Annotated in this window: 92 protein-coding genes, 1 pseudogene and 1 riboswitch; of the genes and pseudogenes, 58 read left to right on the top strand and 35 right to left on the bottom strand. The window is 72.4% G+C overall.

What is annotated here, in order from left to right; genetic code table 11:
- Positions 1-111: 111 nt before the first annotated feature.
- A complete protein-coding gene (locus ACZ6C1_RS26325) occupies positions 112-1,323 on the bottom strand; it encodes a helix-turn-helix domain-containing protein (RefSeq protein ID WP_469243829.1) in 1,212 nt (403 codons plus the stop codon).
- A gap of 116 nt (positions 1,324-1,439) precedes the next feature.
- On the opposite strand from ACZ6C1_RS26325, the gene ACZ6C1_RS26320 reads away from it, so the two are divergent.
- On the top strand, positions 1,440-3,167 hold the full coding sequence (locus tag ACZ6C1_RS26320; RefSeq protein ID WP_469243828.1) for a cell division protein PerM: 1,728 nt from the start codon (positions 1,440-1,442) through the stop codon (positions 3,165-3,167).
- Between the two features lie 7 nt (positions 3,168-3,174).
- Here the strand turns inward: ACZ6C1_RS26320 and ACZ6C1_RS26315 are convergent, their stop codons facing one another.
- Positions 3,175-3,975, bottom strand: a complete 801-nt coding sequence (locus ACZ6C1_RS26315) for a hypothetical protein (RefSeq protein WP_469243826.1) — start codon at positions 3,973-3,975, stop codon at positions 3,175-3,177.
- A 249-nt stretch (positions 3,976-4,224) separates the two neighbouring features.
- Between ACZ6C1_RS26315 and purN the strand changes: the two genes are divergently transcribed.
- Both purN and purH read left to right on the top strand, forming a co-directional pair.
- Positions 4,225-4,842, top strand: coding sequence for a phosphoribosylglycinamide formyltransferase (gene purN / locus ACZ6C1_RS26310; protein WP_469243824.1), 618 nt, complete (start codon positions 4,225-4,227; stop codon positions 4,840-4,842).
- A complete protein-coding gene (gene purH, locus ACZ6C1_RS26305; RefSeq protein ID WP_469243822.1) occupies positions 4,829-6,382 on the top strand; it encodes a bifunctional phosphoribosylaminoimidazolecarboxamide formyltransferase/IMP cyclohydrolase in 1,554 nt (517 codons plus the stop codon). Before purN ends, purH begins: the two co-directional genes overlap by 14 nt.
- A gap of 110 nt (positions 6,383-6,492) precedes the next feature.
- On the opposite strand, the gene ACZ6C1_RS26300 is transcribed toward purH, so the two are convergent.
- The gene (locus ACZ6C1_RS26300) at positions 6,493-7,083 is read right to left on the bottom strand and encodes a hypothetical protein (RefSeq protein ID WP_469243821.1); all 591 of its coding nucleotides are present in this window, start codon (positions 7,081-7,083) and stop codon (positions 6,493-6,495) included.
- A gap of 235 nt (positions 7,084-7,318) precedes the next feature.
- Between ACZ6C1_RS26300 and ACZ6C1_RS26295 the strand changes: the two genes are divergently transcribed.
- The 5 genes from ACZ6C1_RS26295 to ACZ6C1_RS26275 all read left to right on the top strand — a co-directional run bounded on the left by ACZ6C1_RS26295 (position 7,319) and on the right by ACZ6C1_RS26275 (position 13,080).
- Complete coding sequence (locus tag ACZ6C1_RS26295; protein WP_469243819.1) at positions 7,319-8,182, top strand: bifunctional methylenetetrahydrofolate dehydrogenase/methenyltetrahydrofolate cyclohydrolase; 864 nt, start codon at positions 7,319-7,321, stop codon at positions 8,180-8,182.
- Between the two features lie 23 nt (positions 8,183-8,205).
- Positions 8,206-9,156: a DUF3017 domain-containing protein gene (locus ACZ6C1_RS26290; RefSeq protein WP_469243817.1), complete on the top strand. Its 951-nt coding sequence runs from the start codon at positions 8,206-8,208 to the stop codon at positions 9,154-9,156.
- Between the two features lie 122 nt (positions 9,157-9,278).
- The gene (locus ACZ6C1_RS26285) at positions 9,279-10,499 is read left to right on the top strand and encodes an NADP-dependent isocitrate dehydrogenase (RefSeq protein WP_469243815.1); all 1,221 of its coding nucleotides are present in this window, start codon (positions 9,279-9,281) and stop codon (positions 10,497-10,499) included.
- A gap of 379 nt (positions 10,500-10,878) precedes the next feature.
- Positions 10,879-11,937: an XRE family transcriptional regulator gene (locus ACZ6C1_RS26280; RefSeq protein ID WP_469243813.1), complete on the top strand. Its 1,059-nt coding sequence runs from the start codon at positions 10,879-10,881 to the stop codon at positions 11,935-11,937.
- A 153-nt stretch (positions 11,938-12,090) separates the two neighbouring features.
- Positions 12,091-13,080: a malate dehydrogenase gene (locus tag ACZ6C1_RS26275; RefSeq protein ID WP_469243811.1), complete on the top strand. Its 990-nt coding sequence runs from the start codon at positions 12,091-12,093 to the stop codon at positions 13,078-13,080.
- A 51-nt stretch (positions 13,081-13,131) separates the two neighbouring features.
- Here ACZ6C1_RS26275 and ACZ6C1_RS26270 read toward each other — a convergent pair whose 3' ends face one another.
- Positions 13,132-14,277, bottom strand: coding sequence for an acyltransferase family protein (locus ACZ6C1_RS26270; protein ID WP_469243809.1), 1,146 nt, complete (start codon positions 14,275-14,277; stop codon positions 13,132-13,134).
- 106 nt (positions 14,278-14,383) lie between these two features.
- Between ACZ6C1_RS26270 and ACZ6C1_RS26265 the strand changes: the two genes are divergently transcribed.
- From ACZ6C1_RS26265 to ACZ6C1_RS26235, 7 genes are all read left to right on the top strand, one after another.
- Positions 14,384-14,638, top strand: coding sequence for a helix-turn-helix transcriptional regulator (locus ACZ6C1_RS26265; protein WP_469243807.1), 255 nt, complete (start codon positions 14,384-14,386; stop codon positions 14,636-14,638).
- Positions 14,635-15,180 carry a hypothetical protein gene (locus ACZ6C1_RS26260; RefSeq protein WP_469243805.1) on the top strand — a complete coding sequence of 182 codons (546 nt, stop codon included), beginning with the start codon at positions 14,635-14,637 and terminating at the stop codon, positions 15,178-15,180. The genes ACZ6C1_RS26265 and ACZ6C1_RS26260 overlap by 4 nt, the downstream gene beginning before the upstream one ends.
- A 133-nt stretch (positions 15,181-15,313) precedes the next feature.
- Positions 15,314-16,810, top strand: a complete 1,497-nt coding sequence (locus ACZ6C1_RS26255; protein WP_469243803.1) for an aldehyde dehydrogenase family protein — start codon at positions 15,314-15,316, stop codon at positions 16,808-16,810.
- Positions 16,811-16,835: 25 nt separating this feature from the next.
- Positions 16,836-18,362 carry a GMC family oxidoreductase gene (locus tag ACZ6C1_RS26250; RefSeq protein ID WP_469243802.1) on the top strand — a complete coding sequence of 509 codons (1,527 nt, stop codon included), beginning with the start codon at positions 16,836-16,838 and terminating at the stop codon, positions 18,360-18,362.
- Positions 18,362-19,480 carry a quaternary amine ABC transporter ATP-binding protein gene (locus ACZ6C1_RS26245; protein ID WP_469243800.1) on the top strand — a complete coding sequence of 373 codons (1,119 nt, stop codon included), beginning with the start codon at positions 18,362-18,364 and terminating at the stop codon, positions 19,478-19,480. Before ACZ6C1_RS26250 ends, ACZ6C1_RS26245 begins: the two co-directional genes overlap by 1 nt.
- On the top strand, positions 19,477-21,387 hold the full coding sequence (locus ACZ6C1_RS26240) for an ABC transporter permease subunit (RefSeq protein WP_469243799.1): 1,911 nt from the start codon (positions 19,477-19,479) through the stop codon (positions 21,385-21,387). Before ACZ6C1_RS26245 ends, ACZ6C1_RS26240 begins: the two co-directional genes overlap by 4 nt.
- Complete coding sequence (locus tag ACZ6C1_RS26235) at positions 21,380-22,336, top strand: ABC transporter substrate-binding protein (RefSeq protein ID WP_469243798.1); 957 nt, start codon at positions 21,380-21,382, stop codon at positions 22,334-22,336. The genes ACZ6C1_RS26240 and ACZ6C1_RS26235 overlap by 8 nt, the downstream gene beginning before the upstream one ends.
- A 245-nt stretch (positions 22,337-22,581) precedes the next feature.
- Here the strand turns inward: ACZ6C1_RS26235 and ACZ6C1_RS26230 are convergent, their stop codons facing one another.
- Positions 22,582-23,139 (bottom strand): TetR/AcrR family transcriptional regulator, encoded by a 558-nt coding sequence (locus ACZ6C1_RS26230; RefSeq protein WP_469243797.1) that lies wholly within the window; start codon positions 23,137-23,139, stop codon positions 22,582-22,584.
- Positions 23,140-23,236: 97 nt separating this feature from the next.
- Here ACZ6C1_RS26230 and ACZ6C1_RS26225 point away from each other — a divergent pair, with 97 nt between their 5' ends.
- Positions 23,237-23,839, top strand: coding sequence for a DUF2867 domain-containing protein (locus tag ACZ6C1_RS26225; RefSeq protein ID WP_469243796.1), 603 nt, complete (start codon positions 23,237-23,239; stop codon positions 23,837-23,839).
- Positions 23,840-23,860: 21 nt separating this feature from the next.
- Here ACZ6C1_RS26225 and ACZ6C1_RS26220 read toward each other — a convergent pair whose 3' ends face one another.
- The 3 genes from ACZ6C1_RS26220 to ACZ6C1_RS26210 all read right to left on the bottom strand — a co-directional run bounded on the left by ACZ6C1_RS26220 (position 23,861) and on the right by ACZ6C1_RS26210 (position 27,833).
- Entirely contained in the window at positions 23,861-26,662 is a 2,802-nt protein-coding gene (locus tag ACZ6C1_RS26220) for a SpoIIE family protein phosphatase (RefSeq protein ID WP_469243795.1), read from the bottom strand.
- 29 nt (positions 26,663-26,691) lie between these two features.
- The gene (locus tag ACZ6C1_RS26215; RefSeq protein ID WP_469243794.1) at positions 26,692-27,189 is read right to left on the bottom strand and encodes an SgcJ/EcaC family oxidoreductase; all 498 of its coding nucleotides are present in this window, start codon (positions 27,187-27,189) and stop codon (positions 26,692-26,694) included.
- Positions 27,190-27,326: 137 nt separating this feature from the next.
- Positions 27,327-27,833, bottom strand: coding sequence for a DinB family protein (locus ACZ6C1_RS26210; RefSeq protein ID WP_469243793.1), 507 nt, complete (start codon positions 27,831-27,833; stop codon positions 27,327-27,329).
- Between the two features lie 155 nt (positions 27,834-27,988).
- On the opposite strand from ACZ6C1_RS26210, the gene ACZ6C1_RS26205 reads away from it, so the two are divergent.
- Positions 27,989-29,050 carry a GNAT family N-acetyltransferase gene (locus ACZ6C1_RS26205; RefSeq protein ID WP_469243792.1) on the top strand — a complete coding sequence of 354 codons (1,062 nt, stop codon included), beginning with the start codon at positions 27,989-27,991 and terminating at the stop codon, positions 29,048-29,050.
- Here ACZ6C1_RS26205 and ACZ6C1_RS26200 read toward each other — a convergent pair.
- Both ACZ6C1_RS26200 and ACZ6C1_RS26195 read right to left on the bottom strand, forming a co-directional pair.
- On the bottom strand, positions 29,029-29,757 hold the full coding sequence (locus ACZ6C1_RS26200) for an isocitrate lyase/PEP mutase family protein (protein WP_469243791.1): 729 nt from the start codon (positions 29,755-29,757) through the stop codon (positions 29,029-29,031). The genes ACZ6C1_RS26205 and ACZ6C1_RS26200 overlap by 22 nt on opposite strands.
- Complete coding sequence (locus ACZ6C1_RS26195; protein WP_469243789.1) at positions 29,754-30,254, bottom strand: carboxymuconolactone decarboxylase family protein; 501 nt, start codon at positions 30,252-30,254, stop codon at positions 29,754-29,756. The genes ACZ6C1_RS26200 and ACZ6C1_RS26195 overlap by 4 nt, the downstream gene beginning before the upstream one ends.
- A gap of 47 nt (positions 30,255-30,301) precedes the next feature.
- Here ACZ6C1_RS26195 and pdxR point away from each other — a divergent pair, with 47 nt between their 5' ends.
- On the top strand, positions 30,302-31,738 hold the full coding sequence (pdxR, locus tag ACZ6C1_RS26190; RefSeq protein ID WP_469243787.1) for a MocR-like pyridoxine biosynthesis transcription factor PdxR: 1,437 nt from the start codon (positions 30,302-30,304) through the stop codon (positions 31,736-31,738).
- A 206-nt stretch (positions 31,739-31,944) separates the two neighbouring features.
- Here the strand turns inward: pdxR and rocD are convergent, their stop codons facing one another.
- Positions 31,945-33,147: an ornithine--oxo-acid transaminase gene (gene rocD, locus ACZ6C1_RS26185; protein WP_469243786.1), complete on the bottom strand. Its 1,203-nt coding sequence runs from the start codon at positions 33,145-33,147 to the stop codon at positions 31,945-31,947.
- Between the two features lie 108 nt (positions 33,148-33,255).
- A riboswitch (ZMP/ZTP riboswitch) is annotated at positions 33,256-33,347 on the top strand.
- 37 nt (positions 33,348-33,384) lie between these two features.
- On the opposite strand from rocD, the gene ACZ6C1_RS26180 reads away from it, so the two are divergent.
- From ACZ6C1_RS26180 to ACZ6C1_RS26170, 3 genes are all read left to right on the top strand, one after another.
- Entirely contained in the window at positions 33,385-34,662 is a 1,278-nt protein-coding gene (locus ACZ6C1_RS26180) for a serine hydroxymethyltransferase (RefSeq protein WP_469243784.1), read from the top strand.
- 469 nt (positions 34,663-35,131) lie between these two features.
- A complete protein-coding gene (gene trpS / locus ACZ6C1_RS26175; protein ID WP_469243782.1) occupies positions 35,132-36,145 on the top strand; it encodes a tryptophan--tRNA ligase in 1,014 nt (337 codons plus the stop codon).
- 182 nt (positions 36,146-36,327) lie between these two features.
- The gene (locus tag ACZ6C1_RS26170; protein ID WP_469243780.1) at positions 36,328-36,918 is read left to right on the top strand and encodes a 2'-5' RNA ligase family protein; all 591 of its coding nucleotides are present in this window, start codon (positions 36,328-36,330) and stop codon (positions 36,916-36,918) included.
- Positions 36,919-36,928: 10 nt separating this feature from the next.
- On the opposite strand, the gene ACZ6C1_RS26165 is transcribed toward ACZ6C1_RS26170, so the two are convergent.
- Both ACZ6C1_RS26165 and ACZ6C1_RS26160 read right to left on the bottom strand, forming a co-directional pair.
- Positions 36,929-37,699, bottom strand: coding sequence for a decaprenylphospho-beta-D-erythro-pentofuranosid-2-ulose 2-reductase (locus ACZ6C1_RS26165; RefSeq protein WP_469243779.1), 771 nt, complete (start codon positions 37,697-37,699; stop codon positions 36,929-36,931).
- 13 nt (positions 37,700-37,712) lie between these two features.
- The gene (locus ACZ6C1_RS26160) at positions 37,713-39,080 is read right to left on the bottom strand and encodes an FAD-binding protein (protein WP_469243777.1); all 1,368 of its coding nucleotides are present in this window, start codon (positions 39,078-39,080) and stop codon (positions 37,713-37,715) included.
- Between the two features lie 176 nt (positions 39,081-39,256).
- On the opposite strand from ACZ6C1_RS26160, the gene ACZ6C1_RS26155 reads away from it, so the two are divergent.
- The 4 genes and pseudogenes from ACZ6C1_RS26155 (at position 39,257) to ACZ6C1_RS26140 (ending at position 42,577) form a co-directional block, all read left to right on the top strand.
- Positions 39,257-40,369, top strand: a complete 1,113-nt coding sequence (locus ACZ6C1_RS26155; protein ID WP_469243775.1) for a phosphatase PAP2 family protein — start codon at positions 39,257-39,259, stop codon at positions 40,367-40,369.
- A 37-nt stretch (positions 40,370-40,406) separates the two neighbouring features.
- Positions 40,407-41,279, top strand: a complete 873-nt coding sequence (locus tag ACZ6C1_RS26150; RefSeq protein WP_469243847.1) for a decaprenyl-phosphate phosphoribosyltransferase — start codon at positions 40,407-40,409, stop codon at positions 41,277-41,279.
- Positions 41,240-41,684, top strand: a pseudogene (locus tag ACZ6C1_RS26145) (GtrA family protein). The gene ACZ6C1_RS26150 and the pseudogene ACZ6C1_RS26145 overlap by 40 nt, the downstream one beginning before the upstream one ends.
- Positions 41,672-42,577, top strand: coding sequence for a YihY/virulence factor BrkB family protein (locus ACZ6C1_RS26140; protein WP_469243773.1), 906 nt, complete (start codon positions 41,672-41,674; stop codon positions 42,575-42,577). The pseudogene ACZ6C1_RS26145 and the gene ACZ6C1_RS26140 overlap by 13 nt, the downstream one beginning before the upstream one ends.
- Here ACZ6C1_RS26140 and ACZ6C1_RS26135 read toward each other — a convergent pair.
- Positions 42,516-43,793: a D-alanyl-D-alanine carboxypeptidase family protein gene (locus ACZ6C1_RS26135; protein WP_469243772.1), complete on the bottom strand. Its 1,278-nt coding sequence runs from the start codon at positions 43,791-43,793 to the stop codon at positions 42,516-42,518. The two genes, ACZ6C1_RS26140 and ACZ6C1_RS26135, sit on opposite strands and share 62 nt — an antisense overlap.
- A gap of 85 nt (positions 43,794-43,878) precedes the next feature.
- Between ACZ6C1_RS26135 and ACZ6C1_RS26130 the strand changes: the two genes are divergently transcribed.
- A complete protein-coding gene (locus ACZ6C1_RS26130) occupies positions 43,879-44,130 on the top strand; it encodes an SCO4848 family membrane protein (protein WP_469243770.1) in 252 nt (83 codons plus the stop codon).
- A gap of 13 nt (positions 44,131-44,143) precedes the next feature.
- A complete protein-coding gene (locus tag ACZ6C1_RS26125; RefSeq protein ID WP_469243769.1) occupies positions 44,144-45,568 on the top strand; it encodes a metallophosphoesterase in 1,425 nt (474 codons plus the stop codon).
- Here ACZ6C1_RS26125 and ACZ6C1_RS26120 read toward each other — a convergent pair.
- From ACZ6C1_RS26120 to ACZ6C1_RS26085, 8 genes are all read right to left on the bottom strand, one after another.
- On the bottom strand, positions 45,534-46,280 hold the full coding sequence (locus ACZ6C1_RS26120; RefSeq protein WP_469243845.1) for a TetR/AcrR family transcriptional regulator: 747 nt from the start codon (positions 46,278-46,280) through the stop codon (positions 45,534-45,536). The two genes, ACZ6C1_RS26125 and ACZ6C1_RS26120, sit on opposite strands and share 35 nt — an antisense overlap.
- A 90-nt stretch (positions 46,281-46,370) precedes the next feature.
- Positions 46,371-46,562, bottom strand: a complete 192-nt coding sequence (locus ACZ6C1_RS26115; protein WP_469243767.1) for a ferredoxin — start codon at positions 46,560-46,562, stop codon at positions 46,371-46,373.
- Between the two features lie 11 nt (positions 46,563-46,573).
- Positions 46,574-47,764: a cytochrome P450 gene (locus ACZ6C1_RS26110; protein ID WP_469243765.1), complete on the bottom strand. Its 1,191-nt coding sequence runs from the start codon at positions 47,762-47,764 to the stop codon at positions 46,574-46,576.
- A 179-nt stretch (positions 47,765-47,943) separates the two neighbouring features.
- Positions 47,944-48,702: a succinate dehydrogenase iron-sulfur subunit gene (locus ACZ6C1_RS26105; RefSeq protein WP_469243763.1), complete on the bottom strand. Its 759-nt coding sequence runs from the start codon at positions 48,700-48,702 to the stop codon at positions 47,944-47,946.
- The gene (gene sdhA / locus ACZ6C1_RS26100; RefSeq protein ID WP_469243761.1) at positions 48,702-50,456 is read right to left on the bottom strand and encodes a succinate dehydrogenase flavoprotein subunit; all 1,755 of its coding nucleotides are present in this window, start codon (positions 50,454-50,456) and stop codon (positions 48,702-48,704) included. The genes ACZ6C1_RS26105 and sdhA overlap by 1 nt, the downstream gene beginning before the upstream one ends.
- Before the next feature lie 22 nt (positions 50,457-50,478).
- Positions 50,479-50,958, bottom strand: coding sequence for a succinate dehydrogenase hydrophobic membrane anchor subunit (locus ACZ6C1_RS26095; protein WP_469243759.1), 480 nt, complete (start codon positions 50,956-50,958; stop codon positions 50,479-50,481).
- A gap of 8 nt (positions 50,959-50,966) precedes the next feature.
- A complete protein-coding gene (gene sdhC / locus ACZ6C1_RS26090) occupies positions 50,967-51,347 on the bottom strand; it encodes a succinate dehydrogenase, cytochrome b556 subunit (RefSeq protein ID WP_156692719.1) in 381 nt (126 codons plus the stop codon).
- 135 nt (positions 51,348-51,482) lie between these two features.
- Positions 51,483-52,238, bottom strand: coding sequence for a 2-oxo-4-hydroxy-4-carboxy-5-ureidoimidazoline decarboxylase (locus ACZ6C1_RS26085; RefSeq protein WP_469243757.1), 756 nt, complete (start codon positions 52,236-52,238; stop codon positions 51,483-51,485).
- A gap of 178 nt (positions 52,239-52,416) precedes the next feature.
- Between ACZ6C1_RS26085 and ACZ6C1_RS26080 the strand changes: the two genes are divergently transcribed.
- Both ACZ6C1_RS26080 and ACZ6C1_RS26075 read left to right on the top strand, forming a co-directional pair.
- Entirely contained in the window at positions 52,417-54,048 is a 1,632-nt protein-coding gene (locus ACZ6C1_RS26080) for a beta-N-acetylhexosaminidase (RefSeq protein ID WP_469243755.1), read from the top strand.
- A 117-nt stretch (positions 54,049-54,165) separates the two neighbouring features.
- Positions 54,166-54,672 carry a hypothetical protein gene (locus tag ACZ6C1_RS26075; protein ID WP_469243754.1) on the top strand — a complete coding sequence of 169 codons (507 nt, stop codon included), beginning with the start codon at positions 54,166-54,168 and terminating at the stop codon, positions 54,670-54,672.
- A gap of 15 nt (positions 54,673-54,687) precedes the next feature.
- On the opposite strand, the gene ACZ6C1_RS26070 is transcribed toward ACZ6C1_RS26075, so the two are convergent.
- Positions 54,688-57,444, bottom strand: coding sequence for an N-acetylmuramoyl-L-alanine amidase (locus ACZ6C1_RS26070; RefSeq protein WP_469243752.1), 2,757 nt, complete (start codon positions 57,442-57,444; stop codon positions 54,688-54,690).
- 510 nt (positions 57,445-57,954) lie between these two features.
- Between ACZ6C1_RS26070 and ACZ6C1_RS26065 the strand changes: the two genes are divergently transcribed.
- The 9 genes from ACZ6C1_RS26065 (at position 57,955) to ACZ6C1_RS26025 (ending at position 64,960) form a co-directional block, all read left to right on the top strand.
- Positions 57,955-58,773 carry a TolB family protein gene (locus ACZ6C1_RS26065; protein WP_469243751.1) on the top strand — a complete coding sequence of 273 codons (819 nt, stop codon included), beginning with the start codon at positions 57,955-57,957 and terminating at the stop codon, positions 58,771-58,773.
- Between the two features lie 201 nt (positions 58,774-58,974).
- Positions 58,975-60,000, top strand: a complete 1,026-nt coding sequence (locus ACZ6C1_RS26060) for a hypothetical protein (RefSeq protein WP_469243749.1) — start codon at positions 58,975-58,977, stop codon at positions 59,998-60,000.
- A gap of 77 nt (positions 60,001-60,077) precedes the next feature.
- Entirely contained in the window at positions 60,078-60,311 is a 234-nt protein-coding gene (locus ACZ6C1_RS26055; protein WP_469243747.1) for a hypothetical protein, read from the top strand.
- 96 nt (positions 60,312-60,407) lie between these two features.
- Positions 60,408-60,689 carry a hypothetical protein gene (locus ACZ6C1_RS26050; protein WP_469243745.1) on the top strand — a complete coding sequence of 94 codons (282 nt, stop codon included), beginning with the start codon at positions 60,408-60,410 and terminating at the stop codon, positions 60,687-60,689.
- Positions 60,690-60,817: 128 nt separating this feature from the next.
- Positions 60,818-61,252 carry a hypothetical protein gene (locus tag ACZ6C1_RS26045; protein WP_469243743.1) on the top strand — a complete coding sequence of 145 codons (435 nt, stop codon included), beginning with the start codon at positions 60,818-60,820 and terminating at the stop codon, positions 61,250-61,252.
- Between the two features lie 66 nt (positions 61,253-61,318).
- The gene (locus tag ACZ6C1_RS26040; RefSeq protein WP_469243741.1) at positions 61,319-61,879 is read left to right on the top strand and encodes an RNA polymerase sigma factor; all 561 of its coding nucleotides are present in this window, start codon (positions 61,319-61,321) and stop codon (positions 61,877-61,879) included.
- Positions 61,876-62,877 (top strand): hypothetical protein, encoded by a 1,002-nt coding sequence (locus ACZ6C1_RS26035; RefSeq protein WP_469243739.1) that lies wholly within the window; start codon positions 61,876-61,878, stop codon positions 62,875-62,877. Before ACZ6C1_RS26040 ends, ACZ6C1_RS26035 begins: the two co-directional genes overlap by 4 nt.
- A 263-nt stretch (positions 62,878-63,140) precedes the next feature.
- The gene (locus ACZ6C1_RS26030; RefSeq protein ID WP_469243843.1) at positions 63,141-63,836 is read left to right on the top strand and encodes an RNA polymerase sigma factor; all 696 of its coding nucleotides are present in this window, start codon (positions 63,141-63,143) and stop codon (positions 63,834-63,836) included.
- Entirely contained in the window at positions 63,836-64,960 is a 1,125-nt protein-coding gene (locus tag ACZ6C1_RS26025) for a hypothetical protein (RefSeq protein WP_469243737.1), read from the top strand. Before ACZ6C1_RS26030 ends, ACZ6C1_RS26025 begins: the two co-directional genes overlap by 1 nt.
- Before the next feature lie 218 nt (positions 64,961-65,178).
- On the opposite strand, the gene ACZ6C1_RS26020 is transcribed toward ACZ6C1_RS26025, so the two are convergent.
- A complete protein-coding gene (locus tag ACZ6C1_RS26020) occupies positions 65,179-66,024 on the bottom strand; it encodes a L,D-transpeptidase family protein (RefSeq protein ID WP_469243723.1) in 846 nt (281 codons plus the stop codon).
- Positions 66,025-66,207: 183 nt separating this feature from the next.
- Here ACZ6C1_RS26020 and ACZ6C1_RS26015 point away from each other — a divergent pair, with 183 nt between their 5' ends.
- The 3 genes from ACZ6C1_RS26015 (at position 66,208) to ACZ6C1_RS26005 (ending at position 69,400) form a co-directional block, all read left to right on the top strand.
- Positions 66,208-67,788 (top strand): acyl-CoA mutase large subunit family protein, encoded by a 1,581-nt coding sequence (locus tag ACZ6C1_RS26015; protein WP_469243707.1) that lies wholly within the window; start codon positions 66,208-66,210, stop codon positions 67,786-67,788.
- A 61-nt stretch (positions 67,789-67,849) separates the two neighbouring features.
- Positions 67,850-68,509, top strand: a complete 660-nt coding sequence (leuE, locus tag ACZ6C1_RS26010) for a leucine efflux protein LeuE (protein WP_469243706.1) — start codon at positions 67,850-67,852, stop codon at positions 68,507-68,509.
- 54 nt (positions 68,510-68,563) lie between these two features.
- On the top strand, positions 68,564-69,400 hold the full coding sequence (locus ACZ6C1_RS26005) for a MerR family transcriptional regulator (protein ID WP_469243704.1): 837 nt from the start codon (positions 68,564-68,566) through the stop codon (positions 69,398-69,400).
- On the opposite strand, the gene ACZ6C1_RS26000 is transcribed toward ACZ6C1_RS26005, so the two are convergent.
- Together ACZ6C1_RS26000 and ACZ6C1_RS25995 are read right to left on the bottom strand one after the other, a co-directional pair.
- Positions 69,375-70,676, bottom strand: coding sequence for a polysialyltransferase family glycosyltransferase (locus ACZ6C1_RS26000; RefSeq protein ID WP_469243703.1), 1,302 nt, complete (start codon positions 70,674-70,676; stop codon positions 69,375-69,377). The genes ACZ6C1_RS26005 and ACZ6C1_RS26000 overlap by 26 nt on opposite strands.
- A complete protein-coding gene (locus ACZ6C1_RS25995) occupies positions 70,673-71,662 on the bottom strand; it encodes a glycosyltransferase family 2 protein (RefSeq protein ID WP_469243701.1) in 990 nt (329 codons plus the stop codon). Before ACZ6C1_RS25995 ends, ACZ6C1_RS26000 begins: the two co-directional genes overlap by 4 nt.
- A 177-nt stretch (positions 71,663-71,839) precedes the next feature.
- Between ACZ6C1_RS25995 and ACZ6C1_RS25990 the strand changes: the two genes are divergently transcribed.
- The 13 genes from ACZ6C1_RS25990 (at position 71,840) to ACZ6C1_RS25930 (ending at position 85,662) form a co-directional block, all read left to right on the top strand.
- Positions 71,840-73,108, top strand: a complete 1,269-nt coding sequence (locus tag ACZ6C1_RS25990) for a DUF6716 putative glycosyltransferase (protein WP_469243699.1) — start codon at positions 71,840-71,842, stop codon at positions 73,106-73,108.
- A 161-nt stretch (positions 73,109-73,269) separates the two neighbouring features.
- Complete coding sequence (locus ACZ6C1_RS25985; protein ID WP_469243696.1) at positions 73,270-74,472, top strand: cytidylyltransferase domain-containing protein; 1,203 nt, start codon at positions 73,270-73,272, stop codon at positions 74,470-74,472.
- A 9-nt stretch (positions 74,473-74,481) separates the two neighbouring features.
- Positions 74,482-75,369 carry an N-acetylneuraminate synthase family protein gene (locus tag ACZ6C1_RS25980; RefSeq protein ID WP_469243695.1) on the top strand — a complete coding sequence of 296 codons (888 nt, stop codon included), beginning with the start codon at positions 74,482-74,484 and terminating at the stop codon, positions 75,367-75,369.
- The gene (locus ACZ6C1_RS25975) at positions 75,366-76,415 is read left to right on the top strand and encodes a hypothetical protein (protein WP_469243693.1); all 1,050 of its coding nucleotides are present in this window, start codon (positions 75,366-75,368) and stop codon (positions 76,413-76,415) included. The genes ACZ6C1_RS25980 and ACZ6C1_RS25975 overlap by 4 nt, the downstream gene beginning before the upstream one ends.
- Positions 76,416-76,631: 216 nt before the next feature.
- Positions 76,632-77,852, top strand: a complete 1,221-nt coding sequence (locus ACZ6C1_RS25970; protein WP_469243842.1) for an amidohydrolase — start codon at positions 76,632-76,634, stop codon at positions 77,850-77,852.
- A gap of 233 nt (positions 77,853-78,085) precedes the next feature.
- Positions 78,086-79,129 carry a BMP family lipoprotein gene (locus tag ACZ6C1_RS25965; protein WP_469243691.1) on the top strand — a complete coding sequence of 348 codons (1,044 nt, stop codon included), beginning with the start codon at positions 78,086-78,088 and terminating at the stop codon, positions 79,127-79,129.
- Between the two features lie 222 nt (positions 79,130-79,351).
- Positions 79,352-80,929 carry an ABC transporter ATP-binding protein gene (locus ACZ6C1_RS25960; RefSeq protein WP_469243840.1) on the top strand — a complete coding sequence of 526 codons (1,578 nt, stop codon included), beginning with the start codon at positions 79,352-79,354 and terminating at the stop codon, positions 80,927-80,929.
- A complete protein-coding gene (locus ACZ6C1_RS25955) occupies positions 80,926-82,032 on the top strand; it encodes an ABC transporter permease (RefSeq protein ID WP_469243689.1) in 1,107 nt (368 codons plus the stop codon). The genes ACZ6C1_RS25960 and ACZ6C1_RS25955 overlap by 4 nt, the downstream gene beginning before the upstream one ends.
- A complete protein-coding gene (locus ACZ6C1_RS25950) occupies positions 82,029-83,300 on the top strand; it encodes an ABC transporter permease (protein ID WP_469243687.1) in 1,272 nt (423 codons plus the stop codon). Before ACZ6C1_RS25955 ends, ACZ6C1_RS25950 begins: the two co-directional genes overlap by 4 nt.
- Positions 83,297-83,686, top strand: a complete 390-nt coding sequence (locus ACZ6C1_RS25945) for a cytidine deaminase (protein ID WP_469243686.1) — start codon at positions 83,297-83,299, stop codon at positions 83,684-83,686. Before ACZ6C1_RS25950 ends, ACZ6C1_RS25945 begins: the two co-directional genes overlap by 4 nt.
- A 121-nt stretch (positions 83,687-83,807) precedes the next feature.
- Positions 83,808-85,085, top strand: coding sequence for a thymidine phosphorylase (locus tag ACZ6C1_RS25940; protein WP_469243684.1), 1,278 nt, complete (start codon positions 83,808-83,810; stop codon positions 85,083-85,085).
- Between the two features lie 50 nt (positions 85,086-85,135).
- Positions 85,136-85,258, top strand: a complete 123-nt coding sequence (locus ACZ6C1_RS25935; protein WP_469243681.1) for a hypothetical protein — start codon at positions 85,136-85,138, stop codon at positions 85,256-85,258.
- Between the two features lie 26 nt (positions 85,259-85,284).
- Positions 85,285-85,662: an STAS domain-containing protein gene (locus tag ACZ6C1_RS25930; RefSeq protein ID WP_469243680.1), complete on the top strand. Its 378-nt coding sequence runs from the start codon at positions 85,285-85,287 to the stop codon at positions 85,660-85,662.
- Here ACZ6C1_RS25930 and ACZ6C1_RS25925 read toward each other — a convergent pair.
- The 3 genes from ACZ6C1_RS25925 to ACZ6C1_RS25915 all read right to left on the bottom strand — a co-directional run bounded on the left by ACZ6C1_RS25925 (position 85,595) and on the right by ACZ6C1_RS25915 (position 88,651).
- Positions 85,595-86,563, bottom strand: a complete 969-nt coding sequence (locus ACZ6C1_RS25925) for a sigma-70 family RNA polymerase sigma factor (protein ID WP_469243678.1) — start codon at positions 86,561-86,563, stop codon at positions 85,595-85,597. The two genes, ACZ6C1_RS25930 and ACZ6C1_RS25925, sit on opposite strands and share 68 nt — an antisense overlap.
- 69 nt (positions 86,564-86,632) lie before the next feature.
- Positions 86,633-87,328: a L,D-transpeptidase family protein gene (locus ACZ6C1_RS25920; RefSeq protein ID WP_469243676.1), complete on the bottom strand. Its 696-nt coding sequence runs from the start codon at positions 87,326-87,328 to the stop codon at positions 86,633-86,635.
- A 33-nt stretch (positions 87,329-87,361) separates the two neighbouring features.
- Positions 87,362-88,651 (bottom strand): MFS transporter, encoded by a 1,290-nt coding sequence (locus tag ACZ6C1_RS25915; RefSeq protein ID WP_469243674.1) that lies wholly within the window; start codon positions 88,649-88,651, stop codon positions 87,362-87,364.
- Between the two features lie 62 nt (positions 88,652-88,713).
- Here ACZ6C1_RS25915 and ACZ6C1_RS25910 point away from each other — a divergent pair, with 62 nt between their 5' ends.
- Positions 88,714-89,673 carry a LysR family transcriptional regulator gene (locus tag ACZ6C1_RS25910; protein WP_469243672.1) on the top strand — a complete coding sequence of 320 codons (960 nt, stop codon included), beginning with the start codon at positions 88,714-88,716 and terminating at the stop codon, positions 89,671-89,673.
- Positions 89,674-89,681: 8 nt separating this feature from the next.
- On the opposite strand, the gene ACZ6C1_RS25905 is transcribed toward ACZ6C1_RS25910, so the two are convergent.
- Positions 89,682-90,452 carry an alpha/beta fold hydrolase gene (locus ACZ6C1_RS25905; protein WP_469243671.1) on the bottom strand — a complete coding sequence of 257 codons (771 nt, stop codon included), beginning with the start codon at positions 90,450-90,452 and terminating at the stop codon, positions 89,682-89,684.
- A gap of 100 nt (positions 90,453-90,552) precedes the next feature.
- Between ACZ6C1_RS25905 and ACZ6C1_RS25900 the strand changes: the two genes are divergently transcribed.
- Positions 90,553-91,707: an adenosine deaminase gene (locus ACZ6C1_RS25900; RefSeq protein WP_469243669.1), complete on the top strand. Its 1,155-nt coding sequence runs from the start codon at positions 90,553-90,555 to the stop codon at positions 91,705-91,707.
- Between the two features lie 130 nt (positions 91,708-91,837).
- Complete coding sequence (locus ACZ6C1_RS25895; protein ID WP_469243667.1) at positions 91,838-92,170, top strand: hypothetical protein; 333 nt, start codon at positions 91,838-91,840, stop codon at positions 92,168-92,170.
- Between the two features lie 71 nt (positions 92,171-92,241).
- Here ACZ6C1_RS25895 and ACZ6C1_RS25890 read toward each other — a convergent pair whose 3' ends face one another.
- From ACZ6C1_RS25890 to afsQ1, 5 genes are all read right to left on the bottom strand, one after another.
- Complete coding sequence (locus ACZ6C1_RS25890; protein WP_469243665.1) at positions 92,242-92,442, bottom strand: PspC domain-containing protein; 201 nt, start codon at positions 92,440-92,442, stop codon at positions 92,242-92,244.
- A gap of 78 nt (positions 92,443-92,520) precedes the next feature.
- Positions 92,521-93,102: a VanZ family protein gene (locus ACZ6C1_RS25885; RefSeq protein ID WP_469243663.1), complete on the bottom strand. Its 582-nt coding sequence runs from the start codon at positions 93,100-93,102 to the stop codon at positions 92,521-92,523.
- A 64-nt stretch (positions 93,103-93,166) separates the two neighbouring features.
- Positions 93,167-93,781 (bottom strand): hypothetical protein, encoded by a 615-nt coding sequence (locus ACZ6C1_RS25880; RefSeq protein ID WP_469243661.1) that lies wholly within the window; start codon positions 93,779-93,781, stop codon positions 93,167-93,169.
- Complete coding sequence (locus ACZ6C1_RS25875; RefSeq protein WP_469243660.1) at positions 93,768-95,267, bottom strand: ATP-binding protein; 1,500 nt, start codon at positions 95,265-95,267, stop codon at positions 93,768-93,770. Before ACZ6C1_RS25875 ends, ACZ6C1_RS25880 begins: the two co-directional genes overlap by 14 nt.
- Positions 95,264-95,941, bottom strand: a complete 678-nt coding sequence (afsQ1, locus tag ACZ6C1_RS25870; RefSeq protein WP_179166385.1) for a two-component system response regulator AfsQ1 — start codon at positions 95,939-95,941, stop codon at positions 95,264-95,266. The genes ACZ6C1_RS25875 and afsQ1 overlap by 4 nt, the downstream gene beginning before the upstream one ends.
- 149 nt (positions 95,942-96,090) lie before the next feature.
- Here afsQ1 and ACZ6C1_RS25865 point away from each other — a divergent pair, with 149 nt between their 5' ends.
- Positions 96,091-96,813 (top strand): SigE family RNA polymerase sigma factor, encoded by a 723-nt coding sequence (locus ACZ6C1_RS25865; protein ID WP_469243659.1) that lies wholly within the window; start codon positions 96,091-96,093, stop codon positions 96,811-96,813.
- Positions 96,814-96,845: the final 32 nt, after the last annotated feature.

Here is a 96,845-nt window from a genome sequence, read left to right as displayed (position 1 = left end):
CCCCCCCCCCCCCCCCCCCCCCCCCCCCCCCCCCCCCCCCCCCCCCCCCCCCCCCCCCCCCCCCCCCCCCCCCCCCCCCCCCCCCCCCCCGCCGCCGTTTCCGGCGGGGGATCAGTGCGGGTCCGGCACAAGGCGGGCGGGACCGGCGACCGGTACGGAGCGGAGCTTGTCGCGCAGCGCCGCTTCCTGGGGGGTGAGTCGCTGGGGGCCGCTGAGGACCGGCACCCCGTCGACCGCCTCGCCCGGCGCCAGCGGCGGCCGGTACGCGGTCGGCGCGGTGGCCAGCGTGAACGCGGTCGCACCGATGATGAGCGCGGTCAGCCCTACGGCCGCCCGGGTCCAGAATCTCGCCCGGCGCTCGCTGCCGGTGCGTACGGTCCGGGGCGCGGCCAGCACCATGGCGGGGCCCTTGGCGAGCAGGGACGCCAGCCGCTGGTGCAGGACCTCCGGGTCGGCGAGTTCCGGGATCCGCTGGGCGAGCAGCTCCCGGGCGTGCAGGACGCGGTTGCCGGCGGCGGGGGTGCTCGCCTCGGTCTCGGCGGCCGTCTCCGGCAGGTCCAGGCCCAGGCCGTCGTAGAGCAGCAGCGTGCGGCGGTACGCGGGCGGCAGGTCCAGCAGCGCGCCGCGCAGCGCCTGTGCGGCGTGCTCGGTGGCCGGGGCGTCGGGGAACCGGTGCGAGCGGCGCAGCCGGTGCCAGGGCGACAGGGCGTACTCGTGCATCGCCGATCTCACCCATCCCACCGGGTCACGGTCGACCGCGACCTCGGGCCAGCGTTCCCAGGCCAGGTGGAAGGCGTACTCCACGGCCTCGCGGGACAGCCGCCGCCGGCCGGTGAGCAGGTAGGCCTGCTGTACGAGGGCGGGGGCGGCGTACGCGTACAGCGCGTCGAACGCGTCGGCGGGCGCGGCGGGCGTGGCGGGCGTGGCGGGCGTGGCCTTGGGCCCCGTCCCGGGGACGACCCCGACCGGGGAGCCGGACTCCGCTCCGGACCGTGAGGCTGCCGCTTGTGACGCTGTCGGTTCCTGCGACGGTGGTTCCTGCGACGGTGACTGCGGCTGCTCGGGCTCGGGCGTGTGCCGCGTGCGCCCCGGTTCGTCCCGCCGATCGGCGCTCAGGAGCCTCGCGTACACCTCCCGCTTGCGCCCGCGCGGGCTTGTGCGTCCCGTCTCCCAGGAACGCACGGTCGCCCGGGTCACCCCGATGAGCTGGGCGAGTTGTTCCTCCGTCATGGACATCGCCTCGCGCAGCCGGCGCCGTTCCTTGGGGGACGGCAGCGGGGGCGCGGAAGGGGTGGCGGTGCTTGTGGTCGTGGTCTGGGTCATGGCCGGCCCCCGGCAGGGCTGCACTCGACGAAAAAGTACATAAACGTATATTGCGCGCCACACCGGCCATTCTCCCGTTACATGGATCAAGCGCGTGTCGTTGGCAGCATGGCGCCGTGACCGAAGCGACCGACCATCCGCCGGCCCTCGTGCACGGCGGCCGGACCGCCGCGCTCGCCGGTGCCTGTGTGCGTGGCGCGCTCGCCGCCGGGCTCGGGCTCGGCTCCGTCACCGTCCTGGTGATGGTGATGTGGATCATTTCCCCGTATCCCGACAGCGGCCCCGGCGGCGCCCTGCACGTCGCCGCGGGCGTCTGGCTGCTCGCCCACGGCGCCGAACTGGTCCGCCCCACCACTCTCTCCGGCGGGCCCGCACCCGTCGGCGTCGTCCCGCTGCTGCTCGTGGGGTTGCCGGTCTGGCTGGTGTACCGGACCGCGCGGGACGCCGCCGAGCCCGGTGCCGCCACGCCCGGCGGGGCCGCGTCCGGTGGCGCGCTGCCGAGGCCGTCGCCGGGCTGCGCGGTGGCCGGGGTGACCGGTGGCTACCTGCTGGTCGCGGCCGGCGCCTTCGGGTACGCGGCGGGCGGGCCGCTGCCCGCCGACCCCCTCGGCGCGGCCCTCCACCTGCCGCCACTCGTCGTGCTCGCCGCGGCGGCCGGGGTGTGGACGGCGTACGGGCGGCCCACGGGGCCGCTGCCGGCCCGGGTGCCGGAGCGGATCCGGATCGGGCTGGCCCGTTCCCGGACGGCCGTCGCCGTCCGCGCCGCGGGCGTGGGGCTGGGCGTGCTGGTCGGTGGGGGAGCGGTGCTCGTCGCCGTGTCGCTGCTGTGGCACGCGGGCGCGGCGCGCGAGTCGCTGCTGGGCGTGTCCGGTGTGTGGTCGGGTCGGCTGGCGCTTGTGCTGCTGACCGTCGCACTCCTTCCGAACGCGGCGGTGTGGGGCGCGGCGTACGGCCTCGGGCCGGGTTTCCTGCTCGGTACGGGGACGACGGTGACCCCGCTGGGGGCGACCGGGGCCGTCGCGATGCCGCCCTTTCCGCTGCTGGCCGCGGTACCGGCGGACGGCCGGGGGAGCTGGCTGAACTGGACCGCCGCGGTGGTGCCCGTGGCGGCGGGCGCGGCGGTCGGGTGGTACTGCGGCTGGCGGACGCGGGACGCGGGCGCACGGGGCGAGGGTGAGGGGTGCGGGGGCTCCGGTGACGCGGGCGCACGCGGCGAGGACGCGGGGCGCGGGGGTATGCGGGACACGGCCTGGGCCGCTCTGCTGGCGGCCGTTCTCGTCGGGGCGGCGGTGGCGGTGCTGGCGGCGGTGGCGGGCGGGCCGCTGGGGACGGGGCGCCTGGCGGCGTTCGGCCCGGTGTGGTGGCACGTGGGCGGGGCGGCGGTGGCGTGGACGGCGGGTCTCGGCGTTCCCGCGGCGCTGGCCCTGCGGGCGTGGCGGCGCTGGGGCGTGGCCGGGCCGGCGGCGGTGCCGCCGTGCGTGGCCGAACCGTCGCCGGACGCGGCCGTTCGTGCCCCGGTGCCTACGCCGGAGCGGCCGGCCCCTGAGGACGACCCGGGCGATCCGGCCTTCGAGCCGTACGACTGCCTCCCCGCGGCGTGGGAGGACCCGGCGGCGCGCGAAGCCCGCTGGACGGCTCTGAAGGAGGCCTCGGGCGGCCTCATGGCCACCTTCCCCGCGACCTCCGCGACCTCCGCGACCCCCGCGACCCCCGCGACGCCCCCTTCGTGCCAGGAGCCCCTGCCGGGCGCGAAGCATCCGCCGGGCCCGAAGCCTCCGCCGGATCTGAAGCCTCCGGCGGAAGGCCCCCATGTTCCGGAGCCCGTAGCCGATCCGGAGCCCTGACCGCCCGTTACTCCTGGACGCCGAAGACGTCGCGCAGGGGCTCCGGGAGCATCTCGTTGCAGGAAAGCTGACCCGTCTTCGTCAGGGCGTCGTCCACGCACGCGTAGTAGTCGCGGTAGACGAGCTGAACCGTGAACGTCGCCGCCACGATCATCAGCGCCAGCCCCGCCGTGACCAGGCCGCTCACCGCGGCGGTGGTCTGCGGACGGCCCGAACCGGGCGCCGGGGCGGCCGGGGACGGGGCGCCGCCCGGGCCGCCGGGACCGCCGCCCGGGGCGCCGGTCATCGCCGCCCGCGCCGCGGCGGCCCGGTCGGCGCCGGCGCGGGGCTTGGCGCGCAGGGAGCTGATGCCCCAGTACAGCGCGAGGGCGCCCAGCAGCAGACCGATCTCCGGGAAGTCGAAGATCGCGAAGAAGAACGCCCACATGCCCGACAGCAGCGCGTAGCGCGCGCGGCGCTGCGCCGGGTCCGTCGGGTCCCAGCGGGGAGTGGGCGTCTCCGGCCCGCCCCGGCCCTGGCCGCCGCCCTGCTGGTCACCGCTCGGGCGGTTGCCGAATCCGCCCGAGGAGCGCCCCGGCTGCCGGGGGCTCCACTGGCTGCCCCAGACCGGGCGGTCCCGCTCCGGTTCCTCGGGCGAGCCCTCCGGGGTGTCCCGGCCGTCGCCACTCTCCGGTCGGCGCGGTTGCCAGGGCTGGTCCGGCCTGCCCTCAGGCGGCGGGGCGAACGGATTGTTCTCGTCCCTGGGCTCCGTGGACTGGCGTTCCCGCGGCAGGAGGTGGATGGCCGTGCGGCGGCGTCGGTCCGGCATGTGGTGAACGTCTTCCCCTCAGACCCCGGGCCGGCGCGACAGCGCGGGCGGGGGTCTCGTGTCGTCGTGTCCGTCCGTTCGGGGACGGCCCTGCGTCAGACGCTACCCCCCGGCCCCGCCCCCGTCCCGTGGGGGCGGCTCGGTGTGCCGGTATCGTTGCTGACGGTCGGCTCTCTCGTAGAGTTCCCCGTATCGAGGGGCCCGATTCATTCGTACGACCATACAAAGCAACGCGAAAAGGGTTTCCCCGTGGCCGCCGCCCGCCTCGTCGTCCTGGTCTCCGGATCGGGGACGAATCTGCAAGCTCTGCTCGACGCCATCGCCGACGACCCGGAAGGCTTCGGGGCCGGGATCGTCGCGGTCGGCGCAGACCGCGACGGCATCGCAGGCCTGGAGCGGGCCGAGCGGGCCGGGCTGCCCACCTTCGTGTGCAAGGTCAAGGACCACGCCACGCGGGACGAGTGGGACCACGCGCTGACCGAGGCGACCGCCGCGTACGAGCCCGATCTCGTCGTCTCGGCCGGGTTCATGAAGATCCTCGGCAAGGAGTTCCTGGCCCGCTTCGGCGGCCGGATCGTCAATACGCACCCGGCCCTGCTGCCCAGTTTTCCCGGTGCCCACGGAGTGCGGGACGCGCTCGCGCACGGCGTGAAGGTCACCGGATGCACCGTCCACTTCGTCGACGACGGCGTCGACACCGGCCCGATCATCGCCCAGGGCGTGGTCGAGGTCCGGGACGAGGACGACGAAGCCGCTCTCCATGAGCGCATCAAGGAAGTCGAGCGCTCGCTGCTCGTCGAGGTCGTGGGGCGTCTGGCCCGGCACGGCTACCGCATTGAGGGACGAAAGGTTCATGTCGGTGAATAAGCCCATCCGTCGCGCGTTGATCAGTGTCTACGACAAGACGGGGCTGGAGGAGCTCGCCCGCGGGCTGCACGAGAACGGCGTCGAGCTGGTCTCCACCGGTTCCACGGCCGCCAAGATCGCCGCCGCCGGTGTCCCGGTCACCAAGGTCGAGGAGCTCACCGGCTTCCCCGAGTGCCTGGACGGCCGCGTCAAGACCCTGCACCCGCGCGTGCACGCCGGAATCCTCGCCGACCTGCGCCTGGACGCGCACCGTGAGCAGCTCGCGGAGCTGGGCGTGGAGCCGTTCGAGCTGGTCGTCGTGAACCTGTACCCGTTCCGCGAGACGGTCGCCTCGGGCGCCACGGCCGACGAGTGCGTCGAGCAGATCGACATCGGCGGCCCCTCCATGGTCCGCGCCGCCGCCAAGAACCACCCCTCCGTCGCGGTCGTCACCTCCCCGGCGCGGTACGCCGACGTCCTCGACGCCGTCAAGGCGGGCGGCTTCGATCTGACCGCGCGCAAGCGTCTGGCCGCCGAGGCGTTCCAGCACACCGCCGCGTACGACGTCGCCGTCGCCTCCTGGTTCGCCGACGACTACGCCGCGGCCGACGACAGCGGCTTCCCCGACTTCCTCGGCGCCACCTACGAGCGCCAGAACGTGCTGCGCTACGGCGAGAACCCGCACCAGGGGGCCGCGCTCTACGTCGACGGCACGGGCGGGCTCGCCCAGGCCGAGCAGCTGCACGGCAAGGAGATGTCGTACAACAACTACACGGACACCGACGCCGCGCGCCGGGCCGCGTACGACCACTCCGACCCGTGTGTCGCGATCATCAAGCACGCCAACCCGTGCGGCATCGCGACCGGCGGCGACGTCGCCGAGGCGCACCGCAAGGCGCACGCCTGCGACCCGCTGTCTGCCTTCGGCGGTGTGATCGCCGTCAACCGCCCGGTGTCGGTGGCGATGGCCGAGCAGGTCGCGGAGATCTTCACCGAGGTCATCGTCGCGCCCGGCTACGAGGACGGCGCGGTCGAGGTCCTGGCCCGCAAGAAGAACATCCGTGTGCTGCGCGCCCCCGGCGCCCCGGCCGGCCGCGTCGAGGTCAAGCCCATCGACGGCGGTGCGCTGCTCCAGGTCACCGACCGCCTCCAGGCGGACGGCGACGACCCGGCCAACTGGACCCTCGCCACCGGCGAGGCCCTCTCCGCGGCCGAACTGGCCGAGCTGGCCTTCGCCTGGAAGGCCTGCCGCGCCGTCAAGTCCAACGCCATCCTGCTCGCCAAGGACGGCGCGAGCGTCGGCGTCGGCATGGGCCAGGTCAACCGCGTCGACTCCGCCAAGCTCGCCGTCGAGCGCGCCGGCGAGGAGCGGGCCCGTGGCTCGTACGCCGCGTCCGACGCCTTCTTCCCGTTCCCCGACGGTCTGGAGATCCTCACCGCGGCGGGCGTCAAGGCCGTGGTGCAGCCGGGTGGTTCGGTGCGGGACGAACTGGTCGTCGAAGCGGCGAAGAAGGCGGGCGTGACGATGTACTTCACCGGCACGCGCCACTTCTTCCACTGACACGGCTTCCCCTGACCCGGTGTGAACCGGGCCGTACGAACAGCAAAAGGCCGCGGCCCACCGCTCAACAGCGGTGGGCCGCGGCCTTTTTCGTGCGAGACGCGCGCGTATCAGTAACGCGGGCGGTTGAACCACGCGGTGGCGGCGCTGTTGACCATGGAGGCCAGGATGATGCCACCGATGGCGAGACCGATGATGCCGCCCACGGCCGCGCTGGTGGTGCCCTGGGTGAAGTTGCTCAGGCTCATCAGGATGAACAGCGCGGAGTAGACGATCGTCGTGATGCGAACGCCGTTGCCGCCCTTGGAGAACTTGACGCCGAGGACGATGGCCCAGACGGCGAAGGCGAGCAGGATCAGCACGACGATGAAGCCGAGCCCGGCGAGGCCGTCCGTCGCGTCACCCGCGCCCACCGAGTCCGACACGTCCTGCGCCGCGGCGATGACGAAGGCGAAGATGATGCCGAAGATGATCTGCAGACCCGCGACGATGAACAGCAGGACGCGGGCGGTCTGCATCAGGCCCGGCATCGACATCGGCGCGCCGCCCGGGTAGCCGGCGCCGTACGCCGGCGGGGGCGGGGCGGCCGGGTAGCCGTAACCCGGCTGCTGCGGCTGGCCCTGCTGGGGGTAGCCGTAGCCGGGCTGCTGGGGCTGGCCCTGGGGCTGGCCGTAAGGATTGTTCGGGTCGCCGAAGCTCATGGCGGGTTTCCTCCGTTGATGTGCGGGGACGGCGCGGCCCGCGCGGAGGAACTTCACATACATTTGAGCGGTTTTGCCCCCCGGCACTGCCCGCGGCACTGCGCGGATCATCGTCGTCGTATCGTCGACTTTTTGTCCAGTCGGAATAACGAGGTGTTGTGCAAGTGCAACCTCGAGTGGGCGCGAACGGCACGCGAATTGGAACCGGGGCGGGGTCATCCGCGAGGATGGGGGCATGACCGCCCAGATTCTCGATGGCAAGGCCACCGCCGCCGCGATCAAGTCCGACCTGACCGCCCGCGTGGCGGCCCTCAAGGCCAAGGGCATCACCCCAGGCCTCGGCACCATCCTGGTCGGCGACGACCCCGGCAGCCAGAAGTACGTCGCGGGCAAGCACCGCGACTGCGCGGAGGTCGGTATCGCCTCCATCCAGCGGGAGCTGCCCGCCACCGCCACGCAGGAGGAGATCGAGGCGGTCGTACGGGAGCTGAACGAGGACCCGTCCTGCACCGGCTACATCGTGCAGCTGCCGCTCCCCAAGGGCATCGACGAGAACCGCATCCTGGAGCTGATGGACCCGTCCAAGGACGCGGACGGGCTGCACCCGACGAACCTCGGCCGCCTCGTGCTCAACGAGCCCGCCCCGCTGCCCTGCACCCCGAACGGCATCATCACGCTGCTGCGCGCGCACGGCGTGGAGATCAACGGCGCGGAGGTCGTGGTCGTCGGCCGTGGCACCACGATCGGCCGCCCGATGCCGCTGCTGCTCACCCGCAAGTCGGAGAACGCCACGGTCACGCAGTGCCACACCGGTACCCGGGACCTCGCCGCCCACCTGCGGCGGGCCGACATCATCGTGGCCGCGGCGGGCGTACCGCACCTCATCAAGCCCGAGGACGTCAAGCCGGGCGCGGCCGTCCTCGACGTGGGCGTCAGCCGTGACGAGAGCGGCAAGATCGTGGGCGACGTGCACCCGGGGGTCAACGAGGTCGCCGGGTGGCGCGCCCCGAACCCGGGCGGTGTCGGCCCGATGACACGGGCGCAGCTGCTGGTCAACGTCGTCGAGGCGGCCGAGCGCGCCGCCGCCGCGGCGAGCTGAGCCGGACCGGAGAGGGCGACCCCATGGGCGTACGGGCGAACGACGACTCCGCCACCCCGACCCGGCCCGGCGCGGCCGGGTCCGGCGAGGGCGGCCGTCCCACGACGGCCGCTGCCGCGGCGGGCGCTGCCGCGGCGGGCGACTGCCCGGCCACCGCCCGGCCCGGTCGCCCCTCCGAGGACCCGCCCCGCGCCACGGCGCCCGAGGCCGCCGCCGACACCGCCCCCGCCGCGCGCGGCACCGGCACCCCCGAGGCCGCCGCCGACCCCGCCCGCGCCGATGCCCAGCCGTCGGGGAGCCCCGCCGACGCCCGGACCGCCCGCGCCGCTGCCCCGCCGTCCGAGAGCCCCGCCGCCGACGCCGACGCCGACCCCGCGCGCGCCGATGCCCGGGCCGCCGACGCCCAGCCGCCCAAGGGTCCCGACACCGACCCCGCCGACACTGCCCCCGCCGCCCCCGCCGCCCCCGCCGCGCGCCGGACCGGCGCACCCGGCGCCGGCCCCGCCGACGCGCCCGGTGCCCGGTCGGCCGAGGGCCTCGCCGACGCCCAGCCCGCCGGGGCACCACGGCCGGTGCGGGCGTCACGGAGGCCGCCGACCGTTACGCGGGACACCGCGCGGCCGGAGGGCGGCGGGCGGGCCGCGCCGGGGGACGCGCCGGCGCCCGCGCGGCAGTGGCCGCTGCTGACCGTGCTCGGGCTGACCGCGCTCGGTCTGCTGGTCGTCGGGTTCGACCCGTTCCCGCAGGCGCCCCGGATCGGGGCGATCCTCATCGGCCTCGCCCTGCTCACCGGTGCCGCCATGCGGCGCACCCTGCCCTCCGTGGGGATGCTCGCGGTCCGGTCGCGGTTCACCGACATGGCCGCGTACGGCGTGCTGGGCGCCAGCATCGTGCTGCTGTCGATGATGACCCAGCCGAATCCCTGGCTGGAGATCCCGTTCCTGGAGGACGCCGTCCGGTTCGCGGTCCGCTAGAACGGGCAGGCCCGTGGGCCCCGGGCGGCGGCCGCACCGCGCGTCGGGCGGCCGCGTACGTCCTCGCGCTCTACCTTGACGACGAGACATGTCGTCGCCGCGCGAGAGGGACGTACCGCCTCATGTCCAAGATCAAGGTTGCCCACCCCGTCGTCGAGCTCGACGGCGACGAGATGACCCGCATCATCTGGCGGTTCATCAAGGACCGGCTGATCCTGCCGTACCTCGACGTCGACCTGAAGTACTTCGACCTGGGCATTCAGAACCGCGACGCCACCCGCGACCGGGTGACGGTCGACGCCGCCGAGGCCATCAGGGAGTACGGCGTCGGCGTCAAGTGCGCCACGATCACGCCGGACGAGGCGCGCGTCGAGGAGTTCGGCCTCAGGGCGATGTACCGCTCGCCCAACGGCACCCTCCGCAACGTACTCGGCGGGGTGATCTTCCGCGAGCCGGTCATCATGAGCAATGTGCCGCGGCTCGTCCCGGGCTGGACCAGGCCGATCGTCATCGGCCGCCACGCCTTCGGTGATCAGTACCGCGCCACCGACCTCAGGGTCTCCGGCCCCGGCACGCTCACCATGACCTTCACGCCCGAAGACGGCTCGGACCCGGTCGAACTGGAGGTGTACGAGTTCCCGGGCGCGGGTGTCGCCCTGTCGATGTACAACCTCGACGAGTCGGTCCGCGACTTCGCGCGCGCCTCGTTCCGCTACGGCCTGGCCCGTGGCTACCCGGTCCACCTGACGACCAAGAACACGGTCCTGAAGAAGTACGACGGGCGTTTCAAGGACATCTTCCAGGAGGTCTTCGACGCCGAGTTCACGTCCGACTTCGGCGCGGCGGGCCTGACCTACGAGCATCACCTCATCGACGACATGGTCGCCTCCGCCCTGAAGAGGGAGGGCGGCTACGTCTGGGCGTGCAAGAACTACGACGGCGACGTCCTGGCCGACCTCGTCGCCCAGGGCTTCGGCTCGCCGGGGCTGATGACGTCCGTCCTGATGTCCCCCGGCGGCCGGACCGTCGTGGCGGAGGCCGCCCACGGCACCGTCACCCGCCACTACCGCCGCCACCAGCAGGGCAGGTCGACGTCGACGAACCCGGTCGCCTCGGTCTTCGCCTGGTCCCGGGGCCTCGCCCACCGCGGAGTGCTGGACGGTACGCCGGAGGTGACCTGGTTCGCGCAGACGCTGGAGCAGGTCTGCGTCGAGACCGTCGAGGGCGGCCAGATGACCAAGGACCTGGCCGATCTGATCTCGCCGGAGCACCCGTGGCTGACCACGGAGCAGTTCCTGGACGTTCTCGACACCGGCCTCCAGAAGAAGATGCTGTCGAGGTGAGTCGCGCCACGTGAGTCCCGGCGCCCGTCCTCTCCCCCGAGCAGGACGGGCGCCGGGACCTGCGTACGAGCGTCATGCACCCGCCAAGCCCGATCAAGACATGTCCGGGGCCTGTGGCACGGAGGTGACCATTCCGGCATGGTGTGATCGACCCGCAACGGATGCGAAACTGGGGCGGCACTCGGCACAGGGGCGCGTAAGGGGGCACGCCCATGTTCCGGATGCGCCCGTGCGCCCCCGCCTCAGGAACTGTCATCCTGGCTGCGCGCATCCCTCTCGGTGACACCTGGGTCGAGGCCCCGGTGTCCTCCGGGAGGCGTCAGGGGGCACGCAGCGCGGGGAGCACATCAGGCACGTACGGGGGGACAAGGGGGAAGCAATGCCTCGTTGGAAGGCGCTACCGGAGGAACTCGACCCGCAGGTCAAGGAGTTCGCGAGTCAGCTGCGCCGGCTGGTGGACCGCAGCGGTCTGAGCATCGCCGCGGTCTCGGACCGCACCGGGTACAGCAAGACGTCGTGGGAGCGCTATCTGAACGGGCGGCTTCTCGCGCCCAAGGGGGCGATCGTCGCGCTGGCCGAGGTCACCGGGACGAACCCGGTGCACCTCACGACCATGTGGGAGCTCGCGGAGCGCGCCTGGAGCCGCGCCGAGATGCGCCACGACATGACGATGGAGGCCATACGGATCTCCCAGGCGCGCGCCGCGCTCGGCGAGTTCGGCGGCACCGCCGGACCGGGCGCCGACGGCTCGTCACGGGTGAAGGCGGCACCGGGGCCGGACCGGCCCGCCGCCCGGGGTGCCGACCGCGCCGAGCGGCCGTCCGTCATACCGCCCGACGGCGGCCCCAACGGACCCGCCCGCCGCGGTCCCGCGCCCGCCGCCGCGCCCGCCCCCGGGCGCGCGCCCGCGTCCGCTCCTCGGCCGGTGGCGCCGCAGGGCAGGCGCAAGATGGTCATGTTCGTGGCCGGTGTCGTGGGCGCCCTGCTGGTGATAGCCGCGGCCGTCCTGCTGACCGACCTCGGCGGCGACGACGGCCCCGCCAAGAACGTCGCGCAGTCGCCGACGGCCACCCCCAGCACGAGCGCCTCCAAGGCACTGCCCGCGGGAGTGAAGTGCAGCGGCGACGACTGCACGGGCCAGGACCCGGAGGCCATGGGCTGCGGTGGCGAGTACGCCACCACGACCTCCTCCGCGACCGTCGGCACCACGAAGGTCGAGGTCCGCTACAGCAAGACGTGCGGGGCCGCCTGGGCCCGCATCTCCCAGGCGGTGGCGGGTGACACGGTCACCATCAGCGCGGGCGGCGAGACGCAGAACGGCGCGGTGAAGATCGACAAGGACGCGTACACGCCGATGGTCGCGGCCGCCGACGGGACCGAGCCGAAGGCGTGCGCCACGCTGGCGAGCGGCACCAAGGGCTGCACGGAGCAGCAGTGAGCCGCGACACAAGGGGGCGGGGGTTGGCGGGGGCCCGGGTCGGATAGCCTGACCGCTGGATATCTCTTCACGTCGAGACACCGATCGATCAACAGGGGATGTCCAGCATCAGGGGCAGGGACCCCCACCGCCAGCTGTCTTACGGAGATCGCCATGACCCGCACTCCCGTGAATGTCACCGTGACCGGCGCGGCCGGCCAGATCGGTTACGCGCTGCTCTTCCGCATCGCCTCCGGCCACCTGCTCGGCGCGGACGTGCCGGTCAAGCTGCGCCTCCTGGAGATCCCGCAGGGCCTCAAGGCCGCCGAGGGCACCGCCATGGAGCTCGACGACTGCGCCTTCCCGCTGCTGCGCGGCATCGAGATCACCGACGACCCGAACGTCGCCTTCGACGGCGCCAACGTCGCCCTCCTCGTCGGCGCCCGCCCGCGCACCAAGGGCATGGAGCGCGGTGACCTGCTGGAGGCCAACGGCGGCATCTTCAAGCCGCAGGGCAAGGCCATCAACGACAACGCCGCGGACGACATCAAGGTCCTCGTCGTCGGCAACCCGGCCAACACCAACGCGCTCATCGCGCAGGCCGCGGCCCCGGACGTACCGGCCGAGCGCTTCACCGCGATGACCCGCCTGGACCACAACCGGGCCATCTCGCAGCTGGCGAAGAAGACCGGCGCCCCGGTCACCGACATCAAGCGGCTCACCATCTGGGGCAACCACTCGGCGACCCAGTACCCGGACATCTTCCACGCGGAGATCGCCGGCAAGAACGCCGCCGAGGTCGTGGGCGACCAGCAGTGGCTGGCCGACGACTTCATCCCGACCGTCGCCAAGCGCGGCGCGGCGATCATCGAGGCCCGTGGCGCCTCCTCGGCCGCCTCCGCCGCGAACGCCGCGATCGACCACGTCCACACCTGGGTGAACGGCACCGCCGAGGGCGACTGGACCTCCATGGGCATCCCGTCGGACGGCTCCTACGGCGTCCCGGAGGGCCTGATCTCCTCCTTCCCGGTCACCTGCAAGGACGGCAAGTACGAGATCGTCCAGGGCCTGGACATCAACGAGTTCTCGCGCACCCGCATCGACGCCTCGGTCGCGGAGCTCGCCGAGGAGCGGGACGCGGTCCGCGGTCTCGGCCTGATCTGACCCGTACGGCGTACCAGCCGTACGGCGCACCACCCGTACGGCGTACGGAACTCACCGCCCCCGGTAGCTCTCCCGCTGCCGGGGGCGCGGTGTTTCCGGGGCGGCCGGGGTGCCGACGTACGGCCGCCGGAGCCGCAGGAACGGCAGTTCGATGGCGTGGTACGTCACGAACGACACCGCGACCGTGAGCGGGAGGGCCACCAGCAGCGTGACGGCGAAGGCGGCCCACACCGGCGGCAGGCCGCCGGGGAACCACCCCCACTCGCCGATCACCGTCAGCACCATGAAGTGCGTCAGGTACACCGAGAAGCTGACCTCCCCGAGCCGGGCGAGGGCCCGCGAGAAGGCGCCGGCGGCAGGGCCGTTCGCCACGTACGCCACGACCACCAGTGCCCACACCGCACCCTCCGCCGCACTCCAGGCCAGCTTCAGCGGGCTGTTGGAGACGAACCCGTGGACCTGGTTGAACGACCACAGCAGGCCCACCGTCAGGGCCAGGGCGACGGGCGGCAGCCACCGGGCCCGCAGCCGGTCCCTGTGGTGCACGTACACCCAGGCGGCGAGCATCCCCAGCAGGAACTGGTCGATCCGCCCGGCCAGGCCCAGGTAGAGCGACGCCGTGTGGGGTTCGGTCGCCGGACTGCTGAACCACACCAGCGCCCGCAGCAGTGACACCGCCGCCAGCAGCCGCAGCAGGGCGCCGGGCCCGCGCTCGCCGAGGAGCCGGTTGAGCAGCGGGAAGACCAGGTAGAACTGCATCTCCACGCACAGCGTCCAGAAGACGCCCCCGTACGGCTGCGCGGGCGTCGCGAACGTCAGGATGCGCACCAGGTCCTGGAAGGTGGGCAGGGCGACCTGGGTGGCCAGCCCCAGTACGGCGACGACGAGGTAGAGCGGGTAGACGCGCAGCAGCCGGTTGGTGAGGAAGCGGCCGTAGCGGACGGGCCTGCCGTACGCGCCGACGGTGAAGATGAAGCCGGACAGGACCATGAACAGCGCCACGCCCGTATGGCCTTCGAAGACGAGCGTGGCGGCCGGGTTCGACGAGTAGAGCCAGTCCGTCGCGGGGACGAAGCGGCGGCCCTCGATGCGCGCGCTCAGCAACTGGCACCCGTGGTACAGGACGACGAGCACGGCGGCGGCAGCCCGCAGGTGGTCGACGGGGGCGAGGTAGACGCGGTCGTCGCTGCTGCGCATGGACGCACCCTAGGTCGGCCCGGCGGCCCCGGCGGGGAGCGACGCCCGCACCGGTCATCCATTCGGATCATTGCGAAAGCGCTATGAGATGTAGTACTTCTTATACATGAGCGAGCAGGTGCACAACAGGCTGGCTGTGGTCCGGGCGGAGCGGAAGGTGTCGCGTCAGGCACTCGCCGACGCCCTGGGCGTCCACTACCAGACGATCGGCTACATCGAGCGGGGTCAGTACAACCCCAGCCTCGACCTGGCGTTGAAGGCGGCCCGTTATTTCGGGCTCCCGGTGGAGGCGCTGTTCTCCCTGGAGCCGTTCCAGCCGCTCACCGAAGAGGTTTACGGGGTAAACGGGAGGAAGCAATGAGCACCACCGCAACGCGCGCCGCGACGCGTCACGACCGGCGGATGTACGAGATCATGAACCGGCGGGACACGCACGCCCTGACCCGGACGGCGGCACGCAGGCGCGCCTGGGTAGCGGCGCACATCGTGCTCACCGCCACCTCGGTGGCGTTCTGGCTCGGCAGCGTCCACCTCGGCACCCTGTGGATGCCGTTCGTCCTGCTGGCCCTGATCCTGCCGTGGTGCGTCGCCATGGGAGCCATCAACGGCGCCACGCGCGGACTTCTGGAGCTGCGCGGCCACATGCTGGACGAGCGCCAGATCGTCGAGCGGGACCGGGTCCGGGCGATCGCCCACCGCATCACCCTCGGGCTGCTCCTCGCCGGGGCGGCCGGAGTGGGGCTCGCCGCGTGGCTCGGCGGGGTCCGCTTCGACGGCGCCCTGCTGTTCCCGGCGCTGTTCGCCCTGCTGGTCACGCACTGGATGCTGCCCGCGTGGGTGGCCTGCCTCCGGGTGCAGGACGACGCGCCCGACGAGGTCGCCTTCGACGACGCCCGCGACTGAGTGCGACGGCGCCGCTACCCCGGACGGGAGTGAGCAAACCCACTTTCGCGCATGCTTTCCGTTCCTCCGGGCAGGGACCCGGGTCGCCGACCACCGTCGGTGACGAGAATCGGGAACGGAAGGCAAACGCGACGTGTCGGACCAACAGACCATCCACGTGGGCGGGGAGTGGCGAGCAGCCGCCACCGGCGCCACACGCGAGATCCTCGACCCCGCCGACGCCACGACCCTCGCGGTCGTCGCGGAGGGCGGGGCCGAGGACACCGACGCCGCGATAGCCGCCGCGCGCACCGCGTTCGACCAGGGCGCCTGGCCGCGCACCCCCGTCGCCGAGCGGGCCGCGCTGCTGCGCCGTGTCGCCGACCTCCTCCAGCGCGACCGCGAGAGCCTCGGCCTGCTGGAGAGCCGTGACGCCGGAAAGACCCTGGAAGAGGGCCGCGTCGACATCGACTGCGTCACCGACGCCTTCCGCTACTTCGCCGACCTCGTCATGAACGAGAGCGGCGGCCGGGTCGTCGACGCCGGATCGCCGGACATCCACAGCGTCGTCGTCCACGAACCCGTCGGCGTCTGCGCGCTGATCACCCCCTGGAACTACCCGCTGCTCCAGGCCAGTTGGAAGATCGCCCCGGCGCTGGCGGCGGGCAACACCTTCGTGATCAAGCCGAGCGAGATCACCCCGCTGACCACCGTCGCCCTCATCCGGCTCCTCGCCGAGGCGGGACTCCCCGACGGCGTCGCCAACCTGGTCACCGGCCCCGGTGACCCCGTCGGTTCCCGGATGTCCGAACACCCCGACGTCGACCTGGTGTCGTTCACCGGCGGACTCGTCAGCGGTACGAAGGTGATGCGCGCCGCCGCCGACAGCGTCAAGAAGGTCGCCCTCGAACTGGGCGGCAAGAACCCCAACGTCGTCTTCGCCGACGCCTGCGCCACCGACGAGGGCTTCGACACCGCCGTCGACCAGGCGCTCAACGCCGCCTTCATCCACAGCGGCCAGGTCTGCTCGGCCGGCTCCCGCCTCATCGTCGAGGAGTCGCTGCGCGAGCGCTTCGTCGCCGAACTGGCCCGCCGCGCCGAGAAGATCCGCATCGGCCGCGGCACCGACAAGGGCGTCGAGTGCGGCCCCCTCGTCTCCGCGCAGCAGCTCGCCCGCACCGAGGAGTACGTCGCCTCCGCCCTCGCCGAGGGCGCCGTCCTGCGCGCCGGCGGCGAACGCCCCACCGGACCCGCCTACGGCGACGGCTACTTCTACCGCCCCACCGTCCTCGACCACTGCCACCGCGGCATGCGTGTCGTGCGGGAGGAGGTCTTCGGCCCGGTCCTCACCGTCGAGACGTTCCGCACCGAGGACGAGGCCGTCGCCCTCGCCAACGACACCGAGTACGGCCTGGCGGGCGGCGTCTGGTCCGCCGACCCCGGCCGCGCCCGGCGCGTCGCCGGACGGCTGCGCCACGGCACCGTCTGGATCAACGACTTCCACCCCTACCTGCCGCAGGCGGAGTGGGGCGGCTTCGGCAAGAGCGGCATCGGCCGCGAACTGGGACCCGCCGGACTGGCCGAGTACCGCGAGACCAAGCACGTCTACCAGAACCTCGCCCCGCGCCCCGTGCGCTGGTTCGCGGGCTGAGGCAGGGGACAGAGGACAACGCACCATGACCGACAACACCGTGTACGACTACGTCATCGTCGGAGGCGGCACCGCCGGAAGCGTCATCGCCCACCGGCTCACCGCGAACCCCGACGTCACCGTCGCCGTCATCGAGGGCGGCCCCTCCGACGTCGACCGCCCCGACGTCCTGACGCTGCGCCGCTGGATGGGCCTGCTCGGCGGCGACCTCGACTACGACTACCCCACCACCGAACAGCCGCGCGGCAACTCCCACATCCGGCACAGCCGCGCCCGCGTGCTCGGCGGCTGCTCCTCGCACAACACCCTCATCTCCTTCAAGCCGCTGCCGTCCGACTGGGACGAGTGGGAGGAGGCCGGTGCCGAGGGCTGGAACGCCGCCTCCATGGACCCGTTCTTCGACAAGCTCCTCAACAACATCGTCTCCGTCGACGAGAAGGACCGGAACGCCATCGCCCGCGACTTCGTCGACGCCGCCCAGGCCGCGCTCGGAGTCCCGTGTGTCGAGGGCTTCAACAGCAAGCCGTTCCACGAGGGCGTCGGGTTCTTCGACCTCGCGTACCACCCGGAGAACAACAAGCGCTCGTCCGCGTCGGTCGCGTACCTCCACCCCATCATGGGCGAACGCCGGAACCTGCACCTGATGCTGGAGACCTGGGCGTACAAGCTGGAGCTCGACGGCACGACGGCGACCGGCGTCCACGTCCGCGCCAAGGACGGCACCGAGCGGCTCGTCACCGCGCGCCGCGAAGTCCTCGTCTGCGCGGGCGCCGTGGACACGCCCCGGCTGCTGCTGCACTCCGGCATCGGCCCCCGCGAGGACCTCGAGAAGCTGGGCATCCCGGTCGTCCACGACCTGCCGGGCGTCGGCGAGAACCTGCTCGACCACCCCGAGTCGGTCATCGTCTGGGAGACGAACGGGCCGATCCCCGAGAACTCGGCCATGGACAGCGACGCGGGCCTCTTCGTGCGCCGCGACCCCGAGTCCAAGGGCCCGGACCTGATGTTCCACTTCTACCAGATCCCGTTCACCGACAATCCCGAGCGGCTCGGCTACCAGCGGCCCGCCCACGGCGTGTCGATGACGCCGAACATACCCAAGCCGCGCAGCCGTGGCCGCCTCTACCTCACCAGCGCGGACCCCGAGGTCAAGCCCGCCCTCGACTTCCGGTACTTCACCGACGAGGACGACTACGACGGCCGCACGCTCGTCGACGGCATCCGCATCGCCCGCGAGATAGCCAAGGCCGAGCCGCTCGCCGGCTGGCTCAAGCGCGAGGTGTGCCCGGGCCCGGACGTGACGGGCGACGAGGAGCTGAGCGAGTACGCCCGCAAGGTCGCACACACCGTCTACCACCCGGCCGGCACCTGCCGCATGGGCGCCGTGGACGACGAGCAGGCCGTCGTGGGACCCGACTTGAAGATCCGCGGGCTCGACGGCATCCGCATCGCCGACGCGTCCGTCTTCCCGACCATGCCCGCCGTCAACCCGATGATCGGGGTGCTGATGGTCGGCGAAAAAGCCGCGGAACTGCTGGGAGGCGGTGCCTGATGAGTACGACCCCGGTCGACACGACCCCCGTCGACGTGACCCCCGTCGACGTACCCCCCACCGACGCGACCCCCGCCGACACGGCCCCCGTCTTCTCCGTCGAAGGCCTGTGGAAGGTCTTCGGCCCCAAGGCCGACCGCGTCCCCGGCTCCGACCTCGCGGAACTCCCCGCCGCCGAACTGCGGGAACGCACCGGCTGCACCGCCGCCGTCCGGGACGTCTCCTTCGACGTCCGCAAGGGTGAGGTCTTCGTCGTCATGGGCCTGTCCGGCTCCGGCAAGTCCACCCTCGTACGCTGCCTGACCCGGCTCATCGAGCCCACCTCCGGCAGCGTCGCCATCGACGGCGAGGACATCCTGTCCATGGACAAGTCCCGGCTGCGCGAACTGCGCCGCCACCGCGCCGCCATGGTCTTCCAGCACTTCGGCCTGCTGCCGCACCGCTCGGTCGTCGACAACGTCGCCTACGGGCTCGAGATCCAGGGCATGGGCCGCGCCGAACGGCGCGCCAAGGCCGCCGAGGTCGTCACCAAGGTCGGCCTGGCCGGCATGGAGGACCGCAAGCCCGGCCAGCTCTCCGGCGGCCAGCAGCAGCGCGTCGGCCTCGCCCGCGCCCTCGCCGTCGACCCCGAAGTCCTGCTGTTCGACGAGCCGTTCAGCGCACTCGACCCGCTGATCCGGCGCGACATGCAGGAGGAGGTCATCCGGCTCCACCGCGAGGAGGGCCGCACGATGATCTTCATCACCCATGACCTCAACGAGGCGCTGCGCCTCGGCGACCGTATCGCGCTGATGCGCGACGGCCGGATCGTGCAGCTCGGCACGCCCGAGGAGATCGTCGGCTCGCCCGCCGACGACTACGTACGCGACTTCGTGCGCGACGTGCCGCGCGAGCAGGTGATGACCGTACGCACCGCCATGCGGCCCCCCTGTGACGCCGACGCCGACTCCGGTCCGGCCGTCGCGCCCGGCGCGACCGTGTCCGAGGCCATCGAGGCGGTCGCCCGCAGCGGCGGGCCCGTGCGGGTCGTCGACGCAGGCCGCTGCGTGGGCGTCGTCGACCACGAGGGCCTGCTGTCGGTCGTTGCGGGCGTCCCCGTGGGGAAGGCGGCGGCATGACCGCGGCTGTGACAGCCCCCGCCCAGCCCCGCCTGCCGGTCGCCGCCCGCCGGTACTGGCCGCTGGCCGCCGTCCTCGTCCTCGCCCCCCTCGGGCTGCTCCTCGCCGGTGGCGGCAGCTGGCCCGCCTCCCTCTCCGTCGACCTGTCGGGACCGCTCGGCTCCGCCAGCGACTGGATCGTCGACAACCGCGACAGCCACCCGCTGTTCCTCTACTTCTTCGGGCACATCAGCAACGCCGTCGTCCTCGCCGTGCGCGGCGTCTACCTGGTGCTGCTCGCCGCCGGCTGGGCCGGCGTCACCGCCGCCGCCGGGCTCGTCGCCTGGCGGGTGGCGGGCCCCCGTCTGGCGCTCACCGCCGTCGCCGCGTTCGCCGTCTGCGGGCTGCTCGGCATGTGGGTGCCCACCATGCAGACCCTCGCCCTCATGGTCGTCGCCGTCGCCGCGTCCGTGGTCCTCGGCGCGGCCCTCGGCCTCGCCGCCGGGCTGTCGGACCGTACGTACCGGGCGCTGCGGCCCGTGCTCGACACCATGCAGGTGCTGCCCGCCTTCGCCTACCTGCTCCCCGTGGTGCTGGTCTTCGGCATCGGCGTCCCGGCGGCCGTCCTCGCGACCGTCGTGTACGCCGCCCCGCCCATGGCCCGCCTCACCGCGCTGGGCCTGCGCGCCGCCGACCCCGGCGTCCTGGAGGCGTCGGCCTCCCTCGGTGCCACGGGCAGGCAGCGGCTGCTCACCGCCCGCCTCCCGCTGGCCCGCAAGGAGCTCCTCCTCGGCGTCAACCAGTCGATCATGATGGCCCTGTCGATGGCGGTCATCGCGTCCGTCATCGGCGCGGGCGGCCTCGGCGACCGCGTCTACCAGGCCCTCGCGTCCGTCGACGTGGGCGCGGCGCTGGCCGCCGGTGTCCCGATCGTGCTGCTCGCCGTGGTCATGGACCGTACGGCCACGGGCGCGCGGACGCGGGACGGTTCGGGACGCGGCCTGCTCGCCGGCGGCGCCGCCGTGGTCGCCGTCGCCGTCACCGGCCGCCTCACCGGCGGACTCACCTGGCCCGGGGCGTGGCACGTCGACATCGCCGAGCCCGTCAACCGGGCCGTCGACTGGATGACCGCCCACCTCTACTCGGGCGTCCCCGTCATCGGCGGCACCGCCGACTGGGCCGCGCACTTCACCGGCTGGGTGCTCGACCCGGTACGGGACGGCCTCCAGGCCCTGCCCTGGTGGGCGCTGCTGCTGCTCGTCGGCGCCCTCGCACTGCTCGTCGGCACGTGGCGCACCGCGCTGACGGCCGTCGCCGCGCTGGCCGCCATCGGTGTCCTGGGCGTGTGGGACGCGTCGCTCGACACCCTCTCCCAAGTGCTGGCCGCCGTGGCCGTCACGCTGGTGCTCGGCTTCGGCATCGCGGTGGGCGCCGCGCGCAGCGCCCGTGTGGAGCGGATGCTGCGCCCCGTCCTGGACGTGTTCCAGACCATGCCGCAGTTCGTGTACCTGATCCCGGTGGTCGCCCTGTTCGGCGTGGGCCGCGCCCCGGCGGTCGCCGCCGCCGTGGTGTACGCCCTGCCCGCCGTCGTCCGCATCACCACCCAGGGCCTGCGCGGCGTCGACCCGGTCGCGCTGGAGTCCGCCCGCTCGCTGGGCGCCAGCGGCTGGCAGCAACTACGCCAGGTCCAGCTCCCGCTGGCCCGTCCGGCGCTGCTGCTGGCCGTCAACCAGGCGGTCGTCCTCGTCCTCGCCGTCGTCATCATCGGCGGCCTGGTGGGCGGTGGCGCACTCGGTTACGACGTGGTCTTCGGCCTCGCCCAGGGCGACCTGGCGACGGGCCTGGTCGCGGGCGCCGCGATCGTCTGCCTGGGCCTGATGCTCGACCGGGTCACCCAGCCGACCCGAAAGGAGGCCCGGCATGCGTAAACGCATCATGGCGCCGCTGATCGCCGCCCTGACCCTGCTTCCCCTGACCGCCTGCGGCGCGGCCGACATGACCAAGCAGGCGTCCCCGTACGCCGCCGCGCAGGGCGCGAAGACGGTGACCCTGTCGGTGCAGTCGTGGGTGGGCGCCCAGGCGAACGTCGCCGTGGCGAAGTACCTGCTGGAACACGAGCTGGGCTACCGCGTCGACACCGTCCAGGTCGACGAGGTGCCCGCCTGGGACGCCCTCAGCCAGGGCCGGGTGGACGCCCTCCTGGAGGACTGGGGCCACCCGGAGCAGGAACAGCGGTACGTCAAGGACAAGAAGACCATCGCGCCCGGCGGCGAACTGGGCGTCACCGGCCACATCGGCTGGTTCGTCCCCACGTACTTCGCCAAGGCCCACCCGGACGTCACCGACTGGAAGAACCTCAACAAGTACGCCGACCAGCTCCGCACGGCGGAGAGCGGCGGCAAGGGCCAGTTGCTGGACGGCTCCCCGTCGTACATCACGAACGACAAGGCGCTGGTGAAGAACCTCGGCCTGGACTACAAGGTCGTCTTCGCGGGCTCCGAGGCGGCGCAGATCACCCAGATCAAGCAGTTCGCCAAGGAGAAGAAGCCCTTCCTGACGTACTGGTACAAGCCGCAGTGGCTGTTCGAGAAGGTGCCGATGACGGAGGTGAAGCTGCCCGCGTACAAGGAGGGCTGCGACGCCGACCCGGAGAAGGTCGCCTGTGCCTACCCCCACACCCCGCTCCAGAAGTTCCTGAACGCCGACTTCGCCAAGAAGGGCGGGAAGGCGGCCGCCTTCCTGAAGAACTTCCGCTGGACGACGGAGGCGCAGAACGACGTGGCGCTGATGATCGCCGAGCAGAAGCTCTCGCCGGAGGCGGCGGCGAAGAAGTGGGTCGAGGAGAACGAGCCGACCTGGCGGGCGTGGCTGCCGTAGCCGCTCACGCGGGGCCCGGCGGAGCCGGGACCCGCGGACGGGCTCCCTCGCAGGAGCCCGTCCCGGCGTCGCCCCCTGTGGGCGCCGCCGCAGGCGCGGTGCGGGGTGCCAACGGCGGCGGCGCGCGGCCGCCGGCCCCTTCGTGGGCGCCGGCCCCGGTGCCGCCCCGGGGCCCTGGCGCGGTGACGCCCGCCGGGGCGGGGGCGCCGTATGGCGGAGGCGGGGATGCCGTATGGCCGGGGCGGCTACCGCAGGAGCCACTTCCTGGTGAGCTGCAGCACCTCGGCACGGCTGCGGGCGCCGTGGTCGGCGGCGATGAAGTGGTTGCCGATCCGCAGCGAGAAGGTGATCAGGCAGCGCGCCTCGACGTCGTCCTCGTCGGGGCAGAAGGCGCCGAACAGCGCGCGCAGGTAGTCCATGCGCCGGTTGTCGACGCGGCGCAGGCGCTCGGCTACGTCCTCGTCGCGCCGGGCCCAGTCGCGGATAGCCAGTTCGGCGGTGGTGCCCGTCATCGGGCTGTCGCCCGACCCGGTGATCGTGAACAGCCGTCCCAGCTTGGCCCTGGCGTCCCCGCCGCCGCTCTCCACCCGTTCGATCACGTTCTCGGTGACCTCGCGCTCCCAGGTGTCGAGGATCTCGGTGAGCAGCGCGCCCCGGTTGCGGAAGTACCCGTAGAAGCCACCCTTGCTGACGCCCAGGGCCGTCGCCAGCGCCTCGATGCGGACCGCTTCGGGGCCGCCGGCGGACAGCGCCCGGAGGCCCTCCTCGATCCACTTGCCGCGCGGGGTGCGGGCGGTGGCCATGGTGTGTCTCCCCTCACGTCCCCCCAAAATCTATACGGGGGCGTATAGATGGGGCTAGCCTTGATCTATACGCCATCGTATAGACAGGGGTCCCCGCATGAGGCTGCCCACGACCGCACACACCACCCGTCCCTGGCGGATCCACGAGATCGCCGGTGACTTCGACGTCGAGGACGTGTGGGCGCTGCCCACGCCGGGCGGGCCCGACGACCTCCCGTACCTGGTGCGCCAGATCACCGAGGGCGCCGGGGACGGGACGACCATCTCCTCGCCCGTGTACCGCGGGCTCTTCGCGCTCCGCTGGAAGCTCGGCAAGCTCTTCGGCTGGGACAAGCCCGACGACGGTCTCGGCACCCGGGTGGGGACGCTGCGCGACCGGCTGCCGGCCGACCTGCTCGAGGCACCCCGGGGACCCGACCCGCGTTCCGTCCCGTTCCGGTCCGTCTACCAGCTGCACGACGAGTGGGCGGCCGAGCTCGCCAACCGGACCGTGCACGCGGTGATGCACATCGGCTGGGTCCCCGCCGAGGACGGCGGCCACCGCGGCCAGATGGCCGTCCTGGTCAAGCCGAACGGGTTCTTCGGCAGCCTCTACATGGCCGGCATCAAGCCCTTCCGGTACGTCGGGGTGTACCCGGCGCTGTTCCGGGCGATGGGCCGCCAGTGGCAGGCGACCGCCGGGGAGCGGAACACGGACTGACCCGGGGCCGGGGGCGGTCGTTCAGCCGAGGTCGTCGAACATCGACAGCAGGGCCTGCTCGTCCGGCTCCGGGGCGGGCCGGCCGGTGTGCGGCACCTGCTCGGCCCAGACCGTCTTGCCCTGGGGCATGAAGCGGGCGCCCCAGCTCTTGGTGAACTGGGCCACCAGGAACAGGCCCCGCCCGCCCTCCTCGGTGGTGGCCGCGCGGCGGATGCGCGGGGAGGTGTTGCTGCGGTCGGAGACCTCGCAGATCAGCGAACCGTTGCGCAGCAGCCTCAGGTTCACCGGGCCGCTGCCGCCGTACCGCACCGCGTTGGTGAACAGTTCGCTGACCACCAGGCCGGTGCTGAAGTCCAGCTCCGTCAGACCCCACTCGGCGAGCTGGTGGTGCGTCAGCTCACGGGCCCTCGCCACCATCGAGGGGTCGGAGGGCAGCTCCCACGACGCCACCCGGTCGTCCGGCAGGGCGTGCACGCGGGCCAGGAGGAGCGCCACGTCGTCGCGCGGGCCGTCGGGCAACAGGGTGCCCGTGACCCGGTCGCAGATGTGCTCCAGTGACGCTTCGGCCCCGGTGAGCGAAGCAAGGAGCTGAGCGGTGCGGGCGTCGGTGTCGGTGCCGCCGAGACCGCGGCTCTCCTTGAGCAGGCCGTCGGTGTAGAGCGCCAGCAGGCTGCCCTCCGGAAGGTCCACACCGGCCGACTCGTACGGCTGGACCCCGCCGAGCCCGAGCGGCGGGGCGGCCGGCAGGTCGAGCAGCCGGGGCGGACCGTCCGGCGGCAGCACCGCGGGCGGCGGGTGACCGGCCCTGGCGGCCGTGCACCGGCAGGAGACCGGGTCGTACACGGCGTACAGGCAGGTCGCCGCGGTCGCCGGGTCCTCCTCGTCGGTGGGCCCCCGGCTGACCAGGTCGTCCAGGTGGGTCAGCACCTCCTCGGGCGGCAGGTCCAGGGCAGCCAGGGTGTGCACCGCCGTGCGCAGCCGGCCCATGGTGGCCGCCGCCTGGAGCCCCTGCCCGGCGACATCCCCGACGACCAGGGCCACGCGCATCCCGGACAGCGGGATCGCGTCGAACCAGTCCCCGCCCACACCCGCCCTGGCATCGGCCGGCAGGTAACGGGACGCGAGGTCGGCGGCGGTCAGCCGGGGCATGTCGCGCGGCAGCAGGCTCCGCTGGAGGGTCAGGGAGGAATGGTGCTCACGGCTGTAGCGGCGGGCGTTGTCCAGGCTGACGGCGGTACGGGCCGCCAGCTCGCCCGCGAGCGCCAGATCGTCCTGCTCGTACGGTCGGGTCCGACCGCGCCGGTAGAACCCCGCCAGGCCCAGGACGGCGCCCCGGGCGCACAGCGGGGCACCCAGGTAGGAGTGCGCGCCCTCGCCGAGCAGGTCCACGGGGTGCTCCACGGCGGGCGGGGGCCCGGCCGGGGAGCCGGTCAGCACCGCGTCCGTCACCGGCCGCCCGGTGGCGAGCGCCCGGGCCTGCGCGCTTCCGGACGGGTAGGTCACCGCCTCGTCGACACCGCCGGCCCGCACGCCGCGCGAGTCCTCGCCCGCCCAGGCCGCCACCTGGCGCAGCGCCGCGCCCGTGCCCGGCCGCCCCGCCGGGGGTTCCTCGCCCGCGAGGGCGCCCTCCACCAGGTCGACCACGACGAGGTCGGCGAACCGCGGCACGGCGATCTCCGCAAGCTCCTCGGCGGTGCGCCGCATGTCCAGGGTGGTGCCGACGCGGACGCCCGCCTCGTTGAGCAGCGACAACCGCCCGCGCGCCTCGGCGGCCAGGCGGCCGACGCCCGGCTCGCCCACCAGCAGCAGCCACGCGTCGGTGCGGTCGCCGACGGCGTCCGTGGGGCCCGACGCACCCGACGCGTCGGGCGGGCCGCCGAGCAGCGGGACGTCCCGGCCGTCCGGGGCGGTTGTGGTGGCCCCCGTACCGTCGCCGGCGTCGCCGCCACCGCCACCACGGGTGTCCGCGAAGCTGACCTCGACCGCCGCGCCCTCCGCGTCACCGTGGTGCAGCTCCTGGCGGCGCAGGGTCGCCACGCGGCCACCCGCCAGCGGGACCTCGGCGAACGCCTCGCCGGGGGAGCCGATCAGCTCGATGGCGCTCTCCAGCAGCGCCAGCCGCTCCTCCGGGGCAAGCCGGGGGGCCGCCGCGCCGAGGGGCGCGAGCTCGCCCGAGTCGAGGTGGAGCCGGGCGTGCTCGCCGCGCCTGCGGGCGTGGAGGAAGGAGCTCATCAGGTTGCGCTCCCTGGCCGTGCTCAGGTCCAGCAGGCGCTCCGCGATGCGGTCGGTGGCGTCCTGGAGGGCCACCGCCATCCCCGGCTCGGCCAGCTCCCTGGGTACGGAGAGGTTGACCGCGCCCTGCACGGTGCCGCCCACCGGGTCGCGCACCGGGGCGGCCATGCAGGTCAGCTCCTTGAGGTTGTGGAGGAAGTGCTCGTGCCCGACGACCATGAAGGGTGCCCTGGTGCTCAGCACCATGCTGACGCTGCTCGTGCCCATGAACCGCTCGTCGACATTGGCGCCCGGCACCAGGGAGGCGGCGTCCATCAGCTCCAGCCCCACCGGGTCGCCCCGCCGGTCCACGATGTTCGCCTGGGCGTCGGCCAGCGTCACGGTGACGGGCAGGCCCGAGAACCGCTCGCACAGCTGGTCCAGCACCGGCGCGGCGGCCCTGATGAGCCGGGAATCCGGATCGCGGTCGCTCCCGACCGGCAAGGTGGCACCCTCGGTGTCGATCCCGAGGGACCGCGAGCGCCGCCAGGAGGCAAGGATCTCCGGACGCACTCCGCCGTCGGGCGGCCTCTGCTCACCGCGATCATCCACAAACCCAGGATAATCGGGCAATGCGGACGTCAGCTCGCCGCGAGCGTCTCCGGGTCGATGACCTTGGTGTTCTGCGCGGCGGCGACCCGCCAGACGCCGTCGTCCTTGGCCAGCACGTACAGCGGCGTGCCGGGCACGGCGTCGGGATTCCCGGCCACCAGCGCGGCCGGGTCCGCCTGCCCGCGGAACACCTCGTCCAGCCGCTTCCCGTCCCGGGTGACCGGGCGCTGCCGGACCTTGACCGCGGCGACGTCCGGGCGGACGAACAGGATGTGCTCGACCTCGTAGGTGGCGGTCACGTCGTGGTCGATCGTGCCGGGGAGGACCGCGTGCGTGAAAGCGCTGATCTCCTCGAAACCGGTCAGCCGCTTCCCGTGCGCCGTGGTCCAGAACGCGTCCTCGCGGAAACCGCTCATGAAGGCGTCGGGAAGGGCGTTCTGCTGCGCGTGCTGGACGCCGGCGACGAACGCGACGATGGCGTCCACGTCGGCCTGCGGGACGGCGACTCCGGTGACCTGGGGGCTCATGACGTCTCTCCTGACAAGTGCGCGGGCTTGGTTGCACGCTCCAGCCTGCGACCTCAACCTCGGTCGAGGTCAAGCCGGTTCGGGATCACGGCCGACGGTCCGGTTCGGGATCAGGGGCCGACGGCCCGAGTTCGGGATCAGGGGCCGACGGTCCCGTCGACGCCCTCGCGGAGGAAGTCCGCGTGTCCGTTGTGGCGCGCGTACTCGTGGATCAGGTGCAGCATGACGTGCCGCAGGGACACATCGACGTTCCAACGGGCGTTGTGGCCCGTGACGTCGAGCGACGGGGCGGACTCCTCGATCCGGCGGGCGTGTTCGACCTCCGCCTCCCAGGCGGCGAACGCCTCCGACCGGGTCGACCCCGTCGGGTCGTACGCCACCTGGTAGTCGTCGGTCGTCGACCACACCAGCGGGACGTCCTCGCCGTTGATGGTCCGGCGGAACCAGGCGCGCTCCACCTCCGCCATGTGCCGCACCAGGCCGAGGAGGGAGAGCGTCGACGGGGGCATGGAACGGCACCGCAGGTCCTCGTCCGCGAGGCCCTCGCACTTCATGGCCAGCGTGGCGCGGTGGTAGTTCAGGAAGGCGCGGAGCATCTCGCGCTCGTCACCGACCAGAGGGGGGTCGATGCGTTCGGTCGTCACGAGAAGGTCCCTTCGAAGTGCCCGGCGTCCATACGTGGTTGGCCCCAGGATGGATCACCGCGCCCGCGCGGCCCAGCGGATATCGGCCGCCGTCCGCCGCGGACGGGCCGGATACCGGTGGCCCCGGCGGGGCGTACCCGTCTAGGGTCACCGTCATGGCGATCATGGGGGCACACGACATCGACGAAGCGGTCGAGGTCACCGCCCGCGCGCTGCGCGGCGTGGCGGACCGGGACTGGTCCGGGCCGGCGGCCGGGCTGGAGTGGAGCTGCCACGACACGGCCGTCCACATCGCCGACGACTTCACCGGCTACGCCACCCAGCTGACCGGCCGCGCCACCGACTCCTACGCCCCCTTCGAGATCACGGCCGCGCCGGGCACCACCCCCACCGGACTGGTCCGCGTCATCGAGGCCACCGGCGGGCTCCTGTCCGCCGCCGTCCGCACCACGCCCCACGACGTGCGCGCCTGGCACCCCTCCGGCATGGCCGGGGCGGACGGCTTCGCGGCGATGGGCGTCGTCGAGGTGCTCCTGCACACGTACGACATCCTCGGCGCCCTCGACGCCCCCGGCTGGCGGCCGCCCGACCACCTGAGCGCCCGCGTCCTGGACCGCCTCTTCCCGCACGTCCCGCGCACCGAGGACCCGTGGCGGACCCTGCTGTGGGCCACAGGTCGCGCCGACCTGGACGACGCGGCGAAGCCGGTGGCCTGGCGCTGGTACAACGACCCGGTCCGGGCGGACAGACTCCTGCTGTGCGAGGTGTCCCCGAACGTGGGCGCCGACCTCCACGGCGGCGGCAACGGCGGATTCACCTGGGCGGACGGCGGCCCGCCGGAGGGCACCCGGATCGCCGGCCGGCTGGTGGCCGAGGCGCGCGAGGCGGGGACCTACCGCCCCGGCTGGGGCCCCTACGCCATCGTCCGCGCCTCCGACCGCCGCGCGCTCGGCGCCATCGGCTTCCACGCCGCCCCGGACGCCGACGGCCGCGCCGAGATCGGCTACGACCTGGTGGAGGGCGCCCGCGGGAACGGCTACGCCACCGAGGCCCTGCGCGCCCTCGCCGACTGGGCGTTCGCCCGGCCGGAGACCGGCGTGCTGCGCGCCGTCGTCGACCACGGCAACGACCCGTCGCACGGGGTCGTCACCCGTGCCGGATTCACCAGGGTCGCCGAGGACGCGGACCGTGCCGTCTACGAACTGCGCCGCACCTGACCGGCGATGTCCCGCACGGCCGCCATCGCGCGGTGCATCAGCCCCGGGCCGAACGTGACACGGGTGGCGCCCAGCCGCCCCAGCTCCCGGACGGACGGACCGCCGGGCAGGTGCGCCACGTTGAGGGGCCCCTCGATCCGGGAGCGCAGCAGCGGCAGGTGCTCCGGCGGGACGCCGATGGGGTACACGCAGTCCGCCCCCGCCCCGACGTACAGCCGCGCCCGGGCGATCGCCTCCTCCGGGTCGGCGACGCCCCGCAGGAAGCTGTCCACCCGGGCGTTCACGAACAGCGCGCCGCCCGCGGCCTCCCGCACCTGAGCCAGCCGGTCGGCGTGCGCCCGCGGGTCCAGCAGCACGCCGCCCCGGGAGTCCTCCAGGTTCACACCGACCGCGCCGGCCTCCAGGACCCGGTCGACCAACTCCTCGGCCGCGAGGCCGTAACCGCCCTCCACGTCCGCCGTCACCGGCACGGACACCGACCGGGTGATCCGGGCGACGGCCGCGAACATCTCGTCCGCGGGCGTCGCCCCGTCCTCGTACCCCAGCGACGCCGCCACCGCCGCGGACGGTGTGGCGAGGGCCGGGAAGCCCGCCTCCTCGAAGGCGCGGGCGCTCGCCGCGTCCCACGGGCCGGGCAGGACCAGGGGGCCCCGCCCGGGGTCGCGGCCGTGGTGCAGGGCGCGCAGCACCCCGACGGCACCGGTCACTTGGCCGACCCGCCGAACTGCCCCGGCGTGTAGTGGCCCGGCACCAGCCGGCACGTGACGGCGAACCGGTTCCAGGCGTTGATGACGGTGATCGCGGCGATCAACTGGGCCAGTTCCTTCTCGTCGAACTGCTTCGCCGCCTTCTCGTACACCTCGTCCGGGACGAAACCGTCCGTCAGGACCGTGACCGCCTCCGTCAGTTCAATCGCCGCCAGCTCCCTCTCGGTGTAGAAGTGGCGCGACTCCTCCCAGGCGCTGAGCTGGATGATCCGCTCGGCCGACTCACCGGCCGCCAGCGCGTCCTTGGTGTGCATGTCCAGGCAGTACGCGCAGTGGTTGAGCTGCGAGGCGCGGATCTTGACCAGCTCCAGGAGCACCGGGTCGACGCCCTGCCGTGCGGCGGCGTCCAGCCGGATCATGGCCTTGAACACCTCGGGCGCGTGCTCGGTCCAGGAGAGGCGGGGGGTGTGCTCGGTCGTCTGCGTCTCTGTCGTCATGGGTACGACCGTACGGGGAGTGTGGCGCACCGGTATGGTCCACTTCCATGACGGATTCCTGGGCCACTTTCGGGGCGGACCTCCATCTGGAACTGCGGGGCACCGGGCTGCGGTCGGGGCTGATGGAGGCGCTGCGGGAGGCCGTTCGGACCGGGCGGCTGGCGCCCGGGACGCGGTTGCCGTCCTCCCGGTCGCTCGCCGCCGACCTGGGCGTCGCCCGCAACACGGTCGCCGACGCGTACGCCGAGCTGGTCGCCGAGGGCTGGCTCACCGCCCGGCAGGGCTCCGGTACGCGGGTGGCCCGGCGCGCGGCCCCCCGCCCCGGCCCGGCCGCCGGGCACCGCGCCCCAGCGCGCGGGGGTGCGCCGACCGCCCCGGTGCCGCCCCGGCGCCCTCCGGTACGCCGCCCTCCCACGCACACCCTGTACCCCGGCTCGCCCGACCTCGGGTCCTTCCCGCGCGCCGAGTGGCTCAGGGCGGCCCGCCGCGCCCTGACGTCCGCCCCGCACGAGGCACTCGGCTACGGCGGACCACACGGCCGCATCGAGCTGCGCACCGTCCTCGCCGACTACCTGGCACGCGCCAGAGGCGTGTACGCCGACCCTGACCGCATCGTCGTCTGCTCCGGTTTCGTCCACGGCCTGCGGCTGATGGCGCAGGTGCTGCGGGGCCGCAGGGTGCGGGACGTGGCCGTCGAGTCGTACGGGCTCGACATCCACTGGAACCTGCTCGCCGAGGCGGGCCTGCGTACGCCCGCGCTGCCCTTCGACGAACACGGCACCCGTACCGGCGAGTTGGACCGCCGGGGCGCGGTGCTCATCACGCCCGCGCACCAGTTCCCGCTCGGGGGCGCCCTGCCGCCGGACCGGCGCGCCGCCGCCGTCGACTGGGCGCGGCGGACGGGCGCGCTGATCCTGGAGGACGACTACGACGGCGAGTTCCGCTACGACCGCCAGCCGGTCGGCGCCCTCCAGGGCCTCGACCCTGAGAGGGTCGTCTACCTCGGTACGGCGAGCAAGTCCCTGACGCCCGGACTGCGGCTCGGGTGGATGGTCCTGCCGGAGGGCCTGGTGGGCGACGTGCTGGCGGCGAAGGGCCACTCCGAGTGGGTGTCGAGCGCGCTGGACCAGCTGACGCTGGCGGAGTTCATCCGCTCGGGCGCCTACGACCGGCACGTACGGGGCATGCGGCTGCGCTACCGCCGGCGGCGCGACCAGCTCGTGGCCGCGCTCGCCGAACGGGCGCCGGCCATCCGCGTGAGCGGCATCGCGGCCGGGCTCCACGCCGTACTGGAGCTCCCGCCCGGGACCGAACGGTCCGTGGTCCAGGCCGCGTCCTGGCAGGGCCTGGCCGTCCAGGGCTTGGACGGCTTCCGCCACCCGGACGCACCGCCCGGCCGCGACGCCCTGGTGGTCGGCTACGCCACCCCCACGGACAGCGCCTGGTCCGGCGCCCTGGACGCCCTCTGCCGCGCCCTCCCGTGACGGTACCGGCGGGCCGCCCCTCTCACGCCCCGGGAGGCGCTCTTCTCACCGCCCGGGAGCCGCTCTTGTCACCCGCCCCGGGCGGCGCCGCGTTCATGCCCCGGCGGGCCCCTGTTCATGCCCCGGCGGGCCCCTCTCACCGCCCCGGGCGGCGCCGTGCTCTCACCGCCGTGGGCGGTGCTTCACCGCCCGGGGCGGCGCCGTGCTCACCGCAGGACCTGGCGCAGTTGTTCCAGGCCCCAGTCCAGGTCTTCCTTGCTGATCACCAGGGGCGGGGCGATCCGGATCGTCGAGCCGTGGGTGTCCTTCACCAGGACCCCGCGATCCATCAGCTTCTCCGAGATCTCCCGGCCCGTGCCCAGGGTCGGCACGATGTCCACGCCCGCCCACAGGCCGCGTCCGCGCACCGCCTCCACGGCACCTCCGCCGACCATGAGCCCCAGCTCGTGGTGGAGGTGGTCGCCCAGCTCGGCCGCCCGCTGCTGGTACTCGCCGGTGCGCAGCATCGCCAGTACCTCCAGCGCCACCGCGCAGGCCAGCGGGTTGCCGCCGAACGTCGACCCGTGCTCGCCCGGCCGGTGGACACCGAGCACCGCCGCGCTCGACACGACGGCCGACACCGGGACGACCCCGCCGCCGAGCGCCTTGCCCAGCACGTACATGTCCGGGACCACGCCCTCGTGTTCGCACGCGAACGTGCGGCCCGTGCGGCCCAGGCCCGACTGGATCTCGTCCGCGATGAACAGCACGTCCCGCTGCCGGGTCAGCTCCCGGACCGCCGGCAGATACCCGGCCGGCGGCACCAGCACCCCCGCCTCGCCCTGGATCGGTTCCAGCAGCACGGCCACGGTGTTGTCGGTCATGGCCAGGTCCAGCGCCGCGAGGTCCCCGTACGGCACGATCTCGAACCCCGGCGTGTACGGGCCGTAGTCCGCCCGCGCCTCGGGGTCGGTGGAGAAGCTGACGATCGTGGTCGTCCGGCCGTGGAAGTTGTCCGCCGCCACGATGATCTTCGCCATGCCGTCCGGCACGCCCTTGACGCGGTACCCCCACTTGCGGGCGGTCTTCACGGCGGTCTCCACCGCCTCCGCCCCGGTGTTCATCGGCAGCACCATCTCCATGCCGCAGAACTCGGCCAACTGCGCGCAGAAGTCCGCGAACCGGTCGTGGTGGAACGCCCGCGACGTCAGCGTCACCCGATCCAACTGCGCCTTCGCCGCCTCGATCAGCCGCCGGTTGCCGTGGCCGAAGTTGAGCGCCGAGTAACCGGCGAGCATGTCGAGATAGCGGCGCCCTTCGACATCGGTCATCCAGGCACCGTCCGCCGACGAGACGACGACGGGCAACGGGTGGTAGTTGTGCGCGCTGTGCGCCTCCGCGGAAGCGATCGCCTCTTGTGTTCTCGACACGGGGTCTCCGTTCGTCCTGCGGCGTGGGGCGGTGGTGGCGCCCCTTTCTATCGTCGCTCGCCATGCGGACGAAGAAACCTCGCTGAGGGTGTGGCGGCTAGGGTGGGTGGTACGCGCGGCGACTGGCGTACGGGGAAGCGACCCCGGGGGAGCCGTGCGCGGCAGACCACACGAGGGTGCCGCCCGCCTGGGCACCCGGAGACCTTCGTCCGTGCTGCCGGCCCCCTGGAGGACGCCATGACCAGCCCCGCCCTTCCCGCGCACCACCCGGCCCTCGTCGCCACCGACCCCGAACTCGCCGCGCTCGTCGGCGCGGAGGAGCGGCTCCAGGCCGACACCCTGCGCCTGATCCCCAGCGAGAACTACGTCTCGCGGGCCGTCCTGGAGGCATCCGGCACCGTCCTGCAGAACAAGTACAGCGAGGGCTACGCGGGCCGGCGCTACTACGAGGGCCAGCAGATCATCGACCAGGTGGAGCGGCTCGCCGTCGGCCGGGCCAAGTCGCTCTTCGGCGTCGACCACGCCAACGTCCAGCCCTACTCCGGCTCCCCGGCCAACCTCGCCGTCTACCTCGCCTTCGCCCAGCCCGGCGACACCGTGATGGGCATGGCCCTCCCGATGGGCGGTCACCTCACCCACGGCTGGGGCGTCTCGGCGACCGGCACCTGGTTCCGCGGCGTCCAGTACGGCGTACGCCAGGACACCGGGCTCATCGACTTCGACGAGGTGCGCGACCTCGCCCTCAAGGAGCGCCCGAAGGTCATCTTCTGCGGTGGCACCGCCCTGCCCCGGACCATCGACTTCGCCGCCTTCGCGGAGATCGCCCGTGAGGCGGGTGCCGTCCTGGTCGCCGACGTGGCCCACATCGCCGGTCTGATCGCGGGCGGCGCCCACCCGTCGCCGGTGCCGCACGCGGACGTGATCTCCACGACCACCCACAAGACCCTGCGCGGGCCGCGCGGCGCGATGCTCATGTGCCGCGAGGAGCACGCCAAGGCCGTCGACAAGGCGGTCTTCCCCGGACTCCAGGGCGGCCCCCACAACCAGACCACCGCCGCCATCGCGGTCGCCCTCCACGAGGCGTCGCAGCCGTCCTTCCGCACCTACGCGCACGCGGTCGTCGCCAACGCCAGGGCCCTCGCCGACGAGCTCCTCGCCCGCGGTTTCGACCTGGTCTCCGGCGGTACGGACAACCACCTGATCCTGATGGACCTCACCCCGAAGGACGTCCCCGGCAAGGTCGCCGCCAAGGCCCTGGACCGGGCGGGCATCGTCGTGAACTACAACACGGTGCCCTTCGACCCCCGCAAGCCCTTCGACCCGTCCGGCATCCGCATCGGCACCCCGTCTCTCACCTCCCGGGGCCTCGGTACGGAGCACATGGCGGCCGTCGCCGACTGGATCGACCGGGGCGTCACCGCCGCCCGCACCGGCGACGAGGCCGCCCTGGCCACCATCCGCGCCGAGGTCGCCGACCTGATGTCCACCCACCCGGCCCCCGGCATCCCGGCCTGACCCCAGCCCCCGGGGCTCCCGGCCCGGACCGCTCGCGGCTCCGGCCCGGATCCCGGGGCGACCGGGCGGTCCCGGGCGCCCGGGACGGATCCTGGGCGACCGGGCGGGACCCGGGCGACAGGGCCGCACCCGGCTCGGTGCCCCCAGGGGCGGGCCTTCGTCACCTTCGGCCACGCCCTTCGTCACGCCTGTGGCCACGCCCTCTGACCATGCCCTTCGGTCACGAAGTCGGCCACGGTCGGCATCGCCCCCGACCCCGGGCTGAGGGGCCGCTGACCGTCCCGGTCGGGGGCGGGGGCGCGCCGCTGAAGGCCGGGGCCGGTGCGCGGTGCCGTGCGCCCACGGCCGCCGGGGCGCCGGCGGATCCTGCCTCTCCGAGGCCGTCGCACGGCGGCGGTTTCCGCCTGTGTCGCTCGTCTCACGCACGACCGTTCCCGACCTGTCGGCGGCAACTGAGAGAATGAGCAACATGGCCTCTGATCGTCCTCGCGTGCTCTCCGGGATCCAGCCCACCGCCGGCTCGTTCCACCTCGGCAATTACCTCGGTGCGGTCCGTCAGTGGGTCGCGCTGCAGGAGACCCACGACGCCTTCTACATGGTCGTCGACCTGCACGCGATCACCGTCCCGCAGGACCCGGTGGAGCTGCGCGCCAACACCCGGCTCGCCGCCGCCCAGCTGCTCGCCGCGGGGCTCGACCCCGAGCGCTGCACGCTCTTCGTCCAGAGCCACGTTCCCGAGCACGCGCAGCTCGGCTGGGTCATGAACTGCCTCACCGGCTTCGGCGAGGCCTCCCGCATGACGCAGTTCAAGGACAAGTCGGCCAAGCAGGGCGCCGACCGCGCCACGGTCGGCCTGTTCACGTACCCGATCCTCCAGGTCGCGGACATCCTCCTGTACCAGGCCCACCAGGTGCCGGTCGGCGAGGACCAGCGCCAGCACATCGAGCTCACCCGCGACCTCGCGGAGAGGTTCAACGCCCGCTTCGGTGAGACGTTCACGGTCCCCGCTCCGTACATCCTGAAGGAGACGGCGAAGATCTACGACCTTCAGGATCCGGCGATCAAGATGAGCAAGTCGGCCTCGACCCCGAAGGGCCTGATCAACCTCCTGGACGAGCCGAAGGCGACCGCGAAGAAGGTGAAGAGTGCGGTGACCGACACCGACACCGTGATCCGCTTCGACCCCGAGAACAAGCCGGGCGTCAGCAATCTGCTGACGATCATGTCCACCCTCACCGGCACCTCCGTCCCCGACCTGGAGCGGAGCTACGAGGGCAAGCTGTACGGCGCGCTGAAGACCGACCTCGCGGAGATCATGGTCGACTTCGTGACCCCCTTCAAGACCCGCACCCAGGAATACCTGGACGACCCCGAGACGCTGGACTCCATCCTGGCCAAGGGTGCGGAGAAGGCACGCGCGGTCGCCGGGGAGACGCTCGCGCGGACCTACGAGAGGGTCGGCTTCCTGCCCGCCAAGCACTGAGACCGGCGCGAGCGCCGGCGAAGAACCGGCGCTGCTCCGGTGCCGGGGCCAACGACTCTGGCCACGCGACGGGTCCAGCCGCCACACTGGCGGCTGACGGCGACGACGGGCGACGACGACCGGCGACGACGACCGACGACCGACCACCACCGACGACCGAACCGACACCTGAGGAGAACGACGTGGGGACCGTAACGCTCGGCGTTTCGATCGCGGTCCCGGAGCCCTACGGCAGCCTGCTCCAGGAGCGGCGCGCGGGCTTCGGTGATCCCGCCGCGCACGGCATTCCCACGCACGTCACGCTGCTCCCGCCGACCGAGGTCGACGCGGCGCGGCTGCCCGTGGTCCGGGCGCACCTCACCGAGGTCGCGGCGGCCTGCCGGGCGTTCCCGATGCGGCTGTCCGGCACGGGCACGTTCCGGCCGCTGTCGCCGGTCGTCTTCGTCCAGGTCGTGGAGGGCGCCGCGGCCTGCTCCTGGCTCCAGCAGCGGGTCCGGGACACGTCGGGCCCACTGGAGCGGGAGTTGCAGTTCCCGTACCACCCGCATGTGACCGTGGCGCACGGGATCGCCGAGGAGGCGATGGACCGGGCGTACGAGGAGCTGGCCGACTTCGAGGCGTCGTGGAACGTCGGTTCCTTCGCCCTGTACGAGCAGGGCGCGGACGGGGTGTGGCGGAAGCTGTCCGAGTACGAGTTCGGCGCCGGCCGCCCGGCGCCGTCCGTGCCCGCCCAGGGCTCACCCGTCGACGAACCGGCCGCCACCCGCACCTGAGACCGGGGTTTCACAGCGGCAGGCGCCGGAAGACCGGGCGCGGCAGATGCCGCAGGGCCGACATCACCAGGCGCAGCGCCCCCGGCACCCACACCGTCTCCGAGCGTCGCCACAGCCCCTGCTCGATGGCGTGCGCCACCGCCTCCGGGGTCGTCGCCATCGGCGCCTCCGCCAGCCGGGCGGTCATCCTGGTCCGTACGAAGCCGGGCCTGACGACCATGACGTGCACGCCCGTGCCGTGCAGGGCGTCGCCCAGGCCCTGGGCGAACGCGTCCAGGCCCGCCTTGCTGGAGCCATAGATGAAATTGGCCCGGCGGACCCGCTCACCGGCCACCGACGACAGCACGACCAGCGATCCGTGCCCTTGGGCCCGCAGGGCGTTCGCGCAGGTCAGACCAGCGGAGACGGCGCCGGTGTAGTTGGTCTGGGCGACCCGCACGGCGTCGAGCGGCGCCGCCTCGTCGCGCCCCTGGTCGCCCAGGACGCCGAAGGCGAGCAGCACCATGTCGATGTCGCCCTCGGCGAACACCTTGCCCAGCGCCTCCTCGTGCGCGGCCGGGTCCAGCGCGTCGAACGGAACGGTGCGGACGGTCACCCCGTCCGCCTCCGTGCGCAGCTCGCGCAGCGACTCGGCGGCGGCCTCCAGGGCGGGGGAGGGGCGGCCGGCCAGCCAGACCGTGCGGGTACGCCTGGCGATCAGACGGCGGGCGGTGGCGAGGGCGATCTCGGACGTGCCGCCGAGGACGAGCAGGGACTGGGGGGCGCCGAAGGCATCCTTCATGACGACGTACTCCTTACAGGCCGAGGCGGCGGGCGAGGTCCGAGGTGAACACCGAACCGGGGTCCAGCTCGGAGCGGAGGGCGAGGAAGTCCGGCAGTCGCGGGTACATGGCGCGCAGCGCGTCCGGGCGCAGCCGCGAGTCCTTGGCGAGGTAGACGCGCCCGCCCGCGCCCGCCACCTCCTCGTCGAGTTCGTCCAGGAACGCGCCGAGGCCCGTGAGCCCGGCCGGGATGTCGAGCGCCAGCGTCCACCCGGGCATGGGGAAGGACAGCCAGCCCGGGTCGCCCTCGCCGAACCGCTTCAGGACCGCCAGGAACGAGGGGCAGCCCCGGCGGGCGATCCGGCGCACGATGCGGCGCAGGGTGTCCTCCCGCCCGTACCCGACGACGAACTGGTACTGGACGAAGCCGCCGCGGCCGTACACCCGGTTCCAGTGCGGGACACCGTCCAGAGGGTGGAAGAAGGCGGACAGCCGCTGGAGTTCGCCGGTGCGGTGGCGGGGCGCCCTGCGGTACCAGAGCTCGTTGAACAGGCCCACGGCCGGGCGGCTGAGGAGCCCCTCGGGTACGAAGGCGGGCGCGGACGGCAGCCGGCCGGGGCGGAAGGCGAGCGGGTCGCGCCGGGCGCGGCGGGGGAGCGCGTCGTACGGGGCGTGGTCGCCCCGCGTGAGGACGGCCCGGCCGGTGGCGGCCCCGCGCGCCAGGAGGTCGATCCAGGCGACGGAGTAGCGGTAGCCGTGATCGTTGGCGGTGAGGCGGGCCATCAGGTCGTCGAGGTCGGTGGCGCGCTCGGTGTCGACGGACATCAGGGACGTCTCGACGGGGAGGAACTGCACGGTCGCGGAGAGGATGACCCCGGTCAGGCCCATGCCGCCGGTGGTCGCGTCGAAGAGGTCGGTGCCGGGCAGCACGGTGTGGATCGTGCCGTCGGCGGTGAGGAGGTCGAAGGCGCGTACGTGGCGGCTGAAGGATCCGGAGACGTGGTGGTTCTTGCCGTGGATGTCGGCGCCGATGGCTCCGCCGACGGTGACGTACCGGGTGCCGGGGGTGACCGGGACGAACCAGCCGAGCGGCAGCAGCACCTCCATCAGGCGGTGGAGGCTGACGCCCGCGTCGCACACCACGAGCCCGGCATCCACGTCGATGGACCGGATGCGGGCGAGGGCGGTCATGTCGAGCACGGAGCCGCCGGCGTTCTGCGCCGCGTCGCCGTAGGCGCGGCCGAGGCCGCGGGCGATGCTCCCGCGTGTGCCGCAGGCGCGGACCGCCGCGGCGGCCTCCTCGTAGCTGCGGGGGCGGACGACTCGGGCGACGGTGGGGGCGGTGCGGCCCCAGCCGGTCACCGGCTCGGCCGGCTCGGTGGAGGTGTCGGCGTCAGACATGAATGTGACCGTATCGCCGGACTTGGGTTGTTTGAGGGGTTTGTCGGCTGAGTCGCCCGACTCGCCGAAATGGGTGATTAAACGAGTGTCATGAAAGATTGCCGCGTCCTTGGGCGTCCGGCGCGCCAGAGTCGCCCTGGTGCACCGTCCACGGACGACGAAAGGGGTGGCGGAGGATGCGATACGCGGGGGCCGACCGGTCACTGCTGAACGCGCTGCACGCCTACGGGCGCCGCCGGCCGGCGGTGGCGGCGACCGCCCGGACGTTGTCGTACGCCGGCGAACACGCCGTGCTCTGGCTCGCGGCCGGCCTCGTCGGCGCGGCGGCCGACCGCCCACGCCGGGGCCCCTGGCTCCGCGCCACGGCCCTGACGGCCACGGCCCACCTGACGAGCATGGCCCTCAAACGCCTGGTGCGCCGCCCCCGCCCCGATCCCTGCGGTCCGGACGGCCCACCCCCGCCCGGCCGCCGCCCGGCCCCGCCCGTGGGACCCGTGCTGTTGCCGGACCCCTCGGGTCCGACGTCCACGGCCGGAACGGGCACCCACACCGGCCCCGTGTCCCGGGCCGTCCCCGACAGAGGCTGCCGCAGCTCGGGGGCGGCCGCCGTGTCGGGCGCCCGGGTCGGGGTGGCTGCTCCCGCGACGCCCGGGCCGCGCGTCCTGCCCCCGCCGACCGCGGACCGCGGCTGCCACGCCACGCCGCACCCGTCCGGCGCGGGCACGGGCACCGACACCGCCACCGGCGCGGGCGCGGGCACCGGCCCCCGCACCGGCACCCGCACCCACTCCGACCCCCGCACCGACACCGGCACGGGCACCGACACCGGCGCGGGCACCGACGCCCGCACCGACACCGGCCCCCGCACCGACTTCGGCACCGGCACCGGCACCGACTCCGGCACGGGCACCGACACCGACACCGACACCGACTCCAACACCGCCCCCCGCCCCCGCACCGACTCCAGCACCGGCACCCGCCCGGTCGGCCGGGCGTTCGCGTGGGTGCGGGGGCCGTTCCGGCCCGTCGTCGGGCGGTACTCGTGCCCGAGCTCGCACGCCGCCTCGGCGTGCGCCGCCGCCGTGGCGTTCGCGGCGGTGCGGCCCGGCGTCCGCTGGGTCGGGGCGCCGGTCGCGGCGGCGATGTGCCTGTCCCGACTGGTGGTGGGCGTGCACTACCCGACGGACGTGGTGGCCGGCGCCCTGCTGGGGGCCGTGACCGGCGCGGTGGGCGGACGGTGCGTGCCCCCCACGGTGCAAAATCGTTTCTCCGGGAGGCGCCGTGGGTGAACCGACCGTCGCCGCGGCGCCGCCCGCCGCCCGCGCGATGCCCCAGGCGGTCATGGTGCCGCTCGGGCTGGTACGGGCCGCGCGGCCCCGCCAGTGGGTCAAGAACCTGCTCGTGGTCGCCGCTCCCGCCGCCGCCGGGCAGCTGGTGTCCCGGCACACCGCCCTCCAACTCGGCATCGTCTTCGTGCTGTTCACCGCCGCGGCCGCCGCCGTCTACCTCGTCAACGACGCCCGCGACGCCGACGCCGACCGCGCCCACCCCGTCAAGTGCCGCCGCCCCGTGGCCGCCGGGGACGTCCCCGTGTCCGTGGCGTACGGCACCGGCGGCGTCCTCGCGCTCGGGGCGCTCCTCGGCGCCGCCGCGCTGTGCAACGCCCTGACGGCCGCGCTGCTGGCCGCGTACCTCGTCATGCAGCTCGCCTACTGCCTGCGCCTCAAGCACGTCCTCGTCGTCGACCTCGCTGTCGTCACGACCGGCTTCGTGATGCGCGCCATGATCGGCGGCGTGGCGCTCGGCATCCCGCTCTCGCGCTGGTTCCTCATCACCACCGGCTTCGGCGCCCTGTTCATGGTCGCCGCCAAGCGCTACTCCGAAGCCGTCCAGATGGCCGGGCGGGGCGGCGAGACCCGCGTCCTGCTCACCGAGTACACCACCGGCTACCTCCGCTTCGTGTGGCAGCTCGCCGCCGGGGTCGCGGTGCTCGGCTACTGCCTGTGGGCCCTGGAGCACAGCGGCACCTGGCGCCAGCTGTCCACCATCGCCTTCATCCTCGCCGTCCTGCGCTACGCCGTCTTCGCCGACCGCGGCACCGCCGGCGCCCCCGAGGACGTGGTCCTGCGCGACCGCCCCCTCGCCGTCATCGGTCTGGCCTGGCTGTCGATGTACGGGATGGCGGTGGCGGACCTGTGAGGCGTGAGGCGGCGGGCTTCCTGATCGCGGGAGGAGTCGCGTACGCCGCCGACCTCGCCCTCTTCCTCGTCCTCCGGCCCCACCTCGACCCGCTGCCCGCCAAGGCCGTCGCCTTCCTCGCCGGCTGCACGGTCGCCTACCTCGGCAACGCCCTCGGCACCTACCGCCGCCGCACCCTCCATCTCCGCCAGTACGGGGCGTTCTTCGGCGTCAACCTCGCGGGCGCCGCCGTCCAGTTGGCGTGCCTCGGCGCGTCGCACTACGGACTCGGGCTGACCTCACCGCTCGCCGACACGGTCTCCGGCCTCGGCGTCGGCATGGCCCTCGGCACCTGTGTGCGCTTCTGGGGGACGCGGACACTCGTGTTCCGACCACGGGGGTAGGGGCACGTCATGGACTGGCTGACCAAGCTCCCCGTCATCGGCCCCCGGGCCGCCCGCCTCATGCGGACGCACGCCTGGCGCTCGTACGAAACCCTCGACCGCGCCCACTGGACGCGGCTGGCGGCCGCCATCACCTTCATCAGCTTCCTGGCGCTCTTTCCGCTGATCACCGTCGCCGCCGCCGTCGGCGCCGCGCTCCTCAGCGACGAACAGCTGCGCGGCATCGAGGACAAGCTGGCGGAGCAGGTCCCCGGCATCTCCGACCAGCTCGACCTCGACGCGCTCGTCGCCAACGCCGGCACCGTCGGACTGGTCGCCGGCGCCCTGCTGCTTCTCACCGGCATCGGCTGGGTGGGCTCCATGCGTGACTGCCTGCGCGCCGTGTGGGGGACCGACGACTGCGACGACGACAACCCCGTCGTACGCAAGGGCAAGGACGCCGTGGTCCTCCTCGGCCTGGGCGTGACCGGCCTCGCCTCGGTCGCCGCCTCCGGGCTCGGCTCGACCGCCGTCGGCTGGACCGCCGAACGGCTCGGCATCTCCGGGAGCGGCGCCGGTGGCGTGCTCCTCCAGACCGCGGCCCTCGCGGCCGCCGTACTCGCCGACTTCCTGATCCTGCTGTACGTCCTGACCCTGCTGCCCGGCGTCCAGCCACCGCGCCGCCGCCTCGTCGTGGCGGGGCTCATCGGCGCGGTCGGCTTCGAGGCCCTGAAGCTGTTGCTCGGCGGCTACATGCGGGGCGTGGCGGCGAAGTCGATGTACGGGGCGTTCGGGGTGCCCGTGGCGCTCCTGCTGTGGATCAACTTCACCGCCAAGCTGCTGCTGTTCTGCGCCGCGTGGACGGCGACCGGCTCTAAGAAGGAGGCTGCTGACGACGACGGCGTACCAGTTCCGGCAGCGGCCAGCGGCGGTTGACCATGAACCACCCGGCCGCCAGCAGCACGAGCACCCCGCCGGCCACCGCCAGCGCCGTCCCGGCGCCGCCCGAGCCACCGGCCGCCGCGACCGTCGCCTTCCCGCTGCCCTCACCGGCGGCCTGGTCACCGCCGCCCGGGCCGGTCTGCCCGGTCCCGCCGCTGTCGTCCGTCCCGGTCCCGGTCCTCGCCGACTTCGGGGGCACCAGCTCACCGACCGGCCTCACCTTCCCGGCCGCCGCGAAGCCCCAGTCCAGCAGGCGTGCCGTCTCCTTGTAGACGGCGTGGCCCTCCTTCGCCGACGGGTTCATCACGGTGACCAGCAGCACCTTGCCGTTCCGCTCCGCGACCCCGGTGAAGGTGGCACCCGCGTGCGTCGTGCTGCCGTTCTTCACCCCGGCGATGCCCTGGTACGCCGGGATGCCGAAGTCACCCGTCAGCAGCCGGTTGGTGTTCTGGATCTCGAACGTCGAACGCTTCTTGTTGCCGGGCTTGACCTCCCCGGGGAACTTCGCGCGCGGCGTCGAGCAGTACTCGCGGAAGTCCTTGTTCTGCATGCCGCTGCGCGCGATCAGTGTGAGGTCGTAGGCGGACGAGACCTGGCCGACGGCGTCGTACCCGTCCGGCGAGACGACGTGCGTGTCGAGCGCCTGGAGCTCGGCGGCGCGGGCGTTCATGTCCCGGACGGTCTTGCCGATGCCGCCGTTCATGGCCGACAGGACGTGCACGGCGTCGTTGCCGGAACGGAGGAAGACGCCCAGCCACAGGTCGTGAACGGTGTAGGCCTGCTTCTCCTTGACGCCGACGAGGCTGGAGCCCTCTCCGACCTTCGCCAGGTCCTGGGGGGTGACCACATGGGACCGGTTCCTGGGGAGCTTCGGCAGCACCGTGTCCGCGAAGAGCATCTTCAGGGTGGAGGCGGGAGGCAGCCGCCAGTGGGCGTTGTGCGAGGCCAGCACGTCACCGCTCTCCGCGTCGGCCACGATCCAGGAGCGGCCCGTCACTTCCTTGGGGAGCACCGGAACCCCGGGGGCCAGGTTCACCTGCGTGCCGGGCTTGCCGAGCTTCACCCCGCCGACCGTGGACATGACGGCGGGCGGCTTCGGCTGCTTGTCCTCCTTGTCCGGCCCCGGAGCCGCCAGGGCCGGGGCGGCGGTGAGGACGGGCAGCAGCGCGGCGGCAGCGACCGTCAGGGCGGTCTTCTTCAAAGCGGACACGGTCGAGAACGTACAGGGAGCGTTCACGGAAGCCGACACCACACCCCGCAGGAGGCCCCCGGCCGGCGGCGGTGATACTGAACCCATGAAGCTCAGCCGCTCCGCCTCCTGGTTCCTGCTCGCTTTCGGGGTGTGGAGCTGGTTCATCTGGATCACTTTCGTCAAGAATCTCTGGAACGACGGGAGCGGTCTCGCCTTCGACGACGCGGGCGACCCGACTGCCTACTTCTGGGTTCATCTGCTGCTCGCCATCACGTCCTTTGTTCTGGGGACGGTGGTGGGCGTCATCGGGTTGCGTGGTGTACGCGCATTGCGTCGCGGCGCGCACGGCGAATAGGGGGTAGGGGCCGGTGTTGCTCGTCCTGCTGGTGCTCGTCGGGGTCCTCGCCCTGCTGGCCGCCGTGCACTGGTACGTGTGGCGGCGCCTGGTGCGCGATGTGACGGTGCCGGGGAGCGCGGCACGGCGGCTGGGCACGGTCGCCCTGGTCGTACTGCCGCTGCTGTCGCTGGGCGCGCTGACGGCCGGGAGGGCGGGAGCTCCCTTCCCGCTCCAGCAGGCGCTGGCCTGGCCGGGCTTCATGTGGCTCGCGCTGCTGCTGTACGTGGTGCTCGCCCTGGTGGTGGGAGAGGCGGTACGCCCCCTGCTGCGCCGTGCCCTGGAACGCCGGGCGGCTGCCGAGCGGGCCGGGCACGGGCCGATACGCGCGACGGCCGGGCCGCCCCCGGCCTCCGTCGCCCCCGGCGCCCCGGCGCGGTCCGCCGCACCCGCACCCGCCCGCACGCCGGAGCCGACCGGTGCCGCGCCCGAGCCCACCGGTGCCGCCTCCGCGACCGCCCCCGCCTCCGCGCGGGCCGCCGTCGCCGAGCCCCCCGCCCCTGACGCCCCTGAGCCCGCCGCCCCCGCCGCCGAGCCCGACGCCCCCGCCCCGGAGGCCTCCGGCGCGGCCGCCCTGTCACGGCGGCTGTTCGTGTCGCGCGTCGTCGGCGGGGCCGCCGCGGCCGCCGCGCTCGGGACCGTCGGGTACGGCACGTACGGCGTTCTGCGCGGGCCCCGGGTCAAGCGGGTCACCGTGCCGCTCGCCAAGCTGGCCCGTGGCGTGCACGGGTACCGGATCGCGGTGGTGAGTGACATCCACATCGGTCCCATCCTGGGGCGGGCGCACACCCAGCGCATCGTGGACGCCATCAACGCCGCCCAGCCGGACCTGGTCGCCGTGGTCGGCGACCTGGTCGACGGCAGCGTGGAGAACCTCGGCCGGGCCGCCGAGCCGCTCGCGCAGCTCCGCGCCCGGGACGGCTCGTTCTTCGTGACCGGCAACCACGAGTACTTCTCCGGCGCGGAGGAGTGGGTGGACCACGTGCGGGAGCTGGGACTGCGCCCGCTGCGCAACGAGCGCGTCGAGATCGCCGGGTTCGACCTCGCCGGTGTCAACGACGTCGCGGGCGAGAATTACGACGACGGCCCCGACTTCGCCGCCGCGCTCGGCGACCGTGACCGGGCGCGCGCCGCCGTGCTGCTCGCGCACCAGCCGGTCGTCATCCACGACGCCGTGGAGCACGGGGTGGACCTCCAGCTTTCCGGCCACACCCACGGCGGTCAGCTCTGGCCCGGCAACTTCCTCGCCGAGCTGGCCAACCCCACCGTCGCCGGGCTCGAACGGTACGGCGACACCCAGCTCTACGTGTCCCGTGGCGCGGGCGCCTGGGGGCCGCCCGTCCGCGTCGGCGCGCCCTCCGACATCACACTCGTGGAGCTGGCGTCGAAACAGGCGTAGCCCTCTTGGTGACCCCTCCCGGCATGAATTCCTCCAGCACCCCGTGCAGTTGCCGCACCAGCGGCCGCAGCACCCGGAACCGGGACAGGGCGATCGTCCGGGCGGCGAGGGGCGCCGTGCGCTCGACCAGGCGACGGCTGCGCTCGGTGCCCTCCGTCCGGTCGTACACCCAGAACAGCACCAGCCCCATCTGCATCAGCCACATCAGGTGGGGGAGCAGCTCGGTCAGTTCGGGCGCGGTCTTGGTGTCGGAGCCGAACAGCACCCGCTCGTGGATCGCGATCGCGGCCTCGCGGGCCGCGCCCGACTCGGGCGAGAAGGGACTGAGCGGGCTGTCGGGGTCGGCGGCGTTCTTGAAGAACTGCGTCGCGAACGGGTGGTAGGGCTCGGCCACGTCCAGCCACGTCAGCAGCGAGTCGCGGATCCGTACCGCCAGGTCCCCGTCGCCCGCGAGGACGGGCCGGACCGCCACCTCGTGCTCGGCGGCCAGCCGGTCGTAGAAGCCCTGGACCAGGTGCTCCTTGGAGGAGAAGTAGTAGTAGGCGTTGCCGACGGAGACGCCCGCCTCCTGGGCGATGGCCCGCATCGTCGTCCTGTCGTAGCCGCGCTCCTGGAACAGCCGGAGCGCGGTTTGGAGGATGAGGGTGCGGGTCTGCTCGCTCTTGGGTGCCCTGGCGGGCCGAGTGGGCTGCGGCACCTGGGCGTCCGTCACGTCGTTCACGTCCTTCACGGTGCCCGAGCCTAGTCGTCCCGCGCGCACCACCGACCGGCCCGGCGGGCGGGGCCCACCGGGCCGGTCGGGTCAGGGCGTCACCTTGATGGCGCTCACCGGGCACGCCCGGGCCGCCTCCCGTACGAGTGGGCTGCCGGCACCCTCCTCCCTTCCGGGCACCAGTTCGCTGAAACCGTCGTCGTCCTGCGTGAACACGTCCGGCGCGGTCAGGGCGCACTGCCCCGCACCGATGCAGACGTCCCTGTCGATCAAAATGTCCATGGGGGTCATCCTCACCATGTGACGGGCAGTTCCAGCATCCCTTGGATCGTGTCTCCGGGTTTGAACGGAATCTCCTCCGCCGGCGCCGCCAGCCGCAGTCCCGGCAGCCGCTCGAAGAGCGTCCCCAGCGCGATCTCCATCTCCGCCCGCGCCAGGTTCTGTCCCAGGCACTGGTGGATGCCGAAGCCGAACGCGACGTGATGTCGCGCCGACCGGTGCCAGTCCAGCGTGTCCGGTGCGGTGTACGCGGAGGTGTCCCGGTTGATGACCGACGTCGAGAAGACGACGCCCTCGTCCGCCCGGATCGTCACCCCTTCGACGTCGATGTCCTCCGTGGCCACCCGGAGCATGCCGTCCGCGATCGACAGGAACCGCAGCAGCTCCTCCACCGCGGCGGGCATCAGCGTGGGGTCCGCCCTCAGTTCCGCGAGCTGCTCCGGGTGCTGGAGCAGCGTGAACGTACCGAGGGAGATCATGTTCGCGGTGGTCTCGTGGCCCGCCACGAGCAGGATGGTGGCCAGTTCCACCAGCTCCTGTTTGTCGAGCCGGCCCTCGGCGAGCGCTTGGGCGACCAGGTCGTCGAGGACGCCGGTCCCGGGTTTGTCGCGTTTCCGCTCAACCAGGTCGCCGAGGTAGCCCTCCAGCTGTTCCCGGGCGTCCTCCGTGTCCTCGGCCGCCGGGCCCCGCAGCAGCCGGCGCGACTGCTCCTCGAAGAAGTCGTGATCGGCGTACGGCACGCCCAGGAGGTCACAGATGACGATGGACGGCACGGGCAGGGCGAAGGCGGACACCAGCTCGGCCGGCGGGCCCTGCTCGGCCATCGCGTCGATCAGTCCGTCCACCGTCCGCTGGATGCGCGGCCGCAGATCGGCCGTGCGCTTGAGCGTGAAGCTCGGGATGAGCATCCGCCGCTGCGCATGGTGTTCGGGGTCGTCCACGCCCAGCAGGGCGACACGGCGGCGGGTGCGTACGGCCGCGAAGCGTTCGGAGGGCAACGGGAACGCGTCATGGGTGCTGTCGGTGGACAGCCGCTGGTCGGACAGGAGTTGGCGGGCGGCGGCGTGCCCGGTGACGACCCACACCGAGCGGCCGTCGTAGAGGGTGACCCGGGAGAGCGGCCGAGCTTCGCGCAGTGGTTCGTAGGCGGCGGGCGGGTGGTAAGGACACGTGCGGTTCTGGGGGAACGCTACGGCTTCCGTCATGGTGGCCTCGCAAGCACGGGATCTCGGACTGCCGGTCTCCACTACATGCCTCAGGCATCCATTTGGTCTACGCGTAGTTCGGCCAAACCACCGGAACGTGCGACGCGTAGGCCGAAGGGCCCGCTTCCGTGAGGAAACGGGCCCTTCGGTGCGGCGTCGCAAGCGGACGCCGGGAGGCGTCAGTAGCGGCGCGTGATCAGCGCCCGCTTCACTTCCTGGATCGCCTTGGTGATCTCGATGCCGCGCGGGCAGGCCTCGGTGCAGTTGAACGTGGTGCGGCAGCGCCACACGCCGTCCTTGTCGTTGAGGATCTCCAGCCGCTGCTCACCGGCCTCGTCACGCGAGTCGAAGATGAAGCGGTGCGCGTTGACGATCGCGGCCGGGCCGAAGTACTGGCCGTCGTTCCAGAACACCGGGCAGGACGACGTGCACGCGGCGCACAGGATGCACTTGGTGGTGTCGTCGAACCGCTCGCGGTCCTCGGCGGACTGGATCCGCTCACGCGTCGGCTCGTTGCCCTTGGTGACGAGGAAGGGCATCACGTCGCGGTACGCCTGGAAGAACGGCTCCATGTCCACGACCAGGTCCTTGAGGACCGTCAGGCCCTTTATGGCCTCGACCGTGATGGGCTTCTCCGGGTTGATGTCCTTGATCAGCGTCTTGCAGGCGAGCCTGTTCTTGCCGTTGATCCGCATCGCGTCGGAGCCGCAGATGCCGTGCGCGCAGGACCGCCGGAAGGTCAGCGAGCCGTCGACGTCCCACTTGATCTTGTGGAGACCGTCGAGCACACGCTCCTTCGGGTCGATCTCGATCTGGAAGTCCTGCCACTGCGCCTCGTCCGAGACCTCCGGGTTGAACCGGCGGATCCGGAAGGTGACCGTGATGTAGGGGGAGGCGGCGGAGCCCGCCTCGACCTTGTCCAGTACGGGGGTTGCCATCAGTACTTACGCTCCATCGGCTGGTAGCGGGTCTGGACGACGGGCTTGTAGTCGAGACGCACGGTCTCGGAGCCGTCGGCGCCGACCTCGCGGTACGCCATGGTGTGGCGCATGAAGTTGACGTCGTCGCGGTTCGGGTAGTCCTCGCGGTAGTGACCGCCGCGGGACTCCTTGCGGGCCAGCGCCGAAACGGCCATGACCTCGGCCAGGTCGAGCAGGTTGCCCAGCTCGATGGCCTCCAGCAGGTCCGTGTTGAACCGCTTGCCCTTGTCCTGGATGGCCACGTTCTTGTACCGCTCGCGCAGCTCGGCGATCTTCTCGACCGCCGTCTTGATCGTCTGCTCGGTGCGGAACACCATCACGTTGGCGTCCATCGTCTCCTGCAGCTCCTTGCGCAGCACCGAGACCCGCTCGCTGCCGGTGGAGTTGCGGAGGCGCTCGACCTGCTCCTGTACGAAGGAGGCCGGGTTCTCCGGCAGGTCGACGTAGTCGGCCTTGGCCGAGTACTCGGCGGCGGCGATACCGGCGCGCTTGCCGAAGACGTTGATGTCCAGCAGCGAGTTGGTGCCCAGGCGGTTGGCGCCGTGCACGGAGACACAGGCGACCTCACCGGCGGCGTACAGACCGGGGACGACGGTGGTGTTGTCGCTGAGGACCTCACCCTCGACGTTGGTCGGGATGCCGCCCATCGCGTAGTGCGCGGTCGGCTGGATCGGGATCGGGTCCGTGTAGGGCTCGATGCCGAGGTACGTCCGGGCGAACTCGGTGATGTCCGGGAGCTTGGCGTCCAGCTGCTCCGGCGGCAGGTGCGTCAGGTCCAGGTAGACGTGGTCGCCCTCGGGACCGCAGCCGCGGCCCTCGCGGATCTCCGTGTAGATGGAGCGGGAGACGACGTCACGGGAGGCGAGGTCCTTCATGACGGGCGCGTACTTCTCCATGAAGCGCTCGCCGTCCTTGTTGCGGAGGATGCCGCCCTCACCACGGGCGCCCTCCGTCAGCAGGATGCCCATGCGCCAGATGCCCGTCGGGTGGAACTGGAAGAACTCCATGTCCTCCAGCGGCAGACCGCGCCGGTAGCAGGCGGCCTGGCCGTCACCGGTCAGGGTGTGCGCGTTGGACGTCACCTTGAAGAACTTGCCGGTACCGCCGGACGCGTAGATCACGGCCTTCGCCTGGAAGACGTGGATCTCACCGGTGGCCAGCTCGTAGGCGACCACACCGGCCGACTTCTTGACGCCGTCGACCTCGGTGATCAGCTGGTCCAGGACGTAGAACTCGTTGAAGAACTCCACGCCCTCCTTGACGCAGTTCTGGTACAGCGTCTGGAGGATCATGTGGCCGGTGCGGTCCGCGGCGTAGCAGGACCGGCGGACCGGCGCCTCGCCGTGGTTGCGGGAGTGGCCGCCGAAGCGGCGCTGGTCGATGGTGCCGTCCGGGGTCCGGTTGAACGGCAGGCCCATCTTCTCCAGGTCGAGGACGGCGTCGATGGCCTCCTTCGCCAGGATCTCGGCGGCGTCCTGGTCGACCAGGTAGTCACCGCCCTTGACCGTGTCGAAGGTGTGCCACTCCCAGTTGTCCTCCTCCACGTTCGCCAGCGCGGCGGCCATGCCGCCCTGCGCGGCGCCCGTGTGGGAGCGGGTCGGGTAGAGCTTCGTCAGCACGGCGGTACGGCTGCGCTTCGTCGCCTCGATGGCGGCGCGCATGCCCGCGCCACCGGCGCCGACGATGACGGTGTCGTACTTGTGGATCTTCATGCGGATTTCCTCAGCCCCGTGCCTAGCGGATGTTCGGGTCGAAGGTGAAGATCACCAGCGTGCCCAGAAGGATGGTGAACACCGTGGCGGTGTACAGCAGGCCCTTGAGCCACAGGCGCGTGTTCGGGCGCTCGGCGTAGTCGTTGATCACGGTACGCAGGCCGTTGGCGCCGTGCAGCATCGCCAGCCACAGCATCAACAGGTCCCAGACCTGCCAGAACGGGGACGCCCAGCGGCCCGCCACGAAGGCGAAGCCGATCTTGGAGACGCCGCCGTCCAGCACGAGCTGGATCAGCAGGTGGCCGATGACGAGGACGACCAGCACGATGCCGGACAGACGCATGAAGAGCCACGCGGCCATCTCGAAGTTGCCGCGGGTCGACTTCGGGGTCTTCCCCGTCCGCTTGCGGGGCGGCTCGATGAGGGGAGCCGGGTTGTCGGCGTCGTAGAGGCTCTCGTCCTCGACGGGGCCGACGGCGGACTTGGTCAGATCAGTGGACATGTCTGGCGTCAGCTCCCGAACACTTCGCGTACGGCGTGGCCGAGGACGGGGTAGAGGGCGCCCACCATCAGGACGAACCAGATGCCCATCACGGTCCAGAGCATCTGCTTCTGGTAGCGGGGCCCCTTGGACCAGAAGTCCACGGCGATCACGCGGAGACCGTTGAGCGCGTGGAAGAGGATGGCGGCGACGAGGCCGTACTCCAGCAGCGCGACGATCGGCGTCTTGTAGGTGGCGACGACCTCGTCGTACGCCTCGGGGGAGACACGGACGAGAGCGGTGTCCAGCACGTGTACGAACAGGAAGAAGAAGATGAGGACGCCGGTGACTCGATGAGCCACCCACGACCACATGCCTTCCCGGCCGCGGTACAGCGTTCCAGCCGGCACGGAAAAACCCTCCGGGAGCGGGGATCAGGGTCGGCCGGCTTCGATGTCGGTCTGACCCGGCCGGGTACGGTCCACCGGCCCCGGTCATCGTAGCGACGACTTGTCGGATCCCTCGCCCGGGGTCCCTAGGTGTGATCAAACAGGCACGGACGGGCTACCCGAGGGGCCGGCTCGTCCGATCAGACGGGACAAACGGGCACGAGCCAGGCGGCGCAGCTCGTCGGCGGCGATCGCCCGCTCCTTCTCCGGCGGGTGGCTCATCCGGGCGTGGATGGCCGACAGCGCCTGATTGAGCTGCTCCTCCGGCCGGTGGCCGTCCAGGCAGATCACGAACGCGTGACGGAAGCGGCTCTCGTACTCGGTGTGGGCGGCCTCCCAGGCGGTGTGCGCGGCCGTGGGGGTGCCCGGCGGCAGGCCCGCCGAGGTCTCGTCGGCCAGCGCCTCGTCGAGGTCGGCGCCGGACAGGTCGTAGCTGGCCTCGTCGGCGGCGGCGAGCAGGGCGTCCAGCGTCGGGTACGGGCGGTGGGCGGCGACGCGCCGAGCCCAGCTCCGGCTGCCGCAGCAGGCCAGCAGGGCGACCTCGGCCGCGTCGGCCGGGGCGGCGTTGAACCGCACCAGGCCCTCCAGGGCGTGGGCGCCGCGACTCGGGGCAGGTATGGCCCGGGTGCGGGTGGCTTCGGGGCGAGGTGCCGCGAGCGGTACGGCCTCGGGCGTGGCGCCCCGGCGGGCGAGTCCCGTCCGGTCCGCGCCGGCCGGCGCGCGGGCGGCCTCCCCCTGGGCGTGTCGCGAGCGGGCGGTGCCCGTGCCGGCGGCGCCGGTACCGGGCGTACCGGCCCTGGCCGGGAGCGTGGGCGGTCGCTTCGGGGCGCCTGCGGTGGAGTCGCCGGCCATCGTGGGCTCCTCGAAAAGGACAGCGGGACGGGGCAGCGGGAGATGTGTGAGGAAGGTGTGAGGGAAGGGGCACAACATTACCCAGGGTGAGCGTACGCGGTACGGGAGATGCGAGAAGTTCACTCGGAAGAGAGAGTTTCCGTACGGCCATGGACATTCCAGGCATGGAGGTACGCGCGTGAACCGGCATTCCACAGGGGGTCTCGTCGCGGCCGTGGTGCTCTCCCTCACGGTCGCGGGCTGCGGCGACGGCGGCGACGGCGACCTGGGCACCGCGGCGCCCGGCACGGCGACGACGCCGGCGGCGACCACCCCGACGACCACCTCGAAGGTCACCCCGCCCGAAACCTCCCCCACTCCGTCACCCACACGGACGTATCCGCTCTCGACCGAGCCGCGCACCATCCCCTCCGTGCGCGAGCACGAGCCCGCCCGGGGCCCCGGCTGGCGGCCCGGCGGCGGGAGCGCGGTGGTGGTCGCCAAGGGCAGCGGCGCCCTCGCGGACGAGGCCCGCCTCCTCGCCGGTGAGCTGAGGACCGCGTACCGCGGCGAGACCGCCGCCCGCCCCGGTGACATCGAGCTGGCCCTGAACTCCGGGCAGGCGGGCGGCCCCGAGTCGTACACGCTCACCACCCGGGGCGGGCGCGTCCGGATATCCGCGCCGGACGAGGCCGGGGCCTTCTACGGCACCCGCACCATCAAGCAGGCCCTCCGCTCGGGCGGCACCGTCCCCGAGGGCGTCATTCGCGACCGGCCCGCCAAGCCGCAGCGCGGCCTGAACGTCGACATCGCCCGCAAGCACTTCAGCGCCGCCTGGCTCGAGGACCGGCTGCGCGACATGGCCGACCTCAAGCTCAACCAGCTCGGCCTGCACTTCTCCGACGACCAGGCCTTCCGCATCGAGTCGACCTCCCACCCCGAGGTGGTCGCGCGGCAGCACCTCACCAAGGCCGAGGTGCGCCGCATCCTGGCGCTCGCCGCCCGGCTGCACATCACCGTGGTCCCCGAGATCGACTCGCCCGGACACCTCGGCGCGGTCCTGCGGGCCCACCCCGACCTCCAGCTCCGCAATGTCCAGGGCACGCCCCGGCAGGGTGCCATCGACATCTCGAAGCCCGCGTCGGCCAGGATCGTCGACGACCTGCTGCGCGAGTACGCGGAGCTGTTCCCCGGCCCGTGGTTCCACATCGGCGCCGACGAGTACCAGGCGCTGACCGTGAGCGACCCGGCCGCCTCCTATCCGCAGCTCGCCGGGGCCGCGCGGGAGAAGTACGGCGCCGACGCCGACGTGGAGGACCTGGCGACCGGCTGGCTGAACGACCGGGCGGCGGTCGTGAACGCCGCGAGGAAGAAGGCCAAGGCCTGGAACGACGGTTTCTTCGCCGGTGGCGTGGTGAACGCCGCCAAGGACATCGAGGTGGAGTACTGGACCGGCAAGGAGATCGGCGCGCGCGAACCGCTGGAGTACCTGCGCGAGGGCCGCAAGGTGGTCAACCTCAACGACGAGTACCTCTACTACGTCCTCGGTGAGCCGAACGAGTTCACGTACCCCACCGGCCGCCGCATCTACCAGGAGTGGACGCCACGGGTGCTGCGCGGATCCTCGGCGGTGCCGGAGCGGTACGCGGGCCAGATCCTCGGCGGACGGTTCGCCATCTGGTGCGACCTGGCCGGCTCCCAGACCCCCGCACAGGTGGCGAACGGTGTCCGGATGCCGCTGCGGGCGACCGCCCAGAAGCTGTGGGATCCGGCCACCCCCGAGCTGACCTGGGAGGAATTCCGGTCCCTGGCCGACCGGCTGGGCGGCTGAGCCGGGGTCCGGAGCCCGTCGTCGTCGCTGAACCAATGGTTTCCCGCCACACGCAGTGACGAATTCCGGCCATGTGGCGCAGTAAAGGGAGTACCGCGTCCGCGACGGGAGACGTCCATGAGTCAGAGCGCGCAGGAACTGATCGCCGAGGCCGGCGAACGGGGGCTGGCCGCCTCCGCGCTGGCCTGCCTCGACCGCTGCCTTCCCCTGCTGAGCCCCGCGCCCGACGATCTCCTCCGGCCGCTGTGGGGCTGCGTGGCCGAGGGCGGGGCGGGCTGGGCCGACCGGCTGGGGGAGGTCCGGGCAGCGGTCGAGGAGTCCGACGACGCCGACTCCGCCGTACTCGTACGGGGCATGCTGGGCGCCGCCCCCTCCGCGTGGGACGGGGCGGCCCTGCGCGCATGGGCGTCCGCATGCTCGCTCACCGCGCTGGAGCTGCACGAACAGCTCGGCGGCGGGCCGCTGGTGGACGCCGAGGAACGACGCCAGGTGCAGATCCTGGAGTTCCTCGCCGACACACCGTCCGACGGCCCGCCCGCCGGTCTCCGTCCGGTACTGGACGTCTCGGCCGAGGGCCGGCGGGTGCTGCGGGCCGTGGTCTCGCGCCGCGAACGCGGCGCGTGACCGGGCGCCGACGGCTCAGGGCGCCAGCAGGCGGCCGATGTTCAGGCCCGCCGGGGCCCCCAGGCTGTTGACGCCGTAGTAGACGCCCGACGACGGGATCACCCCGGACGTACCGCTGTTGTCGAGCTGGAGGATCACGCCGTTGCCCGCGTCCTCGCCGTCCGCGCCGAGCGCCAGGTCGGCCCGGCCGTAGCCGGACAGGTCGGTCAGGACGACCGCCGAACCCAGCCGCTCGTTCGGGGCCGAGTCACCGGGCACCCCGGTGGTGTCCTCCGAGTACGCGACCGATCCGGTGGCCGTCATACCGGTGGACGAGCCGCGCAACAGGATCGCCTGCCCGGCGTTGGCCTGGCTCGCCCCGCCCCGGACGAGGTCCTCGCCCGGCAGGCCGGTCAGGACGTCCTCGTACCCGTCGAGGTCGACGTCACCGATCGCGACGGACGCGCCCATCGTGTCGCCGGACTCGTCGGTGTCGGGCACACCGGTGGAGTTCTGCTGGAACGTGGCCCTGCCGGTCGCCGTCAGGCCCGTCGCGGAGCCCAGCACCTGGGCGACCGCGCCGCCGGTGGCGGTGTGGCCCGACTCGGTGGCGTTGGGCTGGCCGATCGCGAGGTCGTCGTACCCGTCGCCGTTGATGTCACCGGCCGCCAGCGAGCGGCCGCCGCGCGGATAGAGGACACCGATCCGCTCCAGGCCGTTCGCCGAACCCTTCAGGGCGACGATCCGGCCGACGCCGGAGGAGTCGCGGTAGGTGATGGCGGCGTCCGCGTACCCGTCCCTGTTGAAGTCGCCGCTCGCGGCGGACGCGAAGGACACCACCGAGGTGTTGGCCGTGTCGCTCAGGTAACCGGCCTTCGTCGGGTAGGACGCGTTCCTCGACTCGAACACCCACCAGCGGCCCGGGATGCCGGGCGCGACCGACAGCACGTCGGCCTTGCCGTCGGCGTTGAAGTCGCCCATCGTGACGGCGGTGCCGAGCTTGTCACCGTTGACCCGGTAGGCGGGCGAGGTCATGTACGAGACGCCGGAGTCGAGCCTTGGGCCGTTGAGGACGGTGACCGAACCGGTGTCCGTGTGGCCCGAGTCGTCGTCCTCGCCGGGCGCGCCGACCGCCAGGTCCGCGTAGCCGTCACCGTTGAAGTCGCCGTACGCGGTGGCCGTGCCGAAGGAGTCGGAGGCCTCGTTGTCGCCCGGCACCCCCGTGCTGTTCTGGTCGATCGTCAGGCGGGCGGTGAGGCTCGGCCCCGCGGTGGTGCCGCGCGCCACCTTCACCTGGCCCGCGCCGGAGGCGTACTTGGGCAGCGGGGCGACCAGATCGGTGATGCCGTCACGGTCGATGTCGTCCGTCGGGATCGCGGAGTTACGGCCGGCACCGGCGGCGAAGTCGCGTATCGGTGTGAGCTTCGCGTACAGGTTCTTGCCGGGGCAGGCGGTCGCGAAGGCGTCCCGGTGCCCGGAGATGACGTCGAGCGTGGCGCTCTCGCCCTCGTCCCACACGCCGGTGTTGCCCTGAGCGGTCAGCGTGACCTTGCCCTTGGGGTCGCCGCCGTACTGGCCGAGCTTCCATGCGGCGACGCGGGCCGCCGACTCCAGCGCGGCCCGGGTGGGCCTCCCGGCGGGCTTGCCCGCGGCGGCGTCGCCCTCGAAGTCGCCGAGGAAGGCGATACCGGTGGAGTAACTGTTGAAGCCGTACGTGTGCGCGCCCTTGACCGGCAGGTCGACGCCGCCGCCACGGCCCTCGAAGATCCGGCCGCACTTGTCGACCAGGAAGTTGTAGCCCAGGTCGTTCCAGCCCTCCGTCTGCACGTGGTACGTCATGATCGCGCGGACCATGGCGGGGGACTGGGCGCAGCTGTAGTTGTTGGTGTCGACGGTGTGGTGGACGAACACCGCCTGGATCTTGTCCAGGTACTCCGGCGGGTCGTCGACGATCGACTCGTCGGCGCCCCATTCGGCGCGCGAGACGATCGGCGGCCGCTTGACGGTGGAGGGCGGCGGGGCGGGGACCGTCGCGGTCGGCACGGGGGTCGCGGTGGGCGTCGTCTCCGTGGCCGTGGGGGTGGGCCCGGTGGGCGTCGTCTCCGTGGCCGTCGGGGTGGGCCCGGCCGGCGTATCAGTGGGGACGGGCGCCGTCTCGGTGCCCGTCGGGGTGGGCGCGGTGGTCTCCTCGACCGCGTACGCCGCGTTCTCGGCGGCGACGGCCGCTTCCGGCTCACGGTCCTTCGGCAGGGCCGCCCCGTTGGCCGACTCGGTCGGTGTGACGCCCGGGTCGACCAGGTGCAGCTTCAGGTCCTTGGGCAGGGCCTTGCCGGAGGTCACTTTGACCTGGACGGCGGTGGAGGGGCCGACCCAGGTGGGCTCGGACGCCCCGCGCTCGGGGACCTCCGCGCCGTCGGGCAGGTGGGCGTCCAGGTCCAGCGGCCGCCAATCGGTCCACTTGCCGGTCACGGCGTCCCGGGTCCGTATCCGGGCGTCACCCGTCACGCGGGTCTTCGCGTCGCCCCAGCCGATTCCGACGAGCGAGAACTCCTCGGTCTCGGTGCTCGGCAGCGACCGCTCGCCGGCCTTGCCCTCGCCGAGCCCCAGGGTCCGCAGCTTCGCCGGCCGCTCGGCCGGGCCCTTGGCCGGTCCCTCGCCGGACGGCCCGGCGACCGCGACGGTGACCATCCCCGCGCCGCCGGCCACGACCGCGCCGAGGGTCAGCCAGGCTCTGCGTTTCGTGCTCAGAGGTTTGTACGCGTGCGCTTTGCGTCGCGGGCTCAAATGCGCCACTCCTTGGGAAATCGGCGTGCTGGGAATTCGCTTGGGTGCGGAACCGGGCGGTTATACACCAGGCCGTCAACTCTGCGCGAGCGGCTGGAAAAATGGGGCGAATCGGCGGCCATTTCGGCCGTGAACCGTCCCGATTGTCCGGACGGTTGACATTCCCTCAGTGCTTATGAGTACGGGGATGCGACCATCCCGCCACGCCACCGTCGCACCGGCGCTGACCGGGTGGGTGAGGCGCGGAACCGTCCCGGATTACCGGGGTTCGGCGGCCGGCGGGCATGGCCTCCCGCGCCTTTCCGGTAAATGGCGGTCCGCCGTATCGTGAACATCGAGGGTGTGACAATTTCTGTTCCCTCCACGCTTCTCCTGATGGGCCGGGAAATCCGGCCGTCGAACGAAGAAGGAGCTCAAGTGCGTCTTTCGCACGTTGCGTTGACCCTGGGAACCGCTTTTGTGCTCGGTCTGCCCGTGGCGGGGACCGCACAGGCCGACGAAGCAGGGGGCACCGGCGGGTTGACCGTCACCGATTACAGTGCCGCCGCCCCGGCCCTGCGGGTGATGGACCCGGCGACCGGCGCGGTGTCCGGCGCGCTCGTCGAAGGTGTGGACGGCGTTCTCTCCGCCAAGACCACCCGGATCGCCTACATCCGTCACCGCGACACGTGCGTGCCCGAGCCGGAGGGCTGCACGCGCGTTCCGGACCTCGTCACGGCCGCGGCCGACGGCAGCGGACAGCGCGTCCTGGTGCCGGGCGTGCAGGCCGAGACGGGCGAGTACTACGTCGGCCGCCCGGACTGGTCCCCCAACGGCAAGCGGCTCGTGTACGACACTCCGCGCGGCCTGGAGTGGATCGGCGCGGACGGCAGCGGGGCGGAGGTGCTCACCACGAGCGGGAGCGGCGGTACGTTCTCGCCCGACGGCCGGAGCATCGCCTACCTGGGCACCACCCGGTACGAGACGTGGGACGGCTGGGAGTACAGCCAGGACGTGCACGTCATGGACCTCGCCACCCGCGAGGTCCGCCAACTGACCACGCGGCAGCACGCCACGGACGCGCCCGACTGGTCCGCCGACGGCCGGCGCGTCGTCTACGCGGCCGAGTACGGCATACGCGTCGTCGACGCGGCGACGGGCACGGTCACGGAGCTCCCCACGGCCGGCCTCTCGGGCTTCCGGACGCCGGTGTTCTCCCCGGACGGCAGCCGGATCGCCTTCCGGGCCCTCGACGACGCCACCGGTACGAGCGCGATCCACGTCGTCGACGCCGACGGTACGGACCTGCGCGTGCTGACGGACCGGGGCGTGCTCCTCACGGACTGGATCGCCAAGTAGGAACGGAACGTCCGCCCGCCCGTCCGGGCGGGCGGCCGTGCGCGAGAAGCGTGGGCAACCCTTTGGGGCAGTGGTGAGTCTCCTGAACGATCACGCCGTGATCGCACTGACGAGGAGACCATCATCACCGCCATACGCAAGACCCTGACCGCCACCGCAGTCGTCGGCGCCGTTCTGGCGGGTTCGGCCGCCTGCGGCACGGTGGAGCAGCTGTCCGCCGGGAAGAAGCTCGACCGGGCCTTCGAGAAGCTCGGCAAGGAGAAGTCGATCTCCTTCGAGCTCGACCTGGACACCGACGCCGCGTCCCTGAAGGCGCTGGACGCCTCGTCGGACCCGGAGCCCGGGGAGGAGATCCCCGACGAGGCCGCCGACCTGCTCAGCGGGGCGAAGATCAGCGTCACCGTGGAGTCGAAGAAGCCGCTCGACGAGTCCGGCGAGAAGGACTACGTCGGCATGGCCATGAAGGTCAGCACTCCGGACGGCGACCTCGTCGAGTACCGGGTCGTCGGCGACTACACGTACATCCGCTCCGACGTCGAGGCCCTCGGCAAGGCGATGGGCGCCCCCGTCCCGTCCGCGAAGGACCTGCCCCCGGAGGCGGACGGCTTCAAGAAGGCCCTCGAGGGCAAGTGGGTGAAGATCAACACCAAGGAGATGGAGAAGGCCGGCCAGGAGATGGGTGCGGCGGCACCCGGCGGTGAGCCCTCGCCGGAGCCCACCCTGGACGCCAAGACCCAGAAGAAACTCATGGACGCCCTCCGCAAGGTCGTCGCCCGCGAGGTCGACTTCACGACCGCCGGGGGTGAGGACGGCACCGAGCACATCACCGCCACGGCGCCGTTCCGCACACTGATCACGGAGCTGATCGGCGAGATCCGCCCGCTCTCCAAGGACCTGCCGCCCGGCGTGCTGCCGACGGACAAGGACCTCAAGGACGCCCCGAACGCCAAGGTCACGGCCGACTTCACGCTGAAGAACGGTGAGCTGACCGAGGTGAACGTCGACCTCGCCAAGCTGGCCGAGGACGCCAAGGTCAAGAAGTTCGGCCTGGTGCTGCGGATGAGCGAGGGCCAGAAGCCCACGGCCCCGGCCGGCGCCACGGAGCTGGACATCGAAGAGGCGCTCGGCGGATTCGCCGGCGCGATGATGGCCGACGAGGGGTTCGGGGACGAGGGCTTCGAGGACGGCGAGTTCTCGGAGGAGGACTTCGCCGAGGACGCCGCCTAGGACTTCGACGGGTCGGTCGTCGGGCGGGGTGGGCCACGGTGGGTGGCGCACCCCGCACCAGGAAAGTGGGGGTAGGTATGGGCATGTGGATCTCGGTGGTGCTCCTCGCCCTCGTCGAGTGGTCGCTGGAGCTGACGCGCCTCGGGGGCGGTCTTCTCTGCCTCGTCGCGGCGGCCCTGTTCGTCCGGCGCTTCGCGACTTCCCGCAAGGGGGTGCCGGTGGTGGCGTGCGTCCTGGCCGGAATCGGGGTGTGCGTCCTGGGCATGGCCTCCGCGGCGATCTGGGCCGGGGAGGAGACCGGCGTCTTCTGAGCCGGGTCTGACGCGGCTCATCGGGGGGACTCGTCGTCACAGGCGGAACAGGCCCGGTACGGCGGGAGGTCGGCGGCGATGGCGCAGGGGCGGCGAGTGGATCCCGTGCAGATCCTCATCCGGGTCGGCGACACCGATCCGGATGCCGGTGGGAACGAGGAGGCCTACCAGGAGTGGGTGTACCTGGCCCGTGAGGCCGGGTGGGACGTGGTCGAGAGCCCGGGGTTCCAGGAGCCCAGGGACGGCGGCACGCAATGCGGGCTCGTGGAGATCGAGGGGCTCGCCTACCGCGTCCACTACGGCCTGCGGGCCCGCCTGGACCTGGCGGACGGCGAGACGGTCCTCACCTACGCCGCCTGGGCGGAACCCGTGCAGTGAGTGTGCAGGAGCCTTCGCGGACGATCGAACGATGCGAATGGTTGTACGGATCCGGTGAAGTCCTCGTATGAGAAGTGACACGATCCGTTTCGCGTGACGGTTGTGACGCGTGTGTCGCTGGGTCTGGCATGGATGGGGACTTCAGCACACTGCCGGCCGCACGGAGCGTCCGCGCCTATGTGACGCAGTTCGTGGCGCGGGTCACCGAGCGGAACCGGCTGCCGCTCGACTACACCGTCAACAGCCTCCGGCTCGTCGACCTCGTGGTGGACGGGCTGCGGCGCGACCAGCCGGAGAGGTCGCGGGTCGAGCCGTTCCTGTGCGGGCTCGGCGCGTACACCGGAGAGGTCATCGTGCGGCGGGCGGGGGCGCAGTGGGTGGACTTCGACGCCGGACAGCGGGAGTACTTCGGGCAGCCGGTCGGCATCGTGATGCCGGACGGGCGGGCCTGGAACCCGCTGGGCAAGGTCGTGAACCGGTTCGAGGCGGGCCCGGAGGAGTCCGTCCATCACTTCTATCTGATGCTGCACGGCCGGGCCGCCCGCCGGAAAGTGATGCTGTGACACTTCCGCGCGTCCGGGCGCAGAGGATGATGGGGGATCTGTGACGGGCGGCGCGAAGAGGGCAGTGTGGGGGCGTACGACACGGAGCTCGGCGCTGCCGTCGAGCGCGCCCAGCGGGGGGACGAGGACGCGTTCGCGCGGGCGTACCGGCTGGTCCATCCAGGGCTGCTCGGATACGTACGCGGGCTCGTCGGCGACGACGCCGAGGACGTCGCCGCCGAGGCGTGGCTGGAGATCGCCCGGGACCTCGGGCGTTTCCGTGGTGACGGCGCGGGTTTCCGCGGGTGGACGGCGACCATCGCCCGCCACCGGGCGCTCGACCATCTGCGCAAGCAGAGGCGGAGCCCTCGTACCGCCCTCATCGAACAGGACGTATTGGACCTGCCCGGTGGCCAGGACACGGCCGCCGCGGCACTGGAGAGCCTCTCGACGGAGCAGGCGCTCGCGATGATCCGCGGGCTGCCCCGCGAGCAGGCCGAAGCGGTGCTGCTCCGCGTGGTCGTGGGGCTGGACGGACCCGCGACCGCGCGGGTGCTGGGCAAGCGGCCGGGAGCGGTGCGCACCGCCGCGTACCGAGGACTGAAGAAACTCGCCGGGCGACTGGCGCAGGGCGGAGCCAGAGGATGAGCAGGGACAGGAAACCGCGGGACGGTGACGCCGCGGCCGGTGACACCGCGGTGCCGGCCGCGCTGCTGGCGGCGGTCGTGCGGAACGCCGAGGTCGACCCGGCGCGTGAGGAGCGCGCGGTCGCGGCGTTCCGGGCGGCCCGTGACGAGGGCCGGCACGCCGGACGCAGGACCCGGCGGCGCGACGACTGGCGGCCGGGCCGCGAGGGGCGCCGTCGGCGGTCGCTGCGGGCCACGGCGATGGGACTGGCGGCGACCGTGCTGCTCGGCGGGGTCGCGGTGGCGGCGCAGACCGGTGCGATCCCCTCGCCGTTCGGCGGCGGTGACGGCGGTACGGCCCCCAAGCCACGGCCCTCGACGGCGTCCACCCCTGAAGGCGGCGTGCCGGCGACGCCGCTCGCGGAGCGGCCGGGCTCGCGGCGGGGACCGACGGCACGGCCGACGGGTGCGCCGCGCACGTCCGAGGCCGGCACGGACCTCGGGACCGGCACGGAAGGCGCCGACGGTCGTCCCGACGGGACGTCCGCGTCCAAGCCCAAGGGCAAGACGGGCGCCACCTCCGGGGCGAATCCCGGTGGCCGGGCGGGCGCGCGGACCGGGCAGTCCCCGGACGCCAAGGCCGGGCGGAAGTCGGACGCCGAGCCGGGCGCGAAGACCGGTGGGAAGCCGGGTGGGAAGCCGGGCGGGAAGTCCGGCACGGCCCCCGGCGGGAAGCCGGGTACGGGCAGCGGCTCCAAGGGCGCCGCGAAGGGCGGCACCGGCAGCGGCTCGAAGGGCGCCGCGAAGGGCGGCACGGGCAGCGGCTCGAACGGCGGCTCCCAGCGCGCGCAGCAGCCGGGCGACGGGAAGCCGGCCGACGGGAAGCAGGGTACGAAGAGCGGTGGGCCGGGCGGTGGCTCGAAGGGTGGGCCGAAGGCGGCGACCGGCGCCCCTGCGCAGAAGGCGGGCGCGAACCCGGGTCGTCCCGGCCACCGGACCGGCACGAACAGCACGCCGTGACCTGCACGCGCGTCCGGGGCGGAGGACGACCGGGGCCGCCACCCCCCACAGGAGAGGCCCCGGTCGTCGTCCACGGGTCCGCGGTACGGCCCCGTACTCCTATCAGCGCCACGCGTGCGGTTTCTGTCACACCTCGGTCGGTCAACGTGATGTTGCAGGTTGTACAAGACGTGGACGGGACGGCGGATGACCACGTAGCGTGCTGCTGCGCGCCGGGCGTGGTGACGGCGGTGACCAGCCGCGATGACGAACAGGTAGTGGGAGTGCTGGGGGACGACGCGGAGCTGACCACCGCGGTGCTCGCGGCGCAGGACGGGGACGAGGACGCCTTCCGTACTGTGTACCGCGCCGTGCACCCGCGGCTGCTCGGCTACATACGCACGCTGGTCGGCGACGCCGACGCGGAGGACGTCGCGTCCGAGTCCTGGCTCCAGATATCCCGCGACCTCGACCGGTTCAGCGGGGACGCCGACCGCTTCCGGGGCTGGGCCGCCCGTATCGCCCGCAACCGCGCGCTGGACCACCTGCGCATGCGCGGCAGGCGCCCCGCCGTCGGCGGGGACGAGACCGAGCTCACGGACAAGCCGGCCGAGTCCGACACCGCGGACGAGGCGATGGAATCCCTGGCCACCGGCCGCACCATGAACCTGATCGCGCAGCTCCCGCAGGACCAGGCGGAGGCCGTGATCCTGCGCGTCGTCGTCGGGCTCGACGCCAAGAGCGCCGCCAAGACGCTGGGCAAGCGCCCCGGCGCCGTACGTACCGCCGCGCACCGTGGACTGAAGCGGCTGGCCGAGCTGCTGGACGCCGACACCGCGGCCGCCGGCAGCGGCGGCGCACCGGCCGGAACCCCGCCCGGCGCGCTGAGCGCCGTACCGCCACAGCCCAAGCGCCGTGCGGGTTCCGGGGTGCGTACCGGTGTGACGCATTGGCGCTCGCGGACGCAGAAGGACATGTGATGGCCGACGAGCGGGATGAATGGCTCGACCAGGACGTGGCGGAGAACCTGCTGCGGGGTGAACCGGTCGGTCCCGTCGACGATCACGCGCGGGAGCGGGCGCGGAAGATCGCCGGGGCGCTCGACGCCCTGCGCGCCGCCGCCGACCCCGCGCTCGGCGAGCTGCCCGGTGAGGAGGCCGCGCTGGCGGCGTTCCGGGAGGCGCGGGCGGAGAGGGCCGCCGGGGCACGGGCCATCGTGACACCGTTGTCCGACGTGCCGGGCGTCTCCGACGTGCCGGGCGGGTCGGAGCCGCGCACGGTACGCGGTCGGCCGGGGCCCAGGAGACGTATGCGCTGGGCGCGGCCCGTGCGGTGGGGCCTGGCCGCTTCGGTCGCCGGCCTGGCCGTCGGCGGCGTGGCGGTCGGCGCCGGTACGGGCGTGCTGCCGGTGCTGGGTGGCGACAGCGAGCCGATGCCCGCCGCGACGGTGTCCGTCGCCGCCACGCCGGAGTCCCCGGAGTCGGGTGAGGCGACCGCGGGGCAGGGCTCCGCCACGCCGGGCACGGACGGCGAGCCCGGGAGCGTGCCGCCGTCGGCGTCGGCGACGCCCGGGGCGGGCGAGGAGCGTGTTCCGGGGCGCCCGGACCCGGAGGACAGCGGCGGCGTCGGCGGTGACAGCGGCTCGGGCGGGTGGCCCGGGGGCGACGGCGACGTCACGGGCGCGGAGTCCGGCTCGGGTTCCTCCGGCATCTCCGGCTCGGGTCACGGCTGGCCGGCCCGGACCGTCGACGACTGCCGGGACTACCGCGACGGCCGTCTCGACCGGGACAGCCGGGAGCGGCTGGCCGACGAGGCCAAGGGCCTGGCCTACATCGAGGTCCTCTGCGACAAGGTGCTGTCCGGCGACGCCCAGCAGCAGAACGGCTCCACCGGCTCCGGCAGCGGCGGGAGCGGCGGTGAGGATTCCGGCGGCGGTACCGGCACCGGTTCCGCCACGGGCGGTGGCTCCGGTGCCGGCGACGGCGACGGCGGCAAGGACGAGGACCGCGGTGACGGCGACGACTCGGACACGGCGCGCCCGTCGGTCTCCTGGCGCTCCCTGGCCCCGGCGCTCTCGGTGCGCCGCACCGGATGGGTGTTCTAGCCGCTCAGCCCCTGCGCACCCGCTCTGACCTGCGGTTCTGAAATTTCTTCCGCGAGGGTGTGACGTTTTTCCACCCCGCGGCGCAGTAATGAGTGAGCCGACTGGTCATCGGCAGCGCAAGAGCCGGGGTTCCCCCCGTACCTACGGCTCAGCGCACATGGCGCGGGCGGGACACGTTCCCCCGGTCCCGCCCGCGCCCTCTCCTCCCACTCCTTCGCCTACCAGTGGACGACGACCTTGTCGCCGACCTTCACCTGGCCGAAGACCGTGGCGAGCCGGTCCATGTCCCGCACGTTCACGCAGCCGTGCGAGCCGCCGTTGTAACCGCGGGCCTTGAAGTCCGACGAGTAGTGCACGGCCTGGCCGCCGCTGAAGAACATCGAGTACGGCATCGACGTGTGGTAGAGCGTCGACTCCCACTCCCGTTCCTTGCGGTCGACCTTGAAGATGCCTTCGCGGGTCGGGGTGTTCTCCGAGCCGAACCGCACGTCCATCGCCGACACGACCTTGCCGTCGATCATCCAGGCGAGGGTCCGGCTCTCCTTGCTGATGCACAGCACCCGGCCGGTCATACAGCGCGCGTCCGGCTTGTCGAGTTCGTTGGTGGTCGGCGGCCGCAGCTCCTCGGCGCTCGGCTTGCGCGAGGCCGACGTCAGCTCGGCCCACGTCGTGCCGTCGACCTCGCCGGTGGCGGACAGCCCCTGCTTCTTCTGGAACGCCGAGACCGCCTTGCCGGTCATCGAGCCGTAGAAGGCGGTGGGGCTGCGGTGGAAGTGGCCGAGCTGGCGAAGCCGCGCCTGGAGCTCGCGGACCTGCTCGTTCTCCGTACCCTCCGCCATCAGCACCTTGTCGGCGGCCGGCGAGGCCGGTGCGGAGGACGTCGGCTCGGCGCCACCGGCGGCCGAGGCGCCCGACGACGGCGAGGAGGACGCCGTGGGCGAGCCCTCCGACGGCGAGGACGGCTCCCCGGCCGCCCCCACGGCCTGGGCGGTGCAGCCGGTGGCGGCCAGGGCGACGGCCGCGGCGGCCAGGACGGATCTGCGTATGACGGATGTGCGATGCATGTGAGCCCCCCGAGTTGATGACCTGTACCTAATGGATGCTTCCCAGGGGTGCTTGGTTGCGCGGCGCGGAGCATGCTGTGAGGAAGGTCCCAGCGTGCGGCCCTCCACCCGTCGCACGCCCGCCGCTACAGTCCGTCGCGAGGGTCGGTACCAGCGAGTAGGTCGAATCGGAAGGCACAGCACATGGCGCGCGAGTCGGAGTCGGGACTGCCCATCGAGCCGGTGTACGGGCCGGACGCCCTGAACGGGTGGGACCCCGACGAGAAACTGGGCGAACCGGGCTCGTACCCCTTCACGCGCGGTGTCTACCCGACCATGTACACCGGGCGGCCGTGGACCATGCGGCAGTACGCCGGTTTCGGCACCGCCGTGGAGTCCAACGCCCGCTACAAGCAGCTGATCGCCAACGGCACCATGGGCCTGTCGGTCGCGTTCGACCTGCCGACCCAGATGGGGCACGACAGCGACGCGCCGATCGCGCACGGCGAGGTCGGCAAGGTGGGCGTGGCGATCGACTCGATCGACGACATGCGTGTGCTGTTCGGCGGGATCCCGCTGGACAAGGTCTCCACCTCGATGACGATCAACGCCCCCGCCGCCCTCCTCCTGCTCCTGTACCAACTCGTGGGCGAGGAGCAGGGCGTCCCGGCGGACAAGCTCACCGGCACCATCCAGAACGACGTGCTCAAGGAGTACATCGCCCGCGGCACGTACATCTTCCCGCCGAAGCCGTCGCTGCGGCTGATCGCGGACATCTTCAAGTACTGCAAGGCCGAGATCCCGAAGTGGAACACCATCTCGATCTCCGGCTACCACATGGCGGAGGCCGGCGCCTCGCCCGCGCAGGAGATCGCCTTCACCCTCGCGGACGGCATCGAGTACGTCCGTACGGCCGTCGCCGCGGGCATGGACGTCGACGACTTCGCGCCCCGCCTGTCGTTCTTCTTCGTCGCCCGCACCACGATCCTCGAGGAGGTCGCGAAGTTCCGCGCAGCCCGCCGGATCTGGGCGCGGGTGATGCGGGACGAGTTCGGCGCGAAGAACCCCAAGTCGATGATGCTGCGCTTCCACACCCAGACGGCGGGTGTGCAGCTCACCGCGCAGCAGCCCGAGGTGAACCTGGTGCGCGTCGCCGTGCAGGGCCTCGCGGCCGTCCTCGGCGGTACGCAGTCGCTGCACACCAACTCGTTCGACGAGGCCATCGCGCTCCCGACCGACAAGAGCGCCCGCCTGGCCCTGCGTACGCAGCAGGTCCTCGCGTACGAGACGGACGTCACCGCCACCGTCGACCCGTTCGCCGGGTCCTACGTCATCGAGAAGATGACCGACGAGGTGGAGGCCGCCGCCCTCGAACTGATGACGAAGGTGGAGGACCTCGGCGGCGCCGTCAACGCCATCGAGCGCGGCTTCCAGAAGAACGAGATCGAGCGCTCCGCCTACCGCATCGCCCAGGAGACCGACTCCGGCGAGCGGGTCGTCGTCGGCGTCAACCGCTACACCCTCGACGAGGAGGAGCCCTACGAGCCGCTGCGGGTGGACCCGGCGATCGAGGCCCAGCAGGCCGAGCGCCTCGCCAAGCTGCGCGCCGAGCGCGACCAGGCGGCGGTCGACGCGGCGCTCGCGGAGCTGAAGAAGGCCGCCGAGGGCACCGACAACGTCCTCTACCCGATGAAGGACGCCCTCAAGGCCCGCGCCACGGTCGGCGAGGTCTGCAACGCGCTGCGTGAGGTGTGGGGCACGTACGTCCCGACGGACGCGTTCTGACGCGTCCCGTGTGACGAAACACCGAGGCGGAGTGTCGTACCCACGTGCGACACTCCGCCTCATGCTGGGTGTCACCGATCTGCCGACCTATCTCGCGGGCCTCGTCCTGATCATTCTGCTGCCGGGGCCGAATTCGCTGTACGTGCTGTCCGTCGCCGCCCGGCGCGGCATACGGACCGGGTACGTCGCCGCCTCCGGCGTGTGGTGCGGCGACACGGTCCTGATGACGCTGTCGGCGGCCGGTGTCGCCTCCCTGCTCCAGGCGAACGCGCTGCTGTTCGGGATCGTGAAATTCGCCGGCGCCGGGTACCTGACGTGGCTCGCCGTCGGAATGCTGCGGGCGGCCTGGTCGATGTGGCGGACCCGGCGGGAGCGGGTGGCCGAGGAGCTGGGCGAGGCCGGCCCGGCACCGGCCTCGGAGCGGCCGTTCCGGCGGGCCTTCGTCATCAGCCTGCTGAACCCCAAGGCGATCCTGTTCTTCATCGCCTTCTTCGTGCAGTTCGTCGACCCGGCGTACCAGTACCCCGCACTGTCCTTCGTGGTGCTCGGCACGCTCGCGCAGGCGGCGAGCGTCCTCTACCTCACCCTGCTGATATTCACCGGCACGCACCTGGCCGCCGCGTTCCGACGCCGCAAGCGGCTGTCCGCCACCGCCACCTCGGCGGCCGGCGCGCTGTTCCTCGGCTTCGCGGTGAAGCTCTCGCTCAGCAGCGCCGCCTGAGCGCCGGACGGGCTTGACCCTGACACCGTGTGAGGCCGTGTCGTAGGAGGCGTCATGTTCACCATCGGAGACTTCGCCCGCCACGGCCGGGTGTCGGTCCGGATGCTGCGCCACTACGACGCGATCGGACTGCTGCGCCCCGCCCATGTCGACCCGTACAGCGGCTACCGCTCCTACGAAGCCGGTCAGCTTGCCCGGCTCAACCGCGTCATCGCGCTCAAGGACCTCGGCTTCACGCTCGACCAGGTGCGGTCGATCCTCGACGAACAGGTCGGGCCCGAGGAACTGCGCGGGATGCTGCGGCTGCGGCAGGCCGAGCTGGAAACGGCGATGGGCCAGGCCGCCGCGCGGCTGGCGCAGGTCGGCGCGAGGCTCCGAGCCATCGAGAGCGAGGGACACATGTCCACACAGGACGTCGTGCTGAAGAGCGTTCCGGCCGCGCGGCTGGCCGTGCTGACGGGCGTCGCCGCGAGCTTCGAGCCGGCCGACGTCGGCCCCGTCATCGATCCGCTGTACGACGAGCTGTGCGCACGGCTGGAGGCCGCCGGGCTCAAGGACTTCGGCCCCGGGATCGCCTACTACGAGGACGCGCCGGCCGGTGACGGGACGATCGTCGTCCACGCGGGGATGACCGTGCCGGACGGCGTCACCGTGCCGGACGTGGAGATCGTCGTGCTGCCCGGCATCGAGCAGGCGGCGACCGTCGTCCACCGGGGGCCGCTGGAGGACGACCTCCTGGTGACCGCCCAGAACCTGGCCTCCTGGATCGACACCAACGGCTACCGCTCCACCGGATACACGCGCGAGCTGTACCTGGAGGTCCCGGAGGACCGCGCGCAGTGGGTCACCGAGCTCCAGGAGCCCGTCAGCCGCGCAACACCCGCCGGGTGAGCCGCCGCACCTGCCGGGCGGCCCGCCGGACCAGGGCGTGGCGCGGCACCGGCACGCCGCCCGGCAGGCCGAGCACGGTGAGGCGGCGGCGCTTGAAGTAGCGGCGCGTCCGGGCGTCCAGGTGGGCGGACAGGTACCGTTCGGCCGCCGGGCGGAGGTCCGGGCGGACCTGCGGCTGCATCGCGAAGCCCACGGCGTGCAGGAGACCGGTGAGGTCGTCCACGCCGTGGGTCTCGCCGCTCTCCAGGTCCGGCACCAGGGCGTCGGCGAGCGTCACCGGCACCCGGTTGCTGTTCTGGTACGGCGACAGCCGGTCCAGCAACGGGCCGGTGCCCAGGCGGGCGACCGGGACGCCGTAGAAGCGGGCCGCCGTGAACAGCCCGGTCGAGAAGCAGGCCACCACCAGCGCGGGCCGCAGCCGCCGGAACAGCACCTCCGCGAGAACCGGCCGGACCGGCACGGTCAGTTCGGCGCCCAGTTCCTCCGCCTCCCGCTCCAGCGCACGGGACCAGGACGCGGGCGCCATCGGGTGCGGCTTGAACACCAGCCGCCGGTGCCCGCGCGCCACCGCGCCGCGCACCATCCGTACGTGCAGGGCCTCCTCCTCGGCGGGGGAGAGGATGCCGAGGGCGGACAGGTACTGGCCCAGGAGCAGGGCGGAGCCCTCGGGTTCGTCGACGGCCTCGGCGTCCGCCAGCTCGTCCACCACCTTCGTGAACGCCTCCGTCGGCACCACCTCCGCCGCCGCCCCGAACTCCGCCAGCAGCAGCGGGCGCAGCCCCGGCACCAGGTCCAGGTGCAGCAGCCGCCGCACCCGCTCGCCGACCAGCGGGTCCAGCTTGTCGCGCGTCGGGCCGTAGCTCATCAGCCCGTCCGCGTACACGTCGATGGCCGCGTCCGGGAAAAGCTGCGCGACGCTGAGCGCGGGCGCGACATGGAGGGACTCGGCGACCAGCTCGACCGGTTCCTCGTCGCCCAGCCGCCACAGCAGCCGCAGGTACCGCTCCCACAACGGCACGTCGTCCGGCCGGGGCGACCAGCCGCCCGGGTGGAACGGCGCGACGGCGTCGTTCCACGACAGTACGGAGTCGAAACGGTCCCGCAGCCGCTCGAAACCGGGCATCCGGTCCAGGGGGACGGCCGTCTCGGGGACCGCCGCGTTGTTGGTGACCACCAGCAGCCTGCGGTCGGCGGGCGGGAAGCAGCCGCTGTCCAGGGCGGCGGCGAGGGTGACGGCGCCGTAGAGGGTGGAGGCGAGGAAGATCTGCGTGGTCATGCGGTGGCCTCCAGGGCGGCGGAGCCCGGTACGGGGCGGCGGCGCAGCCTGCGCAGCCGGGACGCCCGCTCGGCGTCCATCGTGTCGAGGGCGTCGTCGAGGATGTCCTGCGGCATCCGTTTCAGGGCCGCGGCGCTGAGCGTGCGCAATTTCCGGGCGACCGGCGCCTCGAACCGTTCCACCGAGCCCAGATGGTGCGCGATGATCGCGCAATAGGTGCGTACCGCTTTCGGCAGCAGCCTTTCCGCATCCACGTCCTCCGCCGTTTCCGACAACACCTGGTCGAAAGCGCGGATGAAATGAAGCCGGCGAATGTCGCCGATTTGTGTGAGGGACGTGGAGACACCGCGCCGGTAGAAGACCCCGAGCGTCCCGATCGCCGCGAAGGAATCCGCCTCGCGGTGCAGCCGCCATATCCACGGCCGGTCCTCGGCGGTGCGCAGACCGTCCGTGAAATGCAGCAGCCCCCGGTCGACCAGGCGCCGGTGGTACATCCCGGCCCACGCGTACGGGTAGTCCACCGACGTGGACCTCTCGGCCGGCAGTATGGCGTCGCGCGGCCTCAGCACCACCCCGCGCCGGCCCACCGGAACGCGGTGCACGGTACGGGACTTGGCGGTGCACCGCACATGGTCCGTACGGACGAAGTCGCAGCCCAGTCCCTCGATCGCGGCGAGGACCCGGGCGAAGTGGCCGGGTGCCAGCCAGTCGTCGCCGTCGAGGAACGCCAGGTACTCGCCACGGGCCGCGTCGATACCGGTGTTGCGGGCGGTCGCCAGCCCGCCGTTGCGTTCGTGGCGGAGCAGCACCGCCCCCGGGATGTCGCGCGCCGCGCGCGCGAGGAGCTCCGGCGTCCCGTCCGTCGAACAGTCGTCGACGAGCAGGAATTCGAAGTCCTCCCGGGCGTTGGCGCGCAGGCTCATGAGGGCGTCAGGGGCGTATGTCTGCACGTTGTGGAACGGCACGACGACGGAGAGCTTGACCACTCGCGAGACGCTAGGCGCAGCCGCCGTCATTCGACCCGACCGGGAAAGAGATGCGCGGTGAACACTGAGGGGCGCGCTTATTAACCGGGTCGCCGCCGGATTGCCGCCGGCCCCTGTTCACCGTTTGTTGCGGCCGAGTTGGGCCGAGCGGCCGTGCGTCTTTCTAACGTCCTCGGCGTGCCCTCACGCAATCGTGAAGCGGTGCGGGTCGCGGTACTCGCGGACTCCGACACCCGATGGAAATGGGGCGCCCTCACGGCGCGCCGCATCAGCCCGCCCGGTCACCGGGTGACCGGCTTCGTCCTGCGCGGCCGTGCCACGCCGACCCCGCGCCAGCTCGCCGAGGTCGGCGCGGACGTGGGCGCCCCCCGGGAGGTGACCGGGGCGGAGTTCCTCGCGGCGGTGCGGGAAGAGGCGTACGACGTGGTCGTCCTCGCGCTCGTCGGCGGCACGGTGCAGGCGATGCTGCACGGCCTGGCCGGGGTGGTGCTGCCACGCCGCCCGGTGGTCGTCACCGGCTATGTCGGCGTCGTGTACGAGAAGCTCGCCGACGGGCTGCTGCTGAGGCACGGCGCGGACGTCGTGCTCGCCAACTCCCGGGCCGACGCCCGGCGGTTCCGCGCGGTGTACGAGGGCGTCGGCGCCGACGCGTCGGCGGTGGTGGAGGCGGCGCTGCCGTTCCTCGGCGGGGGGCGGTACGCGCCGGTCCCGGACCGGGACACGGTCGTCTTCGCCGCCCAGCCGTCCGTGCCGGCGTCCCGGGACGAACGGGCCCACCTGCTGTGCCGGCTGGTCGAGCACGCCCGGCTCCACCCGCACCGCGAGGTGCTGCTCAAGCTCCGCTCCAAGCCGGGCGAGCACACCACGCACGTGGAGGAGCACCCGTACCAGAAGCTCGCCAAGGGCCCGCTCCCGCCCAACCTCCGGCTGGTCCACGGCCACATGGGCGAGGTCCTCGACCGGACCGACCTGCTGGTCACCGTCTCCTCCACGGCGGCCCTGGAGGCCCTGCACCGGGGCATCCCGACGGCGGTCCTGACCGACCTGGGCGTACGCGAGGCGCTCGGCAACCACCACTTCATCGGCTCGGGTCTGCTCACGTCCTGGGACCGGCTGGACGGCGGCCACCGCCCCCGGCCGGACGCCGCGTGGCTGGCGGACCAGGGCGTGGCGGCCGACGGCTCGTACGAGGGGGCCTTCGACGCCGCCCGCGCCCGCGTGCTCGACCTGCTCGCCGGGCCCCCGCTGCCGCCCGTCGCGCCCTACTACACGCCGGCGACCGCCCCCGGCTACCTGCCCGGGATCCTCGCCCGCCACCGCCTGGACGCCACCGAGCCGCCCGCCGCCGGCCCGGTGCGCCGCATGCTGCGCGACGCGGCACGCGGCGTCTACCGCCACGGGGTGCAGCGCGTGGCCCCGGTGATTCGCCGCCTGGGGGAGCTGTGACATCCCGAGCCGTGACGTCCGAAGCACAGCCGTCCCCAGCCGCGACGCCCCCAGCCGTGCCGTCCCCAGCCGTGACACCCCGAGCCGTGCCGTCCCCGGCCGTGACACCCCGAGCCGTGACGTCCCCAGCCGTGACACCCCGAGCACAGCCGTCCCCAGCCGTGACCGGCCACCGTGACGGTCCCACCCGCCCCACCGTCCTCGCCGTCATACCCGCCCGGGGCGGCTCCAAGGGCGTGCCCGGCAAGAACCTCGCGCCCGTCGGCGGCGTACCCCTGGTCGCCCGGGCGGTACGCGCCTGCCTGGGCGCCCGGCGGGTGACGGACGTCGTCGTCTCGACCGACGACCCCGCGATCGCGGACACCGCCCGCGCGGCCGGCGCCGAGGCGGTCCACCGCCCGGCGGGCCTCTCCGGCGACACGGCGACCAGCGAGGCGGCGGTGCTGCACGCGATGGACGCCTTCGAGGCCCTGCACGCCCGCCCCGCGGACGTCGTCCTGCTCGTCCAGTGCACCAGCCCGTTCCTGACCGCGTCGGACGTCGACGGTGTCGCCGGCCAGGTCCTGGAGGACGGCGCCGACACGGCCCTGACGGTCGCCCCGTCCCACGGCTTCCTCTGGCGGGACGCGCACGACGCCCTCGGGGTCAACCACGACAAGGCCCATCGCCCCCACCGCCAGGAGCGCGAGCCCGAGTACCTGGAGACGGGCGCCGCGTACGGCATGGAGGCGCGCGGGTTCCGGGAGCACGGGCACCGCTTCTTCGGCCGCACCGCGCTCGTCGTCACCGACCCCGCCCGCGTCCTGGAGATCGACGACCCGCACGACCTGGCCCGCGCCCGGGCGCTCGCGCCGCTGCTGGACGCGCCGGCCACCCCGACGCTCGACGACGTCGACGCCGTCGTCCTCGACTTCGACGGGACCCAGACCGACGACCGGGTGCTCGTCGACTCCGACGGGCGCGAACTCGTCGCCGTGCACCGCGGCGACGGACTCGGCGTCGCCGCGCTCCGCCGCGCCGGTGTCCGGCTGCTGATCCTGTCCACCGAGAAGAACCCCGTCGTCGCCGCCCGCGCCCGCAAACTGGCCGTCCCCGTCCTGCACGGCGTCGACCGCAAGGACCTGGCGCTCAAGCAGTGGTGCGACGACCACGCCGTCGACCCCGGGCGCGTGCTCTACGCCGGGAACGACGTCAACGACCTGCCCTGCCTCGGGCTCGTCGGCTGGCCCGTGGCCGTCGCCGACGCCCACGCCTCCGTACGCGCCGCCGCCCGCGCCGTCACCGCGACCCCCGGCGGCGCGGGGGCGGTCCGCGAGATCGCGACCTGGCTCCTCGGCCCCACCCTGCACACCCCCGCAACGTAAGGACGCACCATGAACTCCCGTCTGCGCAGCCTCGGCCGCAAGACCGCCGGCCCCGGCGAGCCCGTCTACGTCACCGGCGAGATCGGCATCAACCACAACGGTGACCTCGACAAGGCGATCGCCCTCATCGACGCCGCCGCCGACGCGGGCTGCGACGCCGTGAAGTTCCAGAAGCGCACGCCCGAGATCTGCACCCCCCGCGACCAGTGGGACATCGAGCGCGACACGCCCTGGGGCCGGATGACGTACATCGACTACCGCCACCGCGTGGAATTCGGCGAGGACGAGTACCGGGCCGTCGACGAGCACTGCCGCCAGCGCGGCATCGACTGGTTCGCCTCCCCGTGGGACACCGAGGCCGTGGCGTTCCTGGAGAAGTTCGACCTCCCCGCCCACAAGGTCGCCTCCGCGTCCCTCACCGACGACGAACTGCTGCGCACGCTGCGCGCCACCGGCCGTACGGTGATCCTCTCCACCGGCATGTCGACCCCCAAGCAGATCCGCCACGCCGTGGAGGTCCTCGGCAGCGACAACATCCTGCTGTGCCACGCCACGTCCACGTACCCGGCCAGGGCCGAGGAGCTGAACCTCCGCGTGATCCAGTCGCTGATGCGGGACTACCCCAACATCCCCATCGGCTACAGCGGCCACGAGACGGGCCTGCAGACCACCCTGGCCGCCGTCGCCCTGGGCGCCTGCTTCGTCGAGCGCCACATCACCCTCGACCGCGCCATGTGGGGCTCCGACCAGGCAGCCTCGGTCGAACCGGGCGGCCTCGCCCGCCTCGTACGCGACATCCGCACCATCGAGACCGCGCTCGGCGACGGCGTCAAGAGGGTGTACGAGTCCGAGCTGGGCCCCATGAAGAAGCTCCGCCGCGTCCCGGCCACGGTATGACGTCCCCGCCCCGGACCACCCCGTCGCACCTGGCCTTCGTCGAGAGCCCCGTCCAGCTCCTGAACGTCCTGGAGTGGACCCACCACGCCGGCCGCCCCGAGCTCGCCGTCACCGTCCTGTCGCCCACCGACCCCATGTCGCGCGGCCAGCTCCGCCGTATGGCCCAGCTCGCGCGCGACGAGGGGTTCACGGTCCGCTGGCAGGAGGCCCGCGGCGGCCGTGGCGCCCTGCTGCGGGCGCTGCGGGACCTGGCGCCGTCCCTGGCGCGCGCCGAGCGGGTGATCATCGGCGACCCGTTCTCCCGTTACGTACAGCTCCTGCTGACGCTCTTCGGGCCGCGTGCGCTCACGGTCGTCGACGACGGCACGGCCACCATGGAGTTCGCCGCCCAGCTCGCCCGGGGCGAACGGCTCGTGCGCTGGCACCGGCGCGGCGTCCGGGGCCCGCGCGAGCTGGCCCTCGCGCCGGTGGGCGCCCTCGCCCGCCGCCGTCTCGCCCCGGGGCGGGGCCGTGCGGTCGAGATCTTCACCGCCCTGCCGGTCGAGGCGCCCCCGGGCACCACGGTCACCGCGAACCGCTTCGCGTGGACCCGCGCCCGGTTCGGCCCGCCCAGTCTGACCCGGGGCGCGGACCTGGTGGGCACCTCGCTGGTGGAGACGGGCGTGGTGGACCCCGACCGGTACGTGGGCGCCGTCGCCGCGCTGGCGGCCGCCCACGGCGCCACGCGTTACTTCGCGCACCGCCGCGAGGGCGTGGAGAAGCTGCACCGGATAGCGGTGGAGACGGGGCTGGAGATCGTCCGGCCGGACCTGCCGCTGGAGCTGATCGCCCGGCGCGGCCCGATCGGCCGTACGGTGCTGAGCTTCCCCTCCACGGTCGTGCACACCCTCCCGGCGGCCCTCGGAGGCACCGGTGTCACGATCACCGTGTGCCGGATAGCGCCGGAGTGGCTCCGCGACACCGCCTCGCCGCGCGCGCAGGGATTCCTCGCGGGGGTGGCGGAGTCGGCACGCTCGGTGCACGGCCTGTCACTCACGGGTGCGTAGACGCCCCGCACCCTGGAGTCGATCACGAACGCGAACACCTGATCGGAACCCGACCGATAAAGATCAACACAAGCCCAAAAACGCGTGAGCTTACCCACTTCGTCCGGCCCTCAAGCCCGCCGTCCAGGCTTTCTTTCCCCTATCGGGCTGAAGTTTTGTAGATCACACGTTAGTTGAGGCCCAAACGCGCCTACCCTTTCATGGGTGAACAAGGTGATGTCCCGCGACCCCGAAACAGACGTTCCCGGCGATACGCCCCTCCTCGGCGCGCTGCCAGAGAGCCTGCGCGCCGAGTTGATCGCGTTCCGCCGGGATGTGCACATGCACCCCGAGCTGGGCTTCCAGGAGTTCCGCACCACCGCGGCGATCAAGACGCGCCTCGAAGCGGCGGGGCTCACGCCCCGGGTCCTGCCCGGCGGCACGGGGCTGACGTGCGACATCGGTACGTGGGACGGCGTACGCCCCATGCTGGCGATCCGCGCCGACATCGACGCGCTGCCCATCCCGGACACGAAGACGGACGTCCCGTACCGCTCCACCGTGCCCGACCGGGCCCACGCCTGCGGCCACGACGTGCACACCACCGTCGTTCTCGGCGCCGGTCTGGTGCTGGCGGACCTGGCCCGCGAGGGCCTGCTGCCCGGCGCCGTACGCCTGATCTTCCAGCCCGCCGAGGAGGTCATGCCGGGCGGCGCGATCACCGCCATCGACGCCGGCGTGCTGGACGGTGTGGGCCGCATCATCGCCGTGCACTGCGACCCGCGCGTGGACGCGGGCCGCATCGGGCTGCGCACCGGGGCGATCACCTCCGCCTGCGACCGCCTGGAGGTCACCCTCGACGGGCCCGGCGGCCACACCGCGCGCCCGCACCTGACGACCGACATGGTCACCGCCGCCGCCCGGGTCGCCGTCGACGCGCCCGCGCTGCTGTCCCGCCGGATCGACACCCGTGCCGGGCTGGTCCTGACCTGGGGCCGCATCGAGGCGGGGCACGCGCCCAACGTCATCCCCCAGCGGGCCGAGCTGGGCGGCACGGTCCGCTGCCTGGACCTGGAGGCCTGGCGGCACGCCCCGGACCAGGTGTACGCGGCGATCGACGAGGTGGCGACGCTGCACGGGGCCAAGTGCCAGATCGAGTACGTCCGGGGTGTCCCCCCGGTCGTCAACGACGCGTCCGTCGCACAGCTGCTGCACGACGCGATGGCCGCGCGCCTCGGCACGTACGCGATCGAGGACACCGAGCAGAGCCTCGGCGGCGAGGACTTCTCCTGGTACATGGAGCACGTCCCCGGCGCGATGGCCCGGCTGGGCGTCCGCCGCCCGGGTGATACGGCCCGGCTCGACCTCCACCGGGGCAACTTCGACGTCGACGAACGGGCCATCCAGGTCGGTGTCGAGCTGTTCACCGCCGCCGCCCTGATCGACGGCGGGCTCTGACCTCCACCGGACGGACGCGGCCTGCCCGTTCGGGGTGGGCCGAGCGTCCATTTCCGGTCACCAACGGGTAGGACACCACTACGCCCGGTGGCGGCATCGCGAAGGCCATCCGCTGTTCGCGTCGATCTGGTAACGGCTACCGAACAGGCCTTTACCTGACATCTACGCGCGTTACGATCGCCGCGAAACCAGCGCCGAGAAGAGGCGCTTAGGTCAGGTTGAAGGAGCCTCCCTTGCGCCGGATCACCAGGATCGCAACCGTGGGCGTCGCGTCCGCGGCTCTCGCACTCAGCGTCACCGCGTGTGGCGGAAAGTCGTCGTCCAGCGGTGGCGACGACCAGGACAAGGCGGCCATCGCCTACGACATCGGCGGCCGTGGCGACCAGTCGTTCAACGACGCCGCCTACGCCGGTCTGGCGAAGGCCGAGAAGGACCTCGGCATCGAGGGCACCGAGGCGGAGCCCAGCGAGGGTGAGGGTGACCCGGACAAGGTCCAGCGCCTGACCGAGCTGGCCCGCGCCGGCAACAACCCCGTCATCGGCGTCGGTTTCGCCTACGCGCCCGCCATCGCCGAGGTCGCGCCGAAGTTCCCGAAGACCACCTTCGGCCTGATCGACGACACCTCGAAGACCGGCAAGAACATCGCCAACCTGGTCTTCAACGAGGAGCAGGGCTCCTACCTGGCCGGTGTCGCCGCCGCCAAGGTGACCAAGACCAACACCGTCGGCTTCATCGGCGGTGTCGAGACCCCGCTGATCAAGAAGTTCGAGGCGGGTTACGTCCAGGGCGTCAAGGACACCAACAAGAACGTCAACGTCAAGGTCCAGTACCTGACGCAGCCGCCGGACTTCGGTGGCTTCTCCAAGCCGGACCTCGGCAAGGCCGCCGCCGAGGGGCAGCTCGACGCGGGCGCCGACGTGATCTACGCCGCCGCCGGTCTCGCCGGCTCGGGCTCGATCGAGGCCGCCGCCAAGGCCAAGAAGTGGGCCATCGGCGTCGACTCCGACCAGTACAACCAGAAGGGCCTCGCGGCCTACAAGGAGTACATCCTCACCTCGGTGACCAAGGACGTGGCCGACTCCGTCTACAACCTGATCAAGTCGGTCAAGGACGGCAAGCCGCAGTCCGGTGAGGTCCGTTACGGCCTCGACAAGGGCGGCGTGGGCCTGGCCACCTCCAACCCGGCCTACACCAAGCTGACCGACGTGACCGCCGCGGTGGAGAAGGCCAAGGCCGACATCATCGCCGGCAAGATCAAGGTCAAGACCGCTCCGTAACCGCGCGGCCGCGACCAGGTCCGCGGGTCCGGAGGGACGGTACGAGCCGTCCCTCCGGACCCGGACCATGTTCCGCCACGTCCGGGCCGTGCCGGGGGTTGCCCCCCGGTTTCTTCCCTTCGCCGTCGCTACGCGCGTAGACCCCCGCGTGGCGCGATAGCTTCGGCACCTGCCCCCCTGCTCCCGCTCCTGAAGCTCCTTTCCCGCCAAGGAGAGTGCGTCATCAACGCGTCCAGTCCGTCATCGCCGCCGGCTGCTCCCGCCGTGGAACTGCGCGGCATCACCAAGCGCTTCCCCGGCGTCGTCGCCAACCACGACATCGACATCACCATCCGCAAGGGCACCGTTCACGCCCTGGTCGGTGAGAACGGTGCCGGCAAGTCGACCCTGATGAAGATCCTCTACGGCATGCAGAAGCCGGACGAGGGCACCATCACGATCGACGGCAAGCAGGTCTCCTTCTCCAGCCCCGCCGACGCCATCGCGACCGGCATCGGCATGGTGCACCAGCACTTCATGCTGGCCGACAACCTCACCGTCCTGGAGAACGTGGTTCTCGGCGGCGAGAAGCTGTACGGCATCGGCGCCAAGGCCCGCAAGAAGATCATGGAGATCTCGGACGCGTACGGGCTGAACGTCCGCCCGGACGCCCTGGTCGAGCAGCTCGGTGTCGCCGACCGCCAGCGTGTGGAGATCCTCAAGGTCCTCTACCGCGGCGCCCGCACCCTGATCCTCGACGAGCCGACCGCCGTGCTCGTCCCGCAGGAGGTCGACGCACTCTTCGCCAACCTGCGCGAGCTCAAGGCCGAGGGCCTCACGGTCATCTTCATCTCGCACAAGCTGGGCGAGGTCCTCGCGGTCGCCGACGACATCACCGTCATCCGCCGCGGTACGACCGTCGGCACCGCCGACCCCCGGACCACCACCACCAAGCAGCTCGCCGAACTGATGGTCGGCACCGAGCTGCCGTCGCCGGAGACGCGGGAGTCGACGGTGACGGACGTCCCGATGCTCTCCGTCCAGGGCCTGCGGCTGACCGCCACCGACCCCGACGGCGTCGTCCGCGAGGTCCTCGACGGCATCGACTTCACCATCCACAAGGGCGAGGTCGTCGGCATCGCCGGCGTCGAGGGCAACGGCCAGACGGAGCTGATCGAGGCCCTGATGGGCCTGCGCACCCCGGACGGCGGTGTGATCAGCCTCGACGGGGCCGACATCTCGCACGCGCCGACCCGCAAGCGCCGCGAGGGCGGTATCGGTTACATCCCCGAGGACCGCCACCGCCACGGCCTGCTGCTGGAGTCCCCGCTGTGGGAGAACCGCATCCTCGGCCACGTCACCGAGGCGCCCAACAGCAAGCGCGGCATCCTCGACCCGAAGGCCGCCCGCAAGGACACCGAGCGGATCGTGCGCGAGTACGACGTGCGCACCCCCGGCATCGACGTCACCGCGGCCTCTCTCTCCGGCGGCAACCAGCAGAAGCTGATCGTCGGCCGCGAGATGAGCCACAACCCCAAGTTCCTGATCGCCGCCCACCCCACCCGTGGCGTGGACGTCGGCGCGCAGGCGCAGATCTGGGACCAGATCCGTGAGGCCCGTCGCGAGGGCCTGGCGGTGCTGCTGATCTCCGCCGACCTGGACGAGCTCATCGGGCTCTCCGACACCCTGCGGGTGATGTACCGCGGCCGGCTGGTCGCGGACGCGGACCCCGCCACGATCACCCCGGAGGAGCTGGGCTCGGCCATGACCGGCGCTGCCACCGGCCACCTTGAGCACAACGAGAACGGTGAGGGCCGATGAGGAAATTCGACAAGGACCGGCTGATCCTGGGCCTCGCCGGCCCGGTGCTCGCCCTGGTCGTGGCCTTCCTGCTCACGTCGGTGGTGCTGCTCCTCTCGGACCGTGATCCGTTCGAGCCGTACCGGATCATGGTGGAGAACGCCGAGTTCACCGACGTCCAGGTCCTCATCCTCAACCAGACCGGCACGTACTACCTCGCCGCGCTGGCGGTCGCCATCGGCTTCCGGATGAACCTGTTCAACATCGGTGTGGACGGGCAGTACCGCCTCGCGGCGATGCTCGCCGCGGTCGTCGGCGCCTCCGTCGAACTGCCCGGACCGCTGCACGTCCTGCTGATCGTGTTCGTCGCCATGTTCGTCGGCGCCTTCTGGGCCGGTATCGCGGGCATCCTCAAGACCACGCGCGGCGTCAGCGAGGTCGTCTCGACGATCATGCTCAACGCCATCGCGACCAGCCTCATCGCCTGGATGATCCTGCCCACCAACCTCGGTGTGCAGGCGGAGGGCTCCAACGACCTCACCACCGGTGAGATCGCCGAGTCCGGCTGGATCCCGGGCCTGGACGTCGACGGCGGCACCATCTACGGCTTCACCTTCGTGGCCTTCGCGCTCGGCATCGTCTACTGGTTCGTCCTCAACCGCACCCGCTTCGGCTTCGACCTGCGCGCCACCGGCGCCAGCGACTCGGCAGCCCAGGCGAGCGGCGTCGACGCCAAGAAGATGGTGCTCACCGCCATGCTGATCTCCGGCGCCGTCGCCGGTCTGACCGGCCTGCCGCTGCTGCTCGGCCAGACCCACACGTACAGCTTCAGCTTCCCGGCGGGCATCGGCTTCACCGGCATCACCATCGCCCTGCTCGGCCGCAACAGCCCCATCGGCATCTTCTTCGCCGCACTGCTGGTCGCCTTCCTCGACAAGGCCTCGGCCTCGCTGGACCAGTACGGCTACGAGAAGGAAATCGCCACGATCATGCAGGGCCTGATCGTGATCTCGGTGGTCGTCTCCTACGAGCTCGTCCGCCAGTACGGGCTGCGCCGGCAGCAGCAGAAGGTCGGCGAAGAACTTGCCGCCCAGGCCAAGAAGAAGGAGGCCGTGTCCTCATGAGTGAGTCCACGAGCACGGTTTCGGCCGCGGCGACCGCGCCGAAGAAGGGCGGCGGACGCCGCAAGCTGTCCCTGCCGGTCATCCTGCTGATCATCGCGGGCGGACTGCTTCTGTTCTCGCTGGTCCGGGTGATCAGCGGCGCCAACGACCTCACCTCGGTGGGCCAGGTCGCGGGCGCGCTCCAGCTCGCCGTGCCGATCGGTCTGGCCGGTCTCGGCGGTCTGTGGTCCGAGCGGGCTGGCGTGGTCAACATCGGCCTCGAAGGCATGATGATCCTCGGCACCTTCTTCGGTGCCTGGGCCGGCTACCAGTGGGGCCCGTGGACCGGCGTCCTGCTGGGCATCGTGGGCGGTGCGCTCGGCGGCCTGCTGCACGCGGTCATCACGGTCACCTTCAACGTGAACCACATCGTCTCCGGTGTGGCGATCACGATCCTGGCCACCGGCCTCACCCGCTACCTGGCCAACTTCACCTTCGCCGAGGCCGAGGGCGGCTCCTCCAAGCAGTCGCCGCGCATCGACGCGATCGACCGGATCACCATCCCCGGCCTGTCGGACGGGCTGGCCGACCTCCAGGCGAAGCACTGGTTCTTCATCTCCGACCTCGCCGGCCTCCTCGGCGGCCTGGTCACCGGCCTGTCGCTGCTGACCGTCCTCGCGCTGCTGCTGATCCCCGGCACCTGGTGGATCCTGTGGCGCACCTCGTTCGGCCTGCGCCTGCGGTCCTGCGGTGAGAACCCGATCGCCGCCGAGTCCCTCGGCGTCAACGTCTACAAGTACAAGTACATCGCCGTCATCGTCTCCGGCGCCCTCGCGGGCCTGGGCGGTGCCTTCCTCGCCATCGTCTCCACCGGCATCTACCAGGAGGGCCAGACCGGCGGCCGCGGTTACATCGGCCTCGCCGCGATGATCTTCGGCAACTGGATGCCGGGCGGCATGGCCCTCGGCGCCGGACTGTTCGGCTTCACCGACAGCCTCAAGCTGCGCGGCGGTGCCGAGAACGTCCACGCGATGCTCCTGCTGCTGGCGATCCTGCTGGTGGCGATGATGCTCTGGCAGCTCTACAAGAAGAAGTACGTGAGCGCGGCCGTCGCCACCGTCGTCGCGGCGGGTCTCTTCGTCTGGTACGCCTTCACCGAGGCCCTGCCCAGCCAGTTCGTGGACGCCGCGCCGTACGTCACCACGCTGCTGGTGCTGGCGCTGTCCGCACAGCGGCTCCGCATGCCGAAGGCGGACGGCATGCCCTACAAGAGGGGCCAGGGCAAGTGACCGACGAGGCCTGGGAGGCCCTGCGCCAAGCCGCCCGGGACGCCATGTCCCACGCGTACGCCCCGTACTCGGGCTACGCGGTGGGCGCGGCGGCCCTGGTCGACGACGGGCGCACGGTCACCGGCTGCAACGTGGAGAACGCCTCGTACGGCATCGGCCTGTGCGCCGAGTGCGGGCTCGTCTCCCAGCTCCAGGCCACCGGCGGCGGACGGCTGACGCATTTCGTGTGCGTGGACGGGCGTGGCCAGGTCCTGGTGCCGTGCGGCCGCTGCCGGCAGCTGCTGTACGAGTTCGGCGGCGACGAACTGCTGCTGGACACGCCGGCGGGCGTGCTGACGCTCGCCGCGATGCTGCCGCAGGCGTTCGGGCCGCAGCACCTCGCTTAAGACGGGACGACCCTTCCGCGCTGTCCGCGGAGGGGTCGTCCTTCTCCACCCCTCTTCCTCTATGCGCGTAGAGTCGCGTGTGCAGGACTGTCCCACCCCGCTGGAAGGAACCCTTTAGGCCATGGACGCGATTTCCGTCATCCGCACCAAGCGGGACCGGGGCGAGCTGAGCCCCGAGCAGATCGACTGGGTCATCGACGCCTACACGCGCGGCGAGGTCGCCGACGAGCAGATGTCCGCGCTCGCCATGGCGATCCTGCTGAACGGCATGAACCGTACGGAGATCGCCCGCTGGACCGCCGCGATGATCGCCAGCGGCGAGCGGATGGACTTCTCCTCCCTGTCCCGGCCCACCGCCGACAAGCACTCCACCGGTGGCGTCGGCGACAAGATCACCCTGCCGCTCGCCCCGCTGGTCGCGGCCTGCGGCGCCGCCGTGCCGCAGCTTTCCGGCCGGGGCCTCGGCCACACCGGCGGCACGCTCGACAAGCTGGAGTCCATCCCCGGCTGGCGCGCCCTCCTCTCCAACGAGGAGATGCTGCACGTCCTCGACACCACCGGCGCGGTCATCTGCGCGGCGGGCGACGGCCTCGCCCCCGCCGACAAGAAGCTGTACGCGTTGCGCGACGTCACCGGCACGGTCGAGGCGATCCCGCTGATCGCGTCCTCGATCATGTCCAAGAAGATCGCCGAGGGCACCGGCTCGCTGGTCCTGGACGTCAAGGTCGGCTCCGGCGCGTTCATGAAGAACATCGCCGACGCCCGTGTGCTCGCCTCCACCATGGTGGGCCTGGGCACCGACCACGGCGTGAAGACGGTCGCCCTCCTCACCGACATGTCGACCCCGCTCGGCCTGACCGCGGGCAACGCCCTGGAGGTCCGCGAGTCCGTCGAGGTCCTCGCGGGCGGCGGCCCCGCCGACGTCGTGGAGCTCACCATCGCGCTCGCCCGCGAGATGCTCGACGCGGCCGGAATCAAGGACGCCGACCCGGCGAAGGCCCTCGCCGACGGCTCCGCGATGGACGTCTGGCGCCGCATGATCGCCGCGCAGGGCGGCGACCCGGACGCCACCCTCCCGGTCGCCCGTGAGCAGCACGTCGTCACCGCACCCTCTTCGGGCGTCCTCACCCGCCTCGACGCGTACGGCGTCGGCGTCGCCGCCTGGCGCCTCGGCGCGGGTCGCGCGCGCAAGGAGGACCCGGTCCAGGCGGGCGCCGGCATCGAGATCCACGCCAAGCCGGGCGACACCGTCACGGCGGGCCAGCCGCTGCTGACCCTCCACACGGACACCCCGGAGAAGTTCGACTACGCCCTGCAGTCCCTGGACGGCACCTACGACATCGCCGCCGCGGGCACGGCGTACGAGCCGACCCCGGTCGTGCTGGAACGCATCGCCTGACACTCGCACGGCTGAACGGGACCGATGGACCTCCATCGGTCCCGTTCGGCATGCTGGGCGAGCCCAGGAACTCCCTCTACCGTGTGCTCGACACGGTGAAGTACGGCGAGGGCATCCACCTCCCGGCCCCCTTCGACGTCACCCTCGACACCAGCGCCTTCCCCGTCGGCTGATCCGCCCGCGTACATGGCGGCCATCGATGAGTTCCGCCCCCGGCGCGGGTCTCCTCCCTGTGGACACCACGGATCCGAAAGTCTTCCGCGTCGTCGGCGTGATCGAGCCCGCCGACGTCCCCCGACTCTGCGAGGAGCTGACCGCGCTGCTCGGTGAGCGGGACGGCCCCGACGTCATCTGCGACGTCGGCGGCGTCACCCGGCCGGGCCTCGCCACCGCCGAGGCACTGGCCCGGCTCCGCCTGACCGCTCAGCGGCTGGGCCGCCGGATGACCGTACGCGACGCCCAGCCCGCCCTCCGGGCGCTGCTGGAGCTCGTCGGGCTCGACGGCCTCCTCACGCCTCCAGCCGCTCCGGAAGATCGAACAACGGGAACCAGCGCTTCACGTCCAGGAACGACGTGATGCCCGAAACCTTCCCGTCCACGATCTCGATGACCATCAGCGCCCACGGGCTGAAACCGCCCTCCGGGTCGGGGTGGTAGTGCGCGAACGCGGGGGTGCCGTTGGCCACCACCGGCACCAGCCGCGAGCCCCGGCACACCTCGCCGACGCCCAGCATCCATCCGACGATGTCGTCGTGGCCCCGGAGCCACAGGTCGTAGGGCGGCATGGACAGCGTGGCGTCCTCGTGGAGCAGCGCCGTCAGGGCGGCCATGTCGTACCCCTCGAAAGCCGCCACGTACCGGTCGAGGAGCTTCTTCTGCTCCTCGTCGAGCGGGTCGGCCGTGTCCGTCTTCGCCGGCTCGGACTCCGCGAGCGTCGCCCGGGCCCGCTGGAGCGCGCTGTTGACCGACGCGACCGAGGTGCCGAGCAGCTCCGCCACCTCGCTCGCCTTCCACGCGAGCACCTCGCGCAGGATCAGCACCGCCCGCTGCTTCGGCGGCAGGTGCTGGAGCGCGGCCACGAACGCGAGCCGCACCGATTCCTTCGCCACCGCCGTCTCCGCCGGGTCGGCGACCGACGGCAGCACCCGCCCGTCCGGCACCGGCTCCAGCCAGGTGACCTCCGGACGGGAGTTGAGCTGTGCCTGGGCCACCGGTGTCGGCGCGGTCAGGTCCATCGGCCGCGCCCGCCTGTTGCCCGCGTTCAACGCGTCCAGGCACACGTTCGTCGCGATGCGGTACAGCCAGGACCGCACCGAGGACCGGCCCTCGAACTTCTCGAAGCTCCGCCACGCCCGGACCATGGTGTCCTGGACGGCGTCCTCCGCCTCGAAGGCCGACCCCAGCATGCGGTAGCAGTACCCGGTCAGCTCGGTCCGGTACTGCTCCAGACTCGCCACATCGCTCGCCACATCCGTCATCGCGTCCACCCCGACTCGCGCTTCCCATGCCTCACGACGGAAGCTACAGGAGGGGACTGACAGTGCGGGTCACGTCCCGGGCTTGCGCCCGTAGACGAACACGTCGTCGCCGTTCCTCAGCATGTTCCAGTACGCCTTGGCGTCCGCCTCGCGCATGTTGACGCAGCCGCGCGAGCCGGGCGGGTTGTACATCGACTTGCCGACCGAGTGGAACGCCTGGCCGCCGTCGAAGAACTGCGCGTACGGCATCCGCACCTTGTAGAGCGTCGACCAGTGGTTGATGTTGCGGTGGTAGATCTTCCTCGCGCCGGTACGGGTCTCGTCGCCGTCACGGCCGGTCCGCACCGGCACCGGCCCGTACGCGAGCTTGGCGCCGTCCTGGATCCAGCTGAGCTGCCGCGTCAGGTCCACGCACGCGATCCGCCCCTTGTCGGTGGGGCACTTCCCCGCCGCGTTGGGGTTCTTCCCCGCAGCCCGCTGCTGGAGGATCGTGTTCATCGTGCGCCAGGTGATCTCCCCCGCGTACCCGATGGTGGGGGTGATCCCGTGCCAGCGCTGGAACGTCTGTATCGCCTTGCAGTCGGCCGGCGACTGCTTCCCGTCCACCGGCCGGCCCATGAACTTCTCGACCTGCCGCTGGTACGGCCCGGTCGACGTCGTACAGGACGCCGCCTGGGCCGGCGCGGCGCCCAGCGCGACCGTCAGCGGCACGACGAGTCCCGTGAGCCCGAGCGCGACCCCGGCCCGTCTGCGAATCCCACCCACGTACACCACTCCCCCTGGAGCCCCTTGTCGTTGTTATGCCCTTATGACGCTCGGGGAAGCGGTGCGGTTGTACGTCTCTCGGGATTTACGGTTTTCCACGCGCGCGGCGTGCGTCCCGTACAGGGTCAGGGACACGACGCCGAGGACGGCGACCAGCCCCAGCAGGACCGTGCCGGCCCAGCCGCCGGCGTGGAAGGCGACCGCGCCGAGCGTGCCGCCCGCGCTGCTGCCCAGGTAGTACGCCGACTGGTACAGCGCCGAGGCCTGCGCGCGGCCCGTCCTCGCCGTACGGCTCACCGACGACGAGGCGACCGCGTGCCCGGCGAAGAACCCGGCCGTGATCAGCACCAGGCCCGCCAGCACGGCCGGCAGGGCGTCCGACAGGGACAGCAGCAGGCCCGCCGCCGTCGTGGTCACCGCCAGGTACAGCGCCCCGCGCCGCCCGGTGCGCGCCACCAGCTTGCCGGCCGCGGCCGACGACACCGTACCGACCAGGTAGATGAGGAAGATCGAGCCGATCACGCCCTGCGGCAGTGAGAACGGCGCCTCGACGAGCCGGTAGCCGATCACCGTGTAGACGGCGCCGAAGACGGTCATGAACAGCGCGCCGATCGCGTACAGCCGCATCAGCAGCGGGTCCGACAGGTGCGTACGGACCGTCGCCGCCAGCGTGCGCGGCCGCAGCGAACCGGGTGAGAAGTGCCGTGCCTCGGGGATCATCAGCCGGAACACCACCGCGCACACCACGGCCATCAGCCCGACCGCGGCGAGCGCGGCGCGCCAGCCCCAGAGCTGGGCCACCCAGCCGGTGACGAGCCGGCCGCTCATGCCGCCGATGCTGTTCCCCGCCACGAACAGGCCGATCGCCGCGACCAGCGCCTTGGGGCGTACCTCCTCCGCCAGGTACGCCATCGCCGACGCGGGCAGCCCCGCGAGCGCGGCGCCCTGCACGGCGCGCAGCGCCACCAGCCACTCCAGGCTCGGCGCGAAGGGCACGAGCAGACCGACGACGACCGCGACCGCGAGGGAGGCGGTCATCAGGGTGCGGCGGCCGAACCGCTCGGACAGGGCGCTCAGCGGCAGCACGCACAGGGCGAGCGCGCCGGTCGCCGCGGACACGGTCCAGCTGGCAGCCGAGGCGCTCACGCCGAAGTCGGCGGAGACGGCCGGGAGCAGGGCCTGCGTCGAGTAGAGGAGGGCGAAGGTGGCGACTCCGGCGGCGAAGAGCGCGAAGCTCATCCGGCGGTAGCCGGGGCGGCCGGGGGAAAGGCGGGTGTCGGCGACCGCGTCGGTGGCGGCCGCCTTGGTACTGGCGGAAGGCATGTCTCGACCGTAGGCACCCACGCTTGATGCGTCCAATGCATGGAACGGCTTTAATCGTTCCCATGGCGCATAACAACAGCTCACAGGAGTGGCTGTCACCGAACAGTAACGAAGACGACATGGGGCTGCTGCTTGCGCCGCGCCTCGCGTACTTCGCGGCGGTCGCCCGCCACGAGCACGTGACGCGCGCCGCGCAGGAGATCGGCGTGCCGCAGTCCACGCTGTCGAGGGCCATGGTCCGGCTCGAACAGGACCTGGGCGTCTCCCTTTTCGCCCGCAGAGGCCGCACGGTCTCGCTCACCCCGGCCGGCCGCACCTTCCTGGCCTCCGCCGAGCGGGCACTGGCGGAGGTGGAACGCTCGGCCGACGCGGTACGGGCGGACGCCGACCCCTCGGCGGGGCGGGTGGCGTTCGGGTTCCTGCACACCATGGGCTCGGAGACCGTCCCCGAGCTCATCCGCGCCTTCCGGGTGGACCACCCCAAGGTCCGCTTCACGCTCGTCCAGAACTACGGCGAGGCCATGATCGAGCGCCTGCGGGCCGGCGACCTGGACCTGTGCCTCACCTCACCCGTGCCGGACGCCCCCGACCTGGTGTCCCGCCGCCTGGACGAGCAGCGGCTACGCCTCGTCGTCCCGGACGACCACCGGCTGGCCGTCCGCAAACGGGTACGGCTCGCCGAGGCCGCCGACGAAACGTTCGTCACCCTGGAGCCCGGCTACGGACTGCGGCGCATCACCGACGCGCTGTGCGCCGAGGCGGGCTTCACCCCGCGGATCGCCTTCGAGGGCGAGGAGGCCGAGACACTCCGCGGCCTGGTCGCCGCGGGCCTCGGAGTCGCCCTCCTGCCACCGCCCGCCGTCCCCCGGCCGGGCGTCGTCGAGCTCACGGTCACGTCCCCGCGCGCCGCCCGCGAGATCGGTGTCGCCTGGCTCGACGGTCACCCCGACACCCCACCGGTGGCGGCCTTCAAACGGTTCCTGCTCTCCCGCCGGGGCCGGCTGCTGAACGAGCCCGAGTAGGCCGCCGCCTACCGCCGCAGCGCCCTGCCGAAGCCCGAGGCCAGCGGCATGCGGAGACCGAGCGGCGGGGGTGCGGCGAACGCGTCGGCGACCGGGCGCGAGAAGGGGTGGCCGAACAGCGCGCCCAGGACGAAGTCGGCGGTCAGCGCCGCCACTTCGGTGTGGTGCTCGCGCAAAGCGTGACCGTCCGAGTGGACCTCGAAGCGGCACGTGTCCCGGTTCACCTTCTTCGCGCGCTCCGCCAGCCGGTACGACAGCTCCGGATCCGTCCGGGTGTCGTTGGTGCCGTGCACGATCAGGACGTGACGTCCGGCGAGCTGCTTCACCGGTTCGGGCGACGCCGCCACATCGTCCTCCGGCAGCCAAGGGGCAAGGGCCAGTACCGAGTTGACGGCCGTGTGGCCCGCCGCCCGCAGCGCCGCCCGGCCGCCCATGCCTCGCCCGGCGAGGCACACCGGAACGTCGCCGTACCGGCGTACGACCTCCGAGACCGCCCAGCGCGCGTCCGCCGCGAGCCGCGCGTCCGAGCCGTTCCAGCCGCGCCCCCGGTAGCGCACCACATGGGCCACCAGTCCGTCCGCCCGTCCCGCGCGGGCCAGGCGGCGCGCCGGGGACACGGCCGCGGCGTGAGCGAACGGCGACGGGCCGCGACCCGAGACCGGCTCCCCGTCCGGGAGGAGCAGCACCACGCCGCCCACCGCCGGGACGGACGTCCCCACGGGCCTGCCCAGCCTGGGCGCCCGCGCGCCCCCCGTACCTACGAGTGCGTGGTGTGCCATGGCAGAACAGTCTCAGAAGGGGAGGTGTACGCGATCCGTACGCGCGGTCACTGTTACGTATCGACGCGCCTTCTACGCGCGTAGGGGCTAGAGTTCGAAAATGACGAGCCAGACACCCCAGATCCCTACCGCGGACCAGATCCGCCGTGCCCCCAAGGTGCTGCTCCACGACCACCTCGACGGCGGTCTGCGCCCCGGCACCATCATCGACCTCGCCGACGCCGCCGGATACACGGCGCTTCCCGAGCACGAGCCGGACAAGCTCGGCATCTGGTTCCGCGAGGCCGCCGACTCCGGTTCGCTGGAGCGCTACCTGGAGACCTTCGCGCACACCTGCGCCGTCATGCAGACCCGCGAGGCCCTCGTCCGCGTCGCCGCCGAATGCGCCGAGGACCTCGCCGAGGACGGTGTCGTGTACGCGGAGGTCCGCTACGCCCCCGAACAGCACCTCGACCAGGGCCTCACCCTCGAAGAGGTCGTCGAAGCCGTCAACGAGGGATTCCGCCTCGGCGAGCGGCGCGCCCGTGAGAACGGCCACCGCATCCGGGTGGGCGCCCTGCTCACCGCCATGCGGCACGCCGCCCGCGCGCTGGAGATCGCCGAACTCGCCAACCGTTACCGCGACCTGGGCGTCGTCGGTTTCGACATCGCGGGCGCCGAGGCCGGGTACCCGCCCACCCGCCACCTCGACGCCTTCGAGTACCTCAAGCGCGAGAACAACCACTTCACCATCCACGCGGGCGAGGCCTTCGGCCTGCCGTCCATCTGGCAGGCCCTCCAGTGGTGCGGCGCCGACCGCCTCGGCCACGGGGTGCGCATCATCGACGACATCCAGGTCGCCGAGGACGGCACCGTCGCGCTCGGCCGCCTCGCCGCATACGTACGCGACAAGCGCATCCCGCTGGAGCTGTGCCCCACCTCCAACCTCCAGACCGGCGCCGCCGCCTCGTACGCGGAGCACCCCATCGGGCTGCTGCGCCGCCTGCACTTCAGGGCCACGGTCAACACCGACAACCGGTTGATGTCGGGCACCAGCATGAGCCGTGAATTCGAGCTGCTGACCGAGACGTTCGGCTACACGCTCGACGACATGCAGTGGTTCACCGTCAATGCGATGAAATCAGCATTCATTCCTTTCGACGAACGGCTGGCGATGATCAATGACGTGATCAAGCCCGGCTATGCCGAGTTGAAGTCCGAATGGCTGTTCCGTCAGACCGCCGCGACCAGCGATTCCGTCCTCAAGAAGCCCTGAAGCCGCCTCCCCGGGAACGGCCGGGAAATTCCATGACCTGGCCGTTTCGGGTGTTTGCGGGGGCTGCGGAACGATGACTAAGTTGCAGAGCCGCTCATCTTTCCCCGAGTTCTCCCAAGGACGAAATTCGATGAAGCAGTCTGCCGCCAAGACCCTCGGTGTCGCCGCTCTCGGTGCCGCGTTCGCCGCCGCCACCGCCGGCACCGCCTCCGCGGCCACCACGACGCCCACCAGCGCCGCGCTGGGCGCCGCCACCGCCACCGCGGTGCCGGTCATCCAGTCCGGCATCGAGCAGGCTCCGAACAACGCCACCGAACTGCTGGCCACGGGGCAGGAGCTGACCGGCGCCGCCACCAAGAACGCCTCGCTCCAGGGTCTGCCCATCGACCCGGCCGCCGCCACCGGCCTCCTCGGCGGCCTGCCCATCGGCGGCACCCTCCCGGTCGCCGGCCTCGGGGCCTGAGCCGGCGGCAGCACGCACGCGAAGGGGCGCCCACCGATCGAGGTGGGCGCCCCTTCGCGTGCGCGGAGTGACTACCAGGCCGGCTTCGCAGCCTTCTCCGACGGCAGCAGCATCCACAGCGCCAGGTACAGCAGGAACTGCGGGCCGGGCAGCAGACACGAGGCCACGAAGATCACACGCATCGTCGTCGCGGAGGTGCCGAAGCGCCGTGCCAGCGCTGCGCACACTCCGCCGATCATGCGTCCGTCACGAGGGCGGGCAAGTGCGGCCATGGTGGGCTCCTTCGCGGGAGGAAGTCGAATCCTTCGATGACTCCATCCTCGCCCCGAAGCCCAGGACAAAACGTCGGACTACGGGGCGATACCGACCCTGGGAATCCTCGGGGTCGCACCCTGAGGGACCTCCTCGCGCAGGACCCCCATCCCATGGCCCCGGCTGCCGCCCGGCCGCCGGTCCCGCTCCGGCCGCCGCTGCCGGCGCCGCAGCCGCCCCCGCCACGCGGGCACCACCGCGAGGTGAGCCAGCGCCACGCCCGTGGTGTTCAGCAGCAGCGCGTCCACGTCCACGACCCGGCCCGGCACCGCCGTCTGCAACAGTTCGATGCCCAGCGACACCAGCGCGCCCGCCACGACCGTACGGGCCAGCGACGCCCACCGGGACACGGCCAGCCGGCCCCCCGCCATGGGCAACAGCACCCCGAGCGGCGCCAGCAGCAACAGCCCCTCGCCAATACGCCGCGCGGCCTCCAACGGCCCCAGCGCCAGATCGGCCTTGATCCCGGCCAGTGGCTCCAGATTGGCCGCCGTCACCCACATCACGTCCCGCGGCCGGAGGGTCAGCCACCCCACGAGCGCAAGATGAGCGATGAGGAGGATGAGCCCCGCCGCGCGGAAGCGGATGACGGCATTGCCGTCCGAACCATGACGCTGCACGCCCCCCAAGACGCGTCGACCGGCACGATCGGTTCCGCCCGGCGGCCGGCGGCTCGGCGGTGGCTCAGGACGCGGGCCGCGTGGGCGCCGCGGAGTCCGGACGCTCCCGGAGCTGGGCGGTGCACGCGTAGCCACGCACCGGATAGGGGCCCGGGCCACCGAGCAGAGCCGTCCCGCCGCCGGCGATCGCGGCGTTCTCCGCGTACGTGCACACGATCTGCGACAGCGCCGCCGCCGGCAGGTCCTCCGGCTGACGGCTCAGCCGCAGCGCCCCCTCCGGGTCGCCCTCCCGGCCCGCCGACACGCTCAACGGCCCTTCGACGGAAGTGGTGAACCCCGCCTCGCGCTCGCCCGCCGACGGCTCCGCGAGAAGCTGGTTCAGCAGCGCCTGCGCCGCCGCCACCCGGCTGTCCTCCGGCTTCTTGTCCCCGGTCGCCGGAACCGTACGGTCCACCGCCTCCAGACCGGACGCGCACACCAGGTACACCCGGACCGGCACCGCCTGCGGCTGCGTCCGCGACGCCAGGTCCTCACCCGACACGCTGCACGGCAGCCGCGACGGCGCGGCACCCGCGTCGACCGGGACCGACGTCGTACGGATCCCACAGCCGGCGGCGACGGCGGCGACCACGACGGCCCCCGCGAGCGCGACCAGCCCCCGCCGCTCACGCAGCCCCATCTCCGCCACCCTCCTGCTTCTCGTCCCGCTCCGTGCCGGTGCTCGTCCGCGACGCGTCGCGCGGCAGCCGCAGCACGAACACCGCCCCGTCACCGTCCGGCGAGTTCGCCGCCGTGATGTCACCGCCGTGGATCAGGGCGTTCTCCATCGCGATCGACAGGCCCAGGCCCGAGCCCTCCGAACGCGGCCGTGACGCGCTCGCCTTGTAGAACCGGTCGAAGACATGCGGCAGAACGTCCTCGGGGATGCCCGGCCCGTGGTCCCGCACCTCGATGAACAGATCGTCCTCCGCCGTCCGCACCGACACGCGGACCGGCGAGCCACCGTGCTTGAGCGCGTTGCCGATCAGGTTCGCCAGGATCACGTCCAGGCGGCGAGGATCGAGCAGCGCCATGATCCCGCGCTCGGCGTCCAGTTCGACCGCGTCCAGCCACGCCCGCGCGTCGACGCACGCCGTCACCTGGTCGGCGACGTCGACGTCGTCCAGGACCAGCCGCGCCGTACCCGCGTCGAAGCGCGTCACCTCCATCAGGTTCTCGACCAGCGTGTTGAGCCGCCGTGTCTCACTGACCACCAGCTTGACGGCCGGCGCGATCATCGGGTCGAGGCTCTCCTCTTCCTCCTCCAGCACCTCCGTCACGGCGGTCAGCGCGGTCAGCGGCGTCCGCAGCTCGTGCGACATGTCCGCGACGAAGCGACGGCTCGACTCCTCCCGGGCGCTCATGTCCGCGACCTTCTTCTGCAGGCTTTCCGCCGCACTGTTGAACGTCCGGGAAAGATCGGCCAGTTCGTCCGTGCCCGACACCCGCAGCCGGGTGTCCAGCTCGCCCTCGCCCAGCCGCCGCGCCGCCTCCCCGAGGCGGTGCACCGGCTTCAGCACGGTCGTCGCCGCGGCCTGCGCGAGCAGCGCAGAAACGATCAGCGCCAGCGCGGAGGCGATCCCCAGCGACCACGCGAGCGAGTTCAGGTCCTGCCGCTCCGGCTCCAGCGACTTGAACATGTACCCGGTCGGCCCGCCACCCACGATCCGCGTCCCGCCCACCAGGTACGGAGTGCCGTCACGGGTGGTCCGCTGCCAGAACAGGTGGTACGGGAACTCATTGCCGTCCGCCACCTCCTGCCGCTCGTTCACGGCGACCCGCAGCTCCTCGGGCACGTCGTCCATCGTGAACCGGTCCGGGTCCGAAACCCCCGCGATCGGCTTGCCCTTGGCGCGCTCGCCCAGCAGCACCACGCCGTACCCGACACCACCGGCCGACATCTCCTCGGCCGTCCGGCGCAGCTCCTCCTCCGTCGGCCGCAACGGCAGCGTCGCCGCACGCCGCTGCATCTCCTGGCGGAAGTTGTTCAGCGCCGAGTCCTGCGCGCGCTGCAGCACGGCCTCACGGTTGAGCCAGTACGCGATCCCCGACGCGGACGCGGCGGCGGTCAGCGCGACGAGGGCGAAGACGACGACGAGGCGCAGCCGCAGACTCGTCCTTCTCACGCAGGCACGTCCAGCCGGTAGCCCACACCACGGACGGTACGGATCAGGGTCGGGGAGGACGGCACGTCCTCCACCTTCGCCCGCAGCCGCTGGACGCACGCGTCCACCAGGCGCGAATCGCCCAGGTAGTCGTGCTCCCACACCAGCCGCAGCAACTGCTGCCGGGACAGTGCCTGGCCCGGGCGACGGGACAGCTCCAGCAGCAGCCGCAGCTCCGTCGGCGTGAGCTGGAGGTCCTCACCGTTCTTCGTCACGGTCATCGCCGACCGGTCGATCACCAGCGACCCGAACGTCGCCGAGTCGGTCGACTCGCGTTCACCGCGCCGCAGCACCGCCCGGATCCGCGCGTCCAGCACCCGGCCCTGCACCGGCTTCACGACGTAGTCGTCCGCACCGGACTCCAGTCCGACGACCACGTCGATGTCGTCGCTGCGCGCGGTCAGCAGGATGATCGGCAACTGGTCGGTACGCCGGATGCGCCGGCACACCTCGAAACCGTCGATGCCGGGCAGCATCACATCCAGCACGATCAGATCCGGCCGCTGCTCACGCAACAGTTTCAGGCCGTCCTCGCCCGTCGCCGCGGTGGCCACTTTGTGGCCCTGGCGTGACAGCGAGAGTTCGAGGGCCGTGCGGATGGAATCGTCGTCCTCGATCAGCAACAGGAAAGGCACGCCGTCATTCTGTCCCATGGGGGCGGGACAGTTCGACCGGTGGGGGCTGTGACAGGTCTGTGACAGTCGGCGGACACCGTCATGAACTCGCCAGGGCAAGCTCATTGGCACACGGACCGAAGCAGACTCCAACCGACGGGGGGCGCGAGATGAACGCACTGCACAGCACCACCTCAAGCGCAGTTGTCACGCGTCTCCACGACGTCACGCGGAGCACGGAGAAGTCCGGCGCGGTGAACGGGCGGGGGTGCGTTCGCAGCGCCGGGCGTCAGCACAAGGCGCCCTACATGGTCGCCGTGACTGACGGGGGAACGGCGTACGGGGAGGTCTCGGGGGAGCGGACGAACCTCACGGAGGCGGAGTTCACCGCCTACGTGCGGGAGCGCCGCGCCTCCCTGTACGCCACCGCCTACCACCTCACCGGCGACCGGTTCGAGGCCGAGGACCTGCTGCAGAGCGCGCTGTTCTCGACGTACCGCGCCTGGGAGCGCATCAGCGACAAGGCGGCGGTCGGCGGCTACCTGCGCCGGACCATGACGAACCTGCACATCAGCGCCTGGCGGCGGCGGAAGATCGACGAGTACCCGACCGAGGAACTCCCCGAGTCCGCCGGCGACACCGACGCGATGCGCGGCACGGAACTGCGCGCCGTGCTCTGGCAGGCGCTCGCCCGGCTGCCCGAACTGCAGCGCACGATGCTCGTGCTGCGCTACTACGAGGGCCGCACGGACCCGGAGATCGCGGAGATCCTGGACATCAGTGTCGGCACGGTGAAGTCGAGCATCTGGCGGTCGCTGCGCCGGCTGCGCGAGGACGAGGTCCTCAGCTTCGGCCGTGACGAAGAGGAGTCCTTCGGCCAGCTCGTGGCCTGAAGGCAGGGGGGCCGGCCACGGTTTCGGGGGAG

Source organism: Streptomyces sp. NPDC041796 (assembly GCF_055590785.1).
The sequence above is the reverse complement of the archived record's forward strand: the minus strand, read 5'-3'. Positions and strand labels throughout refer to the sequence as shown.

Coding starts and splice junctions, on each gene's coding strand:
- ACZ6C1_RS26165 (WP_469243779.1), bottom strand. CDS start 37,699: ATGAAGGATGCCTTCGGCGCCCCCCAGTCCCTGCTCGTCCTCGGCGGC.
- ACZ6C1_RS25865 (WP_469243659.1), top strand. CDS start 96,091: ATGAACGCACTGCACAGCACCACCTCAAGCGCAGTTGTCACGCGTCTC.
- ACZ6C1_RS26115 (WP_469243767.1), bottom strand. CDS start 46,562: ATGGACATTTTGATCGACAGGGACGTCTGCATCGGTGCGGGGCAGTGC.
- ACZ6C1_RS26015 (WP_469243707.1), top strand. CDS start 66,208: ATGGCGCGCGAGTCGGAGTCGGGACTGCCCATCGAGCCGGTGTACGGG.
- ACZ6C1_RS25910 (WP_469243672.1), top strand. CDS start 88,714: ATGGCGCATAACAACAGCTCACAGGAGTGGCTGTCACCGAACAGTAAC.
- ACZ6C1_RS26325 (WP_469243829.1), bottom strand. CDS start 1,323: ATGACCCAGACCACGACCACAAGCACCGCCACCCCTTCCGCGCCCCCG.
- ACZ6C1_RS26205 (WP_469243792.1), top strand. CDS start 27,989: ATGGCGATCATGGGGGCACACGACATCGACGAAGCGGTCGAGGTCACC.
- ACZ6C1_RS26045 (WP_469243743.1), top strand. CDS start 60,818: ATGGATGGGGACTTCAGCACACTGCCGGCCGCACGGAGCGTCCGCGCC.
- ACZ6C1_RS25975 (WP_469243693.1), top strand. CDS start 75,366: ATGACGTCCCCGCCCCGGACCACCCCGTCGCACCTGGCCTTCGTCGAG.
- ACZ6C1_RS26180 (WP_469243784.1), top strand. CDS start 33,385: ATGACCAGCCCCGCCCTTCCCGCGCACCACCCGGCCCTCGTCGCCACC.
- ACZ6C1_RS26245 (WP_469243800.1), top strand. CDS start 18,362: ATGAGTACGACCCCGGTCGACACGACCCCCGTCGACGTGACCCCCGTC.
- ACZ6C1_RS26270 (WP_469243809.1), bottom strand. CDS start 14,277: ATGCGCAGCAGCGACGACCGCGTCTACCTCGCCCCCGTCGACCACCTG.
- ACZ6C1_RS26285 (WP_469243815.1), top strand. CDS start 9,279: ATGTCCAAGATCAAGGTTGCCCACCCCGTCGTCGAGCTCGACGGCGAC.
- ACZ6C1_RS25930 (WP_469243680.1), top strand. CDS start 85,285: ATGAGTTCCGCCCCCGGCGCGGGTCTCCTCCCTGTGGACACCACGGAT.
- ACZ6C1_RS25970 (WP_469243842.1), top strand. CDS start 76,632: ATGTCCCGCGACCCCGAAACAGACGTTCCCGGCGATACGCCCCTCCTC.
- leuE (WP_469243706.1), top strand. CDS start 67,850: ATGCTGGGTGTCACCGATCTGCCGACCTATCTCGCGGGCCTCGTCCTG.
- ACZ6C1_RS26225 (WP_469243796.1), top strand. CDS start 23,237: ATGAGGCTGCCCACGACCGCACACACCACCCGTCCCTGGCGGATCCAC.
- ACZ6C1_RS26215 (WP_469243794.1), bottom strand. CDS start 27,189: ATGAGCCCCCAGGTCACCGGAGTCGCCGTCCCGCAGGCCGACGTGGAC.
- ACZ6C1_RS26160 (WP_469243777.1), bottom strand. CDS start 39,080: ATGTCTGACGCCGACACCTCCACCGAGCCGGCCGAGCCGGTGACCGGC.
- ACZ6C1_RS26265 (WP_469243807.1), top strand. CDS start 14,384: ATGAGCGAGCAGGTGCACAACAGGCTGGCTGTGGTCCGGGCGGAGCGG.
- ACZ6C1_RS26140 (WP_469243773.1), top strand. CDS start 41,672: ATGGACTGGCTGACCAAGCTCCCCGTCATCGGCCCCCGGGCCGCCCGC.
- ACZ6C1_RS25940 (WP_469243684.1), top strand. CDS start 83,808: ATGGACGCGATTTCCGTCATCCGCACCAAGCGGGACCGGGGCGAGCTG.
- ACZ6C1_RS25880 (WP_469243661.1), bottom strand. CDS start 93,781: ATGGGGCTGCGTGAGCGGCGGGGGCTGGTCGCGCTCGCGGGGGCCGTC.
- pdxR (WP_469243787.1), top strand. CDS start 30,302: ATGACGGATTCCTGGGCCACTTTCGGGGCGGACCTCCATCTGGAACTG.
- ACZ6C1_RS25915 (WP_469243674.1), bottom strand. CDS start 88,651: ATGCCTTCCGCCAGTACCAAGGCGGCCGCCACCGACGCGGTCGCCGAC.
- ACZ6C1_RS26075 (WP_469243754.1), top strand. CDS start 54,166: ATGAGTCAGAGCGCGCAGGAACTGATCGCCGAGGCCGGCGAACGGGGG.
- ACZ6C1_RS26025 (WP_469243737.1), top strand. CDS start 63,836: ATGGCCGACGAGCGGGATGAATGGCTCGACCAGGACGTGGCGGAGAAC.
- ACZ6C1_RS25925 (WP_469243678.1), bottom strand. CDS start 86,563: ATGACGGATGTGGCGAGCGATGTGGCGAGTCTGGAGCAGTACCGGACC.
- ACZ6C1_RS26005 (WP_469243704.1), top strand. CDS start 68,564: ATGTTCACCATCGGAGACTTCGCCCGCCACGGCCGGGTGTCGGTCCGG.
- ACZ6C1_RS25950 (WP_469243687.1), top strand. CDS start 82,029: ATGAGTGAGTCCACGAGCACGGTTTCGGCCGCGGCGACCGCGCCGAAG.
- ACZ6C1_RS26280 (WP_469243813.1), top strand. CDS start 10,879: ATGCCTCGTTGGAAGGCGCTACCGGAGGAACTCGACCCGCAGGTCAAG.
- ACZ6C1_RS26085 (WP_469243757.1), bottom strand. CDS start 52,238: ATGGCCGGCGACTCCACCGCAGGCGCCCCGAAGCGACCGCCCACGCTC.
- ACZ6C1_RS26020 (WP_469243723.1), bottom strand. CDS start 66,024: ATGCATCGCACATCCGTCATACGCAGATCCGTCCTGGCCGCCGCGGCC.
- ACZ6C1_RS26105 (WP_469243763.1), bottom strand. CDS start 48,702: ATGGCAACCCCCGTACTGGACAAGGTCGAGGCGGGCTCCGCCGCCTCC.
- ACZ6C1_RS26235 (WP_469243798.1), top strand. CDS start 21,380: ATGCGTAAACGCATCATGGCGCCGCTGATCGCCGCCCTGACCCTGCTT.
- ACZ6C1_RS26275 (WP_469243811.1), top strand. CDS start 12,091: ATGACCCGCACTCCCGTGAATGTCACCGTGACCGGCGCGGCCGGCCAG.
- ACZ6C1_RS25935 (WP_469243681.1), top strand. CDS start 85,136: ATGCTGGGCGAGCCCAGGAACTCCCTCTACCGTGTGCTCGACACGGTG.
- ACZ6C1_RS25890 (WP_469243665.1), bottom strand. CDS start 92,442: ATGGCCGCACTTGCCCGCCCTCGTGACGGACGCATGATCGGCGGAGTG.
- trpS (WP_469243782.1), top strand. CDS start 35,132: ATGGCCTCTGATCGTCCTCGCGTGCTCTCCGGGATCCAGCCCACCGCC.
- ACZ6C1_RS26240 (WP_469243799.1), top strand. CDS start 19,477: ATGACCGCGGCTGTGACAGCCCCCGCCCAGCCCCGCCTGCCGGTCGCC.
- ACZ6C1_RS25900 (WP_469243669.1), top strand. CDS start 90,553: ATGACGAGCCAGACACCCCAGATCCCTACCGCGGACCAGATCCGCCGT.
- ACZ6C1_RS25955 (WP_469243689.1), top strand. CDS start 80,926: ATGAGGAAATTCGACAAGGACCGGCTGATCCTGGGCCTCGCCGGCCCG.
- ACZ6C1_RS25905 (WP_469243671.1), bottom strand. CDS start 90,452: ATGGCACACCACGCACTCGTAGGTACGGGGGGCGCGCGGGCGCCCAGG.
- ACZ6C1_RS26055 (WP_469243747.1), top strand. CDS start 60,078: ATGGGCATGTGGATCTCGGTGGTGCTCCTCGCCCTCGTCGAGTGGTCG.
- ACZ6C1_RS26155 (WP_469243775.1), top strand. CDS start 39,257: ATGCGATACGCGGGGGCCGACCGGTCACTGCTGAACGCGCTGCACGCC.
- ACZ6C1_RS26315 (WP_469243826.1), bottom strand. CDS start 3,975: ATGCCGGACCGACGCCGCCGCACGGCCATCCACCTCCTGCCGCGGGAA.
- ACZ6C1_RS26095 (WP_469243759.1), bottom strand. CDS start 50,958: ATGTCCACTGATCTGACCAAGTCCGCCGTCGGCCCCGTCGAGGACGAG.
- ACZ6C1_RS26195 (WP_469243789.1), bottom strand. CDS start 30,254: ATGACGACAGAGACGCAGACGACCGAGCACACCCCCCGCCTCTCCTGG.
- ACZ6C1_RS26260 (WP_469243805.1), top strand. CDS start 14,635: ATGAGCACCACCGCAACGCGCGCCGCGACGCGTCACGACCGGCGGATG.
- ACZ6C1_RS26110 (WP_469243765.1), bottom strand. CDS start 47,764: ATGACGGAAGCCGTAGCGTTCCCCCAGAACCGCACGTGTCCTTACCAC.
- ACZ6C1_RS26250 (WP_469243802.1), top strand. CDS start 16,836: ATGACCGACAACACCGTGTACGACTACGTCATCGTCGGAGGCGGCACC.
- ACZ6C1_RS26290 (WP_469243817.1), top strand. CDS start 8,206: ATGGGCGTACGGGCGAACGACGACTCCGCCACCCCGACCCGGCCCGGC.
- purH (WP_469243822.1), top strand. CDS start 4,829: ATGTCGGTGAATAAGCCCATCCGTCGCGCGTTGATCAGTGTCTACGAC.
- ACZ6C1_RS26300 (WP_469243821.1), bottom strand. CDS start 7,083: ATGAGCTTCGGCGACCCGAACAATCCTTACGGCCAGCCCCAGGGCCAG.
- ACZ6C1_RS25980 (WP_469243695.1), top strand. CDS start 74,482: ATGAACTCCCGTCTGCGCAGCCTCGGCCGCAAGACCGCCGGCCCCGGC.
- ACZ6C1_RS26000 (WP_469243703.1), bottom strand. CDS start 70,676: ATGACCACGCAGATCTTCCTCGCCTCCACCCTCTACGGCGCCGTCACC.
- ACZ6C1_RS26295 (WP_469243819.1), top strand. CDS start 7,319: ATGACCGCCCAGATTCTCGATGGCAAGGCCACCGCCGCCGCGATCAAG.
- ACZ6C1_RS25895 (WP_469243667.1), top strand. CDS start 91,838: ATGAAGCAGTCTGCCGCCAAGACCCTCGGTGTCGCCGCTCTCGGTGCC.
- ACZ6C1_RS26230 (WP_469243797.1), bottom strand. CDS start 23,139: ATGGCCACCGCCCGCACCCCGCGCGGCAAGTGGATCGAGGAGGGCCTC.
- sdhA (WP_469243761.1), bottom strand. CDS start 50,456: ATGAAGATCCACAAGTACGACACCGTCATCGTCGGCGCCGGTGGCGCG.
- ACZ6C1_RS26035 (WP_469243739.1), top strand. CDS start 61,876: ATGAGCAGGGACAGGAAACCGCGGGACGGTGACGCCGCGGCCGGTGAC.
- ACZ6C1_RS26130 (WP_469243770.1), top strand. CDS start 43,879: ATGAAGCTCAGCCGCTCCGCCTCCTGGTTCCTGCTCGCTTTCGGGGTG.
- ACZ6C1_RS26150 (WP_469243847.1), top strand. CDS start 40,407: ATGCCCCAGGCGGTCATGGTGCCGCTCGGGCTGGTACGGGCCGCGCGG.